General features: G+C 63.5%; 111 protein-coding genes and 2 pseudogenes (2 of these 113 cut by a window edge). 54 read left to right on the top strand and 59 right to left on the bottom strand.

What is annotated here, in order from left to right; translation table 11 throughout:
• On the top strand, positions 1–469 hold the 3' portion of the coding sequence (locus EB815_RS19910) for a caspase family protein (protein ID WP_056572495.1). Its footprint begins 2,552 nt before the window's first position; the window shows 469 of its 3,021 coding nt (coding positions 2,553–3,021); its start codon lies off the left edge, out of view; it ends in the stop codon at positions 467–469.
• Between the two features lie 99 nt (positions 470–568).
• Complete coding sequence (locus tag EB815_RS19905; protein ID WP_056572497.1) at positions 569–1,117, top strand: histidine phosphatase family protein; 549 nt, start codon at positions 569–571, stop codon at positions 1,115–1,117.
• Here the strand turns inward: EB815_RS19905 and EB815_RS19900 are convergent.
• Together EB815_RS19900 and EB815_RS19895 are read right to left on the bottom strand one after the other, a co-directional pair.
• Positions 1,114–1,584, bottom strand: coding sequence for a hypothetical protein (locus EB815_RS19900; RefSeq protein ID WP_056572499.1), 471 nt, complete (start codon positions 1,582–1,584; stop codon positions 1,114–1,116). The two genes, EB815_RS19905 and EB815_RS19900, sit on opposite strands and share 4 nt — an antisense overlap.
• Positions 1,568–1,858: a hypothetical protein gene (locus EB815_RS19895; protein ID WP_056572501.1), complete on the bottom strand. Its 291-nt coding sequence runs from the start codon at positions 1,856–1,858 to the stop codon at positions 1,568–1,570. The genes EB815_RS19900 and EB815_RS19895 overlap by 17 nt, the downstream gene beginning before the upstream one ends.
• Positions 1,859–2,221: 363 nt before the next feature.
• Between EB815_RS19895 and EB815_RS19890 the strand changes: the two genes are divergently transcribed.
• From EB815_RS19890 to EB815_RS19870, 5 genes are read left to right on the top strand one after another with little or no spacing between them, the layout of a single operon-like run.
• Entirely contained in the window at positions 2,222–2,503 is a 282-nt protein-coding gene (locus EB815_RS19890) for an acyl carrier protein (protein ID WP_010909964.1), read from the top strand.
• Between the two features lie 56 nt (positions 2,504–2,559).
• The gene (locus EB815_RS19885; protein WP_056572504.1) at positions 2,560–3,750 is read left to right on the top strand and encodes a beta-ketoacyl-ACP synthase; all 1,191 of its coding nucleotides are present in this window, start codon (positions 2,560–2,562) and stop codon (positions 3,748–3,750) included.
• Between the two features lie 50 nt (positions 3,751–3,800).
• Positions 3,801–5,078 (top strand): beta-ketoacyl-ACP synthase, encoded by a 1,278-nt coding sequence (locus EB815_RS19880; protein ID WP_056572506.1) that lies wholly within the window; start codon positions 3,801–3,803, stop codon positions 5,076–5,078.
• 36 nt (positions 5,079–5,114) lie between these two features.
• Complete coding sequence (locus tag EB815_RS19875) at positions 5,115–6,143, top strand: zinc-binding dehydrogenase (protein ID WP_056572508.1); 1,029 nt, start codon at positions 5,115–5,117, stop codon at positions 6,141–6,143.
• Between the two features lie 13 nt (positions 6,144–6,156).
• Positions 6,157–7,140, top strand: a complete 984-nt coding sequence (locus tag EB815_RS19870) for a lipid A biosynthesis lauroyl acyltransferase (protein WP_056573437.1) — start codon at positions 6,157–6,159, stop codon at positions 7,138–7,140.
• Positions 7,141–7,206: 66 nt separating this feature from the next.
• On the opposite strand, the gene EB815_RS19865 is transcribed toward EB815_RS19870, so the two are convergent.
• On the bottom strand, positions 7,207–7,638 hold the full coding sequence (locus EB815_RS19865; protein WP_056572510.1) for a L,D-transpeptidase: 432 nt from the start codon (positions 7,636–7,638) through the stop codon (positions 7,207–7,209).
• 221 nt (positions 7,639–7,859) lie between these two features.
• On the opposite strand from EB815_RS19865, the gene EB815_RS19860 reads away from it, so the two are divergent.
• From EB815_RS19860 to EB815_RS19840, 5 genes are all read left to right on the top strand, one after another.
• On the top strand, positions 7,860–9,137 hold the full coding sequence (locus EB815_RS19860) for an acetylornithine deacetylase/succinyl-diaminopimelate desuccinylase family protein (protein WP_056572511.1): 1,278 nt from the start codon (positions 7,860–7,862) through the stop codon (positions 9,135–9,137).
• Positions 9,138–9,262: 125 nt separating this feature from the next.
• Positions 9,263–10,741 carry an ABC transporter substrate-binding protein gene (locus EB815_RS19855; protein WP_056572513.1) on the top strand — a complete coding sequence of 493 codons (1,479 nt, stop codon included), beginning with the start codon at positions 9,263–9,265 and terminating at the stop codon, positions 10,739–10,741.
• A gap of 255 nt (positions 10,742–10,996) precedes the next feature.
• On the top strand, positions 10,997–11,944 hold the full coding sequence (locus EB815_RS19850; RefSeq protein ID WP_056572515.1) for an ABC transporter permease: 948 nt from the start codon (positions 10,997–10,999) through the stop codon (positions 11,942–11,944).
• Positions 11,941–12,810 carry an ABC transporter permease gene (locus EB815_RS19845; protein ID WP_056572516.1) on the top strand — a complete coding sequence of 290 codons (870 nt, stop codon included), beginning with the start codon at positions 11,941–11,943 and terminating at the stop codon, positions 12,808–12,810. Before EB815_RS19850 ends, EB815_RS19845 begins: the two co-directional genes overlap by 4 nt.
• Positions 12,807–14,429, top strand: coding sequence for an ABC transporter ATP-binding protein (locus EB815_RS19840; protein ID WP_056572518.1), 1,623 nt, complete (start codon positions 12,807–12,809; stop codon positions 14,427–14,429). Before EB815_RS19845 ends, EB815_RS19840 begins: the two co-directional genes overlap by 4 nt.
• 15 nt (positions 14,430–14,444) lie before the next feature.
• Here EB815_RS19840 and EB815_RS19835 read toward each other — a convergent pair whose 3' ends face one another.
• Entirely contained in the window at positions 14,445–14,876 is a 432-nt protein-coding gene (locus EB815_RS19835; protein WP_056572520.1) for a TerB family tellurite resistance protein, read from the bottom strand.
• A 121-nt stretch (positions 14,877–14,997) separates the two neighbouring features.
• Between EB815_RS19835 and EB815_RS19830 the strand changes: the two genes are divergently transcribed.
• The 4 genes from EB815_RS19830 (at position 14,998) to EB815_RS19815 (ending at position 17,484) form a co-directional block, all read left to right on the top strand.
• On the top strand, positions 14,998–15,783 hold the full coding sequence (locus tag EB815_RS19830; protein WP_056572522.1) for a TSUP family transporter: 786 nt from the start codon (positions 14,998–15,000) through the stop codon (positions 15,781–15,783).
• Between the two features lie 52 nt (positions 15,784–15,835).
• Positions 15,836–16,006, top strand: a complete 171-nt coding sequence (locus EB815_RS19825; protein ID WP_081295103.1) for a hypothetical protein — start codon at positions 15,836–15,838, stop codon at positions 16,004–16,006.
• Between the two features lie 100 nt (positions 16,007–16,106).
• Positions 16,107–16,937 carry a helix-turn-helix domain-containing protein gene (locus tag EB815_RS19820; protein ID WP_056572524.1) on the top strand — a complete coding sequence of 277 codons (831 nt, stop codon included), beginning with the start codon at positions 16,107–16,109 and terminating at the stop codon, positions 16,935–16,937.
• A gap of 127 nt (positions 16,938–17,064) precedes the next feature.
• Positions 17,065–17,484, top strand: a complete 420-nt coding sequence (locus tag EB815_RS19815) for a VOC family protein (RefSeq protein WP_056573440.1) — start codon at positions 17,065–17,067, stop codon at positions 17,482–17,484.
• A gap of 152 nt (positions 17,485–17,636) precedes the next feature.
• On the opposite strand, the gene EB815_RS19810 is transcribed toward EB815_RS19815, so the two are convergent.
• Both EB815_RS19810 and EB815_RS19805 read right to left on the bottom strand, forming a co-directional pair.
• The gene (locus tag EB815_RS19810; protein WP_056572526.1) at positions 17,637–19,112 is read right to left on the bottom strand and encodes a cobyric acid synthase; all 1,476 of its coding nucleotides are present in this window, start codon (positions 19,110–19,112) and stop codon (positions 17,637–17,639) included.
• Positions 19,112–19,726 (bottom strand): dimethylsulfonioproprionate lyase family protein, encoded by a 615-nt coding sequence (locus EB815_RS19805; RefSeq protein ID WP_056572528.1) that lies wholly within the window; start codon positions 19,724–19,726, stop codon positions 19,112–19,114. The genes EB815_RS19810 and EB815_RS19805 overlap by 1 nt, the downstream gene beginning before the upstream one ends.
• A gap of 138 nt (positions 19,727–19,864) precedes the next feature.
• On the opposite strand from EB815_RS19805, the gene EB815_RS19800 reads away from it, so the two are divergent.
• Together EB815_RS19800 and mmsB are read left to right on the top strand one after the other, a co-directional pair.
• Positions 19,865–21,031 carry an isobutyryl-CoA dehydrogenase gene (locus EB815_RS19800; RefSeq protein ID WP_056572531.1) on the top strand — a complete coding sequence of 389 codons (1,167 nt, stop codon included), beginning with the start codon at positions 19,865–19,867 and terminating at the stop codon, positions 21,029–21,031.
• 26 nt (positions 21,032–21,057) lie between these two features.
• A complete protein-coding gene (mmsB, locus tag EB815_RS19795) occupies positions 21,058–21,942 on the top strand; it encodes a 3-hydroxyisobutyrate dehydrogenase (RefSeq protein WP_056572533.1) in 885 nt (294 codons plus the stop codon).
• Between the two features lie 280 nt (positions 21,943–22,222).
• On the opposite strand, the gene EB815_RS19790 is transcribed toward mmsB, so the two are convergent.
• From EB815_RS19790 to EB815_RS19765, 6 genes are all read right to left on the bottom strand, one after another.
• Positions 22,223–22,867: a cytochrome c oxidase assembly factor Coa1 family protein gene (locus EB815_RS19790; RefSeq protein WP_056573443.1), complete on the bottom strand. Its 645-nt coding sequence runs from the start codon at positions 22,865–22,867 to the stop codon at positions 22,223–22,225.
• An 84-nt stretch (positions 22,868–22,951) separates the two neighbouring features.
• On the bottom strand, positions 22,952–23,317 hold the full coding sequence (locus tag EB815_RS19785) for a hypothetical protein (RefSeq protein WP_056572534.1): 366 nt from the start codon (positions 23,315–23,317) through the stop codon (positions 22,952–22,954).
• 140 nt (positions 23,318–23,457) lie between these two features.
• On the bottom strand, positions 23,458–24,837 hold the full coding sequence (locus tag EB815_RS19780) for an aspartate aminotransferase family protein (protein ID WP_056572536.1): 1,380 nt from the start codon (positions 24,835–24,837) through the stop codon (positions 23,458–23,460).
• 258 nt (positions 24,838–25,095) lie between these two features.
• Positions 25,096–27,153: a prolyl oligopeptidase family serine peptidase gene (locus EB815_RS19775; protein WP_056573446.1), complete on the bottom strand. Its 2,058-nt coding sequence runs from the start codon at positions 27,151–27,153 to the stop codon at positions 25,096–25,098.
• A 73-nt stretch (positions 27,154–27,226) separates the two neighbouring features.
• Entirely contained in the window at positions 27,227–28,399 is a 1,173-nt protein-coding gene (locus tag EB815_RS19770; protein WP_056573449.1) for an MFS transporter, read from the bottom strand.
• Positions 28,399–29,580, bottom strand: a complete 1,182-nt coding sequence (locus tag EB815_RS19765) for an MFS transporter (protein WP_056572539.1) — start codon at positions 29,578–29,580, stop codon at positions 28,399–28,401. The genes EB815_RS19770 and EB815_RS19765 overlap by 1 nt, the downstream gene beginning before the upstream one ends.
• A 257-nt stretch (positions 29,581–29,837) precedes the next feature.
• Between EB815_RS19765 and EB815_RS19760 the strand changes: the two genes are divergently transcribed.
• The 3 genes from EB815_RS19760 to EB815_RS19750 all read left to right on the top strand — a co-directional run bounded on the left by EB815_RS19760 (position 29,838) and on the right by EB815_RS19750 (position 35,422).
• Positions 29,838–31,415, top strand: coding sequence for a trimethylamine methyltransferase family protein (locus EB815_RS19760; protein WP_056573452.1), 1,578 nt, complete (start codon positions 29,838–29,840; stop codon positions 31,413–31,415).
• Positions 31,416–31,486: 71 nt separating this feature from the next.
• Complete coding sequence (locus EB815_RS19755) at positions 31,487–34,057, top strand: GcvT family protein (protein WP_065005576.1); 2,571 nt, start codon at positions 31,487–31,489, stop codon at positions 34,055–34,057.
• A gap of 9 nt (positions 34,058–34,066) precedes the next feature.
• Positions 34,067–35,422, top strand: coding sequence for a M24 family metallopeptidase (locus tag EB815_RS19750; protein ID WP_056572543.1), 1,356 nt, complete (start codon positions 34,067–34,069; stop codon positions 35,420–35,422).
• Here the strand turns inward: EB815_RS19750 and EB815_RS19745 are convergent.
• Positions 35,414–36,214 carry a phosphate/phosphite/phosphonate ABC transporter substrate-binding protein gene (locus EB815_RS19745; protein WP_056572545.1) on the bottom strand — a complete coding sequence of 267 codons (801 nt, stop codon included), beginning with the start codon at positions 36,212–36,214 and terminating at the stop codon, positions 35,414–35,416. The two genes, EB815_RS19750 and EB815_RS19745, sit on opposite strands and share 9 nt — an antisense overlap.
• 89 nt (positions 36,215–36,303) lie before the next feature.
• Positions 36,304–37,314 carry a fatty acid desaturase gene (locus tag EB815_RS19740; protein WP_056572547.1) on the bottom strand — a complete coding sequence of 337 codons (1,011 nt, stop codon included), beginning with the start codon at positions 37,312–37,314 and terminating at the stop codon, positions 36,304–36,306.
• A gap of 230 nt (positions 37,315–37,544) precedes the next feature.
• On the opposite strand from EB815_RS19740, the gene EB815_RS19735 reads away from it, so the two are divergent.
• From EB815_RS19735 to bmt, 3 genes are all read left to right on the top strand, one after another.
• Entirely contained in the window at positions 37,545–38,402 is an 858-nt protein-coding gene (locus EB815_RS19735; protein WP_056572549.1) for a helix-turn-helix domain-containing protein, read from the top strand.
• Between the two features lie 53 nt (positions 38,403–38,455).
• Positions 38,456–39,058, top strand: a complete 603-nt coding sequence (locus EB815_RS19730) for a DUF1989 domain-containing protein (protein ID WP_056572551.1) — start codon at positions 38,456–38,458, stop codon at positions 39,056–39,058.
• 100 nt (positions 39,059–39,158) lie between these two features.
• Positions 39,159–40,181, top strand: coding sequence for a betaine--homocysteine S-methyltransferase (gene bmt, locus EB815_RS19725; protein ID WP_056573454.1), 1,023 nt, complete (start codon positions 39,159–39,161; stop codon positions 40,179–40,181).
• Positions 40,182–40,196: 15 nt separating this feature from the next.
• Here bmt and EB815_RS19720 read toward each other — a convergent pair whose 3' ends face one another.
• The 10 genes from EB815_RS19720 to EB815_RS19675 all read right to left on the bottom strand — a co-directional run bounded on the left by EB815_RS19720 (position 40,197) and on the right by EB815_RS19675 (position 49,766).
• Positions 40,197–40,466: a hypothetical protein gene (locus EB815_RS19720; protein WP_056573457.1), complete on the bottom strand. Its 270-nt coding sequence runs from the start codon at positions 40,464–40,466 to the stop codon at positions 40,197–40,199.
• A 133-nt stretch (positions 40,467–40,599) separates the two neighbouring features.
• Positions 40,600–41,295 (bottom strand): glutamine amidotransferase-related protein, encoded by a 696-nt coding sequence (locus EB815_RS19715; protein WP_056572553.1) that lies wholly within the window; start codon positions 41,293–41,295, stop codon positions 40,600–40,602.
• Between the two features lie 160 nt (positions 41,296–41,455).
• The gene (locus EB815_RS19710) at positions 41,456–43,570 is read right to left on the bottom strand and encodes a vWA domain-containing protein (RefSeq protein WP_056572556.1); all 2,115 of its coding nucleotides are present in this window, start codon (positions 43,568–43,570) and stop codon (positions 41,456–41,458) included.
• Between the two features lie 2 nt (positions 43,571–43,572).
• Entirely contained in the window at positions 43,573–44,133 is a 561-nt protein-coding gene (locus tag EB815_RS19705; protein WP_056573459.1) for an RNA polymerase sigma factor, read from the bottom strand.
• A 78-nt stretch (positions 44,134–44,211) separates the two neighbouring features.
• Positions 44,212–44,409: a hypothetical protein gene (locus EB815_RS19700; RefSeq protein ID WP_056572558.1), complete on the bottom strand. Its 198-nt coding sequence runs from the start codon at positions 44,407–44,409 to the stop codon at positions 44,212–44,214.
• Between the two features lie 35 nt (positions 44,410–44,444).
• The gene (locus tag EB815_RS19695) at positions 44,445–45,182 is read right to left on the bottom strand and encodes a dienelactone hydrolase family protein (protein WP_056572560.1); all 738 of its coding nucleotides are present in this window, start codon (positions 45,180–45,182) and stop codon (positions 44,445–44,447) included.
• A gap of 144 nt (positions 45,183–45,326) precedes the next feature.
• Complete coding sequence (locus EB815_RS19690; protein WP_081295099.1) at positions 45,327–46,634, bottom strand: CynX/NimT family MFS transporter; 1,308 nt, start codon at positions 46,632–46,634, stop codon at positions 45,327–45,329.
• Entirely contained in the window at positions 46,631–47,308 is a 678-nt protein-coding gene (locus EB815_RS19685; RefSeq protein ID WP_056572562.1) for a FadR/GntR family transcriptional regulator, read from the bottom strand. Before EB815_RS19685 ends, EB815_RS19690 begins: the two co-directional genes overlap by 4 nt.
• A gap of 102 nt (positions 47,309–47,410) precedes the next feature.
• Complete coding sequence (locus EB815_RS19680; RefSeq protein ID WP_056572563.1) at positions 47,411–48,094, bottom strand: hypothetical protein; 684 nt, start codon at positions 48,092–48,094, stop codon at positions 47,411–47,413.
• A gap of 97 nt (positions 48,095–48,191) precedes the next feature.
• Positions 48,192–49,766 (bottom strand): trimethylamine methyltransferase family protein, encoded by a 1,575-nt coding sequence (locus tag EB815_RS19675; protein WP_056572565.1) that lies wholly within the window; start codon positions 49,764–49,766, stop codon positions 48,192–48,194.
• Positions 49,767–50,056: 290 nt separating this feature from the next.
• Between EB815_RS19675 and EB815_RS19670 the strand changes: the two genes are divergently transcribed.
• Positions 50,057–50,755, top strand: coding sequence for a corrinoid protein (locus EB815_RS19670; protein WP_027046950.1), 699 nt, complete (start codon positions 50,057–50,059; stop codon positions 50,753–50,755).
• Positions 50,756–50,840: 85 nt separating this feature from the next.
• Here the strand turns inward: EB815_RS19670 and EB815_RS19665 are convergent, their stop codons facing one another.
• Entirely contained in the window at positions 50,841–50,978 is a 138-nt protein-coding gene (locus tag EB815_RS19665) for an entericidin A/B family lipoprotein (protein ID WP_019858698.1), read from the bottom strand.
• Between the two features lie 54 nt (positions 50,979–51,032).
• Here EB815_RS19665 and EB815_RS19660 point away from each other — a divergent pair, with 54 nt between their 5' ends.
• Entirely contained in the window at positions 51,033–51,662 is a 630-nt protein-coding gene (locus EB815_RS19660) for a DUF1638 domain-containing protein (RefSeq protein ID WP_056572569.1), read from the top strand.
• 7 nt (positions 51,663–51,669) lie between these two features.
• On the opposite strand, the gene EB815_RS19655 is transcribed toward EB815_RS19660, so the two are convergent.
• Positions 51,670–52,593 carry an NAD-dependent epimerase/dehydratase family protein gene (locus EB815_RS19655; RefSeq protein ID WP_056572571.1) on the bottom strand — a complete coding sequence of 308 codons (924 nt, stop codon included), beginning with the start codon at positions 52,591–52,593 and terminating at the stop codon, positions 51,670–51,672.
• 151 nt (positions 52,594–52,744) lie between these two features.
• Between EB815_RS19655 and EB815_RS19650 the strand changes: the two genes are divergently transcribed.
• The 6 genes from EB815_RS19650 (at position 52,745) to EB815_RS19625 (ending at position 57,431) form a co-directional block, all read left to right on the top strand.
• Positions 52,745–53,320, top strand: coding sequence for a DUF4893 domain-containing protein (locus EB815_RS19650; protein ID WP_056572572.1), 576 nt, complete (start codon positions 52,745–52,747; stop codon positions 53,318–53,320).
• Between the two features lie 87 nt (positions 53,321–53,407).
• The gene (locus EB815_RS19645) at positions 53,408–54,190 is read left to right on the top strand and encodes a formyl transferase (RefSeq protein ID WP_056572574.1); all 783 of its coding nucleotides are present in this window, start codon (positions 53,408–53,410) and stop codon (positions 54,188–54,190) included.
• 204 nt (positions 54,191–54,394) lie between these two features.
• Positions 54,395–54,697 carry a virulence factor gene (locus tag EB815_RS19640; RefSeq protein WP_056572575.1) on the top strand — a complete coding sequence of 101 codons (303 nt, stop codon included), beginning with the start codon at positions 54,395–54,397 and terminating at the stop codon, positions 54,695–54,697.
• Positions 54,690–55,286: a methylenetetrahydrofolate reductase C-terminal domain-containing protein gene (locus EB815_RS19635; protein ID WP_056572577.1), complete on the top strand. Its 597-nt coding sequence runs from the start codon at positions 54,690–54,692 to the stop codon at positions 55,284–55,286. The genes EB815_RS19640 and EB815_RS19635 overlap by 8 nt, the downstream gene beginning before the upstream one ends.
• A complete protein-coding gene (locus tag EB815_RS19630) occupies positions 55,283–56,374 on the top strand; it encodes a methylenetetrahydrofolate reductase (protein WP_056572579.1) in 1,092 nt (363 codons plus the stop codon). Before EB815_RS19635 ends, EB815_RS19630 begins: the two co-directional genes overlap by 4 nt.
• 82 nt (positions 56,375–56,456) lie before the next feature.
• Positions 56,457–57,431: a methyltetrahydrofolate cobalamin methyltransferase gene (locus tag EB815_RS19625; RefSeq protein WP_056572581.1), complete on the top strand. Its 975-nt coding sequence runs from the start codon at positions 56,457–56,459 to the stop codon at positions 57,429–57,431.
• A 79-nt stretch (positions 57,432–57,510) separates the two neighbouring features.
• Here the strand turns inward: EB815_RS19625 and EB815_RS19620 are convergent, their stop codons facing one another.
• Complete coding sequence (locus tag EB815_RS19620; protein WP_056572583.1) at positions 57,511–57,705, bottom strand: hypothetical protein; 195 nt, start codon at positions 57,703–57,705, stop codon at positions 57,511–57,513.
• 71 nt (positions 57,706–57,776) lie between these two features.
• Between EB815_RS19620 and EB815_RS19615 the strand changes: the two genes are divergently transcribed.
• From EB815_RS19615 to EB815_RS19605, 3 genes are all read left to right on the top strand, one after another.
• Entirely contained in the window at positions 57,777–59,846 is a 2,070-nt protein-coding gene (locus EB815_RS19615) for an ASKHA domain-containing protein (RefSeq protein ID WP_056572585.1), read from the top strand.
• Positions 59,847–60,035: 189 nt separating this feature from the next.
• Positions 60,036–60,221, top strand: coding sequence for a hypothetical protein (locus tag EB815_RS19610; protein WP_056573465.1), 186 nt, complete (start codon positions 60,036–60,038; stop codon positions 60,219–60,221).
• Between the two features lie 232 nt (positions 60,222–60,453).
• Positions 60,454–61,407 (top strand): alpha/beta hydrolase, encoded by a 954-nt coding sequence (locus EB815_RS19605; protein WP_056572587.1) that lies wholly within the window; start codon positions 60,454–60,456, stop codon positions 61,405–61,407.
• A 27-nt stretch (positions 61,408–61,434) separates the two neighbouring features.
• Here EB815_RS19605 and EB815_RS19600 read toward each other — a convergent pair whose 3' ends face one another.
• Positions 61,435–62,334, bottom strand: coding sequence for a LysR substrate-binding domain-containing protein (locus EB815_RS19600; RefSeq protein ID WP_027043894.1), 900 nt, complete (start codon positions 62,332–62,334; stop codon positions 61,435–61,437).
• 222 nt (positions 62,335–62,556) lie between these two features.
• Here EB815_RS19600 and EB815_RS19595 point away from each other — a divergent pair, with 222 nt between their 5' ends.
• The 3 genes from EB815_RS19595 (at position 62,557) to EB815_RS19590 (ending at position 64,500) form a co-directional block, all read left to right on the top strand.
• On the top strand, positions 62,557–62,742 hold the full coding sequence (locus tag EB815_RS19595; protein WP_027061621.1) for a hypothetical protein: 186 nt from the start codon (positions 62,557–62,559) through the stop codon (positions 62,740–62,742).
• Positions 62,743–63,083: 341 nt separating this feature from the next.
• Positions 63,084–63,218, top strand: coding sequence for a hypothetical protein (locus EB815_RS33990; RefSeq protein ID WP_081295128.1), 135 nt, complete (start codon positions 63,084–63,086; stop codon positions 63,216–63,218).
• Positions 63,219–63,561: 343 nt separating this feature from the next.
• The gene (locus EB815_RS19590; protein ID WP_413814136.1) at positions 63,562–64,500 is read left to right on the top strand and encodes a GlxA family transcriptional regulator; all 939 of its coding nucleotides are present in this window, start codon (positions 63,562–63,564) and stop codon (positions 64,498–64,500) included.
• A gap of 5 nt (positions 64,501–64,505) precedes the next feature.
• Here EB815_RS19590 and EB815_RS19585 read toward each other — a convergent pair whose 3' ends face one another.
• The 15 genes from EB815_RS19585 to EB815_RS19515 form a co-directional block, all read right to left on the bottom strand.
• Positions 64,506–65,303 (bottom strand): ABC transporter ATP-binding protein, encoded by a 798-nt coding sequence (locus EB815_RS19585; protein ID WP_056573468.1) that lies wholly within the window; start codon positions 65,301–65,303, stop codon positions 64,506–64,508.
• The gene (locus EB815_RS19580) at positions 65,300–66,073 is read right to left on the bottom strand and encodes an ABC transporter permease (RefSeq protein WP_056572591.1); all 774 of its coding nucleotides are present in this window, start codon (positions 66,071–66,073) and stop codon (positions 65,300–65,302) included. The genes EB815_RS19585 and EB815_RS19580 overlap by 4 nt, the downstream gene beginning before the upstream one ends.
• An 89-nt stretch (positions 66,074–66,162) precedes the next feature.
• Positions 66,163–67,113, bottom strand: a complete 951-nt coding sequence (locus EB815_RS19575) for an ABC transporter substrate-binding protein (protein WP_056572593.1) — start codon at positions 67,111–67,113, stop codon at positions 66,163–66,165.
• 138 nt (positions 67,114–67,251) lie between these two features.
• Positions 67,252–67,593: a peptidase inhibitor family I36 protein gene (locus EB815_RS19570; RefSeq protein ID WP_056573473.1), complete on the bottom strand. Its 342-nt coding sequence runs from the start codon at positions 67,591–67,593 to the stop codon at positions 67,252–67,254.
• 90 nt (positions 67,594–67,683) lie between these two features.
• Positions 67,684–68,532 carry a DUF1194 domain-containing protein gene (locus tag EB815_RS19565; RefSeq protein WP_056572595.1) on the bottom strand — a complete coding sequence of 283 codons (849 nt, stop codon included), beginning with the start codon at positions 68,530–68,532 and terminating at the stop codon, positions 67,684–67,686.
• Positions 68,533–68,625: 93 nt separating this feature from the next.
• Positions 68,626–71,187, bottom strand: coding sequence for a GcvT family protein (locus tag EB815_RS19560; protein ID WP_056572598.1), 2,562 nt, complete (start codon positions 71,185–71,187; stop codon positions 68,626–68,628).
• Positions 71,188–71,337: 150 nt separating this feature from the next.
• Positions 71,338–72,096: an FkbM family methyltransferase gene (locus tag EB815_RS19555; protein WP_056572600.1), complete on the bottom strand. Its 759-nt coding sequence runs from the start codon at positions 72,094–72,096 to the stop codon at positions 71,338–71,340.
• Entirely contained in the window at positions 72,093–73,325 is a 1,233-nt protein-coding gene (locus tag EB815_RS19550; protein WP_056572602.1) for a glycosyltransferase 87 family protein, read from the bottom strand. Before EB815_RS19550 ends, EB815_RS19555 begins: the two co-directional genes overlap by 4 nt.
• Positions 73,326–73,347: 22 nt before the next feature.
• Positions 73,348–74,778 carry an aspartate aminotransferase family protein gene (locus EB815_RS19545; protein ID WP_171883360.1) on the bottom strand — a complete coding sequence of 477 codons (1,431 nt, stop codon included), beginning with the start codon at positions 74,776–74,778 and terminating at the stop codon, positions 73,348–73,350.
• A 103-nt stretch (positions 74,779–74,881) separates the two neighbouring features.
• Entirely contained in the window at positions 74,882–75,889 is a 1,008-nt protein-coding gene (locus EB815_RS19540; RefSeq protein WP_056572606.1) for an NAD-dependent epimerase/dehydratase family protein, read from the bottom strand.
• Positions 75,886–76,320, bottom strand: a complete 435-nt coding sequence (locus tag EB815_RS19535) for an EamA family transporter (protein ID WP_056572609.1) — start codon at positions 76,318–76,320, stop codon at positions 75,886–75,888. Before EB815_RS19535 ends, EB815_RS19540 begins: the two co-directional genes overlap by 4 nt.
• A gap of 124 nt (positions 76,321–76,444) precedes the next feature.
• Positions 76,445–77,794, bottom strand: coding sequence for an FAD-binding oxidoreductase (locus tag EB815_RS19530; RefSeq protein WP_056572611.1), 1,350 nt, complete (start codon positions 77,792–77,794; stop codon positions 76,445–76,447).
• A 2-nt stretch (positions 77,795–77,796) separates the two neighbouring features.
• Positions 77,797–79,230, bottom strand: coding sequence for a UbiA family prenyltransferase (locus EB815_RS19525; RefSeq protein ID WP_056573477.1), 1,434 nt, complete (start codon positions 79,228–79,230; stop codon positions 77,797–77,799).
• A gap of 225 nt (positions 79,231–79,455) precedes the next feature.
• Complete coding sequence (locus tag EB815_RS19520) at positions 79,456–79,719, bottom strand: hypothetical protein (protein ID WP_032930670.1); 264 nt, start codon at positions 79,717–79,719, stop codon at positions 79,456–79,458.
• A gap of 258 nt (positions 79,720–79,977) precedes the next feature.
• On the bottom strand, positions 79,978–82,467 hold the full coding sequence (locus EB815_RS19515) for a mechanosensitive ion channel family protein (RefSeq protein ID WP_056572613.1): 2,490 nt from the start codon (positions 82,465–82,467) through the stop codon (positions 79,978–79,980).
• 206 nt (positions 82,468–82,673) lie between these two features.
• Here EB815_RS19515 and EB815_RS19510 point away from each other — a divergent pair, with 206 nt between their 5' ends.
• The 4 genes from EB815_RS19510 to EB815_RS19495 are packed head-to-tail and all read left to right on the top strand — an operon-like array spanning position 82,674 to position 87,810.
• Complete coding sequence (locus EB815_RS19510) at positions 82,674–83,933, top strand: sarcosine oxidase subunit beta (protein WP_056573479.1); 1,260 nt, start codon at positions 82,674–82,676, stop codon at positions 83,931–83,933.
• Positions 83,934–83,943: 10 nt separating this feature from the next.
• Positions 83,944–84,240: a sarcosine oxidase subunit delta gene (locus EB815_RS19505; RefSeq protein WP_056572614.1), complete on the top strand. Its 297-nt coding sequence runs from the start codon at positions 83,944–83,946 to the stop codon at positions 84,238–84,240.
• The gene (locus tag EB815_RS19500) at positions 84,237–87,230 is read left to right on the top strand and encodes a sarcosine oxidase subunit alpha (RefSeq protein WP_056572616.1); all 2,994 of its coding nucleotides are present in this window, start codon (positions 84,237–84,239) and stop codon (positions 87,228–87,230) included. Before EB815_RS19505 ends, EB815_RS19500 begins: the two co-directional genes overlap by 4 nt.
• Positions 87,223–87,810 (top strand): sarcosine oxidase subunit gamma, encoded by a 588-nt coding sequence (locus tag EB815_RS19495; protein ID WP_056572618.1) that lies wholly within the window; start codon positions 87,223–87,225, stop codon positions 87,808–87,810. The genes EB815_RS19500 and EB815_RS19495 overlap by 8 nt, the downstream gene beginning before the upstream one ends.
• Positions 87,811–87,831: 21 nt before the next feature.
• On the opposite strand, the gene EB815_RS19490 is transcribed toward EB815_RS19495, so the two are convergent.
• Positions 87,832–88,242, bottom strand: coding sequence for a VOC family protein (locus tag EB815_RS19490; protein WP_056572620.1), 411 nt, complete (start codon positions 88,240–88,242; stop codon positions 87,832–87,834).
• Positions 88,239–88,673 carry a DMT family transporter gene (locus tag EB815_RS19485; protein WP_244494097.1) on the bottom strand — a complete coding sequence of 145 codons (435 nt, stop codon included), beginning with the start codon at positions 88,671–88,673 and terminating at the stop codon, positions 88,239–88,241. The genes EB815_RS19490 and EB815_RS19485 overlap by 4 nt, the downstream gene beginning before the upstream one ends.
• Positions 88,674–88,837: 164 nt before the next feature.
• On the opposite strand from EB815_RS19485, the gene EB815_RS19480 reads away from it, so the two are divergent.
• Positions 88,838–89,734, top strand: coding sequence for a LysR family transcriptional regulator (locus tag EB815_RS19480; RefSeq protein WP_056572624.1), 897 nt, complete (start codon positions 88,838–88,840; stop codon positions 89,732–89,734).
• Positions 89,735–89,899: 165 nt separating this feature from the next.
• Complete coding sequence (locus tag EB815_RS19475; protein WP_056572627.1) at positions 89,900–91,342, top strand: MFS transporter; 1,443 nt, start codon at positions 89,900–89,902, stop codon at positions 91,340–91,342.
• A 28-nt stretch (positions 91,343–91,370) separates the two neighbouring features.
• On the opposite strand, the gene EB815_RS19470 is transcribed toward EB815_RS19475, so the two are convergent.
• Positions 91,371–92,075 (bottom strand): nitroreductase, encoded by a 705-nt coding sequence (locus tag EB815_RS19470; RefSeq protein WP_056573483.1) that lies wholly within the window; start codon positions 92,073–92,075, stop codon positions 91,371–91,373.
• Between the two features lie 180 nt (positions 92,076–92,255).
• Between EB815_RS19470 and EB815_RS19465 the strand changes: the two genes are divergently transcribed.
• From EB815_RS19465 to EB815_RS19445, 5 genes are read left to right on the top strand one after another with little or no spacing between them, the layout of a single operon-like run.
• The gene (locus EB815_RS19465; RefSeq protein ID WP_244494098.1) at positions 92,256–92,843 is read left to right on the top strand and encodes a helix-turn-helix domain-containing protein; all 588 of its coding nucleotides are present in this window, start codon (positions 92,256–92,258) and stop codon (positions 92,841–92,843) included.
• A 20-nt stretch (positions 92,844–92,863) separates the two neighbouring features.
• Complete coding sequence (locus tag EB815_RS19460; protein WP_056572630.1) at positions 92,864–95,317, top strand: GcvT family protein; 2,454 nt, start codon at positions 92,864–92,866, stop codon at positions 95,315–95,317.
• A complete protein-coding gene (locus tag EB815_RS19455; protein WP_056572632.1) occupies positions 95,314–96,219 on the top strand; it encodes a homocysteine S-methyltransferase family protein in 906 nt (301 codons plus the stop codon). Before EB815_RS19460 ends, EB815_RS19455 begins: the two co-directional genes overlap by 4 nt.
• Positions 96,212–97,393, top strand: a complete 1,182-nt coding sequence (locus EB815_RS19450; protein ID WP_056572634.1) for a pyridoxal phosphate-dependent aminotransferase — start codon at positions 96,212–96,214, stop codon at positions 97,391–97,393. The genes EB815_RS19455 and EB815_RS19450 overlap by 8 nt, the downstream gene beginning before the upstream one ends.
• The gene (locus EB815_RS19445) at positions 97,390–99,852 is read left to right on the top strand and encodes a GcvT family protein (protein WP_056572636.1); all 2,463 of its coding nucleotides are present in this window, start codon (positions 97,390–97,392) and stop codon (positions 99,850–99,852) included. The genes EB815_RS19450 and EB815_RS19445 overlap by 4 nt, the downstream gene beginning before the upstream one ends.
• A 112-nt stretch (positions 99,853–99,964) precedes the next feature.
• On the opposite strand, the gene EB815_RS19440 is transcribed toward EB815_RS19445, so the two are convergent.
• From EB815_RS19440 to EB815_RS19410, 7 genes and pseudogenes are all read right to left on the bottom strand, one after another.
• Positions 99,965–100,552: an NAD(P)H-dependent oxidoreductase gene (locus EB815_RS19440; protein WP_056572638.1), complete on the bottom strand. Its 588-nt coding sequence runs from the start codon at positions 100,550–100,552 to the stop codon at positions 99,965–99,967.
• On the bottom strand, positions 100,552–101,133 hold the full coding sequence (locus EB815_RS19435; RefSeq protein WP_056572640.1) for an NAD(P)H-dependent oxidoreductase: 582 nt from the start codon (positions 101,131–101,133) through the stop codon (positions 100,552–100,554). The genes EB815_RS19440 and EB815_RS19435 overlap by 1 nt, the downstream gene beginning before the upstream one ends.
• Positions 101,133–102,536, bottom strand: coding sequence for an FAD-binding oxidoreductase (locus EB815_RS19430; protein ID WP_056572642.1), 1,404 nt, complete (start codon positions 102,534–102,536; stop codon positions 101,133–101,135). The genes EB815_RS19435 and EB815_RS19430 overlap by 1 nt, the downstream gene beginning before the upstream one ends.
• Positions 102,536–103,837, bottom strand: coding sequence for a cytosine deaminase (locus tag EB815_RS19425; RefSeq protein ID WP_056572644.1), 1,302 nt, complete (start codon positions 103,835–103,837; stop codon positions 102,536–102,538). The genes EB815_RS19430 and EB815_RS19425 overlap by 1 nt, the downstream gene beginning before the upstream one ends.
• A 4-nt stretch (positions 103,838–103,841) precedes the next feature.
• Positions 103,842–104,690, bottom strand: coding sequence for an ABC transporter permease (locus tag EB815_RS19420; RefSeq protein ID WP_056572647.1), 849 nt, complete (start codon positions 104,688–104,690; stop codon positions 103,842–103,844).
• Positions 104,677–105,499 (bottom strand): annotated as a pseudogene (locus EB815_RS19415) (ABC transporter ATP-binding protein). The gene EB815_RS19420 and the pseudogene EB815_RS19415 overlap by 14 nt, the downstream one beginning before the upstream one ends.
• A gap of 11 nt (positions 105,500–105,510) precedes the next feature.
• The gene (locus EB815_RS19410; protein WP_056572651.1) at positions 105,511–106,515 is read right to left on the bottom strand and encodes an ABC transporter substrate-binding protein; all 1,005 of its coding nucleotides are present in this window, start codon (positions 106,513–106,515) and stop codon (positions 105,511–105,513) included.
• Positions 106,516–106,782: 267 nt separating this feature from the next.
• On the opposite strand from EB815_RS19410, the gene EB815_RS19405 reads away from it, so the two are divergent.
• The 4 genes and pseudogenes from EB815_RS19405 (at position 106,783) to EB815_RS19390 (ending at position 108,809) form a co-directional block, all read left to right on the top strand.
• The gene (locus EB815_RS19405; protein WP_056572653.1) at positions 106,783–107,166 is read left to right on the top strand and encodes a RidA family protein; all 384 of its coding nucleotides are present in this window, start codon (positions 106,783–106,785) and stop codon (positions 107,164–107,166) included.
• Positions 107,167–107,374: 208 nt separating this feature from the next.
• Positions 107,375–108,178 carry a creatininase family protein gene (locus tag EB815_RS19400; protein ID WP_056572655.1) on the top strand — a complete coding sequence of 268 codons (804 nt, stop codon included), beginning with the start codon at positions 107,375–107,377 and terminating at the stop codon, positions 108,176–108,178.
• A gap of 90 nt (positions 108,179–108,268) precedes the next feature.
• Complete coding sequence (locus EB815_RS19395) at positions 108,269–108,523, top strand: type II toxin-antitoxin system ParD family antitoxin (protein WP_056573487.1); 255 nt, start codon at positions 108,269–108,271, stop codon at positions 108,521–108,523.
• A pseudogene (locus tag EB815_RS19390) lies at positions 108,523–108,809 on the top strand (type II toxin-antitoxin system RelE/ParE family toxin). The gene EB815_RS19395 and the pseudogene EB815_RS19390 overlap by 1 nt, the downstream one beginning before the upstream one ends.
• A gap of 24 nt (positions 108,810–108,833) precedes the next feature.
• On the opposite strand, the gene EB815_RS19385 reads toward EB815_RS19390, so the two are convergent.
• Together EB815_RS19385 and cobD are read right to left on the bottom strand one after the other, a co-directional pair.
• Positions 108,834–109,343 (bottom strand): tyrosine phosphatase family protein, encoded by a 510-nt coding sequence (locus EB815_RS19385; protein WP_056572656.1) that lies wholly within the window; start codon positions 109,341–109,343, stop codon positions 108,834–108,836.
• Entirely contained in the window at positions 109,340–110,386 is a 1,047-nt protein-coding gene (gene cobD / locus EB815_RS19380; protein ID WP_081295094.1) for a threonine-phosphate decarboxylase CobD, read from the bottom strand. The genes EB815_RS19385 and cobD overlap by 4 nt, the downstream gene beginning before the upstream one ends.
• Between cobD and cbiB the strand changes: the two genes are divergently transcribed.
• Positions 110,385–111,359 (top strand): adenosylcobinamide-phosphate synthase CbiB, encoded by a 975-nt coding sequence (cbiB, locus tag EB815_RS19375; RefSeq protein ID WP_056572658.1) that lies wholly within the window; start codon positions 110,385–110,387, stop codon positions 111,357–111,359. The genes cobD and cbiB overlap by 2 nt on opposite strands.
• Here cbiB and cobO read toward each other — a convergent pair.
• The 4 genes in view from cobO to EB815_RS19355 are tightly spaced (at most 15 nt apart) and all read right to left on the bottom strand, a layout consistent with a single transcriptional unit that may run on beyond the window.
• Positions 111,356–111,985, bottom strand: a complete 630-nt coding sequence (cobO, locus tag EB815_RS19370) for a cob(I)yrinic acid a,c-diamide adenosyltransferase (protein ID WP_056572660.1) — start codon at positions 111,983–111,985, stop codon at positions 111,356–111,358. The genes cbiB and cobO overlap by 4 nt on opposite strands.
• Before the next feature lies 1 nt (position 111,986).
• Positions 111,987–112,502, bottom strand: a complete 516-nt coding sequence (gene cobU, locus EB815_RS19365) for a bifunctional adenosylcobinamide kinase/adenosylcobinamide-phosphate guanylyltransferase (RefSeq protein WP_056572663.1) — start codon at positions 112,500–112,502, stop codon at positions 111,987–111,989.
• Positions 112,495–113,313 (bottom strand): CbtA family protein, encoded by an 819-nt coding sequence (locus tag EB815_RS19360; RefSeq protein ID WP_056572665.1) that lies wholly within the window; start codon positions 113,311–113,313, stop codon positions 112,495–112,497. The genes cobU and EB815_RS19360 overlap by 8 nt, the downstream gene beginning before the upstream one ends.
• A 15-nt stretch (positions 113,314–113,328) precedes the next feature.
• Positions 113,329–113,496 carry the 3' portion of a CbtB domain-containing protein gene (locus EB815_RS19355; protein WP_027029535.1) on the bottom strand. The gene runs 12 nt beyond the window's last position, so 168 of the gene's 180 nt are visible here — the last part of the coding sequence; its start codon lies off the right edge, out of view; the stop codon is at positions 113,329–113,331.

Here is a 113,496-nt window from a genome sequence, read left to right as displayed (position 1 = left end):
CCAGGCCGGTCTGGGCTCGACGCTGCACTGGCTGAGCATGAGCAATGCCGATCCGAAAACCTTGCAAGATTCTATCGCGGCGCGGCGGGCGGCACTTGAAGTGCTGTCCATCGAGTCCGCGCCGGTCGACTGGGCCAACGCCCAGAACGGCATCGGCATGAGCCTGCTCAACCTCGGCAACATCGAACGGACCGGAAAATATCTCGACGAGGCCGAGGCGGCCTTCACCGCGACACTGAAGGTGTTCACGCGCGAAAGTCAGCCCATGCAATGGGCCTTTGAACAGAACAATCTTGGCGACATCCACTGGAACCGCGCCAGCTATGGCGGCGGCAAGCCGGAATATCTCAGGGCCATCGAGTTCTTCGAGAACGCCAAGCAGGGCTTCACCGAAGCCGGCTACACCATACCCATCCCGCTCACCGACCAGAAGATCGATCTGGTGAAGCAGCAGCTCGCCAAAAAGTGAGGCTGGGACGTCCGCGACGCCCGCTTGTCTTTGTGCCGGCCTTCCGATCCCTATATGCGAATGGTCGGAGTCTGATGCCAGGCTCATGGAAGGACCGCGATGATTCGATTTGCCCTGGCCTTGTTCCTGCTCGTCATTCCCTTCGCGGCGCATGCCACGGATGCCGGCTGGGCGTTGCTGCGCGATGGCGGCCATGTCGTGCTGCTGCGCCATGCCATGGTCACCGGCACCACCGATCCGGCCAATTTCGACATCGACAGCTGCGCCACCCAGATCAACCTCTCGGCGCGCGGTAAGCAGCAGGCGAGCAAGATCGGCGCGTTGTTTGCCGCCCGCGCCGCGCCGGTCGAACGCGTGCTGTCGAGCCGCTACTGCCGCTGCCTCGACACCGCCCGCATCGCCTTCGAGGCCGAGCCGGAGCTGTTTGCGCCGCTCGATCTGCTGAAAGGCGACGATGCGCAGAAGGCCGCCCAGATCGCCGCCATCATGAAGGAAATCCGCGCCTATTCCGGTTCCGACAACCTGATCATGGTCACCCATCTGGAAGACATCGTGGCGCTGACCGGGGTTTCGCCGCGAGAGGGCGAAGCCGTGGTCGTCGAGCCGCAGGGCGACGGCCTGCGTGTGCTCGGCCGTGTTACGTTCTAATCATGGCCGGAGCCGGCTGACGAACCGGTGAGCAACCACGTATCGATGCGGACTTTCCACGCCTCGATCATGTGTACGAACGCGTCCTCGGTCAATTCCGACAGATACGCGTCCCCTGCTGCCGTCAGAGCCGTGAACGTGTAGGCAATCGATGCCTGCGTGCCACCGTCGGCGGCCGGGCGGCAGGCCACCTCGACAAATCCGAAACGTGAATCCGGCGTAACCCTGACATAGCGGACGCGATGCGCGACAGGATCCCAGTCGGCGCAGGCCCAGAGCGTCGTCTCGTCGCCGTGGACAGTCCGGAAGACCATGCCTTGCCGCGTATCTCCATTTTGCGGGTGCAGAAATTCCGGATCCCAGCCCTCCACCCAAAGGGTCTCGCCGATCGGCGTGAACAGCGGGAAGACGCGGTCGACCGGACCGGAAAGGACGATGCTGTGGCTGCGCTCAAGATGGCTCGTCATCCGCCTTTCCTTCCCTTTCCACTCCGTCCGACGGCGGCGCTTCAGCCAGACCGTGGCTGTCCGCGGCGCCAAGCTCCAGCCCGTAGATGCGCTTCAATTGGCTGATCGTTTCCAGGGTCGCTGGCGAAAACGGCGCCTGCCCTTCGAAGGCATGCAGCACGATGCCTTCGATGAGATCGCCAAGGCTCATGTCGCGATGCTCGGCCAGCGCCTTGAGCACCTTCACCAGCCGCTTTTCCAGGCGCACGCCCGTCTGCACGCGTTCAATGTTCATGGTGAATTGGTATCATGGTACATTGGTACCATCAAGCCTCTCGCGACATCTGGCGGTGTTGCCGAAGGCCACCGCTGAAAAAAGCCGCGAACTCGCCCCGACAGCCGCCTGCGACAACCCGCGACAACTGATGCGTATCGTCCAAAATTGGTTCCGGTTTTGGGAAAACGACAGGCATCGAAACAGCGACTGACGTGACGTAATGGGAAGGGCCGCCGGGTTGACCGGCGGCCCTTCTTGCGTTTCTTGGGCAGCCTACCCATCTGCGCCCGGCTTATCAGGCCTTTTCCTGCCGGGAAAAACCGATTAGACAGCGCCCAAACAAGATGCGGACAGATTCCGCCCGCAAAGAAGGAAAAGCCCTTGTCCACCACGTTCGACAAAGTCGCCAAGATCATTGCCGACACCAGCGAGATCGATATCGACACCATCACACCCGAGAGCCACACGATCGACGATCTCGGCATCGACAGCCTCGATTTCCTCGACATCGTCTTCGCCATCGACAAGGAATTCGGCATCAAGGTGCCGCTGGAAAAGTGGACCCAGGAAGTCAATGACGGCAAGGCGTCGACCGACGACTACTTCGTCATGAAGAACCTGTGCGCCAAGATCGACGCACTGGTCGCCGCCAAGACCGCCTGATGTCAGTTGAGCGCGCGACCTTGACGCGCTCTGCCGCCTGACCCACAAAGCCGCTCATGAGCAGCCCCCGCGACGTCGTCATCACTGGTATCGGCCTTGTCTCCTCGCTAGGAGAAGGTCCGGACGCCCACTGGCAGAAGCTGGCGCAGCCGGGCCTGCAGCCGGTGCTCGAAGCCGCGCGCTTCGCGCCCTACACCGTCCACCCGCTGCCCGAAATCGACTGGAACCTGCAGATCGCCAAGCGTGGCGATCAGCGGCAGATGGAAACCTGGCAGCGGCTCGGCACCTATGCCGCCGGGCTTGCGCTCGACGATGCCGGCATCAAGGGCAATGACGAGCTCTGCGCGACCATGGACATGGTGGTGGCCGCCGGCGGCGGCGAGCGCGACGAGGCGGTTGACGCCGCCATTCTCGCCGCATCCGAGAGCCGCAATGACCGCGACGTGCTGCTCAACGAGAAGCTGACCACCGAGTTGCGGCCGACCCTGTTTTTGGCGCAGCTTTCCAACCTGCTCGCTGGCAACATCTCCATCGTCCACAAGGTGACAGGCTCGTCACGCACCTTCATGGGCGAGGAAGGTGCCGGCGTCGCCGCCGTCGAAACGGCCGCTGCCCGCATCCGCTCCGGCCAGTCGACGCACATTCTGGTCGGCGGCGCCTTCCAGACCGAACATTCCGACATGCTGCTCGGTTACGAGCTTGCCGGCTATTTGCATCGCGGCCCGTGGAAACCTGTGTGGCAAAGACAGGGTGCCGAGGGTGGCGGCGTCGTCACGGGATCCGGCGGTGCCTTCCTGGTGCTGGAGCAGCGCGAACACGCCGTGAGCCGTGGGCGCAAGATCTACGCCGAACTCGGCCCGGTCGTTTCAGGCCGCGCCAGGCGGCCACGCGGAGAGCTCGATGCCGAGATCGCCGCGCTGCTCGGCCAGGCGGCGCTGCCGAACGGCAAGCTGCTTGCCCTGTCGGGTGCCTCGGGCGCGCATGCCGCAACCACCGCCGAGAAGACGGTGCTCGATGCCAATCCCGGGATCGCCGCGCGCGGCTTCTCGACACTGACCGGGCACATGAAGGAAGCGCAGTTTCCTTTCGCGGTGGCGCTGGCGGCACTCGCCGTCGACCGCAAGGCCGCTTACCCTGTTTTCGATGCCGCCGCCGAGAAGCCGTTCAAAGGCATTCCCGCAAGCGTCCTTGCAACGGCGATCGGCTATCACCAATTCGAGGGCATGGCGCTGGTCAACGCCGCATAACGCGGCGCTCGCGATCCATGCTGCAACGATAAACGCTCGAGGGCTCCCGGATGGCCAATCTGAACGATCACATGGGCAGGCCAATTGTCGCCGTCACCGGCATCGGCGTTGTCACCTCGCTCGGCGTCGGCAAGACCGACAATTGGGCGGCGTTGACCTCCGGCAAGTCGGGCATCCACCCGATCACCCGCTTTCCCATCGATCAACTGAACACCCGCATCTCCGGCATGGTCGATTTCCTGCCGTCGAGTTCGAAAGGTGCCAGCCCGCTCACCTATGAGCTGGCCGAGCTTGCCGGCCTCGAAGCGGTGACCGAATCCGGTCTTGATTCCAGCGACTTCGGCGGACCGCTTTTCCTCGCATCGCCGCCGGTTGAACTCGACTGGGCCGAGCGCTTCTCGCTCTACAATTCCGACAAGGACAAGGACGACACCGCCGCCGAAAGACTGCTTCGGGTGGCGCGTAGCTTGAAAGAGCTGGATATTTTCGAAACCACCCAGTTCGGTTCTATCGCCGACCGCCTTGCCGACCGCCTTGGCACACGCGGTCTGCCGATCACCCTGTCGACGGCCTGCGCTTCGGGTGCCACCGCGATCCAGCTCGGTGTCGAGGCGATCCGACGCGGCGAATGCGACCGTGCGCTATCGATCGGCGCGGACGGTTCTGCCACCGCCGAGGCATTGATTCGCTTCTCATTGCTTTCGGCGCTCTCCACGCACAACGACATTCCCGAAAAGGCATCGAAGCCTTTCTCCAGGGATCGCGACGGCTTCGTATTGGCCGAGGGGTCCGGGGCGCTGGTGTTGGAATCGCTTGAGGCGGCATTGGCTCGCGGCGCGACCATTCTTGGCGTCCTCAGCGGTTGCGGCGAGAAGGCCGACGACTTCCACCGCACCCGCTCGAAGCCGGACGCTTCGCCCGCCATCGCCGCGGTTCGCGCCGCCCTCGCCGATGCCGGCCTGGGTGAAGACGAGATCGACTATGTCAACGCCCACGGCACGTCGACCCCCGAGAACGACAAGATGGAACATCTGGCACTGTCGACCGTATTCGGCGAGCGCATAAGCTCCATGCCGGTGTCGTCGAACAAGTCGATGATCGGCCACACCCTGTCGGCGGCCGGCGCCGTCGAGGCGGCGTTTTCGCTGATGACGATGCGCGAAAGCGTCATTCCGCCGACCATCAACTACGACAATCCCGATCCGGCGATCGTGCTCGACGTGGTGCCCAACAAGAAGCGCAATGCCGAGGTTCGGAGCGTTTTGTCGAACTCCTTCGGCTTCGGCGGCCAGAACACTTGCCTTGTCATGACACGGGAACCGGTCTAAGCGACCTTTTTCAGTCCCACTGAACCGACAGGCCCAATGCGCGCATTGCAACTTATCGAGGACCGCCGTCTTGAGACGGTGGACCTGCCGCCCCCGCCGCCCCCCGCACTCGGCGAAGTCACGCTGCGCATCAAGGCGGTGGCACTGAACCATATCGACGTCTGGGGCTGGCGCGGCATGGCCTTCGCCAAGCGCAAGCTGCCGCTGGTCGTCGGCGCCGAGGCCTCCGGCGAGGTCGAGGCGGTCGGCCCTGGCGTTTCCAGCCTGCTGCCCGGACAATTGGTGTCGATCTATGGCGCGCGCACCTGCGGCCTTTGTCGCGCCTGCCGCGAAGGCCGCGACAATCTGTGCGAACATGTTTCCGGCGTTCACGGTTTCCATCTCGACGGCTTCGCGCAGGAAAAGATCAACCTGCCCGCACGCCTGCTGGTCCCCGCTCCACCCGGCGTGACCGACATTGGCGCCGCGGTGGCGCCCGTTACCTTCGGCACGGTCGAGCACATGCTGTTCGACAACGCCAGGCTTCAGCCGGGTGAAACCATCCTTGTCCATGCCGGCGGCTCCGGCATCGGCTCGGCCGCCATTCAGCTGGCCAAGCGGATGGGTTGCACCATCATCACCACGGTCGGCTCGAACGACAAGATCGACAAGGCCAAGGCGCTCGGCGCCGACCATGTCATCAACTATCGCGACGACCGCTTCGAAGGCGTCGTGCGCAAGCTGACAAAGAAGAAGGGCGTCGACGTCGTGTTCGAGCACGTCGGCGCCGACACCTTTGCCGGCTCGATGCTGTGCCTGAAACGCGGCGGCCGCCTGGTGACCTGCGGCTCGACCTCCGGCGTGTCGACGCAGATCAACCTGATGCAGCTGTTCCAGCAGCAACTGAAGCTGCTCGGATCCTTCGGTTGCCGCATGGAAAACATGGCCAACGCCATGCAGAAAATGGCGGCGGGACAGGTCGCACCGGTCATCGACACCGAGGTCGGATTCGATGATATCGACGCCGCGCTGAAGCGCATGGAAGGCCGCGACGTCTTCGGCAAGATCATCCTGCGCGTCGCCTAGGGCCTTGACCTCGGTGCTCAAGAAGCTTCGCCGCGACGTCAAATTTCGCTATGGTCGGCAGTTGCGCCAAGCGAACTACTGGCTGGTTGCGCGTGCGGCGATGATCATCCTTTCGGTGCTGCGCCTGTTGCCGGTCGACAGCGCATTGAATTTCGCCGACCGGGTCGCGCGCCTCATTGGCCCCCGGGTCGGACGCCATCAGGTCGCCATCGACAATCTGCGCAAGGCCTATCCGGAAAAGAGCGAGGACGAAATCGAGGCCATCGCCTCCGACATGTGGGGCAACATGGCCCGGCTCGCCGCCGAATACATCTTCCTCGACGCCCTGTTCGACTATGATCCGGCCGCCAGCAAGCCCGGCCGCGTCGAGGTCAAGGGAGTAGAACATTTCGTCGAGATCGCCGCCGAAAAGCAGCCGCATATCGTCTTCACCGGCCATCTCGGCAATTTCGAACTGCTGCCGGTGGCGGCGGCCACTTTCGGCATGAACATCACGGCGCTGTTCCGCCCGCCCAACAACCCATACCTTGCCGACTACATTCTTTCGACGCGGCGCTCGACCATGGGCGCGCTGCTGCCGTCGATGGCGGGGGCCTCGTTTGCCCTGGCCTCCGTGCTGGAAAACGGCGGCAATATCGGCGTCCTTGTCGACCAGAAATTCTCCAACGGCCTGGAGACGACCTTCTTCGGTCGCCCCTGCCAAAGCAACCGGGTGCTCGGCACCCTTGCCCGCCACTATGACTGCGACGTCTATCCGGCGCGTTGCATCAGATTGCCAGGCAACCGCTTCCGGCTCGAGATCGAGGACAGACTGGTCTTGCCGCGTACCGCTGACGGCAGCGTCGACGTCCACGCCACCACCCAGATGCTGAACGATGTGGTCGAACGCTGGGTGCGCGAGGATCCCGGCCAGTGGATGTGGTTTCACAAAAGGTGGGAAATCAGCAACTGGCGGCGCAAGAAGCGGCCGAAGCCGGCTCCTGCCGCAAGCGCCTAGCCCAAGCTGCTGGCGAGAAAGTGACTCTGCGCCAGCGATTGATGCCACCGGCGAATCCGGGACGTTTCAGTTCGCCACGACAATGCGCGTGTTGCCGAAGCCCACTTCCCGCACCATCGAATAAAAGGCAGCCGCATTGGCCGTGTGCAGCCGCACGCAGCCATGCGAGGCCGGACGGCCGAGTTGCCTGACAGCGCCCGTCCCATGGATGGCATATCCACCATGGAAGAACACCGAATAAGGCATCGGCGACATGTCGTATTTGCGCGAATACCACATCTTGGCGGTTCGCTGCGGCCGATATGTGCCACGCGGGGTGAAATAACCCGAGCGGGCGGTCGACACGGCCCAGCGATAGACCTCCGACCCGTACCGCACCGTCATCGTCTGCGACGACACGTCGATCTTCGCTTCCAACATCGCCGCGTAACTTGCGGACGGCGTACCCAACAGCGCGGTTGCCAACATCGCCGCTGCCACGAGAAAGAACTTCTTCATGCGATCAAACCCCTTTGATTGCCCCTTGCCGGCTCGCCATCACGTTGTTTTTCACCATTTTTAATGGCAGTGAACGGATAACACACACTCCTTGATCAATTCCCCAATCCAAAGCAGCGAATTTGAACGATTTCCCGCGATAGTTGCCGCAACGACACGTCGCACGGACTTGATGGTCGGTGGGCTTGCAAAACCGCCGGGATCGCTGCTCAACTCAGCGGATGAACGAACGACTCCTCAAGGCAATCGATGACAGGCGCGACGATGTCGTCGCGCTGACCGCCGACCTCATCCGTTTTCCGACCATCAACCCACCGGGCGAAGCCTACCGGCCATGCGCCGAATATCTTGGCGCGCGGCTGAGAAAGCGCGGTTTTGAAACCGAATTCATCCGCGCCGAAGGCACGCCCGGCGACACCGACCGCTATCCGCGCGTCAATGTCGTGGCCCGTTTCGACGGCCGCTCGCCCGGTGCCTGCGTCCACTTCAACTCGCATATCGACGTCGTCGAGGCCGGCGACGGCTGGACCGTCGATCCGTTCGCCGGCATCGTCAAGGACGGCAAGGTCTATGGACGTGGCGCCTGCGACATGAAGGGCGGCCTGGCCGCGTCGATCATCGCGGCCGAAGCCTTCATGGACGTTTATCCCGATTTCCCCGGCGCCATCGAAATATCGGGCACGGTCGACGAGGAATCCGGCGGCTTCGGCGGCGTCGCCCATCTGGCCGGCCTCGGCTATTTCTCCAAGCCCAAGGTCGACCACGTCATCATCCCCGAGCCGTTGAACAAGGACCGCATCTGCCTTGGCCACCGCGGTGTCTGGTGGGCGGAGATCGAGACCAAGGGCGAGATCGCGCATGGCTCGATGCCGTTTCTGGGCGACAATGCGGTGCGCCATATGGGCGCCGTGCTGAAGGCTTTCGAGGACGAGTTGTTCCCGGCGCTCGACCGCAAGGTGACGCGCATGCCGGTCGTGCCCGAAGGCGCCAGGCGCTCGACCATGAACATCAATTCCATCCATGGCGGCCAGACCGAGGATTTCCGGCCTGGCCTGCCCTCGCCCAACGTGCCCGATTCCTGTCGGCTGACCATCGACCGCCGCTTCCTGCTCGAGGAAGATCTCGCCACGGTCAAGGGCGAAGTGACCGACATTCTCGAGCGGCTGAAGCGCGAGCGCAAGAAATTCGACTACGAGATCCGCGACCTGATGGAAGTACTGCCGTTGATGACCGAGCGCGACGCGCCGGTGGTCAAGGCCGTGGCGCAAGGCATTCACGCGATCTTCGACCGCGAGCCCGACTACGTCATCTCGCCCGGCACGTACGACCAGAAGCACATTGCCCGCATCGGCCATATTTACGACTGTATCGCCTATGGACCGGGCATTCTCGACCTCGCCCACCGGCCGGACGAGTGGGTCGGCATAGAGGACATGGTGGAAGCGGCCAAGGTGATGGCGATCGGGCTCAACGTGCTGCTGCGCGGCACAACCGGATGATCGGCCTGCGGCGCAAAAAACATTTCTCCTGGCGCGACGCGACAGCACGAAACGCAATTTACTCCCGCGCCAAATCACGCTTCTATCCGCTGGCTTGAGCATTTGAGCACATGGGGAGTTCAGCGATGAAACTGTGGAAGACCCTTCTGGCCGCTGCCGTGCTGGCGGTCGCAACCGCCACTTCGGCGTTTGCCGCTCGGGCCGATCTTGTCATCGGCATTCCGCTTGAACCACCGCATCTCGACCCGACGGCGGGAGCGGCCGCGGCAATCCGGGAGGTCACCTACGCCAACGTGTTCGAGGGCCTGACCCGGATCGGCCCCAATGGCGAGGTTCTGCCGGATCTCGCCGAAAGCTGGACCATTTCCGATGACGGCAAGGTCTACACCTTCAAGCTGCACGCCGGCGTGAAATTCCACGACGGCGCCGATTTCAGCGCCGACGACGTGAAGTTCTCGCTCGACCGTGCCCGCGCGGAAAATTCCGTCAACGCGCAAAAGCAGCTCTTTGCCGCCATCGACAAGGTCGACGTGGTCGACCCCGCCACCGTGAAGGTGACGCTCACCCACCCGCAGGGCTCGTTCCTCTACAATATGGGCTGGGGCGATGCGGTGATCGTTTCGTCGAAATCCGCCGACACCAACAAGGAAAAGCCCGTTGGCACCGGCCCCTTCAAATTCCAAAACTGGGCCAAGGGCTCGTCGATCACCCTGGTGAAATCAGATCATTACTGGGGCACGCCTGCTTTCCTCGAAAAGGTCGAATTCCGCATCGTTCCCGATGCCGCGGCCGCGGTGCCGGCTCTGCTTTCCGGAGACATCCAGGCTTTCCCCTTCTTCGATCCCGACAGCGTTTCCCAGGTCAAGGATGATCCGCGCTTCAAGGTGGTGGTTGGCGCGACCGAAGGCGAGACCATCCTGTCCATCAACAACAAGAAGCCACCCTTCGACAAGCTGCAGGTCAGGCAGGCGATCTCCTACGCGCTCGATCGCAAGGCGATCGTCGATGGCGCCTCGGCCGGGCTCGGCCTGCCGATCGGCTCGCATATGTCGCCGGCCAACAAATATTATGTCGACCTGACCGGCCGCTATCCGCACGACGTGGCCAAGGCCAAGGAACTCCTCAAGGAGGCGGGACTGGAGAACGGCTTCAAGGCCACGTTGAAGCTGCCGCCGACGACCTATGCGCGGCTCGGCGGCGAGATCATCGCCTCGCAGCTCCGCGATGTCGGCATCAACCTGGAAATCATCCCCGTCGAGTGGGCGCAGTGGCTGGAACAGGTGTTCACCAAGAAGGACTACGACCTGACCATCGTGTCCCATACCGAGCCGAACGACATCGATATCTACGCGCGCAAGGACTACTACTTCAACTACGACAACCCCGCCTTCAACAAGGTCATTGCCGATCTGGAACTGACGTCCGACGAAGCCAAGCGCAAGGAATTGTATGCCGAGGCACAAAAGATCCTGGCCGACGATGCCGTGGTCGGCTTCCTCTACGAACTGCCCAAGGTCGGGGTCTGGGACGCCAAGCTGCAAGGCTTGTGGGAAAACGCCCCGATCCCCGCCAACGACCTGACCAAGGTGAAGTGGAGCGAGTGAGGCTCTCTCGGTTTCGTCATCCTGGGGCAAAGCAGGCGCGCAGCGGCTGCGTGGACCCCAGGATCCATTCCGTGACTTACGAGCGCCCCCGCGGCGCAGAATCTGGGAGATAGCTTTGAAGGTAGAGAGAGGCGACGCTGGCTTTGCACCGTCGCGCCCTTCGATCTCTTTCACAGCATGGATCCTGGGGCCTCCGCGACATCGCTTCGCTCCTGCTCCACCCCAGGATGACGACGCTAGTAGCGTCGACCTCCCATGACAGCCTACCTGCTCAAGCGCCTCGCCATCTCCCTCGCCACGCTGGCGCTGGCTTCCATCGTGGTGTTCGCGGTGCTGGAGATCCTTCCCGGCGATCCGGCGCGGCTGATGCTGGGCATGAATGCGAGCGCCGACCAGGTGGAGCTTCTGCGTAACCAGATGGGTCTCAACGCGCCGCTGGCTTGGCGTTACCTTCACTGGGCCGGCGGCCTGCTCAGCCTCGATTTCGGCCGCTCCTACACCTACTCGGTGCCGGTCATCGACCTCGTTCGTGAACGCTTGGCCGTCTCCCTGCCGCTGGCGCTGATCGCGCTCGCGCTCTCCACCCTCATCGCCATTCCGGTCGGCCTGTTTTCCGCCAGCCGGCGCGGCCGCGCCGGTGACACGATTTCCATGGGCGCGGCACAGCTTGGCGTCGCAGTGCCCAATTTCTGGTTCGCGCTGATGCTGATTTATGTCTTCGCCGTCTGGCTGCGGCTGGTGCCGGCCGGCGGGTTTCCCGGCTGGGGTGCCGGTATCTGGCCTGCGCTGAAATCGCTACTGCTGCCGGCGATCGCCCTTGCGCTGCCGCAAGCAGCGATCCTGGCGCGCGTCACCCGTTCTGCCCTGATCGAAGTGCTGAACGAGGACTACATCCGCACCGCCCGCGCCAAGGGCCTGCCCTATCGCGCCGTACTGTGGCGGCATGCGCTGCGCAACGCCATGATCCCGGTTCTGACCATCCTTGGCTTGCAATTCGCCTTCCTGCTTGCCGGCACCATCATCATCGAGAACGTCTTCTATTTGCCCGGCCTCGGCCGGCTGGTGTTCCAGGCGATCACGCAGCGCGATTTGATCGTCGTCGAAAGCGTCGTCATGCTGCTGGTCGCCGCCGTCATTGCCGTCAACCTCGTTGTCGACCTTTCCTACGCGGTCGTCGATCCGCGCTTGAGAGGCCTGCAATGACCTTGCACCTCGATATCCCCGAGGAGACATTCAGCTCCATTCTGGCCAAGGCGTTCCGAAACACGGCTTTCGTCACCGGCTTCGTCGTCACCGTATTGATCCTGGCGATGGCTTTAGTCTCCTATGTCTGGACGCCATACGACGTGACGAAGCTGATCATTGCGGACAAGACGCAAGGCCCCTCGCTGGGCCACTGGTTCGGCACCGACCATTTCGGCCGCGATATCCTGTCGATGGTCATGGTTGGCGCCCGCAATTCGATCGCCGTGGCGCTGGTCGCGGTCGGCATCGGCATGGGTATCGGCGTGCCGCTCGGCGCCTTTGCCGCGGCACGCGGCGGCTTGGTCGACGAGGTGCTGATGCGCGTCAACGATCTGGTCTTCGCCTTCCCGGCGCTGCTGTCGGCGATCATGATCACCGCCATCTTCGGGCCGGGCGCGGTCAACGCCATCATCGCCATCGGCATCTTCAACATCCCGGTCTTTGCCCGTGTCGCTCGCGCCGGCGCGCTGGCGATCTGGCCGCGCGAATTCATCCTCGCCGCGCGCGCCGCGGGCAAGAGCAGCACGCAGATCAGCGTCGAACATGTGCTGCCCAACATCGCCACGCTGCTGCTGGTCCAGGGCACCATCCAATTCGCGCTGGGTATCCTGGCCGAGGCCGGGCTTTCCTATCTCGGCCTTGGCGCGCAGCCGCCAATGCCGAGTTGGGGCCGCATGCTGTTCGACGCCCAGACCCGCATGGTGGTGGCGCCCTGGATGGCGATCTTCCCCGGCATGGCGATCGTCATCACCGTGCTTGGGCTCAATCTTCTGGGCGACGGCATCGCCGATATTCTCGACCCGAAATCACGGCGGCAGCGATGAGCCTGCTGGAGATCGAGAACCTGTCGTTGTCCATCGGCGACACCCAGATCCTGAAGGACATCGAGCTTTCCGTCGCGCCCGGCGAGGTCATGGGGCTGGTTGGCGAATCCGGCTCCGGCAAATCGATGACCGCGCTGACGATGATGCGTCTTCTTCCCCATGCAGCGCGCGCCACCGGGCGCGTATCGTTCGACGGCATCGATATCCTCGCGGCAAGCGAGGACCAGATGTGCGCGCTGCGCGGCGACGACATCGGCATGGTTTTCCAGGAGCCGATGACGGCGCTGAACCCGGTCAAGACCATCGGCGAACAGGTAGCCGAGGGCATACGCTGGCACACCAGGGCGACGCGCGCGCAAGCCGAAGAGCGGGCGCGCAAAATGCTCGACCGGGTCGGTCTGCCCTCGGCAGAATTCCCGATGTCGCGCTATCCGCACGAACTGTCCGGCGGCCAGCGCCAGCGTGTCGTCATCGCCATCGCCTGCGCCTTGAAACCGAAGCTGCTGATCGCCGACGAGCCGACGACGGCGCTCGACGTCGTGCTGCAGGCGCAAATCCTGGACCTTCTGCGTGACCTCGTCGCGGAGAGCCGTATGGGCCTGCTGCTGATCTCGCACGACCTCGCCGTGGTGACCGAGATGGCCGACCGCATCACCATCCTGCGCCGCGGCGAGGTGATGGAGGCCGGAGACACCGCGCGCACGCTGTCCGAACAACTCCACCCCTACACGCGCCAGCTGGCGCAAGCCTCGATGCATGTGCCGGCACGCGCCAGACGACATGACGCCAGCCAGGGCAAGCCCTTGCTTCAGGTGGAAGGTGTAACCCGCGACTATCGCGGCCGCCGCGCCTCGCTGTTCCGCCGCGCGCCTGACATCCGCGCCGTGGACGATGTCTCGCTGTCGATGACGCCAGGCCAGTCGGTGGCGCTGGTAGGCCGCTCCGGTTGCGGCAAGTCGACGCTCGCGCGCATGATCCTGGCACTGGACCGGCCGAGTTCAGGCACGATCCGGTTTCGCGGCGAAACGATCACCGGCAAGAGCGAGGCCGATTTGAAGCCGGCCCGGCGTGACATGCAGGTTGTCTTCCAGGATCCTTACGGCTCCTTCGACCCGCGCCAGAAGGTCGAGAAACTGGTCTCGGAACCCTTGCATGTGCTGGAGAAAAAACCGACACGCGCCGAGCGCCGCGAGATGGTGGCGCATGCACTGCACGAGGTCGGCCTCGACCAACGCGACATGGAGAAGTACCCGCACGAGTTCTCCGGCGGCCAGCGCCAGCGCCTGTCGATTGCCCGCGCCATCATCACCCGCCCCAAGCTGGTCGTCGCCGACGAGCCGGTCTCGGCGCTCGACGTCTCGATCCGCGCCCAGATCCTCGATCTCTTCGCCGAGCTCAACCAGAAGCTCGGCATCGCCTATCTCTTCATCACCCATGACCTGACCGTCGCCCGTGCCATCACCGACGAGGTGCTGGTGATGCATGAAGGCAAGATCGTCGAGCGCGGCAAGACGCACGAGGTGCTGGACCATCCGCAGTCCGAGGCCGCCAGGGCATTGGTTACCGCGGCCCCCGATTTACACCGAGCGATCGCTCGGAAGATGCAGGAGCAAGGGTGAGCGGGATGACAGCCCCTATTCTTCCGGCTTCACCACATCGACCGGGCTGATGTCGAGCAGGTCGAGCGTGCGGCGCAAGAGGCGCACCTCGCTCTCGGCCAGTTGCGAATCCGCCTTGGCGATTTCCGCCATGTGCCGGGCCAATTGCTTGCGCCGTTCGACGTCGAGATCGCGAAACAGCGCCATCGCTTGCGAGCCGTTGGTCTCGTAGCCGAACTCGTTGAGATATTCGATGACGGCGTCGATGCTGGTTTCCTGGATGCCGAAGGCATCCTTGCAGATGCGGCGGAAGGCAACCATCTCGCTCTCGCTGACCGTTCCGTCGGCCAGGATCATGCGGAAAAGCATCAGAAGTTCGGCCGACAGCACCGGATCGTCCGCGACCTTGCGCACACCGGGGTCGCCGTCGAAGATTGAGCGTATCTGGTCCAGCAACGCGAATGCCATGGGGCGGTCCTTTTCCGATTCCTCTTCAATAGAGTTAGCGCGGAATCGGCCTTGCGCAAACGGGGCCGTCGTGGTCGAACGCCCCGCTATCTCCAGTCTACCAGACATCTCCACACATCAGATGATCGACCTCACCACCCAGACTGTCGCCATGCTCGCCTTGGCCGCCTTTGCGGCGGGCTTTGTGGACTCGATTGCCGGTGGCGGCGGACTGATCACCATCCCCGCACTGCTGCTTGCCGGGCTCTCGCCGGTCGAAGCGCTTGGGACCAATAAGTTGCAAGGCATGTTCGGCTCCGGATCGGCGACGATCCACTATGCCTCAAAGGGTCATGTCGACCTGCGCCGACAATTGCCGTCGGCCCTGCTGGCGGTCGCTGGGGGTGTCGTTGGCGCCTTGCTGGCCACCATTGTTCCGGGCGACCTGTTGCGCGCCCTGTTGCCGCTGGTGCTGATCGCCATCGCACTCTATTTCGCGCTCAAGCCCAATATGAACGATGTCGACCGGGCCGAGCGCCTGTCGCCGTTCCTGTTCGGACTGACCCTGGTGCCGGCAATCGGCTTCTATGACGGCCTGTTCGGCCCCGGCGCCGGTTCCTTCTACATGCTGGCCTTCGTCGCTCTTGCCGGCTACGGCGTGCTCAAGGCGACGGCGCATACCAAGCTGCTCAACTTCGCCTCCAATATCGGCGGCTTCATCGTCTTCGCTGCTGTCGGCGTCATCTCCTGGAAGATCGGGCTGATGATGGGCGTTGCCCAGTTCCTCGGCGCCCGCGTCGGTGCGAGCCTCGCCATGCGCATCGGCGCCAGATTGATCAAGCCGCTGCTGGTGGTCGTCTGCCTGGCGCTGGCGGTGAAACTGCTGGCCGACCCGGCCAACCCGCTGCGCGTCATGATTGGTGTGTGATCACGCGCCTGTTACCATGCCGTTGTTCGAATCATGTTGGAGGAGCCCGGACATGAATCTCAGCGCGCCTACCCAGATTGTTTTCATCATTTCTCTCGTCATTGCCATCATCGGCATTCTCGCCGCCCTTGGCGTTCTCGCCTTTATCCCGCTCGCATCGGTGTGGATCATTCTGATTGCCTACATCGTGCTCGCCGCCGGCTGCCTGATGCGCGGCGCCTGACAAGTCCCCTTGAAGTGGGGACGGAGAGCGCCCGGCCAAAAGCCGGGCGCTTTTGATTCTGACCTTCGGTCTGCTAGATTCCCGAGCAGAAGGATGGCCGATGCCGATCGAGATGCAGCTCCGCAAGGAACAGGACCGCTCCATCGCAGGGCGCTTCGAGATGCGCCGGCGCCTTCCCGATCCAGTGCTTGATGGGATCGTCACCGAAATCTGCGGCTACCGCGAAACGGCACCCGGCCATTTCCGTAATGTCGAATACGCTTCGCTCACCGTGCCGCTGGTGATCAGCTTCGCCGAACCCTTCGCCATCGGCCTCGGCAAGGCGCCCGGCGACAATGACCGCATCGCCAGTTTCGCCGCCGGCCTCTTCGCCGGACCGGTGATGATCGAATCCTTCGGTGCCGCCTGCTGCGTGCAAGTCAACTTCACGCCGCTTGGCGCGCGGCGTTTCTTCGGCCTGCCGATGAGCGAACTGACCGACAGCATGGTCGTCCTCGACGACGTGCTGGGCGCCGAGGGCCGGGCGCTGCGCGAACGGCTCGGCAACGCGCCAGACTGGGCGTCACGTTTCGACCTCGCCGAAGCCTTCGTCACCGCCCGTCTTGCCGGCGCCGCCGAAACGCCGCTCGAAATCGCCTGGGCCTATGACCGCATCATCGCATCAGGCGGTCGGGCCCGCATTTCCTCCATTGCCGAAAAACTGGGCTGGAGCCGAAAGCATCTCGCCGGCGGCTTTTCCAATGCGATCGGCGTCGGCCCAAAGACATTGTCGCGTATCGTTCGTTTCAACCGGGCGCTCGGCCTGTCGCGGCGGCAGGCCGCCGATTGGGCCGACATCGCCGCCGATTGCGGCTATGCCGACCAGGCGCATCTGGTGCGCGAATTCCGCGACCTTGCCGGCGACACGCCGACGGCACTTCCGGTCAGGTAACATTTCTTCAAGACGCGGGAACGGCCTTCACCCAGATTGATGCATGTCGCCCAAAAGTGCGCAGCGGTCTTGGGCGACGACATGCACGAACAAGATTCATCGACCAACCCCGTTGAAGGAGATCGATATGGCCACCAGCAACGAAGCCCCGCGCCTGTACCCTGCCCTGCGCTACAAGAACGCGGCGAAAATGATCGACTGGCTCTGCGAAGCCTTCGGCTTCAGCGTCCGCGCCCGCTATGGCGAAGGCGATGTCGTACACCATGCCGAACTGGTCTTCGGCGCCTCGATGATCATGCTGGGCAGCGCGCGCGACGACGACTACGGCAAGATGGTCGGCGAACCCGGCACCGGCGGCGGCAAATCGATCTATATCGCCGTCGACGATGCCGACGCCGCGTATGCCAAGGCGAAGAAGGCCGGCGCAACGATCATCCAGGAGTTGACGGACCGCGACTATGGCAGCCGCGAATTCATCTGCCGCGATCCGGAAGGCAGCGTCTGGTCGTTCGGCACCTACTGGCCGAAGGCGGGGGATAAGGGCTGAGCTGATCGCGCTGCGAGTTCGAGATTGGCCGGGAGCGCCCCCACCTTCGTCATCCTCGGGTCTGCACTGCGTCGCTACGCTCCTCGCTCCGCCCGAGGATGACGACGCGGGGGCGTTTACGCTAATTGGCAAGGTGGTTCGCCAACAGGCCCCTACCGAGCCAGCCCGAAAATCGCGTCACAGTCGAGATGGGTTTCCAATTCGGCAGCGACCTCGTCCAGCGCCCGCTCGACTTCGGCTCGGTAGTCGATGCCACCGCCCCTGATGCCGAGGCTTTCCAGGAATTTCCCGCGAAAGGCATCGGCGCCGAACAGGCCATGCATATAGGTGCCGATCACCTTGCCATCGGCCGAGATCGCGCCATCCTCGACGCCATTGATGACCGCCGACGGCCGCAGCGTATCCGGGCCGGTGGTACGGCCGAGATGGATTTCGTAGCCTTCGAGTGGCAGGTCGAACTGGACCGAGCGCGCACTGACATTGCGCACGGTTTTCTCCGGCTCCATCACCGTTTCGATATCGAGCAGGCCAAGCGCCTCGGCCTCGGTGACGCTGCCTTCGATCCCGTCGGGATCGCGCACCACACGCCCAAGCATCTGGAAGCCGCCGCAGATGCCGACAATATGGCCGCCACGCTTGCGGTGCGCGGCAAGGTCTCTGTCCCAACCGTTCTCGCGGAATTTTAGGAGATCGCCGATCGTCGACTTGGAGCCGGGAATGACCACCAGTCCGGCGTCCCCCGGCAACGGCTTGCCCGGGGGTACGAACACCACTTCGACCTGCGGTTCGGCTTTGAGCGGATCGAGATCGTCGAAATTGGCGATGCGGCCAAGCATCGGCACAGCCACTTTCAACGCACGCGTCTCGCCGGATGCCAGCCGCTCCAGCACCACCGAATCCTCTGAAGGCAGCCGCGCCGCCGCCTTCAGCCACGGCACGACGCCAAAGCAGCGCCACCCCGTAAAACTGTCGATTGCGTTGATGCCGTCATCGAACAGCGAGACATCGCCACGGAACTTGTTGATGAGGTAACCGACGATCATGCGCCGGTCCTCTTCCGGCAGGATCAGATGCGTGCCGGCTACCGAGGCGATGACGCCGCCGCGATCGATGTCGCCGACCAGCACCACCGGCACATCGGCACGCGTGGCAAAACCCATATTGGCGATGTCGCGGCTTCTTAGATTGATTTCCGCCGGCGAGCCGGCGCCCTCGACGATGACGAGATCAGCGCCCTCGCCGACCTTGGCCCAGGAGTCCAGCACCGCATCCATCAGCCGGCCCTTCAGCGCCTGGTAGTCGCGGGCCCGCGCCTCGCCGAACACTTTTCCCTGCACGATGACTTGCGCGCCGATATCGGTCTGCGGCTTGAGCAGCACCGGGTTCATGTGGACCGACGGCGCGACGCCGCAAGCGATTGCCTGCAGCCATTGCGCGCGGCCGATCTCGCCGCCGCTTTTGCTGTTGTCGCCGGGAATGTCGGCGACGGCGGCGTTGTTCGACATGTTCTGCGGCTTGAACGGCCGCACCTTCAGCCCGCGCTTTTTCGCGGCGCGGCACAGGCCGGCGACCAGCACCGTCTTGCCGACATCCGAACCCGTCCCTTGCAGCATGATCGCCTTGGCCATCAGTTCCGACCCTGCGCCGCGGTTCCGGTGATCGTGGATTTCTGCGCCAGCGGTCCACCGCGCCAGATATAGAGCGCCAGAAGCGGCTCGCTGCCGGTTCGCATGGCGTGGTTGACATTCGAGGCGTGGTGGACGACCTCGCCCGCCTCGCGCTTGCGAAAACCGCCCTCGCCCATGCGCCATGCCGTGCCGCCGGTCAGCGGGATATAGATCTCCTCGGCGACGTGGTGGTGGTCTGGGTAGACGATTTCGGGTCCAAGGATCAGCAGGCCGGCCGCCACCTCATCATTGGCGAAATGGCCGCGCGTGCCGAACAATTCCAGCCAGCCGTAATTGTCGATGAAGGTCTTGCCGAAATCGGCCTCGGTATAGGTCTGCCCCCAATGCGATTCGTAGCGCCGCTGCGCCAGCCATTGGATCAGCGGTTGCGCAGCCATCGGCGCCAGGTCAGCCGCTCGATCGAGATGGCGCAGGCAACCGAGCGCATGCGGCGCCAGCGCGCGCGCCGGCATATCCCAGCCAATGCGCGCGACGGCGCCGCGCACCAGCGCGTCATCCACTGAGGCGAGATAGGCGTGGAACCGTCCCAGCAGCTCATCGAATTTTGTCGTCACATCTTGCTCCGGACATGCATTGGTGCACAGCCGCTCCGCAGCGGGTCGGGTTGCGCGGCGGCATCATTGGTCTAGATTAGTGCGCGCGCAAAGCCAAAAACGACAGGCCAGCAAGCCGAAACCATCAGGGAGCACGCCATGGACGCCGCGGTCGATGCGAGCACCAGCCAGTTCGAACTCAACGAGGAACAGCGTGCCATCCAGGAGATGGCGCAGGCCTTCGCCGCCGACCGCGTCGCGCCGAATGCGCTCGACTGGGACCGCAGGAAATACTTCCCCGCCGACGTGATCCGCGAGACCGGGCCGCTCGGCCTCGGTGGCATCTATGTCAGGGACGATGTCGGCGGTTCGGCTCTCGGCCGCCTCGACGCCGTGCTGATCTTCGAGGCTCTGTCGCACGCCGACCCAGGCTTTTCGTCCTTCATCTCGATCCACAACATGGTGGCCTCGATGATCGACAGGTTCGGTAATGACGAGCAGCGCCAGCGCTTCCTGCCGAAGCTGACCTCAATGGAATGGCTGGCAAGCTACTGCCTGACCGAGCCAGGCTCCGGCTCGGATGCAGCGGCGTTGAAGACGCGCGCGGTCAAGAGCGGCGGCGACTATATCCTCAACGGCGCCAAGCAGTTCATCTCCGGTGCGGGCGACAGCGATGTCTATGCAGTCATGGTGCGCACCGGCGCCGATGGGCCGAAAGGCATTTCCACGATCATCGTGCCGAAAGATGCGCCCGGGCTCTCCTTCGGCGCGAATGAGCACAAGATGGGCTGGCACATGCAGTCGACCCGCCAGGTCATCTTCGAGGACTGCAAGGTGCCGGCGGAAAACCTCTTGTCGGATGAGGGCGCCGGCTTCGGCATTGCCATGGCCGGCCTCGATGGCGGCCGGCTGAACATCGCCGCCTGTTCGCTGGGCGGCGCCCAGTCGGCGCTCGACAAGGCGCTGTCCTATACCGCCGAGCGCAAGGCCTTCGGCTCGAAGATCAATCAATTTCAGGCGCTGCAGTTCAGGCTGGCCGACATGGAGACCGAGTTGCAGGCGTCGCGCATCTTCCTCTATGCCGCCGCCTCCAAGCTCGACCGCAAGGCGCCCGATGCCGGCAAATGGTCCGCCATGGCCAAGCGCTTCGTCACCGACACCGGCTTCAATGTCGCCAACAATGCGCTGCAGCTGCTCGGCGGCTACGGCTATCTGCACGACTACGGCATCGAGAAACTGGTGCGCGACCTGCGCGTTCACCAGATCCTCGAGGGCACCAACGAGATCATGCGCGTCATCATCGCGCGGGCGCTGATCGGCCGCTGAAGCCAGCAAACTCCGGGAGTGAGACAATGACGACGATCGCCTTCATCGGCCTCGGTAACATGGGCAATCCAATGGCCGCGAATCTGGTCAAGGCGGGGCATCAAGTGCACGGCTTCGACCTCGTGCCCGAGAATCTGACGATCGCGCGCGAGCATGGCATCGTCGTCATGGCCAACGCGCCGGCGGCGGTGAAAGACGCCGATGTGGTGATCACCATGCTCCCGGCCGGCAAGCATGTGCTCTCGGTCTATGAGGACATCGCGCCCAAGGCGAAGAAGGGCGCACTGTTCATCGATTCCTCGACCATTGATGTCGAATCGGCGCGCAAGGCGCATGCGCTCGCTGCGAAACACGGCCTGCCCTCGATCGATGCGCCCGTCTCGGGCGGCACCGGAGGTGCCACGGCCGGCACGCTGACATTCATGGCGGGCGGCTCCAACGATGCCTTCGCCGCCGCCGAGCCGATCCTGAAGCCAATGGCCGGCCGCATTGTCCATTGCGGCGGCGACGGTGCCGGCCAGGCGGCGAAGATCTGCAACAACATGATCCTCGGCATTTCGATGATCGGCGTCGCCGAAGCCTTCGTGCTGGCGGAAAAACTCGGGCTGTCGCATCAGGCGCTGTTCGACGTCGCCTCGACATCCTCAGGCCAATGCTGGTCGCTGACCACCTATTGTCCGGTTCCCGGCCCTGTGCCGACCTCACCCGCCAACAGGGATTACAAACCGGGCTTTGCCGCGGCCCTTATGCTGAAAGACCTGAAATTGTCCCAGGAGGCCGCACTCGGCGCTGGGGCGGTGACCCCGCTTGGCGCCGAGGCGGCGCAACTCTACGCCCTGTTCAGCGCCCAGGGCCATGGCGGCGCCGATTTCTCCGGCATAATTAATTTTCTCAGGGGTAACCTAGCGTAACCAACGGATTTGACAGACTTTTCCGGACTCCTCCTGCAGAAAAACCGCAAATTTAGATTTGCTTAAGCTCTCGATAACTCCGCGGTAACGATGTCGGTATAAAACTGATCGTGAGGTGGACATATCGCATCCGCCCGGCGCTCCGGATCAGGTCTCGCGTACCGGAGCCCGTAAGTTTCGCCAAGTGTTCGAGTAGCGAAGCGCCATGCGTATCTGGCAAAGCCGCGTTCCGATGGAGCGCGGTTTTTGCATTTGTGCACCGCTCAATCCAGGCCGACATCTATATTCCGATCGCCGCGTTCGGGATTGGCACGTGGTCTTCGTTGATCAGCACGATCGGCGCATCCACTCCATCAACCCTGACCACGAGCAGGCGCATGCTCCAAGTGCCGGCATTGCGAACCAGATGGGAAAACACGGTGCCTTTGCCCTTGGCGCCGTGGACGGGAATACTGAACTGGGCGTCGCCCGTCCCATTCGCGTTGACGTTGAGATGGCCGCCGACCCAGAAATTGTCGATCACGTCGTCGCCAATGGCAGCCTTCACACGGGTGTCGGCGCGAATGGCATCCATGGTCATGTGGTAGGCGTCATTGCCCTTGAGCATGAAGGGGATGCTGCCGACCATCGTCGCACAGCCCCCGATACTGACCACCCAGACGGCAAGGCCGGCGATCGCCCAGTTGCGCTGCGTCTTGCGGAACTGTTCCGCGTCGCGCCAGGCCCGGTTCTGCCACGCCCAGCGGCTGCCTCGCGCGCCGAGCACGATGATCACGATGAGGTTGACGACCGGGATCAGCGCCAGCAGCGCGATGAAAGTGCTGTTGCCTATACCCCAGATCCAGTTGAGGAAGAAGGCGCCCCAATTCCAGCGATCGAGTTCGGGCGGAATTTCAGCGGGCTGGTTGAGCGGTTGTCCGGCCATGAAATCCCCCATCGGTGCGTATACCGATCGGTTCTAGCGCATGATCCCGACAATGCGCAAAATCAAAGTTCCGCAGGGCCTATTTCAAGCCTTTGACGAAAGCCGGCGAAAATTCGCCTTCACCGCACGGCTGGCCGGCTTCAGCCCGGCATTGATCGACCGTTCCGTCGCGACGCCGTTGAACAGCGACGGCGTGCGACCGGAAAGGAGTTCCGGCCAGAACCGCGATGCGGACTGCAGGACAGACATTTGCGCCGCGAACACGCCCTCGGCGATTGCGGCGGTCTTCTCGTTCACCGCACGGGCGGTTTCGGTGCCCCAAGGCTGGCTGCTGCCCGCGTCCATCGCCATCAACGGCATGCGCATCATCGCCACCAGCGGCGCCAGCATCAGGTCGGCGCCGATGTTGGCTGCTTCTTGCGCGCGTCGACTCTTGCCGGTTTTTCTCATGGAAATGAACCCCTTGTCGCAGCCAGGCTGGCCGCTGCCTCACACACTACGCGCGGGGGATGAAGTTTGTTCCCCATCACGGCAGCATGTTTCTCGAGGCCGGGCGTTCCTCCAGGAAACGCCCGGGTCGAGGTTCGCTCTCAACGCTTGCGCAGATCCGCTTGCGCCAGATCCAGCGCCTTGCCGATGCGCTCGCAGGCCATGTCGATCGTGTCGCGGGTCCAGATCAGCGGCGGCGACAGGATCATCGTGTCACCGGTGGCGCGCAGCATCATGCCGTTGGCGATCGCGTGGTCGCGCACCGTCACCGCGGCACTTCCCGACGGCAGGAACCGTTCCCTGGTCGCCTTGTCCTTGACGATCTCGATCGCGCCCATCAGGCCGATCGAACGCACCTCGCCGACGAGATCATGTCCGGCAATGCGCTCCTGCAGGGCCTTGGCGAAATAAGGCCCGGTGTCGTTCCTGACGCGGTCGACGAGGCCTTCCTGTTCGATGATTTCCAGGTTCTTCAGCGCCACGGCGCAAGCCACCGGATGGCCGGAATAGGTGTAGCCGTGATTGAACTCGCCGCCCTTCTCGACCAGCGTCGACGCAATGCGGTCGCCGACCAGCAAGGCCGACAACGGCTGGTAGCCTGACGTCAGCGCCTTGGCCGTGGTGATGGTGTCCGGTTCGATGCCAAGCGTCTGCGCGGCGAACCATTCACCAGTGCGGCCATAGCCCGTGATAACCTCGTCCAGCATCAGCAGAACATCATATTTGCGGCAGATGCGCTGCACTTCCGGCCAGTAGCTCGCAGGCGGAATCTTGACACCGCCCGCCCCCATCACCGGCTCGCCGATAAAGGCCGCGACCTTGTCGGCGCCGGCCTCGAGGATGGCGTCCTCGACCGACTTTGCCGCGCGCAGGCCGAAATCATGGTCGCTCTCGCCGGGCAGTGCCAGTTCATAGGCATAGGGCATCATCACATGGACGATGTTGGGCACGGCGCCGCCGAGCTGCTTGTGCATGGCATCCATGCCGCCGAGCGAGGTGCCGGCGATGGTCGAGCCATGATAGGCCATCTTGCGCGAGATGATGCGGTTCTTTTCCGGCTTGCCTTCCAGCACCCAGTAGTGGCGCACGAGGCGCAGCGCCGTGTCGTTGGCCTCCGAACCGGAGGAACCATAAAACACCTGGTTGACGTGTTTCGGCGCGATCTCGGCCAGCTTCTTGGACAACAGCACCGGCGTCGGCGTCGAGCATTTGAAAAAGGAATTGTAGTAGGGCAGTTCCTTCATCTGGGCGTAAGCGGCCTCGGCCAGTTCGTCACGGCCATAGCCGATGTTGACGCACCACAGCCCAGCCATGCCGTCGAGGATTTCGGCCCCTTCGGAATCGTAGATGAACGGGCCGTTGGCGTGGGTGATGATGCGCGAGCCGGCTTCGCGCAGTTCCTTGTGGTCGGTGAAGGGATGAAGATGATGCGCGGCGTCGATCTGCTGAAGCTGCTTCAGCGAATAATTCTGATAGGTCATGTCTGGATCTTTCCTCTGGATTCTGTCCGGCTGGCGCCGGGGCGAATGCATCAGAGGGCTACGGGCGGTGAATAACCGATGCGGGCGCACAGCCGCAAAAGCTCGGCGCGCAGCGTGCGCGGTGACGGTGTCACCGCGACCCGCGATGCGCGAGCCTCAAATGCGCCAACCAAGGTCCTGACGAGAGCCATTCCGGCACCTTAGAGCAAAGGCTGGTCGAGGTGAACCACCCTTTGCTTGGCCCATGAACGAATGATTCTAGGCCTTGGCGGTCAGCGCCCGCTGCAGGAAGACATATTTCATCGCCGTCTGGGCCGCCTGCGGCCGGCGGTCGCCACGCCCGCCATGTCCGCCTTCGGTTTCCTCGAAAAACAGCGTCCTGGCGTGGCCGGCCTCCTGCAGGCGAGCCGCCATCTTGCGCGCATGGCCGGGATGAACGCGGTCATCGGCGGTCGAGGTCGTCAACAGCACGGGCGGATAGGCGGGATTGGCCTTGACGTGCTGGTAGGGCGAATAGGCGGACAGCCACTTGACGTCTTCCGGCTTCGACGGATCGCCATATTCGGCCATCCATGAAGCGCCGGGCGGCAGCTCGGTGTAACGCAGCATGTCGAGGAGCGGCACCTCGATGATGGCGGCGCCGAAAAGCTCGGGATGCTGCGTCAGCGAAACACCGGTCAGCAGGCCGCCATTCGAGCCGCCCTGGATGCCGAGCGAGCTTGCTGTCGCGATGCCGCGCTTCACGACGTCCTCGGCGACCGCGGCGAAATCGTCAAAACCGTTCTGGCGATTGCCTTTCAGCGCCGCCTGGTGCCAGGCCGGCCCGAACTCGCCGCCGCCGCGGATGCAGGCCTGCACATAGGCGTTGCCCTTCTCCAGCCACAGCCTGCCGCGCACGCCGGCATAACCGGGCAAGAGCGGCACTTCGAAGCCGCCATAGCCATAGAGCAGCGTCGGCACCGGACCCTTCTGGTCGCGCCGCCTGACGACGAAATACGGGATCATCGTGCCGTCCTTCGAGCGCGCTTCGAACTGCTCCGAGATCAGCGGCGCGGCATCGAACCGCGCCGGCTGCGACTTCACCGTGGCGAGCGTCTCGCCATCGTCATCCGACCAGATGATCGAGCTCGGCGTCAGGAAATCCGTGAAGGAGAAGGACACGCTCGACCCGAAATGCTCGGCATGGCTGATGCCGACAGTGCCGTTTTCAGGCAAAGCCACCGGTTTCATGGACCAGGTGCCCTGCTTACGTTCGCAGACGAGGACCTTGCCACGCACATTGTCCATCAGGCTGATGAACAGCCGGTCCTGCGTGCGGGCAATACCGGCGATCGACACGCGATAGGCCGGCGCCAACAGGGTCTCGATGGCCCCCAAACCGCCGGTTTCGATCCAGTGGGCGAAGTCGAACGAATAGAGCCCGTCCGGCTGGCACACCGTGCCGTCAGGCGCCGTCCATGGCGTGCGCACGCCGAACACCAGTTGATCCTTGAAAAGCGATGTATCGGTGGCGTCGTCGGGCAGCGGAATGCGCCTGTTTTCACCAGACGGGAGATGCAGGAAGCTGTGCGACGCGAAGAAATTGATAGCCCGCGCCAGAAACACGTGACGCTTGTCGCCGTCGAACTCGACGCCGGCTCCGGCGGCGAGATCGTCTTTCTGCGCCTCGAATATCGGCGTCGCCTCTTCCAGCTTGGTGCCACGCTTCCAGAGCTTGATCACGCGCGGGTAGCCGGACTCGGTCTTGTCAGCGTCTTCGAGGGCCGCCGAGACGATGACCGTGTCCTTGTCCAGCCAGCCGAAACTCGACTTCGAGGCAGGAGCCCGGAACCCACCCTCGATAAACGATTTGGTTTCGATGTCGAATTCGCGCATTTCGCTGGCATCACCGCCATCCGGCGACATCGACAGCAGGCAGCGGCTGAAATCCGGATAGAGCCGGCTGGCGCCGCTGAACACCCATTTTATCCCCTCCTTCGCCGCAAGCTGGTCGAAGTCGATGATTGTTTCCCACACCGGCTTCTCGGTCTTGTAGGAAGCGACCGTCGTGCGGCGCCACAGGCCGAGCGCATTGGCCTTGTCCTGCCAGAAATTATAGACATGGCCGGCGATAGCCGCGCCGACCGCGATGTTGTCCTCGGCCGTCATCAGGTCGAGTGCGGTCTGGAATGACGCCTGGTAGGACGGATCGCCTTGCAATTCGCCAACCGTGATCTCGTTCTGGCGATGCACCCAGTCCAGCGACTGTTTGCTGGTCCTGTCTTCCAGCCAGAGGAATGGATCGGCGGCTTCTGGCTTGGCGATGGGCTTGGTCATGGAATCTCCGATAGGCAATGCTTCGGCATGCAACATCGACATGCCTTGTCCGATATTCAATAGCTGCGGCATCTCAGCAGAGGATTCGGGCCTTACCGCGACCGGCGACACTCGCAACCGCCAGCACCAGGCACATCAGGCCCAGCGTGATCGGCAGGCCACCGGCGCCCAGCAAATCCATCGCGCCTCCCGCCAGCGGCGGCACGGCGATGCCACCGACGCCCCACATCAGCGAGAAGGCGGCGTTGCCGGCGACCAGTGTCGAGCCGGTGAAGCGCTCGCCAAGCTCAATGATCGACATCGTGTAGATGCCATACGAAACCGCGCCCCAGACAAAGATCATCGGCCAGATCAGCGGCGTTTCGATGAGAAGCGGCAGCAGCACGCATCCGAGCACGGTCAAGCAAACGCAGGCAAGCCGCACCAGACGCGCGGAAATCCGCTCCGCCAACAGGCCAAGCGGCACCTGCATGGCGATGTTGCCGGCGATCATCATCGACAGCAGCGCCGACATGCGCACCTCCGCGATGCCGTAATGGGTGCCGTAGACCGGCAGCAGGGCCAGCGCCCCCTGTTCGAAACCCGCGGCGACGATGACCGCGAACAGAAGCAGCCACGCCATCGGTACGAAGCCCAGGACCGAGACCTGATGACCGGCCTCGTCCACCTTGGGCAGGCGCGGCAGCACCGAAGCCAGACAGATGCCGCATAGAACGAAGGCGGAAATACCGACGATGAAGGGTGGCCAGCCTTCGGTGCCGACGGCAAGCAGGCAAAGCGGGCCAGCCGCGAATCCGGCCGAGATGATCGTCGAATAGACGCCCATGATGCGCCCTCGCCGCGCCGGTGGCGCCAGTGCGATCACCCAGATTTCGCTCAGCACATAGAGCGGATTGGTCACCGCGCCGATCAGGAAGCGCAGCGGAAACCACAGATAGACATTCTGCGTCCAGCCAATCAGCGCCAGCACGACGGCCGAAAGCGCCGCACAGGTAAGCGCCGTCCGCCCTGCCCCGAACCGCCGCGCCAGTCCGGGGATGAGCGGCGACGAGACGATGAAGCCGATCGGCGTCATCGCCGCCGACAAGCCGATCATTGCCGGCGAGACGCCCTGTCGCTGCAGGATGAAGCTCAACAGCGGATAGGACAGCCCTTGCGCGATCGCGAACACCGAGACGGTCGCGATCACGCCGGTGATCGCCGCCCATTGCATCCCGACCTGGCTGTTGTCCGAACCGGCCGCCATCATGCCTGGCCGCTCCGGCGAACCGATGCGCGATAGAGCGCGAAGATCACCAGCAAGGCGTCGAGGCCGATGATCACCACGGGCAGGCCCAGCGGACCGATGCCCTGCATCAGCAGCCCGGCGCCGGGCGGGCCGACGATACCGCCAACGCCCCACAGCAAGGCGAAGGCGGCGTTGCCAGTGACAAGCAGCGTGCCCTTGAACCGGCTGCCGAGCTCGACCAATGCCATCGTATAGACGCCGTAGCCGACCGCGCCCATCACCAGCAGCACGCCCCAGATCAGGGGAGTCAAGATCAGCAGCGGCAGCAGAATCGCGCAGGCGGTCGTAGCCATCGCGCAAGCCAAGATCATCGGGCGGCCGCCGAACCGCTCAGCGAGCAGGCCAAGCGGGATCTGCAGCAGGATGTTGCCCAGGGAAAGCGCCATCACCAGCGCGGCGAGCACGGCTTCCGGCAAGCCATAGCCGGCGCCGAAGACCGGGACCAGCGCATAGGTGCTTTGCTGGACGGCGGCCGAGACCAGCACGGCCAGCAGCAGCGCCGGTGCCAGCCGTGCAAAACCGATAAAGCTGCCGGCGGGCTGGCCGTCATCCTCGAAACCGGTGAGCTTCGAGGAGACAAGGCGCAGGATGATCGCGCAAAGCACGAAACCGCCGACACCGACGCTGAAGGGCCCCCAGCCCGAAGTGCCGACCAGGGTCAAGGTGAACGGGCCGGCCGCATAGCCGGCGCCCATCAGCGTGTTGAATACACCCATTACACGACCGCGCCGTGAGGGCGGAGCCAGCGACAGTGCCCAGACCTCGCCGAGGATATAGAGCGGGTTGATGACGACGCCGATGATGAAGCGGATGACGTACCAGGCCACCCAGTTTTGCAGGTAGCCGATGCCCAGGAAGCACAGCGCTCCAACCAGTGAGCAGCCGACCGCCAGGTTTCGCGCACCGACCAGCCGTACCGCCGCCGGCACGAACGACGCCGACAGGATCAGGCCGAGCGGCATCATCGCCGCCGACAGGCCGATCAGCCCGGGCGACATGCCTTGCTTCTGCATCAGGAGCGTGAACAGGGGCGAACTCAGCCCTTGCGCGGCGCCGAACATGGCAAGCGCCGCGGTCACGCCGGCGAGCGCCGCCCACTGCGTCCCCGCTTCGCCTTCGCTCGAGCTGGTTGCGACCATTCCGTCATTCCATGTGAGGTGCCGGCAGACCTCCCGGCCGGCAAGCGTCACTAGCTACTGGTTCGATCAGGGGAAAGAAAGTGCCGGCAAGGGAAATCCGCTTGCGCCAACTCGACGGCGATCCGGCGAATCGCGCCGCCGCGCAACTGCCATTCCGGCATGTCGCTTCCCTCGCCCTAGTGGTCGCCGCCTCCGCAATGGCCGGCCGGCCGCCGGTCCATTATGCCGCCCGCTATTCGCATCCTACGAGGACCATCATGACCGCCGCCCTAAACCCTGCAGAACCGGCCTTGGCACCCGACCGTGCCCGCCGTGGCGGCCGCGCCGGAAAGCGCGCCGGAGGCTCGGCCGCGTTCGAGCAGCCGCCGTTTCGGCAGTTGAAGATCCCGCTGCGGCCCACGAAGCTGGTTTCGGATGACGAGCTGGAGTCGATCCACCTCGCCTCCTTGCGTGTGCTCAAGGAAATCGGCGTCGACGTCCTGCACGACGAGGCCCGGCGTATCATGAAGGCGCATGGCGCCGACGTGCGCGAAGGTTCGGAACGCGTCCGCTTCGACAGCGACATGATCCTCGAACTCGTCTCGCATTGTCCGTCCGAATTCACCATCCATGCCCGCAATCCCGCGCACAATGTCCGCTTCGGCGGCGATAATCTGATCATCTCGATGATGGCGTCGGCACCCAATTGTTCCGACATCGACCGTGGCCGCCGGCCGGGCAACCAGGCGGACTATCGCAATTTCCTGCGCCTTGCGCAGATGCACAACATCCTGAACTGCACCGGCGGCTATCCGGTCGAGCCGACCGATATCCATCCGTCCGTCCGCCACCTCGAATGCGTTCGCGACCTTGCAATGCTGACCGACAAGGTGTTCCACATCTATTCGCTCGGCAAGGAACGCAATGTCGACGGCATTGAAATCACCCGCATCGCGCGCGGCATCAGCCACGAGCAGCTGCTCGAGGAGCCGTCCGTCTTCACCATCATCAACACCAATTCGCCGCTCAAGCTCGACGTGCCGATGATGGAAGGCATCATCCAGATGTCGAGCAAGGGCCAGGTCGTCATCGTCACGCCCTTCACCCTGTCGGGTGCGATGGCGCCGGTGACCATCGCCGGTGCGCTGGTGCAGCAGAATGCCGAGGCGCTGTCGGGCATTGCCTTTGCCCAGATGGTGAAGAAGGGTGCGCCTGTCGGCTATGGCGGCTTCACTTCCAATGTCGACATGAAGTCCGGCTCGCCGGCCTTCGGCACGCCCGAATACATGAAGGCGCAGCTTGTCGGCGGCCAGCTTGCCCGCCGCTACAACATTCCCTATCGCACCTCCAACACCTGCGCCGCCAACACGGTCGACGCGCAGGCGGCCTATGAAAGCGTGTTCTCGCTGTGGGGCGCCATCCAGGGCGGCGGCAACCTGATGATGCACGCGGCCGGCTGGCTCGAGGGCGGCCTGCGCTGCTCCTACGAAAAGACCATTCTCGACATCGACCTCTTGCAGATGGTGGCGGAATTCCTGACCCCGCTCGATCTGTCCGAGGAAGCGCTAGGCTTCGACGCCATCCAGTCGGTTGGCCCGGGCGGCCATTTCTTCGGCACCCAGCACACGCAGGACCGCTACAAGACCGCCTTCTATTCGCCTATCCTTTCCGACTGGCGCAACTTCGAGACATGGGCGGAAGCCGGCTCGCCGACGGCGCTGGAAAAAGCCAACAAGGTCTGGAAAGAGCGGCTGGCGTCCTATGACGAGCCCTACATGGATCCGGCCATCCGCGAGGAACTCAACGACTTCGTCCAGAAGCGCACGGCCGAAGGCGGCGCGCCGACAGATTTTTGATCATGCTGGCGTGCGTCGTCACGCCAGCCCCAAACCTCTGATTCAATTTACACAAAAACGGACCTATCTTCATGAAATCCCATGTAAAAGCGGTTGTCATCGGCGGCGGCGTCGTCGGCTGCTCGGTGCTGTATCACCTGGCCAAGGCCGGGTGGACCGATATCATGCTGATCGAGCGCTCGGAGCTCACCTCCGGCTCGTCCTGGCACGCGGCGGGCGGCTTCCACACGCTGAACGGCGACCCCAACGTCGCCAAGCTGCAGGCCTACACCGTGCAGCTCTACAAGGAGATCGAGGAAATATCAGGCCAGTCCTGCTCGCTGCACCTGACCGGCGGCGTGATGATGGCCGATACGCCCGAGCGGATGGACTTCTTGCGGCTGGCCCACGCCAAGGGCCGCTATCTCGGCATGGACACCGAGCTGATCACGCCTTCGGAAGCCAAGGCGATGTTCCCGCTGATGGATGAGACGAACTTCGTCGGCGCCATGTGGGATCCGGTTGAAGGCCATCTCGACCCTTCGGGCACGACGATCGCCTACTCCAAGGCGGCCAAGAAGCTCGGCGCCGAGATCGTGCTGCGCAACCGCGTCGTCGACTTGACGCAGCAGCCGGACGGCACTTGGAACGTCGTCACCGAACAGGGCACTGTCCATGCAGAGCACGTCGTCAACTGCGGCGGCCTGTGGGCGCGCGAGATCGGCCGCATGGTCGGCGTCGAGCTGCCGGTTCTTGCGATGGAGCACATGTACCTGCTCACCGAGCCGATGCCGGAGGTCGAGGAATTCAACAAGTCGACCGGCCGCGAGATGATCGGCGTGCTCGATTTCAAGGGCGAGATCTACACCCGCCAGGAGCGCAACGGCATCCTGCTCGGCACCTATGAAAAGGCCTGCAAGCCGTGGTCGCCGGTCAACACGCCCTGGGATTTCGGCCATGAATTGCTGCCGCCGGACCTCGACCGCATCGCGCCGTCGCTGGAGATCGGCTTCAAGCACTTCCCCGGCATCGAGAAAGCCGGCATCAAGCAGATCATCAACGGCCCCTTCACCTTCGCGCTCGACGGCAACCCGCTGGTCGGCCCGGTGCAGGGCCTGACCAATTTCTGGTGTGCCTGCGCCGTCATGGCCGGCTTCAGCCAGGGCGGCGGCGTCGGCATCGCTCTGTCCAACTGGATGGTGCACGGCGATCCCGGCTTCGACGTCTGGGGCATGGATGTCGCCCGCTTCGGCGAATGGGCCGGCCTGCGCTACACCAACGCCAAGGTGCGCGAAAATTATTCGCGCCGATTCTCGATCCGTTTCCCCAACGAGGAATTGCCGGCAGCGCGTCCTGCGCAGACGACGCCGCTCTACGACATCATGCTCGCCAACAACGCCGTCATGGGCGATAGCTGGGGCCTGGAAACCCCGCTGTGGTTCGCGCCGAAGGGCAAGGAGCCGAAGGACATCGTTTCCTTCCATCGCTCCAATGATTTCGGCCCGATCGGCGAGGAAGTGCGCGCCACGCGCGAACGCGTCGGCGTGACCGAGATCGCCAACTTCGCCAAATACGAAGTGTCGGGACCGGGGGCGGAAGAGTTCCTCAACCGGCTGATGACCAACCGCATGCCGAAGACCGGCCGCATCGTGCTCACCCCGATGATCAACGAGTTCGGCAAGCTGATCGGCGACTTCACCATCGCCAAGGCGGGTGAAGACCGCTTCATGATCTGGGGTTCTTCGGCCGCGCAGAAATATCACATGCGCTGGTTCGAGAAGCACCTGCCGAAGGACGGTTCGGTGCGCATCCACCGCTTCGACCAGACGCTGGTCGGCCTGTCGATCGCCGGACCGAGCGCGCGGGATTTGCTGCAAAAGCTCGTGGATACGGACATCTCGACAAAAGCCTTCCGCTTCATGGATTTCCGCGAGATGGCCGTCGGCGGCGCGCCCTGCATGGTCAACCGCATCACCTACACCGGTGACCTCGGCTACGAGATCTGGATGGCGCCGGCCTATCAGCGCCTGGTCTACAAGGCGATCAAGGACGCCGGTGAAGAATTCGGCCTGGTCGATTTCGGCATGCGCGCCTTGCTGTCGATGCGTCTCGAGAAGAACTTCCCGACCTGGTTCCGCGAGCTGCGGCCGATCTACGGCCCGTTCGAAGGCTCGATGGACCGCTTCATCAAGCTCGAGAAGAACGATTTCATCGGCCGTGAGGCTGCTGCCAAGGAACAGGCGGACGGACCAAAACTGCGCCGTGTCTCCTTCATCGTCGATGCCGCCGATGCCGACGTGATGGGCGACGAACCGATCTGGGCCAAGGTCAGCAAGGATTTTGGCACGGTGGAAAAGCCGCATGGCTACGGCGCGCCCCGCTTCGACGACAAGGGCAAGGAAGTGCGTGGCTCCAAGGCCGCCGAGGGCGCTTCCGCCGTGCGCGGCATCGTTGATGGCGACTGGCGCGTCGTCGGCTGGGTGACGTCGGGCGGCTATGCCCATTATGTCCAGAAGTCGATGGCGCAGGGTTACGTTCCGGCGGCGCTGGCCGAGGATGAAAGCGCCGGCCTGTTCGAGATCGAGATCCTCGGACATCGGCGTCCGGCCCGCATCAATGTCGAGGCACCGTTCGATCCGAGCGGCGAGAAGATGCGGACCTGAGGGTCGACGATGGACAGCGCGGCGCCAAAGGGGAGCTTCGGCCGCCACCGCAAGATCATGCCGTTCGAGCCTGGCTCGATCGAGGAATTGCGTGAAGGCTCCCGCCAGAAGGCGGCTTCGCTCAACCAGCATGTGCTGGGCTATGGCGCGCAGGCTGAAGCGGAATGGGCGGCGGCGGGCATTGCCGCCCCCGATCTTCCGGCGATGCGCAAATACCGGCTGGAGCGCATCCGCGCCGAGCTGAAGCGGCGCGGCTATGCCGGTGCCCTGCTCTACGATCCGGTCAATATCCGCTATGCGACCGACAGCACCAACATGCAGCTGTGGGTGGCGCACAACCCGACGCGGCATTGTTTCGTCGCCACCGACGGACCGGTGGTTCTGTTCGACTATTTCTCCTGCGAGCATCTGTCCGATCATTCCGGCGTCGTCGACGAGGTGCGTCCGGCCGTATCGTGGATGTATCTCTATGGCGGCGAACTCACGGAGCAAAAAGTCCGCTGCTGGGCCGCAGGCATAGCCGATCTGGTAACGGAGCATGGCGGCGGCAACAACCGCGTCGCGGTCGACCACCTCAATCCGGAAGGCGTCGAGGAGTTGGCGCGGCTAGGTGTCTCCATCGGCAATGGCGAAGCGGTGATGGAAAACGCCAGGCTGATCAAATCGCCTGATGAAATCCTCGCCATGCGCCGTGCCATCGTCGCCTGCGAGGCGGCAATGGGCGAGATGGAACAGGCACTGAAGCCCGGCATCTCCGAGAACGAACTGTGGGCCGAACTGCATCGCGGCAATATTGCGCGCGGCGGGGAATGGATCGAGACGCGCCTGCTGGCGTCGGGCCCGCGCACCAATCCCTGGTTCCAGGAATGCTCGTCGCGCCTGATCGAAGCGGGCGACCTCGTCGCCTTCGACACCGACCTGATCGGCCCCTATGGCTTCTGCGCCGACCTGTCGCGCACCTGGCTTTGCGGCGATGCAAAACCATCCAACGAACAACGCGGCCTGTTCCGCATGGCCGCCGAGCAGATCGAACACAACACGCAATTGATGCAGCCCGGCATTTCGTTCCGCGACCTTGTCGAACGCTCGGCGGTGCCGCCGGGAGACTGTTTCCCGACCCGCTACGGCGTGCTCTATCACGGCGTCGGCCTGGCCGATGAGTACCCGACACTGCCGCATGCCAGCGACTGGACGCCGGACACGCCGGACGGCGTGCTCGAACCCGGCATGGTGCTGTGCGTGGAAAGCTATATCGGCAGGCTTGGCGCCCGTGAGGGCGTCAAGATCGAGGAGCAGATCCTGATCACCGAGACCGGCAACGAGCAGCTTTCAACCTACCCGTTGGATGCGAGGCTGCTAGGCTAACCCTGCAAGGGCGTCGCGCATTGCCTTGATTGTCTTTTCAGGCGTCGTCCGGGCGGTAATGAACGGCAGGCCCTTGCGCCGTGCCGTCCAGCCGACGATCACGACCTTGCGCGCCGCCGGCTCGAAACGTTGCGCCAGCGCCCAGCTCTCACAATCGATCGCCGCTATATCGGCCCTGCCCTCGGCCACAGTGACGATCGAGCCGCGATGGCCACCGCTTTCGCTACGCGAGGAAAAGATGTCGAGGCTTTCGCCCGCCGCCTGCAGGTCGCGCGTCAGGGCAATGATGCCCGACATGGAATCGAGGCTGTTGAAGGTGAAGCGCTTGCCACGGATGAGATCGAGAGGCAGCAAGGCCTTGCCATCCGCGGGCGATCGAGCCTCCGGCCCCTCGCCCGCCCGCATCACCAGCGCGCTCGAATAGAGTTCGCCCTGCCCGCCTTCATAGGTGTCATAGCTTGGCTGGCCGACCACCTGCACATGGCTCGACAGTCCGAGTTCCATCGGTCCCCAGCAGGTCTGCGCGAACAGCAGTGCCGGATGCAGCCAGAGCTTGTGATAATCGAGTTCATCCGGCGGCAATGTCGCCGGGTCCGGCGCGATCAAGGCCCCCTGGCCATCGCGGATGCCACCCGGCACGGGCGGCAGGTCACCGTTGCGGCGCACGATGGTCTGCGGCGCATCGATGCCCTTCTGCCGGAAGGCGTCCCGCAGCAGCACCCATTGCGCGTCGACCTCGCCGCGCGCCTCGGGCCAGTCATACATTGGCAGGGCAGCAATCGATTCACTCATGCCGATATCAAATCATCATCTCTGGAAAAGGATCGCAAAAACGCGGCGTCCAATCAGAATTGGCCGACACCTATCCCGGGATGCCCGGGCTATTCCTTGGGCGGCTCGGCGGGCACCGGCGCGGTGCCGAGCCCATTGATGTTGCGGGCCCGGATGCGTGGCTTGAACGCCCGGCCGTGCTCAGGCGCACGACGCAGCACCGGGTGCACGATCGGCTCCTTTGCCTTGAAGGCATAGGCTTTGATCAGCGCGAAATAGTTCGGATAGGCATAGCCATTGTTCATCCGCAGCCACTCGTCCCGGCGCTCGCGAAACAGCTTGGGCAGCTTGTACCAGGCCACGGTCGGCGTCTTGTGGTGGACGAAGTGCAGATTGTTGTTGAGGAACAGAAACGACAGCGGCGAGCGCTCGATGATCACCGTGCGGCCTTCCGGATGCTCGGACCACTGATGCTCGGCAAAGGTGCGGATCGCGATCAGCGACTGACCGAGCCACACCGGTGCCAGGATGTAGAGCCACAACGGAATGCCGAAGCCGAACTGCACGATCGGCGCCACAATGGCGAGGCCGATCGCATGCAACAGCCAGGCTTTGCGGATCGCCTTGTCGCCGGCCATGATCTGCTTGGCGTCGTCGATGAAGAAGCCGATGCAGGACAGCCAGGGGCCGAGGAAGAACCGGCCGGCCATGGTGTTGTTGACCTTGAGCAGGAATTTCATCGTCGGCGGCAATTCGTCGTGCTGCCACAGCGCCTGATAGTAGCTTTCCGGATCGTCCAGCGGATCGGTCAGCCGCTCGTCGGCATGGTGGCGCAAGTGCAGCGTCTTGAAGCGCCGGAACGGCCAGACCAGACCGATCGGCAGGAAGACGAAGGCTTCGTTGATCAACGCATTGCGCGTCGGATGACCATGCAGCACTTCGTGCATGATCGACGACTGCAGTGCCAGGACAAAGCCGAGGAGAAGGAGCGCCACAATGGGATAGGAAGGCCAGAGCAGGAAACCGGTGGCAAGCCACGTTCCGTAACAGAAGAAAGCGAGAACCGTGGTCGGCCACTCGATGGCCGGTGCGTTGCGTCGCTTGATGCTCTTGCCTGTCATGCTATCGACCACTGCCCCTCAGTCGCCGGAACCCCCAATGGTTCCTGACAACATAGTGTCAGGAGAAACGATTCCACTCAACGCGACAAAGTATACAAAATGTTGCGATTGCGCATTTTTGACCGCACATGTTACACATTGTAAACAGCCTTAGGGATTCATTTACGCCTGAGACGCCCCTTGGGTCGCTTCGGCGCAAATTTTTTCCTCAAGATTCGGAGGACCGGACGATGGACAAACGCGACCTGTCAGCAATCTTTCGGGAGCGCCTGAGGCTGCTCCTGACACGATCGGATCTCAACCAGTCCGCCTTCGCTTCAGCGGTCGGCATCGACCGGTCGGCACTGTCGCAGCTGATGTCGGGTGCCTCGACGCGCCTGCCGAGGGCCGAAACGCTGCTCAACATCGCCGCGGAATTCAAGATATCGCTCGACTGGCTGCTCGGCCTTAGCCAGGACGAAGGCGTCACCGGGGAAATCCGTGAAAGCCTCGAGATCGAGGAAGCGCCCGATGGTTTCGACCGCACGCTGCTCGCCAAATGGTTCGCCGAGGCCGCAGGCACCAAGATCCGCTACGTGCCGGCCGGCATCCCCGACCTGCTGCGGACCCGCGCCCTGGTCGACTACGAGGCCAACATCACCAACCGGAGCCGCCTGGCGCAGGCCAGCGAGACGCAGTACCGCATCGAATACAACCGGCGCCCGGAAACCGACATGGAAGTCTGCATGCCGCGCCACACGCTGGAGATTTTCGCCCGCGGCCTCGGCGTCTGGGACCGTTTTCCGGAGGCCGATCGCCAGCAGCAGCTCGCCCATATGGCGACGCTGCTTGACGATCTCTACCCGACCTTCCGGCTGTTTCTCTATGACGGCCGCATGCGCTATTCGATCCCGCTCACCATCTTCGGGCCCTATCGCGCCGCCATCTATGTGGGTGACATGTACGTCGTGCTGAACGCCACCCAGCCGGTTCAGGCACTGACCCAGCACTTCGACAACCTGATCCGGGCCGCCGACGTCAACCCGCACGAGGCAGCAAGCTTCGCGCGCAATCTGGCCAGCATGTCGTTCCCGTCAGGCTCTGTCTGATCCGGCGCAATCGTGGTCATTCGAGACTATCCGCATCTCAAAAAGGACAGCCCATGTCAGAGCCGCGCCGCATCGTCGTCCCTCCCCAGTCTGGCCGTTCCATCCGCGTCTGGCGCGGAGACCTCATCCGCATCATCGACCCTAGGGGACAACAGGTCGCCGATCTCTGGGCGTTCGCCACCGAGCCGGCGCTCGACTGGCTGAGCACGTCGCAGACCCGCGACATCACCGAGCGGCTTTTTCCCCGCATCGGCGACCATTTCTACAGCGCGGCCGCCAGGCCGATGCTGACACTGGTGGAGAACGCATCGCCCGGCCCGCATGACATGCTCTATCCGGCCTGCGACAGCGCGCTCTATGAGCGCGCCGGCTTTCCCAACCACCCGAACTGCCGGGACAATCTGATGCAGGCGCTGGCCGTCGAGGGCATATCGCTGCCCTTCGCACCCGACCCCGTCGACCTCTTCCAGAATTCCCTGCCGCAACCCGATGGCAGGCTGATCGTCGAGGCTTCGATCAATCCACCCGGCGGTAACGTGACGCTGCGCGCTGAACTGGACCTGCTGCTGGTGGTCACCGCCTGCTCGGTCGACTATTACCCGACCAATGGCGGGGTCTGCACCGAGATCGAGGTCGAGATCATAAGCGGATCGTAGACAGTCTTTCAATCTGGCCGGGTCATCGTGGCAAATCATTGACTAGACATAAAGACTTCTTTATATCCTTATTTGACTTCGAAATATGAAAGCCAATCCGATGACGACGACCAATCCGATCGATGCCTTGCTGGCTGAAAAGGGCGTGCTGCTGGCCGATGGCGCCACGGGCACCAATTTGTTCGCCATGGGTCTGGAGGCCGGCGAGGCGCCGGAACTGCTGAACGAGACCGCGCCCGACACCATCACCAGCCTGCACCAGAATTTCGTCGATGCCGGCGCCGACATCATCCTGACCAACTCCTTCGGCGGCACCCGTCATCGGTTGAAGCTCCACCATGCGCAGGACCGTGTCCATGCGCTGAACAAGCGCGCCGCCGAGATTGCGCGGGCGGTTGCCGACAAGGCCGGCCGCAAGGTCATCGTTGCCGGCTCCGTCGGCCCGACCGGTGAGTTGCTGGTGCCGCTCGGCGCCATGACCTATGACGAGGCGGTCGACGCCTTTGCCGAGCAGATCGAGGGTCTCAAGGAAGGCGGCGCCGAAGTGGCCTGGATCGAGACCATGTCGGCGCCCGACGAAATCCGCGCCGCCGCCGAGGCGGCAATTCGCGTCGGCCTGCCCTACACTTATACCGGCTCCTTCGACACGGCCGGCCGGACCATGATGGGCCTGTTGCCGAAAGACATCCACGGCGTCGCCGATGGCCTGTCGCAGGCCCCGCTCGGCGTTGGCGCCAATTGCGGTGTCGGCGCTTCCGATATCCTGGCCTCGCTGCTCGACATGACCGAGGCGAAGCCGCAGGCGACGGTGATCGTCAAGGGCAATTGCGGCATTCCCGAATTCCGCGGCACCGAGATCCATTATTCCGGCACGCCGGAATTGATGGCCGACTATGTGCGTCTCGCTGTCGATGCCGGCGCGAAAATCGTCGGCGGCTGCTGCGGCACCTCGTTCCAGCACCTTGCCGCCATGCGCAAGGCGCTCGACGCCCATACCAAGGCCAGCCGCCCGACGGTCGAGACGATCGTCGAGCGCATCGGTCCGATGCGCAACAAGGTGGCGACGGAAAACACCGCCGAGACAAGCGAAGCCCGCCGCGAACGCCGCCGCAGCCGGGCCTGAGGCAATATCCTTGGGTTAATCGCTATTGTCGGCGTAGCTCGACTGCGCCGACTTGAAATCGACCACATTGTCGCCGCGCATTGTCATCAGGGCACCGGATGAACCCGGGTCGGTGATCTGTTCCAGCATCAGGCGGAAGCGGTCGTTGGTCAGCGCCGACATTGCGGTGTCACGCGCCTGCGCGACATCGTCGCTGATGCGTCTGGTTTCGGCTGACGAGGCTGATGAAACCGGCGAAGCGTCTCGCGCCGGCGGGGGCGCGTTGGCGATAGTCCTGATCTGCAATTCCGGCTCCCTCAAGCCCTGTAAACAAGCCCGGTGTAACGAGAGGACATTGCGATCCGGTACCGGAAATACCGCGCAATTTAACGATCCGGCAGATAGCTATGAACCTGCGATGCCGCCGTCGTTGGGGCGGCTAAATCAACGGCGGAAAAAGCTTGCGCAAGAACCCATTGAACCAGGCGGCTTGCGCCGCATCGTGCAGGACCATGAGGCGATCCTGCTCCTCGCGCGTCTGTGCGCCCGGCTTGTCATAATTCGCTGTCGGGCGGTTCTGCACACGCTGAAATCCTATTGGCGTTACTTCCGCATGGAATTGCAGGCCGTACACCTTGTCGCCGATACGGAAAGCCTGATTGGGGAAAAGGTCGCTCGAGGCAAGATGCTGGGCCCCTTCCGGCAGTTCGAAGCCATGCCAGTGTGACTGCGTCACATGGATCGGCGCAGGCAGGAAATCCTCAGCTCCGGCCGAGGGATAAAGTGGGTAACACCCAAATTCGTGTACCCCGCTTGCCGGCGGACCGACCTGCGCGCCGTGAAGCCAGGCAATTTGCTGAGCGCCCTGGCAAATACCGAGCAACGGGATGCCGGCATTCATGCAGAAGTCGATAAACCGGTATTCGTCCAGCAAAAACGGATGCAGCGAGGTATCATATACATTGTACATTCCGCCATAAATCACGCCGCCTGCGACAGTATCATCCGCATCGAGCGCCTCTCCGGCAAAGGCGCGGCGCAAGACCGGTTCGTAGCCGTTCTTCTGGAGGTAGGCGAACATGCGGTCGTCTGCGGGCTCGTCGCTGTGCCGCACGAGAATAATACGCTTCTTCATGATCCTGCCTTTCCCCTCGCCAGCATGGGTGGCGCAAGGCAGCCACACAACAAAAAAAGGCCGGCAAGGGAAAAATCCCTCGCCGGCCTGCCTCACCCGCCCGTGGGCCGGTTTCCCGTATCAGAACGATCCCATCTGAAAGAAACCGGCCGTATCACCACTACCGGTTACCGCCCAGCGCCGAGGCAAGGCGCACGAGCGAGAGGAACTCAGACCTGTACCCAAACGGATCGGCTCCTCGGGCGGCAGTGGCAATCTCCATGATCCTGTCGTAACCGAACTTCGCGGTCGCATCCTCGTCGCGCAGCTTCTGGCCAAAGGCCGCGACCGCGACGGAAAAGCGCTGGTCGGTGCTCGCCTGGTCGAAGGACGCCACCTCGTTGGCCGATGTCACCGGCGTGGTGATCAGCTTCGAGACGTCCTCGGTGGGCAGCTTGTAGCGGATCTTGACGAAGGCATATTCATCCGCGTTGGCGACACCGCCATTGTTGACCGTGGCCTGGCCATAGCGCAGCGGGTCGATCTGCTCGCCGCCGCTGCCCTTTGGTGTGATCTCGTAGATCGCGGTGACCGAATGGCCGGAGCCGATGTCGCCGGCATCGACACGGTCATTGTTGAAATCCTCGCGGCTGAGCGCCCGGGTCTCGTAACCGATCAGCCGGTATTCGGAGACCTTGTTCGGATTGAACTCGACCTGGATCTTCACGTCCTTGGCGATCGGGAACAGCGTCGAGGAGGCATCCTCGACAAGCACCTTTTCGGCTTCGGCCAGCGTGTCGATATAGGCGGCGGTGCCGTTGCCGTTCTGGGCAATGGTCTGCATCATCTGGTCGTTCAGATTGTCATGCCCAAAGCCGAACACCGACAGGAAGACACCCGACTTGCGCTCCTGTTCGATCAGGCGCTTCAGATCATCATCGTCGCTCTGGCCGACATTGAAGTCGCCATCGGTGGCCAGCATCACCCGGTTGACGCCGTTCTTGATGAAGGATTGCTGGGCAAGCTTGTAGGCTTCCTTGATGCCGGCCTCACCGGCCGTCGAACCGCCGGGCGTCAGATTGTCGATGGCATTGAGAATCTTGTCCTTTTCGGCAGCCTTGGTCGGCATCAGCACCGTGCCGGCCTCTCCAGCATAGGTGACGATGGAGATGGTGTCGTCAGCCTTCAACTTGCTGACCAGCAGCCGGAATGCCGATTTGAGCAGCGGCAGCTTGTCCGGCTCGTCCATCGAACCCGAGACATCGATCAGGAACACCAGATTGGCCTTCGGCTGCTCGGTCGGCTTGATGTCGAAGCCCTTGATGGCGACATGCATCAGCTTGGTATGCTCGTTCCACGGCGTCGGCATCACGCTGACGGTCGAGTTGAAAGGCGTCGACGCCGAGTCCGGCCCCTTCCAGTCATAGGGGAAGTAGTTGATCATCTCCTCGACGCGCACTGTATCGGCCTGCGGCACGGACCCTTCCTTCAGCGAACGGCGCACGAAGGAATAGGAGGCGGTATCGACATCGATCGAGAAGGTCGAGACCGGGTCTGCGAGTGCCGCATGCACCGGATTGGTCTTGAAATCCTCGATGCGGTTGCGATTTTCCTCTTGTGGCGCAATCTGGTCCGTCGGTGCGGTGGGCAGCGGCGCCATCAGTTTGGATTCAGCAGCCGGCATGCGGGCGACCCGCGATGTGCTGGGCGCGCTTACAGTTCCGTCCAGTGCGAATTTACCCGTCGGCGCTGGCGGTGCCGGCTCGGCCACCGCCCCGCGCTCCGCGGCGGTCTGCTGGGCTGAGCCACCGGCCTGGGCGGATTCGGGTTTCGGCGGAGCGGTCGGCGCGACAAGCGCATCGGCGGCGTCGCGGCTCTCCACATCGGCATCGGCCTTCTTGTCCTTCGCCAGTTCGGTCGGAGCTTGCTTCGGCTCTGCCACGACTGGCTTCACGGTCGCCGGCTTGTCGGCCAGCGTCTCGGTGATCTTTTCGTCGCCGCCGAATTTGGGCGGCTGTTCCCTCAGCAGGTGGAAAGTGGCGTATCCGGCGATCGGCAGGGCGACGAGCCCGGCAAGGGCCGGCGTGGCGATGAGTTTCTTTTGCATGATCTCGCTCCAGAGCTTTTGTGCTCGCTCTGTGAGACGAAGACCGCCGACCGATCCTTGGGTGACGGCAGAAATATTTTCCTGATCATAGGCGTGCATGGCAGCCTCGAAGGCGCGCGCCTTCGCGCTCTCGCCCGGCACCGGTGCTGCGATATCGCGCAGTCTGTTAAGTTCGTTGTCGTCGACCATGGTCACACTTCCCCGGCCGAGCGCATCAGCGTCTTCAGCCGTTTCTTCGCTTCATGGATGTGCCAGGAAACCGTCGTCTCCGAGATCGCCATCGCCTCGGCGGCGGCCGCGTGGCTCAGGCCCTCGCCATAGACAAGCAGTACGGCATCGCGCTGCTTGTCCGGAAGCTGCCGCACCGCTGCCCACAGCGCCTCGGCCGGATCCTCGCTCTCGGCCAGGACCTCGCCCGAAATCAGCGCATGGACGCCATAGGCCTCGGTCTTGACCGTCTCGCGGGCGGTCTTGCGCATCATGTCGCGCGCCGCGTTCATCGTCATGGTGTAGAGCCATGTCGTGAAGGCGCCGCCACCGCGATAGTCGCGGATCGCCTTGCCAAGCCGGACACAGACTTCCTGGGCGATGTCTTCGGCATCCGCCTTCTTGCCGCACCAGCGATAGGCGGCGCGATAGACGAAGTCGTAGTGACGCTCCAGCAATTTGCCGAAGGCCCCTCTGTCCCCGCCCTTCGCCCGCCCGATCAGTTCGGCGTCGGAGGCTTCGCTCTCATCCAGCATCATCGCCATCATTTGCCTGTTGGACGAAGGCTAATGGCCGATCCTTGGGGTGATGCAAAGATTTTTTTCCGCCCGGCGCTTTGACACTCAAATCGCCTGCCGGGACGCCTTCACATCCGGCGCAAGAACAAGAAAGAGGGGCCCGCTGGCATCAAGCATGATGCTGGCAATTCCGTATCGACTTGGGTCTCTGCGCGCCATCGCATTGGCATCTACCGCCACGCTTCTTCTAACCAAGGTCAATCCCTGCTTTTGATCGGCGCAGGCGTGGCTATCGGACTTCATGCGATCGGCCTGGTTCAGGCGATCCGCTCGACGGCTCAGATCAGTGTTTCGGCAAACAGCGTGATCAGCCTTTGCCAATGCCGCTCGGCGCCGGCTTCGTTGTAGACGCTGTGATCCGGCACGCACCAGCCGTGCGCCATGCCGACATAGTTCTCGATCGTGTGGTCGACCTCCGCGTTCCGCAGTGCCTCCTCCAGCCGCGTCGACTGTTCGGGCGGAAAACTCCTGTCGACGCCGGCCATGCCGACATAGACACGCGCCTTGATGGACGCGGCCTTGCGGTGCGGGCTGTCGGCGGCGTCGCTGGCAAGATTGCCGCCATGGAAACTCGCGGCGGCCTTGATCCTTTCGGGATAGGACGCGGCGGCGTTCAGCGCCCGCGCACCACCCATGCAATAGCCGACTGTGCCGATCGGCCCGGTGACGTCTTCGCCGGCGAGCGCATCGAGAAAGGCCGCGCTGTCGCTGATCGTCATCTCCTGTGTCGTGCCGGTGACCAGCGCCATCAGCGCTGCCTTGGTTTTTTCCTCGACGAAGGCGGTCTTGGCATCGAACGGCCCGTAAGGCGCGTTGCGATGGAAGAGATCGGGCACCAGCACCGCATAGCCCTCGCCCGCCAGTCGCGCGGCCATGCCGTCGAGCGCGGCGCGCGGACCGAACGCATCCTGGTAGACAATGACGCCGGCCTTGGCTGGAGAGCTCTTGGCCGAGCGGAACAGGCCAGCCTTCGCCACACCGTCACGGGTCTTGATCTGAAGGTCCTGCTTCGTCATTGCCTGCTCCGTTGATCAGAGCAGCGATACATATCCGCGCAAACCGCCACGGCAAGGCGTTCCCTGATCTCCATGGTCAACATTTCGTGCAGGACCGCGTGACGCGTTGGCGGGTGCCCGAGGCCGCGACATGGAAGGCTTGGATCAGCCTTCCCCATCGATGCGCATGGTCCTGGCGCCGACATGCAGCGCCCGTCCGGCGCCGAACCCCATGATGGCGGCACCCAGCCCAAGCGCGACGAACAGGAAGGCGGATTCCGAGAAACTGCCGGTCCAGCCGCGGATCAGGCCGACCAACAGCGGGCCGGTTGCCGCAAGCACATAGCCGACGCCCTGCGCCATGCCCGAAAGATGCGCGGCGACATGCGAATCCGGCGAACGCAGAACGATCAGGGTCATGGCGGCAGCGATCAGGCCACCTTGCCCGATGCCTTGCAGGATCGCCCAGAAAAGCACGGTCGAAGTCGGCGCGAAGAGAATGCCGAGCAGCGCGACCACCGCCACGCCAACAAGCGCCACGTTGATGCCGCGCTGGTCCCTGAGCCGTACCGCGACGGAGGGCACGGCAAGGCAGGTGATGACCTGCGCCATGACGGACACCGAAGCGATGGCGCCGGCGGTGGCCGCGTCGAAGCCGCGCTCGCGCAGGATCGGCGCCAGCCAGCCGAAGATGCAGTAGGCAAGCGCCGACTGCAGCCCCATGAACAGCGTCACCTGCCAGGCCAGGCGATCGCGCCACAGGCCGACGACGCGAAAGCCGCGATGGCTGGCCTGCCGCCGGCTGCCCAGCGCCTGCGGGATCCAGATCAGCAGCACGACCAATGTCGGCGCTGCCCATGCGGCGAGCGCGCCCGACCATGAGCCCGTGACAAAATGCTCGATCGGCAAGGTGAGGCCGGCGGCAGCGGCTGAACCGGCGCACAGGGCCATCGTGTAGAGCCCGGTCATGACGGCGGCGCTGCCGGCAAAATCGCGCTTGACCAGACCCGGCAAAAGCACGTTGCCGATGGCGATGGCGCCGCCGGCAAGGAAGGTGGCGACAAACAGCAGCGGCACCGAACCGAACCAGCGCAGCCCGGTTCCCAGCGCCAGCAGCGCAAGCGCGCCAAGCAAGGTGCGTTCAGCCCCGTAGCGCTGGGCAAGCCGGGGAGCAAAGGGGGCGAAAAGGCCGAGACACAAGACCGGAAGCGTGGTCAGCAGGCTGGCGCCGGTCGTCGAAAGACTGGTCGCCTGCATCACCTCGGGCAGCAGCACCGACAGGCTGGAAAATAGCGGCCGCAGATTGAAGGCGATCAGCACAAGGCTTGCGCCAAGCACGATGCGCGCGGAGCGGCTACGCAGTTCGGGTGGCCGCGGCTTCGGCAAGCTATCGGCTTCGGCATCGATGAGGTCCAGCCCCTCGATGGCGTTGGATTGCGCCGTCGGAACGGGCTGACGAAACGTCTGGTTCATTGGGAAAGCAGTCTTTCAAGTTGGGCCAGAACCGGCGCCATGAAAGCGCGGACGGCGGAAACCGCACGGTCGGGGTCACCCGCGGCTATGGCGTCGACGATCGCCGCATGCGCCTGCTGGTCCGGCTCGGGCAGTTCGCCGTCGATGGTGGCGTGGATGGTTTCGGTGATGGCCGCGGTGAAGAAGTCGTAGAGCTCCATCATCGCCTTGTTGCCGGACGCCGCGACGACCGATTTGTGGAAGGCGAGATCGCGCCGGATGAAAGCGTTGCTCCCGCCATCGGCGACCGAGCCGCGCTCGGAAAGCAGCAGGCGCATCCGGTCGAGATCGGCGGGTGTGCGGCGCAAGGCGGCAAGCCGCGCCGCCTCCAGGTCCAGCGCTGCGCGCGCCTCCCATTGGTCGCGCAAGCCGGTTCGCTTGACGCGGTCGAGCGCGGCCGATGAATCGACGGTCGAGCGCACATAGGTGCCCGAGCCCTGGCGCGTATCCAGCAATCCTTGCGAGACCAGCACCCTCACCGCCTCACGCACAGTGCCGCGGCTGACCGACAGCAGATCACTGAGCGCCGCTTCATTGGGAATGCGTTCGCCCACGCCCCAGCGGCCGCCGACGATTTCGGCACGCAGGCTCCCGGCTGCGCTGTCGGCAAGATTCGTTCGGATGGCGGGTTGCATCGGCCTATTCATCAAGTCATCTGATGACTTGATGAATAGGCCTGCTTTTGTCCACCGTCAAGACACGCATCGGGAAATCCAAGCGCCACACGATGGCGTTGATCAGCTGGCGGCCCGTACGAAGCTCGCCATATGGAAGGCCTGAACCTCCGGCGGATAACGATAGGCGGTGCCATAGGGACAGGCATTGCGGTCGAGGCAGCCGCCGCTCCGGCACGGTTCGCCATTCCCGCCACGCACATGCGCAAGGCAGGTCTGGTAGGCAAACCCCTCCCTGGAATAGGCATCGACCGGACAGGATTTCAGGCAGGGTTTCTCGACACAGGCATCGCAAAGGTGGATTGCATCAGCCCGCTCCGAAAGCTCGATCTCGTCCTCGAACAGCAACGCGCCGCGATAGGCATGCCAGAGCCCGTATTGCGGATGCATGAGAATGCCGAGCGGCGACGGTTTTAATCCCTCCGCCCGCATCGCCCATTGCTGGAACGGCAGATAGGGCTTGTCCGAGGGCGAAACGGCACGGGCACCAAATTTTTCCGCGACCGTGCCGATCGTTTCGCGTGACCATGTGTCGAGCGGATTGGCGATTGCCTGGGGTTGTTGCTCTCGCCAGCGCAGGAAATGCCGCCAGGGTGCGGCACCCGCCTGCCCCACCAGCAGGATGGACCTTGCCGGTGCGCCCGATGCGCCATGAGGGGCATCGCTATCAGGAAAAGCAAAGCCGCCGCGCAGCATGAGGCCGTTGGCGTCAAGCGCGGACGTGATCCTTTCGATCATGCCGCGCATAGAATCATCCCTTCTTGTCCGGATCGGAGAAGGCGCTCCGCCAGACTTCCTTGTGGATGATGTTGGCGACTTTAGCCCCGCCTGACTCGGGCTCCTTTCAGGTGAAGGCGTCGGGCATCGACCCCTTCTTCCTGGCGATGAAGTCCTTCAGGGCTTCGTCGATGCTGGGATCGAGATGCGGCGCCTCGTAGCTCTCCAGCCAGCGGCGGGCGAGTTCGTTGGCGCGCTGCGGCGCGGTCTTTTCGCCTTCGGCCAGCCACTGCTCATAGGAATTGTTGTCGGCGATGTTGGAGCGGTAGAAGGCGGTCTGGAAATTGGCCTGGGTGTGGTCGCAGCCGAGATAATGGCTTCCCGGCCCGACCTGGCGGATGGCGTCCATCGCCTGGCCGTTCTCCGACAGGTCGACGCCTTCGGCGAATTTCTGCTGCATGCCGAGCTGGTCGACGTCCATCATGAATTTTTCGTAGCATGACGCCAGCCCGCCCTCGAGCCAGCCGGCCGAGTGAAGGACAAAGTTGGTGCCGGCAAGCATGGTCGAGTTCAGCGTGTTGGCGCTTTCATAGGCGGCCTGCGCATCCGGAACCTTGGACGCGCAGAGCGAACCGCCGGTACGGAACGGCAGGCCGAGCCGGCGTGCGAGCTGCGCCGCGCCGTAGGAGACCAGGGACGGTTCGGGCGTGCCGAAGGTCGGCGCACCCGACTGCATCGAGATCGACGAGGCGAAGGTGCCGAACAGCACCGGCGCGCCCGGCCGGATCAGCTGCGTGAACGATGCGCCGGCCAGCACCTCGGCCAGGACCTGCGTCAGCGTGCCGGCGACCGTCACCGGGCTCATCGCGCCGGCAAGGATGAACGGCGTGACGATGCAGGCCTGGTTGTGCCGCGAATAGACCTTCAGTGCGCCGAGCATCGTCTCGTCGAACACCATCGGCGAGTTGGCGTTGATCAGGCTGGTCAGCACCGTGTTGTTCTCGACGAAGTCGTCGCCGAAGACGAGCTTGGCCATCGCCACCGTGTCCTCGGCGCGCTCCGGCGCGGTCACCGACCCCATGAACGGCTTGTCCGAATATTTGATGTGCGCATAGACCATGTCGAGGTGGCGCTTGTTGACCGGCACGTCGACCGGTTCGCACACAGTGCCGCCGGAATGGTGGATAGACGGCGCCATATAGGCGAGTTTCACGAAATTCCGGAAATCCTCGATCGTCGCATAGCGCCTGACGCCATCGAGGTCGCGCACGAAGGGCGGGCCGTAGACCGGTGCGAACACCGTGGCGTTGCCGCCGATCTGCACCGAGCGTTCTGAATTGCGGGCATGCTGTGTATAGACGGAAGGCGCGGTCTTCAGCAGCGAACGGCAAAGCCCCTTGGGGAAATGCACGCGCTCGCCCTTGACGTCGGCGCCGGCCTCTTTCCAGAGCTGCAGCGCTTCGGCGTCGTCGCGGAAGATGATGCCGATTTCCTCGAGCACCGTGTCGGTGTTCTTCTCGATCAGCGCCAGCCCTTCCTCGTCGAGCACCTCATAGACGTTGATCTTGCGCTTGATGTAGGTGAGCTGGGTGCCCGGCCCGCCGCCGGAGCGCGCCGCGCGCCTGGCCGCCGCTCCGCCGCTGGCGCCGCGCCCACGCCGCGCGTTTGACGCTTCCTGGTCGACTGCCGCGTGTTCGCTCATGATCGCTCTTCCCTGAATATGGCCTGGCCTTACTATGGGCCGGTCCGTAACCGTTGCGGCCGCATGGCGCGGCTTTCGCCGGATCGTAGCCATGCACCCTATTCGAAACGGCCCGTCCGCGCCAACGCCTGTCGCAAAATCGACAAGAAAACCAATAGATTTTCCAGTCGCTTTCCTTTTGCGGGAAGTCGCAAATCAGCTATGGATACCCGCCCGTTGCGGGTTAGGTATGAACGCCAATATTTTGTGCCTTGCGACACAGTCGCGATGCCGTGAGGAGCTGGATTAAAATGTCCGACGACGAGATCATCCTTTCTGAACTTTCCGACGACGAGTTGGTGCAGCAGATGCACGACGACCTCTATGACGGGTTGAAGGAAGAGATCGAGGAAGGCACGCGCATTCTGCTGGAGCGCGGCTGGGTGCCTTACAAGGTGCTCACCGAGGCGCTTGTCGAAGGCATGCGCATCGTCGGCGAGGATTTCCGCGACGGCATCCTGTTCGTTCCCGAAGTGCTGCTCTCCGCCAACGCCATGAAGGCCGGCATGTTCATCCTGCGCCCGCTGCTGGCCGCCACCGGCGCGCCCAAGCAAGGCAAGATGGTGATCGGCACCGTCAAGGGCGACATCCACGACATCGGCAAGAACCTGGTGGGCATGATGATGGAGGGCGCCGGCTTCGACGTCATCGACCTCGGCATCAACAATGCGGTCGAGAAATATCTCGATGCGATCGAGCAGCATCAGCCCGACATCATCGGCATGTCGGCGCTTTTGACCACGACCATGCCCTACATGAAGGTCGTCATCGATACGATGAAGGAAAAGGGCATCCGCGACGACTATGTCGTGCTGGTTGGCGGCGCCCCGCTCAACGAGGAATTCGGCAAGGCCGTCGGCGCCGACGCCTATTGCCGCGATGCCGCGGTGGCGGTCGAGACCGCCAAGGACTTCATGAAGCGCAAGCATAACGTGCGCGCTTCCGCCTGATCCAAGGCATCAGGATGGACAGGCAGAAAAAGCCGCGCCTTGCAGCGCGGCTTTTTTGTTCCCAGATGATGGACGAGGCCGCCGATCAGTTGGCGACAGTGTCTTTGACAGCCCTAGCCGTCGATTTGACATCCTTGCCGACGCCCCGAATGGTGTTGGCGCAGGCCGTAAGGGCCAGGGCACAGGCAAGAATGGCAATCGGCGCGATACGCAGCAGTTTCATGGACGGTGTCTCCCTCGACAGATAAATTAGCCCCGCAGCGAAAGCCGGCTCGACTTGGTCAAGACGCAAAAAACGAAACCGAATCAGACAGACAGGCTGCTCATCATCGCCTGCGGAATGATTGCGCGCGAGGTATTGGCCGTCAAGGAACAGCTCGGGCTGGATCACCTTGACCTGACCTGCCTGCCGGCGGAGTTTCACTTCTATCCCGACCGTATCGCGCCCGCCATGGACAAGGCGATCGGGAAGGCCAGGGCGGAGGGTTACGAGCACATCTTCGTCGGCTATGCCGATTGCGGCACCGGTGGCCTGCTCGACCGCGTCATCGAGAAGCATGGCGTCGCGCGCATGGCCGGCCCGCATTGCTTCGCCTTCTATCAAGGCATGGAAGCCTATGCCAAGGTTGCCGACGACGACATGATGTCCTTCTACATGACGGATTTCCTCTGCCGCCAGTTCGATGCCTTCTTCATGAAGCCGCTGGGCCTCGACAAGCACCCTGAGCTGATCAAGGACTATTTCGGCAACTACGAGAAGCTGATCTATCTCGCCCAGACCGATGATCCCGAACTCGACAAGGTCGCGGAAAAGGCCGCCGCCCTGCTTGGCCTCGCCTATGAGCGGCGCGCGACCGGTTATGGCGACCTGACCGCGGGAATGGCGCAGGCGGCGAAGGTCACCTGAGCGCAATCTAACCTGGCCCGTTCTCAGCCCTTAACGCCGCCAGCACATCGGTAAAGCTCGTCCTGCAGACAAAACCCAGCCTGTCCCTCGCCCGCGACGCGTCATAGACCCTGTCGATGGAGGAAAACATCGTCCAGCCCTTGCGCGCGTAGAGCGCCGCGAAGTCCGGGAAATACCGCGCGACCACCGACGGCGCATCCCTGATCAATGCCGCGCAATCATCAGGTTGGAACGGTGTCGGCGCACAGACGATGAAAACATCGAAGCCAAGCTGTGGCGCCTTCTCCAGCGCGGCGACATGGGCCTCGGCCGCATCTTCCACCGTCAACCGCCGGAACAGCAATTCGTTCGCCTTGGTGTTGGCATCCGATTGTTCGATCGCATGCGCCATGTCATCGGCTTCGGGAAAGAAGCGGGCCGTTCGCAGGACGACCACCGGCAGGCCGTGCTCAAGATGATAGAGGCGGCAAAGATGTTCGGCCGAGAGCTTGGTGACGCCATAGATATTACGCGGCTCCGGCGACATCGCTTCGGTTAGCCACGCCGCCTTGCGCGCGCCACCCTTGAAGCCGTCGCGTATCGCCTGCGAGATCATCAGCGATGTTGTCGAGGTGAACACAAAGCGCTCGACGCCGGTCGCCACCGCCGCGTCGAGCAGGTTGAGCGTGCCCTGCACATTGGTGGCGACGAAATCGCTGTTGGCGCGGCTCTCTATGTTGGGCTTGTGCAGCGCGCCGCTGTGGATGATGGCTTCGATACCATTATCCCTGACCGCCCGCATGACCATGTCACGATCGGCGATCGAGCCGATCATCCGCGTTTCGACCGATGGAACAGGGTCGAGGCCAATCACCTCATGACCAAGCGCGCGCAAGCGCGGCGCCAGGGTGCCGCCCAGCCAACCCGACGATCCCGTGAGCAAGATTCGCATGCGCCCCACCATGATTTTTGACGGTGACGCTGTTAAGCACGGATGACAGGCGCGAGCGACCCGGTAAAGTCAGCCATCAGCCGGCAGAGGCGCCGCTCCGGACATTAACTGCCATTTTCAAACGCCATTTTAGAGACACGGGGAGTTCCAGATGATCCTTCGCCCACTGCTTGCGGCCATCGGCCTGCTCTGCTGCACCTTGCCAACCCTTGCCGACGGCGAGGTGCAGAAGCTGATCACGCCTGCCGACAAGACCCGTCTCGACAAGTATGGCGAGACGCGCAAGGCGGCGCTTGCCGAGGCGAAGGCGGGCAATCCGGCCGAGGTCAAACAGCTCGATGCCTTGCTGGCGAAGCCGCTGGTCTCGTTCTCCGACAAGGACCTGACCGGCAATTGGAAGTGCCGCACCATCAAGGCAGGCGGGTTGAGCCCGCTCGTCATCTATGGCTGGTTCAAGTGCAAGGTGACCGACGACGGCTCCGGCTGGCGGCTGGAAAAGATCAGCGGGTCCCAGCGAACCCAAGGCCGCTTCTTCGACGACAACGAGAAACGCGCCATCTATCTCGGCTCCGCCTCCGTCAACAACGATCGGGCCAAACCTTACGGCAGCGGCCCGCAGACCGACCAGGTCGGCTATGCCTACCGCACCGGCGCCGGCGAATGGCGCATCGAACTTCCCGCACCCTACTACGAATCGAAGCTCGACATCATCGAGGTCAAGCGCTGAGCGTGGTCATCAAGATTTAACCCCCTTCCGGCACAAAATCCGGCCAGCACGCGGCAGCCGGCCGCATGCAAGGCAGGAAAACGGGCAATGTCTTCATCGGGAGCAACGAGCGCGCCGATCGTCGTCGTGACCGGCGGCGGCCAGCATGTCTGGGCCATGATCAACGCAATCGCCGATCGCGTAGGTCCTGTCAGCGTCATCCTCGAAATCCCTGAATCCAAAAAGCAATTGCTGCGTGGCCGGGCTCGGCGCCAGGGCTGCATCTCGGCCATGGGCCAGCTTGGCACGATGGTGCTGAGCAGGTTGGGCAAGCGGATTCTCGCCAGCCATGGCGCGCGATTGATCGCGGAGGAGAAACTGGAGGTCGAGCCGCGACCGGGCCAGGAGATCATCCACGTGACTTCGGCCAATGGGCCCGAGTGCCTGCAGGCGATCCAGAAGATCCAGCCAGGCGTCGTGCTGCTCAACGGTTGCCGGCTGATTTCGGCCGGGATGCTGAGCAAGATGCCCTGCCCGGTGCTCAACTACCATGCGGGCATCACGCCAAAATATCGCGGCATGAATGGCGGCTATTGGGCTCTGGTATCAGGTGACGCGCAGAATTTCGGCACGACTGTCCATCTCGTCGATGCTGGCGTCGACACTGGCGGCGTGCTGAGGCAGGCGCGTGGCAAACCGAAAAAAGGCGACACCATCTCAACTCACGCACTGCGCCAGGCGGCGTTCTCGCGCGACATCTGCGTCGAGGCCGTGCGCGATGCACTGGCCGGAAAACTCACGACGATCGACCCGGGCCTGCCTTCGAAACAATGGTATCACCCGACGATCTGGTTCTACGTCTGGACCGGCCTCAGAACCGGAATCTGGTAGGGTCTTTTCAGCCCGGCACCGCATAAGGCAGGACGGCTTTTTCGGCATGCCGAACCTGCCGCCGGTGCGCGTCGCAAACGAATAAAGACACCTTTCATTTTACGACATTGAAATGCGTCGCTTTTGAATGCGCGCGCGTCGTCCCATAACAAGCGGGCCCATTGCGCATGCGGCAATGCTCGATAGTTCGAGGAGCGAGAATTCATGGCCGATCTTATCGTCGTCTACTGGCGCGACATCCCTGCCCAGGTCATCGTCAAGAAGGGCCGGCAGAACGCCAAGCGTGAGCTGCCGCTGCGCTTCACCGAGGCCATTGACATGTGCGCCATGCGCACCGGCGCCGGCGGCACCGACGACTATCTGGCCGAATGGCGCAAGGCCGATCCGGTCCCGGTTGGCGACGACCTCGAAGCCGAGGTCGAAAAGGCTTTTCAGGAGCTCGATGCGAAATACGACCGCGAGCGGCTCGTCGCTCTGGTCAAGGCGGGCGGGAAAGAAAATGTCTGAGACGAACCCGGCGGTTACCCAGGCCACCCTGGTCAAGAAGGCAGCGCCGAAATCCGACTACAAGCCGGCCGACGTGTCGCCGCAGCGGCGCGTGCAGCGTTCTTTCGCGGTGAGGCTGTGGTCGATCCGGCATTCGCGCCTGCTCGAATGGTTCTATTCCCGTTTCGCCGACATGTTTCTGCTCCTGCACCCCCTGTGGAAGGGCATAGGCTACGGTCGCGTCGAGGCCCCGATCAAATTCGTCGAGAAGCGCGTCAAAGGCTTTATGTTCGACTGCCGCATGTGCGGCCAGTGCATCCTGTCCTCGACCGGCATGTCATGCCCGATGAACTGCCCCAAGCAACTGCGCAACGGTCCCTGCGGCGGCGTGCGTGCCAACGGCAATTGCGAGGTCGAGCCCGATATGCCCTGCGTCTGGGTCAAGGCCTGGGAAGGTTCGCAGAACATGGTCAACTCGGACAAGATCCTGGCCGTGCAGAAGCCGGTCGACCAGTCGTTGCGCGAAACGTCGGCCTGGCTGCGGGTCACCGCGCAGGCGGCGGCAGCCCGTGAAGCCGCTGCCGCGCCAAAGACCGGAGCCGCCGCATGACCGCTCGCCAGCGCGACGAAAACCCGGCCGGCATTCACTTGCCGCTCGATCCCCTGCCCGGCCACTCGTCCCGTGGCCGGCTGGAGCGCGTGCTGCGGCGCGGTGAATTCGCGGTGACGACCGAGCTCAATCCCCCGGACAGCGCCGATCCCGAGGACGTCTACAACAGGGCGAAGATTTTCGATGGCTGGGTCGACGCCATCAATGCCGTCGATGCCTCGGGCGCCAACTGCCACATGTCCTCGGTCGGCATCTGCGCGCTTCTGACCCGCATGGGCTATGCCCCGATCATGCAGATCGCCTGCCGCGACAAGAACCGCATCGCCATCCAGGGCGACGTGCTGGGCGGCGCCGCCATGGGTGTCGCCAACATGCTGTGCCTGACCGGCGATGGCGTGCAGGCCGGCGACCAGCCCGGCGCCAAGCCGGTGTTCGACCTCGATTCCATGTCGCTGCTCGAAACCGTCCGCATCATGCGCGACAACGGCAAGTTCCTGTCCGGCCGCAAGCTGACGACGCCGCCGCAGGTCTTCCTGGGCGCTGCCGTCAACCCGTTCGCGCCGCCCTTCGATTTCCGCCCGATCCATCTTGGCAAGAAGATCGCCGCCGGGGCGCAGTTCGTGCAAACGCAGTATTGTTTCGACGTGCCGATGTTCAGGACATTCATGCAGAAGGCGCGCGACCTCGGCCATACCGAGAAGGTGTTCGTCCTGTGCGGCGTCGGCCCCCTGGCCTCGGCCAAGACCGCCAAGTGGATCCGCTCCAACGTGCCGGGTATCCATATCCCGGACGCCGTCATCAAGCGGCTGGAGGGTGCCCAGGACCAGAAGAAGGAAGGCAAGCAGCTCTGCATCGACATCATCAACGAGGTGAAGGAAATCCCCGGTATTTCGGGCATCCATGTGATGGCCTACCGCCAGGAGGAATATGTCGCCGAGATCGTCGATGAATCCGGCGTGCTCAAGGGCCGCCAGCCCTGGAAGCGCGAAATCCGTCGCGACGACCAGATGGTTGCCGATCGGCTGGACCACATCCTGCATGACGAGATTACCGAAACCCAGGTGGATATGGTGAAGACCGCGCACTGATCCTGCACGGAGCACGAGCATTCGCTTGATCGAAAAGAGATAACGATATAAAGAACTCTTTATATCACGACGGAGAGATTTCATGACCCGGACCATCGTTGCCTCGGCGACACGAGAAATCATCATCGGCTTCGACCAGCCCTTCTGCGTGATTGGCGAGCGCATCAATCCGACCGGCCGCAAGAAGCTCGCCGCCGAGATGGTGGCCGGCAATTTCGAGACCGTCATCAAGGACGCGCTGGAGCAGGCCGCCTGCGGCGCCACCATGCTCGACGTCAATGCCGGCGTCACCGCGGTCGACCCCAATGCGACCGAGCCGGCGCTGCTGGTGCAGACGCTGGAGATCGTGCAGGGTCTCGTCGACCTCCCGCTGTCGATCGACAGCTCGGTCACTGCCGCGATCGAGGCGGCACTCAAGGTCGCCAAGGGCCGCCCGCTGGTCAATTCCGTCACCGGCGAGGAGGAAAAGCTCGAGGCCATCCTGCCTTTGATCAAGAAATACAACGTCCCGGTCGTCGCCATCTCCAATGACGAGACCGGCATTTCGATGGATCCGGACGTGCGCTTCGCCGTCGCCAAGAAGATCGTGCAGCGCTGCGCCGATTTCGGCATCCCGGCGCACGACGTCGTCGTCGACCCGCTGGTCATGCCGATCGGTGCGCTAGGCGACGCTGGCCGCCAGGTCTTCGCGCTGCTGCGCCGCCTGCGCGAAGAGCTCAAGGTCAACACCACCTGCGGCCTGTCCAACATCTCCTTCGGCCTGCCGCATCGCCATGGCATCAACGCCGCCTTCATCCCGATGGTGATCGGCGCCGGCATGACCTCGGCGATCATGAACCCGGTGCGACCGCAGGAAATGGAAGCCGTGCGCGGCGCCAATGTGTTGAACGGCACCGACGAGAACTGCACCAACTGGATCAGGACCTACAAGGACTACAAGCCCGCCGAAGGCGGCCAGGCGGTTGCGGCGCCGACGCAGGTCAATGCTCCCGGCGAAGGCGGCGGCAATGGCGGACGCCGGCGCGGTGGCCGTGAAGCCCGGATGGCCAGGGGATAAGCGCGCAATCGTGAACCGAACTGCAAACCACGCTGAACCGATCGCATCATTGATGCGGTCGGACGCGTCTGCTTTGCGTTCAGGCGATGCCCGGTATGGCGTCGAACAACGTCATTCCCGTCCACGATCCGAATATACCGGTCACGCCGCCTGTGATTCCGGTGGCCAGGCATTGCGAAATGCGCGGCCATGGGCCCTTGAGCAGCCGCACCATGGTGAAGGCGGTGAATATGCCGGCAAGCAGGAGATCCGACATGATCGGTCTCTGGACCATCAGACATTCCGCCCAATCCTGAGACGATCCGTTAAACGGTATCGACAATTCTTACCGAGACACGTGCAAGCATGAATTCTCCCGCCAACATCACCGATCCGCTCGTGCTGTTCATGCCGTCGGGCAAGCGCGGCCGGTTTCCCGTCGGCACGCCGGTGCTGGATGCCGCGCGCCAGCTCGGCGTCTATGTCGAAAGCGTATGCGGCGGCCGCGCCACGTGCGGGCGCTGCCAGATCGAGGTGCAGGAAGGCAATTTCGCCAAGCACAAGATCGTCTCCTCCAACGATCACATTTCGGCCAAGGGACCCAAGGAAGAGCGCTATGAGCGCGTGCGCGGGCTGCCCGAGCGGCGCCGCCTGTCCTGCTCGGCGCAGATCCTCGGCGACCTCGTCATCGACGTACCGCAGGATACCGTCATCAATGCCCAGACCATCCGCAAGGATGCCGATACCAGGGTGATCGCCCGCGATACGGCGATCCGCATGTGCTATGTCGAGATCGAAGAGCCCGACATGCACAAGCCGCTCGGCGACCTCGACCGGCTGAAGATCGCGCTGATGAAGGATTGGGGCTTTAAAAACCTCGAATTCGATTTCTACCTGCTGCCGCAGGTGCAGGGCATATTGCGCAAGGGCAACTGGACCGCCACCGCCGCCATCCACAAGGATGCCGACAGCGACATCGCACGCGTCATCGCGCTGTGGCCGGGCCTCAAGAACGAGGCCTATGGTTTGGCCTGCGACATCGGCTCGACCACCATCGCCATGCATCTGGTGTCGCTGCTCTCGGGGCGTGTCGCCGCTTCGTCCGGCACGTCGAACCCGCAGATCCGCTTCGGCGAGGATCTGATGAGCCGGGTCTCCTATGTGATGATGAACCCGGATGGCCGCGAAGGCATGACGGTGGCCGTGCGCGAGGCGATCTCCAGCCTCGTCGACAAGGTCTGCGCGGAAGGCAATGTCCAGCGCAACGACATCCTGGATTCCGTCTTCGTCGGCAATCCGATCATGCACCATCTGTTCCTCGGCATCGATCCGACCGAACTCGGCGGCGCGCCTTTCGCGCTCGCCGTCTCGGGCGCGGTGCGCATCAAGGCCTCCGATATCGGCCTGAAGCTCAACCAGGGCGCGCGCCTCTACATGCTGCCTTGCATCGCCGGCCATGTCGGCGCTGACGCGGCGGCGGTCACGCTGTCGGAAGGTCCGCATCGCCAGGACGAGATGATGCTGATCGTTGACGTCGGCACCAATGCCGAGATCGTGCTTGGCAATCGCACGCGCGTAGTCGCGGCCTCCTCGCCAACGGGCCCGGCGTTTGAAGGCGCCGAAATCTCCGGCGGGCAGCGTGCCGCGCCCGGCGCCATCGAGCGCGTGCGCATCGACCCCGAAACGCTGGAGCCCAAATACCGCGTCATCGGCTCCGAACTGTGGTCCGACGAGCCAGGCTTCCTCGACAGCGTGCAGGCAACGGGCGTTACCGGCATTTGCGGTTCCGGCATCATCGAGATCGTGGCGGAGATGTATCTCGCCGGCATTATTTCCGAGGATGGCGTCGTTGACGGATCGCTCAGCCTTCGCTCGCCCCGGGTCGTCGCCAACGGCCGAACCTTCTCCTACGTGCTGAAGGAAGGCGAACCAAAGATCACCATCACCCAGACCGACGTGCGCGCCATCCAGCTCGCCAAGGCCGCCCTTTACGCCGGCACCAAGCTGCTGATGGAAAAGCAGAACACCGAGCATGTCGACCGCATCCACTTCGCCGGCGCCTTCGGCTCCTTCATCGATCCGAAATACGCCATGGTGCTGGGCCTGATCCCCGATTGCGACCTCGACAAGGTCTCGGCCGTCGGCAACGCCGCCGGCGCCGGTGCGCGCATGGCGCTCTTGAACCGCGGCTATCGCCGCGAGATCGAGGAGACGGTAAGCCAGATCGAGAAGATCGAGACTGCCCTGGAGCCGAAATTCCAGGAGCATTTCGTCTACGCCATGGCGCTGCCCAACAAGGTCGATCCGTTCCCGAAATTGTCGGCGGCGGTGAAACTGCCGCCACGCAAGACGGTCAGCGAGGATGGCGTCGCCGGCGACGCCACCCCGCGGCGGCGCTCGCGCGAAGGCCACGCGGCACGACGCGGCCGCGAATAGACGCGACTTCCGCAAGGCGTTTCAACCTTCAAAGTCATTTGCATGCAAATGTTTCCGGATCGAACCGATCCGGAAACCGAAACGCTGTTTTCGCGAAATCCATCCGATACATAACGAGCGCATTTAGCGGACATCGAACGACGGCCAGGGACGATCCTCGGCTGCCGTCGTCCTTCAAGGGAGATGAAAATGTCGATGTTCGAAAATCTTGGCCGCTTCGGTGTGACCATCAGGCAGACCCATGCCAGGAACAAGGCGATCCGTGCGCTGAACAGCCTGCCGGCGCATGTCCAGAAGGATATTGGCTGGCCGGCCTCGCCGCCGAGCGATCCACAGGCCGCGCTCACGTCGCTGCTTCTGGGCACGCCGCGCTGATGACCTTCGCCGACAAATGCAAACTGCTCGGCATGCGCCGGGGGTCTCGCACATCCCCGGCCCGAACCAGCAACCGGCTGCGCGTGGCGCTTTTGCCGCGCCGCTGACACGGAGCGCGCATCACACCGGCGTGTGGAGACGGCGTAAATCTTGACATTCTTGGCCAACGCACGATCTTCGCAAGAGAGGGGGAATTCTCTTAGTCGGCTGCAGCCGAAGTTCGTGTATCCGCATGCCAAGTTTGAAAAGCCACGTCGTTTCCTTCGTGCTCAGGCACAGCCGCAAGAAGGCGTTTTCCAGCCCTGAAAACCTGCAGCGCTGGATCGCCGCCGCGCGCAAGACCGAGGATCACCATCCACCGGCCTCGCTACACCAGCGCTTCGACATCGAGACACGTACCGTGGACGGCTTCCCGGTCTACGAAATTGCCCCCAGGGCCGGAGAGCATAGGCGGATCCTCTACCTGCATGGCGGTGCCTATGTCTTTGAAATCACACCCTACCACTGGCACCTGATCGCCGAGATGGCCGACCGGCTGGGCTACGGCATCACCGTGCCGATCTATCCCATCGCCCCGGAACACGATTTCCACGCCATGTTCGGCATGGTCGGCGATGTCTATCGTCAGATGCTCGACGAGACGGAACCGGAGGACATCATCTTCATGGGCGATTCCGCCGGCGGCAACATGGCCGTGGTGCTGACCATGATGGCTGCCGAAGAAGCCCTGCCCTTGCCGTCGCGCCATGTCCTGATTTCGCCCGGGCTCGACATGTCGCTTTCCAACCCCAAACTGTTCGAGGCAGAGCGCAACGACCCCTGGCTCGGCATCCCGGGCGGCCTCGAGGCGATCCGGATGTACAGTGCCGGCATGGACCGCAGCGACTGGCATATCAGCCCGGTCTACGGCGATCTCTCGGTGCTGCCGAAAACACTGATGCTGACGGGCTCGCGTGATCTTCTGACCCCAGACAATCTGATCTTCGCCGAAAAGGCGCGGGCAGCCGGCGTCGAGGTCGATGTCGTCCATGAGGAAGGCATGTTCCACGTCTGGCCGCTGATCGACATGCCCGAGGCGCGCCGCGCCCGCCAGCACATCGTTGCGTTCCTCAGCGAGAGCCGCTCACCGGTCAGGCAAGACATGAAAACAGGGCTGGAGGCGCCCTCCGCCGAGGCGGCGGAGTAACGCTTGTCCTTTCGATCCGGCGGCGGATCAGAACTTGCCGGTTTCCCGGAACACTTCGAACGTCGCACGGATGTGGTCGGCGACGGCCTTGACCGGCGCGCTGGCGTCCGGGGCCACCACCATGGCAAGATTGTAGGTGCCGATATCGGGCATGCCGTCCTTCGGGCAGAGCTCGACCATGTCGTTGCCGAGGAATGATCGCGGCAACGGCGCGACCGCGAGGTCGGCCATGATCGCCGCACGCTGGCCAGCCGTGTGCGCGCTCATGTAGGCGACGCGATAATTGCGGCCCTCGCGCCCCAGCGCATCGAGCGCGCCGGCCCGCCAGGCGCAGCCCTCCTCCCACAGCGACACCGGCAACGGTTCGCGCAGATGCGCGCAGCCGCCCTTGGCGCCGGCCCACACGATCGGTTCGGTCAAAAGCACCTCGGCGCCGAGCGCGCTGGTCTTGTAGGAGTTGGTCAGAAGCGTGATGTCGAGCGCGCGGTCGTCCATGCGCCGGCGCAGATTGCTGCTCTGGTCTATGGTGACATCGACGGCGATCGAGGGGTGCGACTGCGCGAAGCGCTTCAGCACATGCGGCAGCACGCGCTCGCCATAATCATCCGGCGAGCCGAGCCGCACCACACCGACAATCTCGGGAATGATGAATTTCGACACCACCTCGCGGTTGATCGACAGCAGCCGGCGGGCATAGCCGAGCAGCATCTCGCCGTCCGTGGTCAGCGACACCGAGCGGGCGTCGCGCGCGAACACCGAGCGGCCAAGAATGTCCTCCAGCTTCTTTATCTGCATCGACACCGCTGAGGGTGTACGAAAGACGGCATTGGCGGCGGTGGTGAAGCTGCCGGTCTCGGCAATGGCCACGAAAGTGCGCAAAACGTCGAGATCGAGCAGTGGCAGCGGATGATTAAGCGGGGCGTTCATGGCGATCAGCCTTCAATTTTTCTGATACAAAGCATCATTCCATTTCGTTTGATTGAACATCAGATCGGGGGCATAGTCAACTGCATCGATTGAGGATGCTGCCACAAGCAGCCATGAAACGACCACGACACAGACCTGCAATCGACACGAAATGAAGCTGAAACAAACCTGACTTAGCAGTCGCCCCTGGCATCCCTGCCAGGCGCGCAAGGAGAAATGAAAATGTCTATCCTGTCGTCCCTCGGCCGCATCGCGACCGAATTCAGCGCGGCCCGCGCCCGCTACCAGACCGAACGCGCCATCCGTTCCCTGCCGATCGAACTGCAGAAGGATATCGGCTGGCCTGAGGCATCCGACACCAAGACCGGTATTCGCAACGGCATCGGATCCTGGGCTGGAGCAAAGTAGATCGTGTGTATCAAGCGCTGAAGGCCTGCCGCGCGGACCCAGCCCGGCAGGCCTTCTCTATCTTATTTGCATTCAAATGAGTTTCGAAGCCATGCGAGCGCTGCATGGCGCATATGAGCAAGCCGCATAGCGGCGCGGACTTCAAACTAACACTCTGTAAATAATCGCAAATTTCAGGCAGCTTGCCCAAATTTGTCGCATTCGGTGTCGCATTTCATATCAAGCGCTTCGCTTTTGCGATTTAGTTTTTGCTCACACAAGCCTATATCAGCGCCAGCAAACGAGCTGCCCCACTCCATCAAGCGAAGGCGACCCGTCTGAGCAACCGATTGGAGATGATCATGAAGCTTTTTTCCCGCCTCTTTGCCCGCCGCGAAATGAACCTGACCACCGCTCTCGAGCGTCAGCGCCTTGCCAACACCATGCCTGGCCAGACTGGCGCGATGGCTGCGGCGCGCCTCGGCTTCGTCGCCTGACATTTTTCCAGGCAGCGCTTCCCTGCTGCTGCTTCAAGACTGTAACGCCGCCTGGCTCCGGCCACGGCGGCGTTTTTGTTCGTCTTTGCGCGTTTTGCCTGTCGTTTGGACAGTTGCTGCCGCGCCCGGGGGCATCGCCGCAAAGCAATTGCCCATTTGCGACCCATGTCGCAAATTTAATCTTGCCCAGGCGGCGTAGCCGATTGACAAGCATGATTTTTCCTGATGTCGCTATGCTATTCGCGACATCCTGTTCGCGTCATGGCCAGATGAGGTTCCCGTGAACGCCGTCAAGCATCCGATCAAGCGATCGTTTGTGTTCTTCCTTATCCCCGATTTCACCATGATCGCTTTTGCGACCGCGCTCGACCCGCTACGCTCCGCCAACCGCATGCTCGGCTACGAAGCCTATCGCTGGCGCCTCGCCAGCATCGATGGCAAGCCGGTGCGTGCCTCGAACGGCGTCGAATGCGCGGTCAACACCTCGCTGGAGGACGAGCGCAAGAAGATGGCCGGCCCCGATCGGCCCAACATGGCCATCGTCTGCAGCGGCATCAATGTCGAGCGTTACCAGAACAAGTCGGCCTTCGCCTGGCTGCGCGAAGAGTACAATCGCGGCGTCGCCGTCGGCGGCCTGTGCACCGGGGCACATATCCTCGCCGCCGCCGGCCTGCTGTCCAACAAGCGCTGCGCCATCCATTGGGAGAACCTGCCGGGCTTCTCCGAGGCGTTTCCGAAGGCCAATGTCTTTGCCGACCTCTTCGAGATCGATCAGAACATCTACACTTGCGCCGGCGGCACAGCCGCGCTTGACATGATGCTGAAGCTGATCGGCGACGACTTCGACGAGAGCCTCGTCAATCGCGTCTGCGAGCAGGTGCTGACCGACCGTGTGCGCAGCCCGACCGACCGCCAGCGCCTGCCGCTGCGGGCTCGCCTTGGCGTGCAGAACTCGAAAGTGCTGACCATCATCGAATTGATGGAGGCGAACCTCTCCGAGCCGTTGTCGCTGATCGAGATCGCCGACCATGTCGATCTGTCGCGCCGCCAGATCGAACGCCTGTTTCGCACCGAGATGGGCCGCTCCCCTGCCCGCTACTACCTGGAAATCCGGCTCGACCGCGCCAGGCACCTGTTGATCCAGTCCTCGTTGCCGGTGGTCGAGGTGGCGGTCGCCTGTGGCTTCGTCTCGGCCTCGCACTTCTCTAAATGCTACCGCGAGCTCTACGCCCGCTCGCCGCAGCAGGAGCGCGTCGACCGCAAGCAGCTGCTGGCGGCCTGACCGGGTCAAGCCTTCGCCGGCTGGCCCTGCGCCGTCCGCATCGCCTCGACGCGGATGTCCTCGGTCAGCCGCGCCTTCAGCGCCGAGAACTCCGGACTGGTCTTGAGCGTGTAATGGCGTGGATGCGGCAGGTCGATGGCGACATCCGACTTGATGCTGCCTGGCCGCGCCGTCATCACGATGACGCGCGAGGCCATGAAGATCGCCTCCTCGATATCATGGGTGACGAACAGCACCGTCTTCTTGCGCCGCTCCCATATGCCGAGCAGGAGCTCCTGCATCAGCCCACGTGTCTGGTTGTCCAGCGCCCCGAACGGCTCGTCCAGCAGCAGGATCTCCGGATCGTTGGCGAGCGCGCGGGCGATCGCCGTGCGCTGCTGCATGCCGCCGGACAGCTGCTTCGGCCAATGGTTCTCGAACCCCTTCAGGCCGACGAGATCGACATAGGACGCAACCACTCCGTCCCGCTCCTTTTCAGCCATGCCGCGTTCGCGCAGGCCAAAGGCGATGTTTTCGGCGACCGTCAGCCACGGAAACAATGTGTAGGACTGGAAGACCATGCCGCGATCCGGCCCCGGCCGGGCCACCGCCTTGCCGTGGAGCAGCACGCGGCCCTCGCTAGGCGCCTCGAGGCCGGCGACGATCCTGAGCAGTGTCGACTTTCCGCAGCCGGACGGACCAAGGATGGTGATGAAGTCATTGGCGGCGACCGCCAGGTCGATCGGCATCAGAGCCTTGACCGGCTGTCCGCCGCGCACGCCGGCAAAGGTGCGCGAAACGCCCTCTATGAGAAGCTTGCTCACGCCAGGCTCCATGGAAAGAGCCAGCGGTTGAACGCCTTGAAGGCGAAATCGGACAACAGCCCAATCAGTCCGATGACGATGATGCCGAAAATGATCTGCCCGGTCGCCAGGCGCGACTGGCTATTGATGATCATGTAGCCGATACCGGAGGACGAACCGATCAGTTCGGCGACAATGACATAGGTCCACGCCCAGCCGAGCACCAGCCGCAGCGTCTCGGCGATTTCAGGCGCATTGGCCGGCATGATCACCCGCCTGACGATGCTGTTGTTCGTCGAGCCAAGCGTATAGGCGGCCTCGACAAGGTCGCGCCGCGTCGAACCCACCTTGACGGCGATGATCAGGATGATCTGGAACACTGAGCCGACGAAGATGACCAGCAGCTTTTCCAGCTCACCAATGCCGGCCCACAGGATGAGCAGCGGAATGAAGGCCGAGGCCGGCAGATAGCGGGCAAAGGAGACAAAGGGCTCCAGGAAGGCTTCCACGGGCTTCCATGCCCCCATGGCGATGCCGAGCGGTACGGCCACGACCGACGCCAGTACAAAACCGCCAAAGACCCGCCAGATGGTGATCAGTATGTCGAGCCAGAAACGGTCCTCGACAAGCAGCCGCCAGCCGTCCCGGAGCATCGACAGCGGATCGGCGAGAAAAATCCGGTTGACGTGACCGCCAAGCGTGATCCAGCCCCAGAACGCGATGAACAGCACGAAGAAGGAAACGCCGAGCACGGTTCGCAGGCCCGGCGAAACTGGATGCAACGGCCGCATCTTCACATCGTCCCCATCTTCAAATTGTCACGTGCCGAGGAGAGAACGGCGCGCCAGGCGCCGCCGTGACGGGGCAAAGGCCGAAAATATCAGTTCGCCACCGCGCTGGTATCGGCCAGCGTAGCGACATCAGGGGCCTCCTTGATCAGCCCCATCTGCAGCAGCAGCTCGCCGGCGGTCTTGGAAAAATCCTGGAATTCCTTGGTGAAGAACTGCTTGTTTTCGGCCTTGTCGGCCCATTTCAGGTATTTCGCCGAATCCTCGAATTCCTTGGCTGACTGCTTCACGTCGGCGCCCATGATCTCGTAGGATTTCTGCGGGTCGCTCTTGATCAGGTCGAGCGCCTCGAAATAGCTGTCGGCGAGCGCCTTGGCGGCGTCGGGATTGGCCTTGAGGAATTCGGGCGTGCAGCCGACCGTGTCGAGCACCATCGGGTAGTCGAGCGTGGTCGCCAGTATGTGGCCCTGGTCGGCCTTGTCGCGCACGGCCGAGATGAACGGCTCATAGGTGACCGCCGCATCGTTCTGGCCAGCAAGGAAGGCCTGCGCCGCCGCGTCCGGCTCCAGATTGACGACCGTGACGTCCTTGGTCGACATGCCGTTCTTGTTCAGCACCCAGGCGAGCAGGAAATAGGGCGACGTGCCCGGCGCCGAGGAGGCGACGTTCTTGCCCTTGAGATCGGCGACGGTCTTGATGTCGTTGCGCACGACAATGCCGTCGGCGCCATAGGATTTGTCGAGCTGGAAGATCTGCTTGGTGGTCACCCCACTGGCGTTCCACACCAGCCAGGTTTCGACCGTGGTGGCGGCGCATTGCAGGTCGCCGCTGGCGATGGCAAGCGGCCGGCTGGCCTGAGGCACCTTCTTCAAGGTCACGTCGAGGCCGTGCTTCTCAAAGAGGCCCGCCTGCTTGGCAAGCGTCAGCGGTGCGAAGCCGGTCCAGCCGCTGATGCCGATGGTGACCGATGTGGCGGCCATCACCGGGGCGGAGAGACCGGCGGCAAGCGTCAAAGTGGCGGCAAAAATGGTGGTCCTGTTCATATGAGTTCCCCTTTTGTTTCTCTGGGGGAATTGTTCACTGACGCCAATCGGCTTGTCAATCAACAGTAACGTGTTTGGCGGCCTGCCGGCAGGCACGCCCCGTCGCCGACGCTCGACAGGGCTGAAGCCCTGCCGCCCTCAATAGCCGTCGCAATAGCACTCGGCCGACGAGATGCGATCGTTCCAGTCGCCGCCCAACTCGCGGGCCCTGCGCCTGATCTCGATCGATTGACCTCCCATATTCGTATCCTCATAGGCCACAAGTGTGCAGCCCCGGCGAACGAACACCGACGACACGCGGTCGTTCCAGAACTGGCCACGACGAAAATTCACCGAATCGTCGGGGCCCATTTCGATCGACCGCCCGCGAAAATTCACATGCTCGAACATGACGCAGGCGGGCTGGTCATTGTACTGGGCGCTGGCGCTGCCGGCAAAAAGCACGGACGCGACAGCTGTCAGGATGGCTAGACGTTTCATCTGATCTTCCTCGGTTTCGACCGCGGCCCCCACTTGCTGGATAGCGCGGCGCGGCCGTTTTGCCAATGCTTGCCGCGCCGTTGCCCAGGCCTAGCGGCTGTCCAGCATCCAGCTGCGGTTGCGCCACATTTTCTCGCCGATCTGGCAGTCGGCGGCCGGCTTGTCCTGCGCCAGCACCACTGGCGGATGGTCCGCCTCCTCCGCCGCCCATTGCGGTGACGCCGGACCGGCGAGTTCCAGCACCAGCTTGCGACGGATGGCTTCGGGAAATTGCGTCCAGTCGTTGACCGGGATCATGAAGGCACCGGGGCCGCCTATGACGCAGTCGCTGTAGTAACGGTCGAGATCACTGACGTCATAGGCGCCCGAAAATCCGCCTCGGGTCATCAGCGGCAGGCCGTTGATGACGATGCCTTGCCTGACCACCCCGTCGCGGGTGAGATTGACCGGCGCACCCTGATTGTTGGGTCCGTCGCCCGAAATATCGATGACCCGCTTTGTTCCCTGGTAGCCGCTTTCGGCGAAAAGATCGCTGCCGAACTCCAGCGCGCCGGATATCGAGGTGCGGCGCGCGCTGTTGGGCGGCTGGGCGGACAATTGCGCCACCACTCGCTCGGCATCGGCGCGGTTGGCGATGACAGTCCACGGCACGATGACGCGTTGCCATGTGGTGCCGGCCCATTCCACATAGGTGACGGCGATCTTGCCATAGGCGCCATCGGCGATTGCCTGCAGCACATTGTCATGCGTCAGGGCCGCCGCGTAGCCGTGACGCTGGATCTCGAGCTCATCGGCCGACATGGACAGCGAGACATCCACCGCCAGCACCAGCTCCACATCGACCGGCTCGTCCGCGCGGGATCCCCGGGCCGGCCAGAGCATCAGCGCCAGCGCGGCGCAGCCGGAAATGAGATGTCTTGCGTACGGGAAAGCAGACATGCCGGAAGGGTAAGCCAAAACGGCGCTGTTAAAAAGACAAAAGCCCGGCCAAAGGCCAGGCTTTTGCGATCGGTCTTTCTCTCGATCAGCCGATCAACTGCGCGGCTTGAGGTTCTCCGGATCGTAGAGCGGCTTGTAGCCAACGCCGGCGACTTCGACCGGGTAGGTCTCGCCAAAATATTCCACCTTGAGCTTGCGGCCTTCCTGCGCATACGAATGCGGCAGGTAGGCGAGCGCGATGTTCTTGCCGATGGTCGGGCCATAGGCGACCGATGTGGTAAAGGAGCGGCGGCCGAGTTCGTCGACCAGCGTCTCGCCGGTAGCGGGATCGAGCACCGGCATGATGCCCACGGGATAGCGCGCCACACCTTTCGAATCGGTGTTTTCGGTCATCACCAACGTGCACAAAGTCGCCGGCTGGTGTTCGCGGGCACGATACTCCAGGTGCTTGGCCTTGCCGCAGAAATCATTCTCCTTGACCTTCGGGCGCGCGAGATCGGCTTCGAGCAGATTGTACTCGGTCAGAAGGTCGGCGTTCTGCAGCCGCAGGCTCTTTTCCATGCGGCGCGTATTGGCATAGGTCTCGACGCCGAACGGCATGACGCCGGTCGTGCGCAGCGCGTCCCAGACGGCCAGCCCGTCCTCATAGCGCATGTGCAGTTCCCAACCCTGCTCGCCGACATAGGAGATGCGGAAAGCGGTGACATCCTTGCCGCCGATCCGGATCGGCTTGATCGCGGCGAAGGGGAAATTTTCAACGGAGAGCCCGTCCGGAGTCTCGACCACCTTCTGCAGGGTCGCGCGGGCATTCGGCCCCCAGATGCCGATGGTGACGTACTTTTCCGTCACATCGGTGATGGTGACGTCAAAACCCTTGTCCTGCGCGGTCCGCTGCATGTAGCGGAAGTCGCGCGGGCCGGCGTCGGCGCCGTCGATCAAACGGCAGCGATCGGCCATGCGGATGACGGTGAAGTCGGCGCGCACCATGCCTTCCTCGTCGAGGAAGTGGGTATAGATGCCCTTGCCGATGTTGTTGTCGCCGCCGATCTTGGCCGCGCACAGCCATTCCAGCAGCGCGACATGGTCGGGCCCTTCGACGTCATACATGGAGAAATGCGAGAGATTGACGATGCCGCAATCCTCGCTCATCGCTAGATGCTCGGCGTTCGAGACGCGCCAGAAATGGCGGTTGTCCCACTCGTTCTCGCGCACCGGCACCCGGTTGCCGTACTTCTCGAGAAGATGCTCGTTGGCGGCATAGCCATGGGCGCGCTCCCAGCCGCCCAGTTCCATGAAGTAGCCGCCGAGTTCCTTCTCGCGCTCCCAGAACGGCGAGCGCCTGATGTTGCGGCCCTTGGAGAACGGTTCGCGCGGATGCACCGCGGGATTGTAGACCTTCATCGCCGTCTCGGTGCAGCGGTCCCAGATGAACTGCTCCTTGGTCTGGTGCGGATAGAAGCGCGCATAGTCGATGGCGTGATGATCGATCGCGGTGCGGCCGTCGGTCATCCAGTCGGCTATCAGCTTGCCCATGCCGGGCCCGTCCTTGACCCAGATGGCGACGGCATACCACAGGCCCCTCACCTTCTGGCTCTCGCCCATCGACGGGCCGCCATCGGCCGTCACCTGCAGCAGGCCGTTGAAGGAATGGCTTTCATTGTAGCCGAGTTCGCCCAGGATCGGCGTCAACTCCATGGCGCGCTCGAGCGGCGCCAGGATCTGCTCCATGTCGAGATCGCGCTGCGACGGCGAAAGGCGGGCCTGGTCCTTCTCCAGCAGGTCGCGCGGATGACAAAGGCGCGGGTTGGTCTCTTCGTAGTAGCCCCATTCGATCTGCCCGCCTTCGGCGGTCTTGGGATCGCCGGTGTCACGCATATAGGCCGAGTTGCCCTGGTCGCGCAGCAGCGGCCAGCCGATCTCCTTGCCGGTGCCGGCGAACTCATTGTACGGCCCGAAGAAGGTCAGCGGATGGTCGATCGGCATGACCGGCAGGTCCTCGCCGACCATTTCCGCGATCAGCCTGCCCCAGATGCCGGCACAGACGATGACATAGTCGGCCTCGATGGTGCCGCGGTCTGTCACCACGGCGCTGATGCGGCCGTCCTTGACCACGAGCGACTTGGCCGGCGTGTTGGCGAAGGATTTCAGCTTGCCCGACGCCTCCGCCTGGTCGACCAGCTTGCCGGCAACGGTCTGCGAGCGCGGAATGACGAGGCCGGCGTCCGGATCCCACAGGCCGCCCTGGACCATCTCCTGTTCGATCAGCGGGAACTTTTCCTTGATCTCGGCCGGTTCGATCAGACGGGCGCGTGTGCCGAACGCTTTCGCCGACGCGATCTTGCGCTTGATCTCGTCCATGCGGCCGTCGTCGCCGACACGGGCCACTTCAAGGCCGCCGATGCGGGCGTAGTGGCCCATCTTCTCGTAGAAATCGATGGAGTAAAGCGTGGTCCAGCAGGACAGGAAATCATGGCTGGTGGTGTAGCAGAAATCGGAAGCGTGCGCGGTCGAACCGATGTCGGTCGGGATGCCCGATTTGTCGATGCCGACAATATCTGTCCAGCCACGCTCGATCAGGTGATGGGCGATCGACGCGCCGACAATACCGCCGAGGCCAATGATGACGACCTTCGCCTTTTTCGGAAACTCTGCCATTGCCCGCGACTCCAGATGCTAATGCGGGCAGCTTCGGCGCCCGTTTGATCGGCGCACAATATGCAGACGACAGGCACGGCGCTACCGCCTGTTTGCGACACGCCGCAGGTGCGGCGCGACCCGATATGGATCAGGAGAAATCGCGACCTGTCAGGCGAAGGCCCAGATGTCTTCGGCCTGGAAGCCGACCTGATAGCCGGCGGTCTTCAGCTTGACCACGACCTGGCCGATTTCGGCCGCCGGCAATGCACCGACCTCCACCTTGATCATGCCCGGGCGATAACGCTTGAGGTCGAGCTGTTCGAAGACCATCCAGTCGGCGCCCTCGCAATCGACGAGGAAGGCGTCGATATGGCTGATGCCGTTGCGGTCGAGCAGCGTCTGCAAGGTTTCCGACGGCACCTCGATGTCCCTGAGGTGCGGCGCGAATTTGTTGAAGTTGGCGTCCGCCTCGCCCCAGGCATTCTTGCCCGACATCAGATTGGTGTCGGTGACCGACGAGCAGCCGATGAACTCGATCGGCAGCGTGCCGGCCTCGAGGGCGGCCGAGTCGAAAGTGTGGACGGTGATCGTGCCCCTGGTTTTTGTGACGGCCACCGGCTCGATGATGAAGCGGTCCGTGTCGGGATAGTTGGCGCGCAGCCGCTTCTGATTGTACGGGATCGGCTCGACCAGCATGGCGCGGGCACCGGCAATCCTGTGCAACCACGGCGTGACATCGTCGAACAGCGCGCCGTCGCAGGCACCGACATTGACCATCTGGAACGGCCGCCCTGCCCCACCGAAGCGCGCCTTCAGCGCCGCCCTGGCGAGGAATTTCGTGCCGCGCAGCGACGGCCCGCGATCGAGCAGGCCGGAGGGAAGACCGAGCGACAAGGCGATGCGCGCCAGGCTGGATAGCGAACTCATGGCTTGTCTCCGGGAATGACGTCCAAGGCCGCGCGGTGTTGGCCTCGAACCGATGCCGCCCACAGCGCCATGAAGGGCGCCGACAGCAGCAGGAAGGGCGGGATCAGATGCGGGAAATAGATGCGCGTGTCGTGGATCGGGAAGACCGTGAACTTCGCCAGCGCACCGAGCGCCAGCGCCGCGAACAGGATGCCGGCACGGCGCTCGAGGCGAAAGCCGGCACGGCCGGCGGCAAACCAGCCGGCCAGCGCCAGTACGGAGACACCGACCCAGCTGTTCAGGTTGACGGCGCGCAGCAATGACGTCGCAAACGCCCTGAGATAGGCGGTGACCGAGAACGCCGGCTCGAACCCGTCCATATTGTAGTGCTGTTCGATGCTGGAGAACCATAGATGCGGCCACCAGCCGGGATGATGGGCCCAGTGCGAAATGGCGAAATAGGCAACGAAGGACGCGGCGAACCCGGCCAACGCACCCCATGCCCGCTGCCGGAAGGCGACCAGCAGCACCGCGAAAATGGCAAGGAACACAATATTGTCCGGTCGTACCATGAAGGCGAGGAAGAGCATGATCGCAGTCGCCGCCTCGCGGCCCCTGACATAGGCGTAGAGCCCGCCGAGCAGCAGCGCCGACGTGAGCAGGTCCGGCGTCGAGGCACGCGCCGCATCGCCGAAGTCAGCCATGATCAGCACCGCGCCGATCAGCGGTGCCAAGGCCAGGGCCTTTTCCCAGCGCAGCCAGTGCAGCACGATCGCGCCGAACAGCAGCACCGAAAACACCTGCACGAGGTGCATCGCCTCGACCGGCGACATCACCGCGCTCAGCGTCGACAGCATCTCGGCGTAGAGGAACTTGATCCGATACATGCCGAGCAGCGAATGGAAGTCGGCGGCATTCTCCGTCATGTGGCTGCGGAAGCCGCCGCCATCATCGGTGAGCGTTTTGTAATCGGCGGCCGAAACACCCGCTTTGACCGTGCTGTAGGCATAATCATGCAGCGCCTGCGGATCGGGATAGGTGCCTTCCTCGGATATTGCGAGGTAAGGCAGCATGTCCCAATTGGCGTCGGGCATCACCCAGGCCGTGAACGCGGTCAGAACGATATAGAGCGCGAAAGCCGCCGCGCCGATCGGTGCGGCCAGCCGCGCATAGGTCCCCTCGCCCCAGGCCAGACCGGTCTCGGTGAGCCGGTCGAGCGGGGTTTTCGCAGCGGGAGACTTGGTCAGCATCGTTCTGCCCAATGAGCTTTTCTTAGCGAACTTGGCTTTTGACGAAGTCCTTCACGATCGACACGATGCCGCGTGACAGCAGGCTGTCGAAGGCATCGACGAAGCGGTCGACATGTTCGCGCTGGCAGATCAGCGGCGGTTCGAGCCTGATGACGTTGCGGTTGTATTCGGTGAAGGCAACGAGCACGTCGTAGTCGCGCAGCAAAAGCGCGCCGACAAAACCCGACAGTGAACCCTTCAGCTTGTCGTCGAGCACGCTGACGATGGGCCTGAGCACCATCGGCAAGGTCTGCGAGAAGTCGTGGAACTCTAGGCCGACCATAAGGCCCTTGCCGCGCACATCCTTGATGATCTTCGGGTATTTGTCCTTGAGCGCCTGCAGCCGCTGCAGCAGATAATCGCCGGTGACAGCAGCGTTGTCGATCAGCCCCTCGTCATAGAGCACGTTGAGCGCCTCGATCGAGGTGACGCAGGCCTCGCCCATGCCGCCGAAAGTCGCCATGGCATGGATCATCGCGGTCTTCGGCGTGCCATAGGCCTTCATGTAGATTTCGCGCCTGGCGATCATCGCGCCGACCGCCGCCTTGCCGCCACCGAGCGACTTGGCGAGCGCCGTCACATCCGGCACGACGCCGTAATGCTCGAAGGCATAGAAGCGGCCCGAACGGCCATAGCCGCACTGCACTTCGTCGGCCACCCACAGCACGCCATGCTGGTCGCACAGGGCGCGCAGCTTCTGCCAGTATTCCGCCTCGGCCTGGATGATGCCGCCACCGCCCTGGATGGTTTCAAGCACGATGACGCCGACCTCGGGATCGGAGCGGAACAGCCGCTCGACCGCCTCGATGTCGCCGAAGGGGATGCGCACCGTATTGTCCGCCATCCTGAAGTCGGCGCGGTAGAGCTGGCCGTCGGTGATGCCAAGCACGCCCTTGGTCTTGCCGTGGAAGGAATTCTCGGCATAGACGATTTTCGGCCGCTTCGGGCCGGCGGCGCGCTCGGCGAGCTTCACCGCCGCTTCCATCGCTTCCGAGCCGGACGAACCCAGAAACACCATGTCGAGATCGCCGGGCGAACACTTGGCGATGTTGTGCGCCAGCGCCGCCGCATATTGCGACATGAAGGCGATCGCGATCTCCTGGCGCTTTTCCTCCTGGAACTTTTTGCGCGCCTCAAGCAGGCGCGGATGGTTGTGGCCGAAGGCCAGCGAGCCGAAGCCGCCAAAGAAATCGAGGATCTTGCGGCCGTTCTGGTCGATATAGAACATGCCTTCGGCGCGCTCGATCTTGATCTTGTGGAAGCCGAGCAGCTTCATGAAATGCAGCTGGCCGGGATTGAGATGCGCCTTGAACAGGTCGGTCATGCGGGCGACATCCATCGCCTTGGCCTGCTCGACACTGATCAGATCGGGCTTGGCGATGGTGGCGGGCGACAGCGCCGGCGCATTGACCATGGTACGCGCATTCGTGTGTTCAGGCTTGGCCATGACGGTCATTTCAATCTCCTGTCCGCGCTACGACCAGCGTCGTGCGCCATAGAACTGTTTGGCGAGCCGCCTATTCGGCCGGCACATGTTTGGTGGCGACGGCGTGCCCGGCCTTCTTGGCGCGGTATTCGCTGTAGGCGGCGATCAGCATGTCCTCGTCGCGATATTGCGGCACCCAGCCGAGCTGGCGCTCGGCCTTGGACACGTCAAGCACGCATTCCTCGTCGGCGATCAGATATTGCTCCGGGTCCATGATCGGCATGTTCACGAGGTCGAGCAGATCGAGCGTGCGCTTGACCGCCCAGCCCGGTGTCGGGATCAGGATCGACTTCGAACCGGCATGCCGGATCAGGTCGCCGAGCAATTTCTTCACCGGTGGCGGATTGAGTGAGCCCAGATTGTAGGCCTCGTTGGGCACGCCGGCCTTCCAGGCGGCCCGCGCAGCTTCCGCGCAATCGAACACAGAGATGAACTGATAGGGGTTTTTGCCCGAGCCGATCATCGGCACCGGAAGGCTCCAGTCGATCAGCTTGAACAGTTTCTCCAATATGCCGAGCCGCCCGGGGCCGATGATCAGGCGCGGCCGGAACAACGAGATCGACATGCCGCGCTTGCGCCATTCGGCGGCGAGCTCCTCGGTCTTCTGCTTCGACCAGCCATATTCGCCGAGCGGCGCGACGGGATGCTCCTCGGTCATGGGCTGTGTGACCGTGTGTCCGTAGATCATATCGGTCGTGTAGTGAACGAGTTTTGGCGTACCAGCCCTGTCCATGGCCTGCATGATGTGCTCGGTGCCGTGGAAATTGACCGGGAAGAAGAAGTCGTGCCGCTTGGCCCGCACCTGGATCGGCGACAGCATCTTGGCCGACAGATTGTAGACCATGTCGTCGGCCTTGAGCCCGACAGCGGCGACCGACGCCGGATCGGTGACGTCGCACTTGACAAAGCCGACATTGCGGTAATGCGCCAGATCGCTTTTGACGATGTCGGCGACGACGACCTCTTCGCCGTCGGCAGCAAGCTTCGGGGCAAGGTGACGGCCGACGAAGCCGTCACCGCCGAAAATCACATGTCTCATCGAACGGTCTCGTTTGCAGGGATCTTGTCGGGCGCGATGGAAGCGGTCTGGCCTTCATGTCCTCGCCCGCTTTGCGCGATCAGCACGGTGCCGACGCAGATGAAGGCGATGCCGGCGATGCGCCAGCCATTGAGGTCTTCGCGAAAGACGAAGTAGGCGAAGACGGCGACAGCGACATAGGCGAGGCTGAGGAACGGATAGGCAAAGGAAAGCTCGACCTTGGACAGCACGTAAAGATGCGAAGCCATGGAAATCACAAAGGTGCAAAGGCCCAGGAACACCCAGGGGCTGAAGACGATCTGCAGCAACTTGAGGAGCGGATTGACGCCTTCGAACGAGATCGGCCCAAGCGACATCATGCCTTGCTTCAGCATGAGCTGCGCGGCGGCATTGGTCATGACCGTAAAGAGAATGAAGACGATATATTTCATGCCAGCTCACCCACCCCGTGTCATCGACTAATACAAACCTGAAAAGATATCGTGAACTCACAAGAATGTTTTGAGTAAATTCAGGGATTAATCATTCGATAACCACGATTCATTCCAAATTTATCTATTCAGCGGCCTCGATTCCACGCCGCCGCGGATCGATGCTGCCGGCCGTGCGGGCCCAGAAATCGGACATGAAGGCAGGGTCGCGCAGCGCTTCCAGCCTCGGCCAGTCGGCGAAGGAGGCAGCGAAGGTCGCGGCACTCATGCGCGCATCCTTGTAAGGGTTGACCGCCCCGCCGGCCGCGATGGTGATGCGGTCGAGCTCGCCAAGCAGGGCAAGCGTCGCCGCCCCCCTGTTGGGGAAATCCAGCGTCAGCGTGTAGCCCGGTCGCGGGAACGACAGCAGCGCGGGCGAGCGGACCCCGCCGAAACGCTTCAGCACGGTGAGGAAGGAGCCCTGCCCGGCCCGTCGGGCCGCTGTCAGCAGCTCCGGCACAACGATGCGCGCAGCCTCTTCCGGCACCACGCCCTGATGTTGAAACAGCCCTCTGGGGCCATAAAGCCGGTTCCATTCACGCACACCGTCGAGCGGGAAGAAAAAGCCGTGGTAGCCGGTCTGGCGCGGCACGGTGGCGCGGCCCTTCTTCCATCGGTAGGCGGCGTTGAAAGCGGTCAGGAACGGCCGGCTGAGCACATTGAAGGGCGGCTGGAACGGTATCGCCAGCTTGCCGCCGGCGCGCGAGGCCGCGTGCGAGCCGCGTTCGGCGTGGTTGCCGGTAAACAGCAGGCCACGCCCGCTGTTGCGGCCGCCGGCGAGTTGATCGATCCAGGCGACGGCATATTCATTGGCCTGGTCCGCCGCTTCGGCGAGGTCAAAGAACTCGGCGAGGTCGCGAAACGGTGTCGTCTTTTCGACGATGTCGAGCGAAGGCACCCGCATCAACCGGATCGACGCGGACAGGATGAGGCCGGTCAGCCCCATGCCGCCGATCGTCGCCCGGAACAGGCGCGGATTGTCTGATGTCGAGCAGCGATGGGTCTTTCCATCGGACCGCAGCAGCGTGAGACTTTCGACATGGCAGCCGAGCGTGCCGCGCCGGTGATGGTTCTTGCCGTGCACATCATTGGCGATGGCGCCGCCGAGCGTCACGAATTGCGTGCCCGGAACGACAGCCGGGAAGAAGCCGTAGGGTGCTGCGTGCGCGATGATATCCGCCAGCAGCACGCCGGCATCCGCTTCGAGCACACCGGTCTCGGCATTGAACGCCCGGATGCGGTTCAGCGTCCGCATGTCGACGACCGCACCGGCGTGGTTCTGGCAGGAATCGCCGTAGGAACGCCCATTGCCATAGGCCAGCAGCGATGCTTCCTTCGCCTGGCCGCCCTTCAGCAGCGCGATGGCGTCATCGGCGTGGATGGCATGCGGCGCGGGCGGCGTGGCAAGGCCAAAGCTCCGGAAGCGTTCGACCATGCCTACCAGCCCCCGATGACCAGCAGCATCGCGCCGATCAGCACCACGATCTGGCTACGCCAGTCACGGATGATGAAGACGACCGGGTCGTCATGCATCTCGTCGCGGCGCGCCAAGATCCAGACGCGCATGGTGAGGTAAAGCACGATCGGCGGCAGCGGCCAGATCAGCCATGGATGCGGGTAGAGTTCGCGCACCGCGACACTGTCCATGTAGAGCGCCAGCACCAGCGCCGAGGAAAAGGCCGACGCCATGCCGGCCTGGGCGACGATCTCCTGGTCTTCGGTGCGATAGCCACGGCCGGCGATGCGCTCACCAGGCGGAATGGCGGTGGTGCGCAGTTCGACAAAACGCTTCACCAGCGCCAGCGACAGGAAGAAGAAGATCGAGAAGGCGAGCAGCCAGAACGAGACATCGACGCCGGTCGCGGCGGCACCGGCGAGCACGCGGATGGTGTAGAGGCCGGCAAGCGTCAGCACGTCGACCAGCAGCATGCGCTTGAATGACAACGAATAGGCCGTGGTGACGGCCATGTAGCCGCCGAGGACGGCCAGGAATTCAGGCGCCAGGAACAGCCCGGCGCCGACGCCGACCGCCAGCAGCACCGCGATCGCGCCAAGGCCGAACGGGATCGACAGCGCGCCGCTGGCGAACGGCCTGTTGCGCTTGGTGGCGTGTTTGCGGTCGAGCGCGAGGTCGAAGAAATCGTTCAGGATATAGATAGCCGAGGCCACCGCGCTGAACGAGATGAACGCCAGTACGCACTGCCAGATCATGTTGGTGTTGAAGTATTCGTGCGACAGCACCATCGGCACGGCGATCAGCGAGTTCTTCAGCCACTGGTGCACGCGCAGCATCTTGATGATGGTCCGCGAGGTCGGCTTGGGCGCCGGCATGGTTTCGGCGCCATTCGCCGCCTGCCAGCGTGCGGCGTGACGATCGGGCGCGACGACGATTGCATTGCGCGCGGCGTCGAAGACCTGGAGATCGTGCCGGCTGTTGCCGGCATAGTCGAAGCCGCCATCGCCGTAGGCCGCGACCAGCGAGGCGCGCTTCTTGCCCGAGGTGAGATTGTCGAGACCATCGGTCGCCAGCACACGGTCGAAAATGCCGAGATGGCGGGCAATGGCGTCTGCGAATTTGCGCGGCGTGCCGGTCGCCAGCACGATCTTGCGGCCTTCGCTATGTTCGGTCCGGAGCCGGTCGAGCAGCGGCGCGCGATAGGGCAGCGACGCGGGATCGATGTCGATGCGCTGCGCGATTGCCTGCTTCAGCCGCGCCGGCCCGCCGGCCACCCAGAAAGGCACCAGGAAAATATAGAGCGGGTTCTTCTTGAGGAGGAGGAACAAGCCTTCCCAAAGCAGGTCGGTCGCGATCAGCGTGCCGTCGAGATCGACCGCAAGCGGTATTGCGTTCCTGTCCGACCGCGCATCCATGCCGTCCTGCCCTGCCAGCGTATGATCCGGAAAACCGGAATCCCGTTGCGCGCCGCGTTTCGGCGTCTTGATGCCGGTATAGCGGGGGATGACGTAACGAACGTTAAAACGTCTGGTTGCAGGCGGCTGCCGCGCCGGTATTTCCGGCGTCATTGTTAAACAAAGGCTACTGGAAACGATAAAAGGCCGGGCAAATACCCGGCCTTTCCAATGATACCGCCAGAATTACTTGATGCGGGCGACGCCGCCGGAAATTTCGACGGTCTCCGAACCGGTCAGGGCTTCGAGGTCACCGTTCGGCAAGGTGACGAAGCAGCCGTTCTGGCAGAATTCAACGGTTTCACCGCCGGCCAGGGCAAGGTCGGTCTTGCTGCCGCCCTCCGTCACGACCAGCGTACGGGTCTCGGCGTCCTTGTTGACCGCGCTGGCGGCATGAGCCGAACCGCTCACGGCGAGCAAGGCGACGGCAGCGACGAGAGACTTCCACATGGTGCAATATCGGTGTTCCCACCGCCTCTGTTGCATTTCGCAAGGCATTTTCGCCCTTTGCTTGGGAGCTTATATGAGATGGAAGCTGAACCGCAACTGAATGCCGTATTCATGCCGCAATTGGCTTTGGCACTCTCCAACGCCGGTTGCCGGTTCACGCCTGGCTCCTGTTAGTTTGCCCGACCGGCACAATATGATGCCCAAGGCGGCACACGCGAAGAAAAGCGGTTCGCCGTTTCCGGGAAACGGTGAAATGCGCTAGTCGGGATCGGGCTTGCGCGGCTTGCGTCCTGATTTCGCCTGCTTTTTCGCTTCAGCCGCCGCTTCTGCCTTGGCCAGTTCCTGTTCGGCAAAGTCGGCCTCGATCTTGTCGTCGTCGGTAGGCCAGGCCTTCGTATGCTTGGTCTCGACGACAGCGCGGGGCGTCGACGGTATCTCGATATGCTGGTCGTCGAATTTTTCGAGAACGGAGAAGCGGATGTCGTTTTGCACGGCGCTGCCGTTCATAATATCGGCCAGGAACACGCGGATCTCGAATTCCAGCGCGGCGGCGCCGAAATTGGAAAACAGCACGAAGGGCTCGGGGTTCTTGAGCACCAGCGGATGGCTGCGCGCGATTTCCAGCAGGATGGCATGCACCTGCTTGACGTCGCTTCCATAGGCGACGCCGACCTTGATCTCGACACGGCCGAGCTTGTTGCGGTGCGTCCAGTTGCCGACGGCGTTGTTGATCAGGTTCGAATTGGGCAGGATCACCGACTGCCGCTGGAAAGTCTCGATCTCGGTGGCACGTACGCTGATCTTCCTGACCGTGCCGCTGACGTCGCCGGCGACGATCCAGTCGCCGACCTTGAACGGCCGTTCGGCCAGAAGGATCAGGCCGGAGACGAAATTCGACACCACGTTCTGCAAGCCAAAACCGATACCGAGGGAGAGCGCGCCCGCGACCAGTGCCAGGCTGGAGAGATCGATGCCGGCGGCCGAGATGCCAACGAGCGCCGCCAACGCGACACCGGCATAGCCGACCGCCAGCCGGATCGAGTTTCGCACCCCGGTATCGACCTTGCCGCGCGCCATGACGGAACCATCGAGCCAGCCCTGGAACCAGCGCGTCAGGAAATAGCCGATGACGAAGACGACGATGCCCGAAAGGATGCCGGTGACCGAAATCGTCACCGACCCGATATTGATCCCAGTCGCCAGCTTGTAAGCCCAGGCCTGGATGTCGCCGGGCTGGAAGCCCCACATCAGCAGGATCAGCGGCAGGAAAACCAGAATGATCAGCAGATTGATGGCTACACTGACGACAAGGCCGAGTTGGTCGAGTGCCGTATCCTCATAGCTGGAATTGGTCGACAGCCAGCGCCCGACAGTGGTGTTGGCGAACGCCCCCTCCTCGCCGATCGCCTGCGCCGAGAGGAAGCCGATATAGGCGGTGATCAGCGCCGTGCCCGTGACCACGACCTGCAGCGAGACGAACAGCGCAAGGCCGATGAAGCCGAGCAAGGCCGCGGTGATGGTGAACAGGCCAAGCGCCAGTGCCAGGTAGCGCAGCCATGCCGGCCAAGGCCGCCAGCTTCCGTCACGTGCCTTGAACGGCCGCAGCATCGCCATGAGGATCAGGATGATGCCGACGACGATGGTGGCGACGAAACTGCGCGCGATGGTCAGCGACAGCGGCGATCCCATCTTGTCGTTGATGATGGACAGGAATGTGTTGGCGCTGATGACCACGGCCATGGCGGTCGCCAGGCGCACCAGCCAGCGCGCCGGCCCGGTTTCGACCGGGATGAGACGCCAGTTCGGCAGTCGCGGAGACAGTGCCGCATTGGTCAGCCGGTTGACGCAGAACACCACCCCGATGGCGGTCGCCAACGCATTGAGAAACAGGCCAATGTCGCCGCGCAACACATTGTAATAATTGAAAAAGAAGATGGTCGAGCCGAGAAACGCGCCGACCGCCAGCGTCGGCAGCAAGGTAGACCAGAAGGCCACCGACAAGCGGCTGAGATAGGACGGGTCTTCGTTGGAAGGGTCTGCCTCGAACACGCGTCCGAACAGGCGCCTGCCGCCGACCAGCAGAACCAGCGCCAGCCCGAGCGCCACGAAGGTTGCCGCCAAAATGGCCTGGAACTTGAACTTGAAAGCGAAGCTCAGCCATGACGACACCGCCTTGTAGAAATTGGCGTATTCGTCCTGGGCGTCGGAAAACACCTGCGGGCTCAGTGCGTCCGACAGGACGTAGCGCTTGGTCAAAAGGTTGCGGAACAGCTCGCTGCGCATATTGCCGATCTTGTCGATCAGTCCGCTGATACGGATCGACAGGTTCTGCGCGCTGGCGACGACCGCGTTGATCTCGGCCTTTTCCGACGCCAGTGCCTGGCGCTCGCCGGTCACGATGTCGGGCTCCTGCGGCTGGCCCGCGGCCGGCGGCGGGCCTAGCACTTCGATGCGATTGTTGATTTCGGTCAGTCGCGGACGGAACGCCAGCGCACTGGTCAATGCCGCCCGCGACAAATCCTCCAGTTGCAGGCGGATATCCACGAGCGAGGAATCGTCGTCACCGTCCTGCTGTATTTTCTTCTCGAGATCGTCGGTCTTGGCCGTCAGGCCCTGGATGACCTTCTGTTGATCGGTGATCAATCCGGCGGAGCCTTGACCAAGCGCCTGCGCCATCGCCTCGAACGACGGCGGCGCCGAAATAACCAGCGCGAGGATCAGAACGAGGCGGAGCAATCTCAAAGGCATGACGTATTGGCGACTCACGGGCGGCAAAGGCATTCAAAAAGCCTGTCCTTGATAAAGACGGCCATATCTTGGGGCAAGCCGTCGCATCCGATCGCGTTCGGATCGCGATCCGAGCGTCGGCCAGTCGAAAGGCAATGGCGCAATATTGGCTTTGCGGATACAGCCTGCTCTATAGTCTGCCGCATCGCCCGAACCGGATGACAATGATGGCAGAGTACTCGGCCTTTTCGCTGCTTGCGAACGCGCTCAAGGGAAACAAGGACTGGAAGCCGGCCTGGCGCAAGCCCGACCCGAAGGCTTCCTACGATGTCATCATCATCGGCGGCGGCGGCCATGGGCTCGCCACCGCTTACTATCTGGCCAAGGAACACGGCATCACCAATGTCGCCGTGCTCGAAAAGGGCTGGCTCGGCTCCGGCAATGTCGGCCGCAACACCACGGCCGTGCGCTCGAACTACCTGCTGCCCGCCAACACCCGCTTCTACGAACATTCGATGAAGCTGTGGGAGGGCTTGTCGCACGAGCTCAACTACAACGTCATGTTCTCGCAACGCGGCTGCCTGAACCTGGCGCACACCCCTGCCCAGTTCGACGATTATGCTAGGCGCGGCAACGCCATGCGCCATCTCGGCGTCGACGCCGAACTGATGACGCCCGCCGAAATCAAGCGCCTGATACCGGCGCTCGACATTTCCGGCGATGCACGATTTCCGGTGGTCGGCGGCCTGATGCAGCGGCGTGCCGGCACCGCCCGTCACGACGCGGTGGCCTGGGGCTATGCGCGCGGCGCCGACCGGCGTGGCGTCGACATCATCGAGAATTGCGAGGTCACGGGCTTCCTGCGCGATGGCGACCGCGTCACCGGCGTCACCACGTCACGCGGCGATATCCGCGCCAGGAAAGTGGCGGTCGCGGTGGCCGGCAGCACCGGGCGCGTCATGCAGTTGGCCGGCATCGAGACGATGCCGATCGAAAGCCATGTGCTGCAGGCCTTCGTGACGGAATCGCTGAAACCCTTCATAGACACCGTGGTGACCTTCGGCATGGGCCATTTCTACATGTCACAGTCCGACAAGGGCGGCCTTGTCTATGGCGGTGACATCGACGGCTACAACAGCTATGCCCAGCGCGGCAACCTGCCCATCGTCGATGAGGTGATGAGCGAGATGCTGGCGCTGTTCCCGGGCCTTGCCCGTGTACGCATGCTGCGCTCCTGGGGCGGCGTATGCGACATGTCGATGGACGGCTCGCCGATCATCACCACGGGGCCCCTGCCCGGCATGTACCTCAACTGCGGCTGGTGCTATGGCGGCTTCAAGGCGACGCCGGCTTCCGGCTGGATCTTCGCCTGGACCATCGCCAAGGATGAGCCGCACGATTTCAACGCGCCGTTCACCCTCGACCGCTTCCACCGCGGCCTCGTCATCGACGACAAGGGCCAGGGCGCGAACCCGCGGCTCCATTAGGAAACATCCCGTGCTCATCACTTGCCCCTATTGCGGCCCGCGCGACGTCATCGAGTTCACCTATCAAGGTGACGGCAACCGCGAACGTCCAGATCCCGCCTCGCAGAATTTCGAGGCCTGGAATGCCTATGTCTATGACCGGCTGAACCCGGCCGGCGACCACAATGAAATCTGGCAGCATTCCGGCGGCTGCCGCGCGCATCTCAGGGTCGTGCGCAACACGCTGACGCATGAGATTTCGAGCGTCGCCTTCGTGCGCGGCGACCATGTCTCGACCGCGCGCCGCAAGGCGGAGGACAAGGCATGAGCCCGCGCCGCACCGACACTGGCGGCCGCGTCGACCGGCTGAAGACAATCCGTTTCACCTTCGATGGCGTCGCCTATACCGGCCATGCCGGCGACACGCTGGCGTCCGCGCTGCTGGCCAAGGGCGTCACGCTTTTCGGGCGCTCGTTCAAGTACCACCGCCCGCGCGGCCTGCTGACTGCCGGTGTGGAGGAACCCAACGCGCTGGTGACGGTGCTGAAGGGCGAGGTGCGCGAACCCAACATCCCGGCGACCATGGTCGAGATCCACGATGGGCTTGTGGCGATCAGCCAGAACCGCTTCCCGTCGCTGGCCTGGGACATCAATGCCGTCAACCAGCTCGGCGGCAAGATCCTGTCCGCCGGCTTCTACTACAAGACCTTCATGGGTCCGGTGATCGGTCCGCTCAAGGGCACGCGTTTCTGGATGTTCTGCGAGCACTTCATCCGCCGCGCCGCCGGTCTCGGCAGCGCCGGATCGGCGAAGGATCCGGCCCGCTATGAGCGCATGAACGCCTTTTGCGACGTGCTGGTGGTCGGCTCCGGCCCCGCCGGCCTGATGGCCGCCAAGGCCGCCGCCGATCAGGGAGCGCGCGTCATGCTGGCCGATCTCGAGCCGCGTTTCGGCGGCTCGACCAACTGGTCCGAGGAAACCATCGATGGCGCGCCGGCCGCCGATTGGGCGCGCCGCACCGTCACTCAGCTCGAAGGCCGCGACAATGTCCGGCTTTTGCCGCGCACCACGGTCTGGGGCTACTACGACAACAATACACTTGCCGCGCTCGAGCGGGTCAGCGACCACAAGGAACAGCCCGCCAAGGGCGAGCCGCGCCATCGTTATTGGGCAATCCGTGCCAAATCCGTGGTGCTGGCAACCGGCGCTTTCGAACGGCCGCTGGTCTTCCCGGGCAACGACAGGCCAGGCGTGATGCTGGCCCATGCCGCCGAGCGCTACGCCAACGAGTTCGGCGTGCTGCCGGGTGAAAGGATCGCCCTGTTCACCAACAATGACAGCGCCTATCGCGCGGCCGTTGCCCTGAAAAATGCGGGGGCGGCAATCGTCGCCGTCGTCGACGTCCGGTCCGAGCTTTCGGCCGAGATGCGCAAGCTGGCCACCGAGGCCGAAGCCGAGATCCTTGCCGGCCACGCCGTCGTCGCCACCGAGGGCGGCAAGGCGCTTTCCGGCTTCAAGGTTCAGCGTTTCGACATGGTCACCGGGGCCCTCACCGGCGATGAGCGAAGCATCCATGCCGACTGCCTGCTGATGTCGGGCGGCTGGTCGCCGACCATCCATCTGGCCAGCCAGGCCGGTGCCAAAGCGGAATGGAATGCCGCACGGCAAGCCTTCCTGCCGCCAAAACCGACACAGAAATGGATCGGGGCCGGCGCCTTCACCGGCAGTTTTTCGACGGTCGAGGCGATCGCCGAAGGCCGCGCCGCCGGTCTTGCCGCCGCGGGTGGAACAGGCACGCCCGCGGCGTTGCCCACTGTGGAAGCAGTGGCCGGCGACCCCGATCCGGCGCCCGTCTTCGAAATCAGGGCCAAGGGCAAGAGCTTCGTCGACTTCCAGCATGACGTGACGGCCGAGGACGTAAGGCTGGCGCACCGCGAAGGCTTCGTCTCGGTCGAGCACCTGAAGCGCTACACAACGCTTGGCATGGCGACCGACCAGGGCAAGAGCTCCAACATTCCCGGCCTTGCCATCATGGCCGAGGCGCTGGGCAAGCCGATCCCGGAAGTCGGCACGACACGCTTCCGGCCGCCCTTCGCGCCGGTGTCGATCGGCTCGCTTGCGGCCGAGCGCTTCGGCGACCTGAAGCCTGAGCGGCTGACGCCGATGCATGACTGGCACCTCGACAATGGCGCGACCATGTACTCCGCCGGCCTCTGGTACCGGCCGATGATCTACGGGCTTTCAGGCGAAACGGTCGAGCAGGCCTATGTGCGCGAGGCCAGGGCGACGCGTGAAAGCGCCGGCATCGTCGATGTCTCGACGCTGGGCAAGATCGCCGTGCAGGGCCCCGACGCCGCCGCCTTCCTCGACCGCGTCTACACCAACATGTTTTCGACGCTCGCCGTCGGCAAGGCGCGCTACGGGCTGATGCTGCGCGAGGACGGGTTTGCCTTTGACGACGGCACCACCTGGCGGCTCGGCGAACAGGATTTCCTGATGACCACCACGACGGCCAACGCCGGCAAGGTGATGCAGCATCTGGAATATTTCCTCGACGTGATCTGGCCGGAGCTGAAAGTCCATGTCACTTCGGTGACCGACGAATGGGCGGGCGCCGCGATCGGCGGACCGAAGGCCAGGCAGATCCTGGCCTCCTGTGTCACCGGCACCGCCGTCGACAATGCGACCCTGCCCTTCATGGGCATCGTCCGCGGCGAGATAGCAGGCGTTCCGGTGATGATTTGCCGCCTGTCTTTCTCCGGTGAGATGGCCTTCGAGGTCTATTGCGGTGCCGGCCATGGCACCCATGTCTGGGAGGCGCTGATCGACGCCGGCAAGCCGTTCGGGCTGGTCACCTACGGGCTCGAGGCGCTGGGCACGATGCGCATCGAGAAAGGCCATGTCACCGGCGCCGAGATCGACGGCCGCACCACGGCGCGCGACCTGCATCTCGACTGGATGCTGTCGAAGAAGAAGCCCTTCATCGGCTCGGCCATGATGGACCGCGAAGGCCTGATCGCGTCCGATCGCCTGGAACTGGTCGGCCTGATCGCGCTGGACAACCGGCCGCTCAATGGCGGCGCGCACATTGTCGAGACGTTGGACGAGGCCAATCCACACGGCTCGATCGGCCACATCACCGCCTGCTGCTATTCACCGGCGCTCGGCAAGCATATCGCGCTGGCGCTGGTCGAGGGCGGCAAGGCGCGGCACGGCACGCGTGCCCATGTCTCCGATCCGTTGCGCAACCGCTTCGGGCCGGTCGAGATCGTCTCCAACCATTTCTACGATCCGGAAGGGACCCGCATGCATGGTTGAGCGCCAATCCCCCCTCGAGCCGGAGTTTCATGTCGGCTCGCACGGTAATTTCGAACATGGCGTCGAGATCCTCCTGACCGAAACGCGGCCGGGTTCGATCGTGCAGCTCGCCGCCTGGCCGGGAGAGGAGAAGAAGTTGATCGCGGCCATCCGCACCGTCACCGGGCTTGCATTGCCCGATGGCGCCGGCGGCGGCCTGAGCGACGGCGTGAAATCGGTGTTCGGCTTCGCACCGGGAAAATTCACCGTGGCCGACGAAGCCGAAGGCTTGGCCGCTTCCTTTGCCAAGGCGGTGACACCGGCCATCGGCACCGTGACGGACCTGTCGCATGGCCGCACCGCCATCCGCATCGCCGGACCGAAAGCGGAGTGGGTGCTGGCGAAATTCTTCGCCATCGACTTCGCGCTGCCGGCCTTCCCCATCGGCGCGGGCCGCTCGACCACCCATCACGACGTCTTCGCCCAGATCCAGCGCACCGGCACCGACCAGTTCGACATCTATGTCTTCCGATCCTTCGCGCGTTCGTTCTGGAAGGCGCTTTGTCATGCCAGCGAGGAAGTCGGCTACGAGGTGCAGTAAGTCCACCTCGCCCGGTGTCGACTACGATTGCTGCGCGACGGCGCGCCATTCGGTGTTCTGCAGCACAACCCGGTAGCCGTCGCAATCCTCGAAGGTGACGCCATGCCTGTCCCAATAGGGATTGAAAGACGGAACTGTGGCATAGCCGTGGTCCTTCATGCGCTGGATGGCGGCTTCCCAGGCGTCGCTATCCGGCATGTAGAAGACGACCAGGTTGTCTGCCGTGGGCGCCTTGCCGGCATCGTGGCCATGCGCGTGGGTGAATTCGAAATGATAGGCGTCGCCGGGCTGCCCGAGCATAACGCCATCGAAGCCATCGTGGTCGCTGAAGCGAAACAGCTCCTGGAGACCGAGACCATCCCGGTAGAAGCGGGCTACCTCGGCGAGATCGTTCGTTGGCCGCGCCACGCGCAGAACGGGATGAGCTTTCATTTGCTGTCTCCTTTTTGGACCGGATTGAAATCGGACTGGGCCGCCCGTGGCGCAATCGCGCTTGCCCATTGCGTCACGACGAGCCCGCCGATGATCAGTGCAAATCCGGCAAACCGAGCAATGTTTACCGGCCGATGGGCAAGGCTCATCAAGGCGAAATGATCGATGACCAGCGACGCGACCATTTGGCCCGCAATGACGGCGACGATGAAGCTCGCGGCACCGAGTTTCGGCGCCAGAAGCAATGCGGCGGTGATGTAGACCACGCCTGCCGCACCGCCGATCCAGATCCACCACGGACCTTTGAGCGCCATCCCGACGGTCGGAACCGGCACCCTGAAAGCGATCATGACCGGAACGATCAGCACAACGCTAACACCCAGCGAGACCAAGGTTGCCCAGAGCGGATGACCGAGCAGGCGGCCAAGCATCGCGTTCGCCCCTGCCTGGAACGGGACGACCGCCCCGGCCAGCAAGGCGGCGATCAGAAAGGAAAAACTGCTGGGCATGATCTTATCTCCATATCGATCATGCCGAATTAGGTCATCAACCTTGCGTATGGAAATTCCATTTTCATACGCATAGTATGCATCAAATGAATGATCTCGCTGGTATCGATCTGAACCTGCTCGTCGTGCTGGAGGCCTTGCTGGCCGAACGCCACGTCTCGCGGGTGGCAATCCGGTTGAACAAAAGCCAGCCCGCCGTCAGCCATGCGCTTGCCAGGCTGCGCCACCTTATCGACGACCCGCTCCTGGTCAGGCGGCAAGGTGGCCTCGAGCCGACGGCACGCGCCATGGAAATCGCGCCGGCTCTCACCGAGGCGCTCGATCGCATGCGGCACCTTCTGGCACCGGCCGGCTTCGACCCGGCAAGGGAGCGCCGGACGTTTCGGCTCGCCATGTCGGACTATGGCGCCGCGGTCATCCTGCCGGCCCTTCTGCCGCTCATGCGGGCGCGGGCACCGAATGTCGACCTCGTGGTCAGCCAGGCGAGCCGCGAAGTGATGGTTTCGCAAATCATCGACGGCGAGATCGATCTTGCCTTTGGTGTTTTTCCGGGCTTGGACCGATCCGTGCGCTCGCATCGGCTGTTCGACGAGCACTTTGCCTGTCTCGCCGATACCGCAAGCCTTGGCGGCAGGCAAACGATGGATCTTGCTACCTATCTGGAGCGGCCGCACGCCCTGGTCGATTTGCGGCCCGAGCGTCAGAGCGAGGTCGACAAGGCCCTGGCCGAATTGGGTCACAAGCGGCGGCTGTGTCTCGTCCTCCCGCATTGGGGCGTGGCGCCACGCCTGATCGCCGGCACCGACCTGGTGCTTACAGTCGCCAGCCGGATACTGCCGGCGCCCGGCGATGGGCTCTGCGTCTTCGCTCCACCTTTCGAAGTTCCGGCCTTTCAATTCACGCAAATCTGGCACAAGCGACGCGATGGCGATCCGGCGCACCAATGGTTGCGGTCGCGGCTTCAGCATCTGCTTGACGGTTGAACGGTAGAGCGGCGTAAGGAGCGCTCTGGCATCAACGCCAAGGCGTTCTGCCGCTAGAGAATCCTGCCGCAGGCGCCCATGATGAACCACGCGGCCGCCCAAACGGTCCAAGGGGTACAAATCCCGTCTTAAGAGTCGGCACAGTCGTTTGGTTCGAACATCCCCATGACCGCAGAAATATCCGCCGGCGCCACGGATCGCGCCGATGTGTCGGCCAGAGCCTTGCTTCTGCTGCCGCTGACGGTCGCTTGCGGCGTGTTCATGACCAGCCTCGACCAGAATGTCGTGGTGACGGCGCTGCCCGGCATCGGCGAAAGCCTCGCTCGCCCGCCCAGCCAGCTTGGCCTCTTGATCACCGTCTATGTCGCCAGCCTGATCATCTCGATGCCGCTCGGCGGCTGGGCGGCCGACCGCTTCGGCCTGCGCAACGTCTACTGCTTTGCCTTGCTGGTGTTCGCCACCTCATCGGCGCTCTGCGGCCTGTCGAACGACATCTGGACGCTGGTCGGCGCCCGCGCGCTGCAGGGATTTGGCGGCGCGCTGATGGGCACGCTCGGCCAGGTCGTCATCCTGTCGAGCTTTCCGCGCAACCGGACGCTGAAGATCAACATGTATATCTCGGTGGCCAGCCAGACCGGACCACTGGTCGGGCCGCTCGTCGGCGGCGCGCTGACCACCTACATTTCCTGGCGCTGGATCTTCTTCATCAATGTGCCGTTCGCGCTGGCGGCGGCGATCCTTGCCGCCTCACTGTTCCCGACAGTGACCAAGCCGGTGCGCACGCGCTTCGATTTTCCAGGCTTCCTGCTCGTCGGCAGCGGCATGGTCCTGCTTGTCTTCGGCATGGACTCGCTTGCCGCCAAGGATGCCGCCGGCGGCATGATCGCCGGTGAACTGGCGCTGGCTGTCGTCATCCTGTCGATTGCCTCGCTCTACTGCCTGCGCGTGGCCAATCCCCTGCTCGACCTCAAGCTGCTGCGCATCCGCACCTTCCGAATCTCGTTTCTCACCGGCGGCGGCCTGGACACGATCGGGCTCAGTTCCGTCGCCTTCCTGCTGCCGCTGATGTTCCAGCTCGGCTTCGGCATGAGCGCGGTGCAGGCGGGATCGCTGACCTTCGTTGCCGCGCTCGGCTCGGTCGTCATGCGTTTCTTCATGCCACGCGTTCTCAACCGGTTCGGGTTTCGCCGCGTATTGGTCTTCAACACGCCTGTTGTGGCGGCGATGGTCGCGGGCTTCGCCTTGATGCAGGCCACGACGCCGGTCTGGATCGTGCTTGGCTACATCTTTGTTTTCGGCGTCTTCCGCTCCATCCAGTGGGCCTCGACCGGAAACCTCGCCTATTCCGACATCGCCCCCGAACAGCTGGCCCGCTTCAGCGCCCTTTATTACATCCTCTGGCAGCTGGCGGTGGCCATCAGCGTCGGCCTTGCGGCGGCCATGCTGTCGTTCCTGGCCGGCGGCGGCCCTGCCGTGACCAATGATTTCCGGATCCTGTTCGCGATCGAAGGCGCCATCACGCTCTGCGCGCTGCTCGCCTACCTCAAGCTGACGCCGCAGGACGGCGCCCATGTCAGCGGGCACGGCATGCAGATGAACACGGAATAGCCGACGGCCAAGTCTTTTCGGCGGCGCTCTATTCGCTGAACGTCACCCACTCTTCGAGCGGCACGCGGTCGGTACGGAAGGCGTTTTCCGGCTTGGAGGTGTCTTCGTAACCAAGCGCCATGCCGCAGACGACAATCTCCTCGTCGGGAATGTTGAGTACTGGCCGGATCTGCCGGTGATAGGGCGCGAAGGCCGCCTGCGGGCACGTGTGCAGGCCCCGGCCCCGCGCCGCGACCATGATGTTCTGCAGGAACATGCCGTAGTCGATCCACGAGCCCTGGTTGAGCCGGCGATCGATGGTGAAGATCATGCCGACCGGCGCGTCGAAGAAGACGAAGTTACGGTCATGCTGGGCGCGCATCTTGTCCACCTCCCGGCGGCCTATCCCGAGCGCGCCGTAGAGGCCAAAACCGTTCGCACGGCGGCGGGTAAGATACGGCTCGAAGAACTGGGTGGGATAGTAGCGATACTCGTCCCAGTCGGCCTTTTCGGCGCGGATGCCGGAATTCAGGATGGCATCGGAGATCTGCTGCTTGGTCTCGCCCTTGGTGACGTAGACCCGCCACGGCTGCATGTTGGTGCCGGACGGCGCGCGCGCCGCAACCGCCAGAATGTCCCGGATTGTGTCGTCGTCGATCATGTCGGGCAGGAATGCGCGCACGGAACGGCGCGACATGATCGCCTCGTCGACGATCTCGGCATCCCCCGCGATTCGAGCCTTCTTTTCCAGCATGGGCCGTCCCTTAGCCTTTTTGTCGATCGGACGTCCCCACTCGCCGCTCGCGGCGGAGCCTTTGCATGAACCGCCAAAATCCTGCAAGCAAATCTTGAGCATCGGTGAAAATCCACTTGATTTTTTCATGAGCTTGATTTCTCATGAAATTCGGGATGAAATTTTCACAAAGAGAGCGTTTTGCCCTCCACTACCGCACGAACATTGCAGGGACCTGACGAACGCGTTCTGGCCGGCGACATCAGGGCGCTGCGTCGCGCGCGCGGGCTGACGCTGGCTGAGATCGCGCTGAAACTTGGCCGCTCGGTCGGCTGGGTCAGCCAGGTCGAGCGTGGCCTGTCGACGCCATCGCTGAGCGATCTCAGGGCCTTCGCCGAGCTGTTCGGCGTGCCGATCAGCCTGTTCTTCAGCCACGACGTGCCTGTCGAGAGCGAACGCGGCGTGGTCGTGCGCGCCGGCCGGCGCCGCACGCTTGGCACCAGCGAGACCGGCTTGGTGGAAGAACTCCTGTCGCCCGATCTCGGTGGTAGCTTCGAGATGGTGCGCTCGATCTTCGCGGCGGGCGCGGAGATGAAGACCGAGCAACTGCGACCGACCGAGGAAGCAGGCTATATCGCCTCGGGTATTTTCGAAATCGAGATAGCGGGCGTCTGGCACCGGCTCGGCGAAGGCGATTCCTTCCGCTTCGAAGGCAAGCCCTATCGCTGGCGCAATCCGGGCACCGAGCCCGCAGTGATCATCTGGGTGGTTTCACCACCCGTATACTAAGTTCAGTTTGGGAGAAGAACATGGCGGGTTTGCCGAGCACGGCACGCGTGGTGATCATCGGAGGTGGCGTCGTCGGCACCTCCTCGCTCTATCATCTGGCCAAGGCGGGTTGGACCGATTGCGTGCTTCTGGAGAAGAACGAGCTGACCTCCGGCTCGACCTGGCATGCCGCCGGCAATGTACCGACCTTCTCCTCGTCATGGTCGCTGATGAACATGCAGCGCTATTCGACCGAGCTTTACCGGGGCCTGGCCGACGCTGTCGACTATCCCATGAACTATCACGTCACCGGTTCCCTGCGTCTCGCCCACTCGAAGGAGCGCATGCAGGAGTTCCAGCGCGCCAAGGGCATGGGCCGCTACCAGGGCATGGACATCGACGTGGTCGGTGTCGATGAGATCAAGCGCCGCTATCCCTTCATCGAGACGCACGATCTGGAAGGCGCGCTCTACGACCCGAGCGACGGCGACATCGACCCGGCGCAGTTGACCCAGGCGTTGGCCAAGGGCGCGCGCGACATGGGCGCCAAGATCATCCGGTTCTGCCCTGTTACCGGCGTGCGCCGTGAGAAGGACGAATGGGTGGTTGCCACGCCGCAAGGCGAGATCCGCTGCGAAATCGTCGTCAACGCCGCCGGCTACCGCGCCGCCGAAGTGGGCAAAATGTTCGGCCGCGAAGTGCCGATGATGGTAATGAGCCATCAGTATATCCTCTTCGAGGAGATCCCCGAACTCGCCGCGTGGTCGAAGGAACAGGGCAGGAAGCTGCCCCTGCTGCGCGACGTCGATACCTCCTACTATCTGCGCCAGGAGAAGGCCGGCATGAATCTCGGTCCCTATGAGCGCAATTGCCGCGCGCATTGGGCCACCCCCAACGATCCGATGCCGGAGGACTTTTCCTTCCAACTCTTCCCCGACGATCTCGACCGGCTGGAACATTACCTGGCCGATGCCGTCGCCCGCGTGCCGATCCTTGGCACCGCCGGCCTGTCCAAGGTCATCAACGGCCCGATCCCCTATGCGCCGGACGGCAACCCGCTGATCGGCCCGATGCCCGGTGTGCCCAACGCCTTCGAGGCCTGCGTCTTCACCTTCGGCATCGCCCAGGGCGGCGGCGCCGGCAAGGTGCTGGCCGAATGGGTCACGCAAGGCCAGACCGAATGGGACATGTGGTCCTGCGACCCGCGCCGCTTCACGTCCTTTGCCTCGGCGCCGGACTATTGCGTCGCCAAGGGCCTGGAAATCTACGGCAATGAATACGCCATCCAGTTCCCGCGCCATGCCTGGCCGGAAGGCCGTGACAGGAAACTGTCGCCGATCCACAACCGCACCAAGGCGCTCGGCGGCCGCTTCGACGCCTACAATGGCTGGGAACGCGCCACATGGTACGCGCAGCCCGGCGACGACATTTCCGAGGAGGCGACGCTGACCTTCCGGCGCGACGGGCCTTGGCAACACCGCGTGCGCGAGGAGTGCCTGGCGGTGCGCGACGCCGCCGGCATACTCGACCTGCCGGGGTTCTCACGCTTCAACCTGGAAGGCCCCGGTGCCGCCGAATGGCTGAGCCTGCAGGTCACCGGACTGGTGCCCAGGCCCGGCCGCATCGGGCTGGTCTATTTCGCCGACGACAAGGGCCGCATCGTCACCGAAATGTCGGTGGTGCGCCATGGCGAGGACCAGATGACGCTGATCACCGCGGCCGTCGCGCAATGGCATGATTTCGAGTGGCTGAAATCGCGCATGCCTGGGGATGCGGCCTTCACGCTGACCGACCGCACCGAGGACTATTCCACCCAGATCCTGGCCGGCCCCAACTCGCGCAAGATTCTCGCCGATGTCTGCGACGCCGACCTCGCCTTGCCGTGGCTGACACACCAGGAAGCAGAAATAGCCGGTCGCTGGGTGAAGCTGGTGCGCGTCTCCTTCGCCGGCGAACTCGGCTGGGAAATCCACACCAAGGTCGGCGACACATCAGCCATCTTCGACGCCATCTGGGCGGCCGGCCAGAAGCATGGTCTGAAGCCGTTCGGCATGTACGCGCTGGATTCGCTCCGGCTCGAGAAGGGCTACCGAACCTGGAAGGGCGATCTGTCGACCGACTATTCGATCCTGCAAGGCGGCCTCGAGCGCTTCGTCAAATGGGAAAAGCCCGACTTCCGTGGCAAGGCCGCACTGCAGAACGAAAAGCAGCAAGGCGTGAAGAAGCGTTTCGTCACGCTGGTCGTCGAAGATCCCGGCGATTGCGACGCGCCCTACATGTCGACGCTCTGGCACGGCGGCCAGATCGTCGGCGAGACCACGTCGGGCGGCTGGGGCCATCGCATCGACAAGTCCATCGCGCTCGGCATGTTGCGCATGGATTTGACCGAGCCCGGCACATCGGTCGAGGTCGAAATCTTCGGCGACCGTTTCAAGGCGGTCGTGCAGAAGGATGAACCTTTGTGGGATCCGAAGAACGAAAGACTGAGAGCGTGAAGAAAGTCATCCTCACCGACGGTGGTATGGGCCAGGAACTGGTCCGGCGCAGCAAATCGGAGCCGACGCCATTGTGGTCGGCCAGGGTGCTGATCGACGAACCCGATCTGGTGCGCGACCTGCATGCCGAATTCATCCGTGCCGGCGCCCGGGTCATCACCATCAATACCTATTCGGCGACACCCGAACGCCTGGCGCGCGAGGGCGCTGATGACCTGTTCAAGCCCCTGCAGAAACGTGGCATCGAACTGGCCAGGCAGGCTCGCGACGCAGCCGGCGACGCAGCGATCGCCGGCTGCCTGTCGCCGCTTTTCGGCAGCTACGCCCCGGCGCTGACCATCTCTTACCAGGAGACGCTCGAGATCTACCGCCGCATCGTTGCCGAGCAGGCGGACGGCATCGATCTCTTCCTGTGCGAGACCATGGCTTCGGCCGATGAAGCGCGCGCGGCCGTCACCGCGGCTTCGGAGAGTGGCAAGCCCGTCTGGGTGTCGTGGACGCTCGCCGATCACGGCGCGCCACGGCTGCGCAGCGGCGAAACAATAGCCGCCGCGGCCGGCGCGCTCGATGGCCTGCCGATAGCGGCGCGGCTGCTCAACTGCTGCCGCCCGGAAGCGATCGCCGCCGCCTTGCCTGAACTGATCGATCTCGGCGGCCCGGTCGGCGCCTATGCCAACGGCTTCACCTCCACGGAGGCGCTCAAGCACGGCGGCACCGTCGATGTGCTGCACGCTCGCCACGACCTCGGCCCGGACGCCTATGCCGAGCAGGCGATCGGCTGGGTGGAGGCAGGTGCCGAAATCGTCGGCGGCTGCTGTGAAGTCGGGCCACCGCACATTGCCGCGCTGCGCGACCGTCTGCGGCAGGATGGTCACGAAATTTCGGGAGTTTTGCATGCCTAGACCATCGTCGCGCATTTCCGGCATTGTCCCGTCGGGCAAGGATGGCTGGGAAGTCCATTCCGCCGCCTGGGCCCGCAAGGAAGCCGGCGAGGACATCATCATGCTGTCGGTCGGCGACCATGATTTCGACACGCCCTCCCAAACGATCGAGGCTTGCGTCGCCGCGGTCCGCGGCAGCAACCACCACTACACGCCGCTGCCCGGCCTGCCGCGCCTGCGCCAGGCGATGGCGGCAGCCTCCAGCGCCTGCACCGGCGTCGAGACGACACCGGATCAGGTGATCGCCACGCCTGGCGGCCAGGCGGCCCTCTACGCGGCCGTGCAGGCCGTGCTCGACCAGGGCGACCATGCCATCGTCGTTGCTCCCTACTACGCCACCTACCCCAACACGTTCAGTGCCGCGGGTGCCGGTTTCACCGTCGTCGAGACGCCGGCCGAGGATGGTTTCCAGCCGCATGTCGACATGATCCGCGCCGCACTCAAGCCCAACACGCGCGCCATCCTGATCAACACGCCGAACAACCCCACCGGTGCGGTCTATTCGCGAGAGCGGCTCGAACAGCTGGCCGAAATCTGCAGGGAGCACGACCTCTGGCTGCTGTCGGACGAGGTCTACTGGACGCTGGGCGGTGGCGAGCACATCTCGCCGCGCTCATTGCCCGGCATGGCCGAACGCACGCTGGTCATCAATTCCATGTCCAAGAGCCATGGCATGACCGGCTGGCGCATGGGCTGGCTGACCGGTCCTGAAGCGATGATCACGCTGCTCATCAATCTCAATCTGGTGACGACCTACGGCCTCCCGGCCTTCATCTCGGTCGCCTGTGCCGAGGCGCTGGAGAACCACTACGGCGTGAAGGACATCGCCGAGCGCTACGCGGCGCGCCGCACCGTCTTCCTCGACGCCGTGCGTGGCATGAATGACGTCAGCGTGCGCGGTTCCGAAGGCGGCATGTATGTCATGCTCGACATATCCGCGGTCGAACCCGACGACGAGAAATTCGCCTTCGCCTTCCTCGACAAGGAGAAGGTCGGCGTGATGCCGGGCTCCAGCTTCGGCGAAGCCGCCGCCGGTCACATCCGCATCAGCCTCTGCCAGCCGGAGCCCGTGCTGCAAGAAGCGGCAGCCCGGCTGCGCCGCTTTGCTTCCACCTATCGCCGCGAGGCCGCATGACCAAGACCATTCCCACCAAAGCCATTCCTACCAAAGCAAGGGCGGTAATCATCGGCGGGGGCGTTTCCGGCTGTTCGGTCGCCTATCACCTGGCCAAGCTCGGCTGGACCGACATCGTGCTTCTGGAGCGCAAGCAGCTGACCTCGGGCACGACATGGCACGCCGCCGGCCTGATCGGCCAGTTGCGCGGCTCGCAGAACATGACGCGGCTGGCGAAATATTCAGCCGACCTCTACGTCAAGCTGGAAGCCGAGACCGAGGTCGGCACCGGCATGCGCCAGGTCGGCTCGATCACCGTGGCGCTGACCGAGGAGCGCAAGCACGAGATCTACCGGCAGGCGTCGCTCGCCCGTGCCTTCGATGTCGATGTGCGCGAGATTTCGCCCAACGAGGTCAAGGAGATGTACCCGCATCTCAACGTGTCCGACGTCGTCGGCGCCGTGCATCTGCCGCTCGACGGCCAGTGCGACCCCGCCAACATCGCCATGGCGCTGGCCAAGGGCGCGCGCCAGCGCGGCGCCACCATCGTCGAGAATGTGAAGGTGACCAAGGTCCACACCAAAGCCGGCCGTGTCACCGGCGTGTCCTGGGCGCAAGGTGAGGACCAGGGCACCATCGAGGCCGACATCGTCGTCAACTGCGCCGGCATGTGGGCCCGGGAACTCGGGCGTCAGAACGGTGTCACCATCCCTCTGCACGCCTGCGAGCATTTCTATCTCGTCACCGAGCCGATCCCCGGCCTCTCCCGCCTGCCGGTGCTGCGCGTTCCCGATGAGTGCGCCTACTACAAGGAAGATGCCGGCAAGATGATGCTCGGCGCTTTCGAGCCGGTGGCCAAGCCATGGGGCATGGACGGCATCCGCGAGGATTTCTGCTTCGACCAGTTGCCCGAGGACATGGACCATTTCGAGCCGATCCTCGAAATGGGCGTCAACCGCATGCCGATGCTGGCGACCGCCGGCATCCACACCTTCTTCAACGGCCCTGAAAGTTTCACGCCGGACGACCGCTATTATCTCGGCGAGGCGCCGGAACTTCGGGGCTACTGGATGGCGACCGGCTACAATTCGATCGGCATCGTCTCTTCGGGCGGCGCCGGCATGGCGCTGGCGCAGTGGATCAACGACGGCGAAGCACCCTTCGACCTCTGGGAAGTCGACATCCGCCGCGCCCAGCCCTTCCAGAAGAACCGCCGCTATCTCAAGGAGCGTGTCTCCGAAACGCTCGGCCTGCTCTATGCCGACCATTTCCCCTACCGGCAGATGGCGACATCGCGCAACGTCAGGCGCTCGCCCCTGCATGAGCATTTGAAAGCGCGCGGCGCGGTTTTCGGCGAGGTCGCCGGCTGGGAGCGCGCCAACTGGTTCGCCCGCGAAGGCCAGGAACGCGAATACCGCTATTCCTGGAAGCGGCAGAACTGGTTCGACAACCAGCGCGACGAGCACTTGGCCGTCCGCAACAAGGTCGGTCTGTTCGACATGACCTCGTTCGGCAAGATCCGTGTAGAGGGCCGCGATGCCTGTGCCTTCCTGCAAAAACTGTGCGCCAACGACATGGACGTGGCGCCGGGCAAGATCGTCTACACGCAAATGCTCAACCAGCGCGGCGGCATCGAGAGCGATCTCACCGTCTCGCGCCTGTCGGATACAGCCTATTTCCTCGTCGTCCCCGGTGCCACGCTGCAGCGCGATCTGGCCTGGTTGCGCCGGCATGTCGGCGAGGAATTCGTGGTCATCACGGATGTCACCGCGGCCGAAAGCGTGCTCTGCCTGATGGGCCCGGATGCGCGAAAGCTGATCCAGAAAGTCAGCCCCAACGATTTCTCCAACGAGAACAATCCGTTCGGCACGTTCCAGGAGATCGAGATCGGCATGGGCCTCGCCCGCGCCCACCGCGTCACCTATGTCGGCGAACTCGGCTGGGAGCTCTATGTCTCGACCGACCAGGCCGCCCATGTCTTCGAGGCGATCGACGAGGCCGGCGCCGATGTCGGCCTGAAGCTCTGCGGCCTGCACACGCTCGATTCCTGTCGTATCGAGAAAGCCTTCCGGCATTTCGGCCACGACATCACCGACGAGGACAATGTGCTGGAGGCAGGCCTCGGCTTCGCGGTGAAGGCGGCCAAGGGCGAGTTCATCGGCCGCGATGCCGTGCTGAAGAAGAAGGATGCCGGCCTGTCACGCCGGCTGGTCCAGTTTCGCCTGAAGGACCCACAGCCCCAGCTCTTCCACAACGAAGCGATCCTGCGCGACGGCAAGATCGTCGGCCCGATCACGTCAGGCAATTACGGCCACCATCTCGGCGGAGCCATCGGACTGGGTTATGTGCCGTGCCCGGGCGAGAGCGAGGCCGATATGCTGGCTTCATCCTATGAGATAGAAATCGCCGGCGAGCGTTTCGCGGCGGAGGCATCGCTGAAGCCGATGTATGATCCGAAGGCGGAACGGGTGAAGATGTAGCGCCTTCCTTCGCCCCGTTTACGGGGAGAAGGTGCCCGAAGGGCGGATGAGGGGCAGCGCCAGCATTCGAAAGCTCGCGCTGCCCCTCGTTTGGCTGCCGCCATCTAATTCCTCAAAACCGCTCCAGCTTTGCCCGCACCTTCGCCAGAAACGCCGCTCTCGTTGCCGGCGTCGAGGCATCCATCAGATAATGCGCCAGGAAAAACGTCTTGCAGCGTGTCGCGCACAGCGCCCGCATGCCGCGCAGCAAGGTCTTGCGTCCGGGCTGCCCGACGACGACGCTCCACCAGGTCGGCGCGCCGCAGGTGGTGATGACGCCGACCTTGGTGACATGCCTCATCAGCGATGTGATCCGCCCCTTGCCCGCCGGCAGCTTGAAGGCGACATCGGTCGCCCACACCCGGTCAAGCCAGCCCTTGAGCATCGCCGGCAGCCCGTACCACCAGGTCGGATAGACGAACAGGATCGCGTCGGCCCAGGCGAGCAGTTCGAAATGCGGCTTCAGCGCGGGATCGCGCGGCGCCTGGTCATTGTAGGTGCGCCGCTCGTCACAACCCATCACCGGATCGAATTTCTCGGCGTAGAGATCGAGCAGCCGCACCTCCCAGCCCCTTGCCTTCAGCACATCAAGAGCGGTGTCGCGGATCGCTGCGCAAAAACTCTCCGGCACAGGATGGCAGTAGACCACGAGGACCCGCATCAGAACGCATCCATGCTCGCCGCAACCTTCGTCATGAAGGATTTCCGTGTTTCGTCGGTCGACAGGTTCATCGCGTAATGCGCGAGATAAGTCACCGGCGCGCCGGGCTTTACCGTCGCGCGCAGCATACGCTTGATCAGCCTGCGCGGCGGATCGCCCATCAGCACTGCGCGGAACCGGGTGCCGCCATAGGTGGTGACGGCGGCGACCTTACGGACGTTGTGCAGCGACGGCTGCACTTTGCCGTCGACCAGCTTGAACGACACTCCAGGCAGGAACACACGATCGAAGAAGCCCTTCAGGATCGCCGGAAATCCGTAGTTCCACACCGGATAGGAAAGCACCAGCGCATCGGCCCGCAGCAGACGTTCGACATAGGGTGCCGCGGGGTCCGCGGAGCCGCGCTGGTCGTGGTAGTCCAGCCTCTCCTGGCGCGTCAGCCTTGGATCGAAATTCTCGGCGTAGAGGTCGCAATCATCGATCGTATGGCCCGCCGCCATCAGCCGCTCGACGACCAACCGGTGCAGGCCGGCATTGAAGCTGGTCTCGACCGGATGGGCATAGAGGACGAGGATGTTCATCAGCCTGCCTTTTGCAGCCCCTTGAACAGGAAGGTTCGCCCCGAACGATAGTCGTAGTCCGGATTTTCCCAGGCGATCATCTTGCCGGGATTGAGCAGGCCTTGCGGGTCGGTCTCGCGCTTGAAGGCGAGCTGCACGGCATCCGTCTGCTTCATGCCGCCCTCCTCCAGCGTATAGCGGTGCGGGTTGAAGATCGGGCAGCCATTCTCCTCATGCAGCCGCACGATCTCGTCGAGCCGCGCCTCCGTGGTGAACTTCACCAATGGCAGGCCGAAACAGGTGATGTTGCCGTCCAGCCGCACGAATTCGAGATGCGAGAACACTTCGCCCGGAAACATCGTATCCATCTTCTCGACCAGCGCCAACTGGTTGGGAAAGGGATAGAGCGATTGCAGATAGGTGATGTCGGGATCGACACGCAGTGCCCTGAGCGTGGTGTGGTTCCAGGCCAGCTCGTAGGCCGGCGGAAGGCCTTTTTTCTCATCCGGCGTCGCTGTGGCCGCGTTGAAGATCACCTCACCGCCGACGCGCCGGGTGAAGGCAAGGAAAGCATCCAGTCCATGCTGCGCCACCATGACGACGCAGATGCTTTGCCCTTCCCTGAAAAACTTCTGATGCCGCTTGAAATAGAGCTGCGGCACGGGTGCGGCGATCGGGGTGATCAGCTTGGTCAGGATGCCGTCCTGGCAGGCCAGCGCATTGCCGTAGCGCGCCGCGTCCATGAAGGCACCGAAGCCGACAATGACATCGACCCAGTCATAGGCCGCGGTCAGCGGCATCTCGACCTCCGTGATGATGCCATTGGTGCCGTAGGCGTGGGTCACCTTGTGCAAATCCTCGCCGGTGAGCTCGAGCACTTTCGGTTCGGCCTCCATCGTCACCACGCGCAGGCGCAGCACATTGCCGAAATCGCGCAACCCGCCGAAATTGATCGAGCCAACGCCGCCCGAACCGCCGGCGATGAAGCCGCCGATCGAAGCGGTATTGTAGGTGGAGGGCGAGAGCCTGAGTTCCTGGCCGGAATGCGCCCGTGTCGCCTTGTCAATGTCGGCCAGCACCGCGCCCGGCCCGGTCACCACGCGCCCCGGCGCGATCGACTTGATCTCGTTCATCTCAGCGAGGTTGAGCACGACACCGCCCGACAGCGGCATTGCCTGCCCATAATTGCCGGTGCCGCTGCCGCGCGGCGTCACCGGCACGCCATGCCGATGACAGGCGGCGAGTACGCGGATCAGTTCGGCCTCATTCTTCGGCGTCACGATCAGGTCGCCTGTGACATGGTCGAGCTGTTGCTTCAGCACCGGGCTGTACCAATAGAAGTCGCGGCTCTTCTGCTGGACGATGGCCGGATTGTCGTCGAGCTTTATCCCGTCAAGATCACGTTTGAGCGCCGAAACGTCCATCATTCCACCATCAGTTCGTCGAGCTCGGCATAGTCGGGCAATTGCCGGTCGATCGCGCGTCCGGCGCGCACGACGATGCGATCCGATTCGGGCCGCGACAGCAATTCCGTCCAGCTACGACCTTTGAACAGAATGAAATCGGCATCGCCGCCGGCGGCAAGCGTGCCTAGACCATCAAGCCGCATCACCTTGGCCGGCGTCGCGGCGACCGCTTTCGGCCAGTCGGCGACCGGATGATCGAAATGCAGGATGCGCGTCGCCATGCGATAGACCTCCAGCATGTCGAGGTCGCCATAGGCATGGAAGGGATCGCGTGTGTTGTCGGAAGCGACCGCTACCGGAATGCCCCTCGCCTTCATCTCATGCAGCAGCGTGACGCCGCGCCAGCGCGGCGTGGTGGCGTCGCCACGCCGGTCCTGCAGATAGAGATTGCACATCGGCAGAGAAACGATCGCCAACCCGGCCTTCGCCACCTTGTCCAGCGTGTCCAGAACCTCGAGATCGGGGTGCCGTGCCAGGGAGCAGCAATGGCCGACGAGGATATTGCCCTCGAAGCCGCTCCAAAGCGCTGCCTCGGCGATCTTCTTCAGCGAGATGGCGGCAATGTCGTCGGTCTCGTCGGCATGGAAATCGAGGTCGAGCCCGTGCTTGATCGCCTGCGCGAAGACATGGTCGAGCAGCTCTTCCAGGTCCGGCACCATATAGGTGACGACGCCGAGCACGCCCTTGGCGGCGGCAACCCGCTTCGCCAGCCTGTCGAACCATTTCTTGTCGCGCACGCCCTCGATGCCGAGCAGGCAGGCGCCCTGCAACTCGATGCGGCCGCGCCATGTTTCGCGCATCGTCTCGAACACAGGCCAGGAGATTTCCTCCTGCGGCGCGACGCTGTCGAGATGGGTGCGCAGCGCCCTGGTGCCATGCGCGTAGGCCGAGCGCAGCGAAAAATCCATGCGCCGCGCCACGTCCTGCGCGCTCCAGCGCGCGACGCGGTCGGCGCCGGTGGCGTTCAACGCTCCCATGAAGGTGCCGTCGGGATTGGGTTTTCGCGGCCAGATATGGCCCTTGTCGATATGCGTATGGCAGTCGACGAAACAGGGCAAGATGATGCGGCCGTGAAGGTCGATCGCATCGGCAGGCGCCTTTGATCGGCCATGCGCGGTGATACCGGAAATCTTGTCGTCAGCGACGGAAATATCGGCGAGCGCAAAGCCGTCGCTGTCGAAGGCAGCGGCAAGTCCGGGCGTCAGTGACGCATGAACGCGAGCGTTGGCGAGATGGTATGAACCTGTGTTCGGAATCAAGGGCCTACCGCTCCTGCTTCAGCGCGCTTTCGTGCCAGCGCCGCAGAATGAGATGTGAGATCAGCGACAGCACGAGGAAGATCAGGATCCCGGTCAGCGAGATCAGGAACAGCGCCGCGAACAGCCTTGGCGCGTTCAGCCGGTAGCCGGCCTCGATGATGCGCGAGGCAAGCCCCGACGACTGGCCGGTGGCGCCGGCGACGAACTCGGCCACCACGGCGCCGATCAGCGACAGGCCGCCGGCGATCTTCAAGCCACCGAGGAAATACGGCATTGCGGCCGGCAGCCTGAGATAGCGCAGCTGTTGCCAGCGCGTCGCGCCGTTGAGCTTGAACAGGTCGCGCAGATTGCGGTCGACGGAATTGAGGCCAAGCGTGGTGTTGGACAGGATCGGGAAGAAGGCGACGATCCAGGCACACAGCAGAAGCTTGGTCGTCTGGTTGTTCACATAGATATTGATCAGCGGAAAGATCGCCACGATCGGCGTCACCTGCAGCACGATGGCAAAGGGGAAGAACGACATCTCCACCCATTTCGACTGCGCGAACAGCACCGACAGGCCAACACCGCCGATGACGGCCAGGGCCAGGCTGAGAAAGGTGATACGCAAGGTGACCAGCAGCGAGGAGAACAGCAGGCCGGCATCGCTGTAGAGCGTCTGCAGCACCACGCCGGGGCGCGGCAGGATATATTGCGGGATCTCGTTCCAGACGCAGATGCGGTCCCACAACCAGATCGCCAGGATCATGATCGCCAGCGGCAGTACCCAACGGCCGACCCGCTCGAGCCGCTCCTGGCGCACACGGCGCGCTTCCTCCGGGTCGAGTTTCAACGTGCCGTCAATGGCCGTCATGATGCGCCCGCTGTTGAATTGATGGCATTGACCAGCACGTCCGAGGCTTGCCGGCAAAGCGCCGCATAGTCCGGCGAGGTGCGAAACACCTCGTCGCGCGGATAGGGAGCCTCGATGGCAAGTTCGTCGAACACCCGGCCCGGCCGCGCCGCCATCACGACGACGCGGTTGGAAAGGAACACGCTCTCAAAGACGCTGTGGGTGACGAAGACGACGGTGAAGCGTTCGTCCTGCCAAAGCTCCAGCAGATCGTTGTTGAGCTTGAAGCGGGTGATCTCGTCGAGCGCCGCGAACGGTTCGTCCATCAAAAGCACGCGTGGCTTGGTCACCATGGCCCGCGCGATGGACACACGCATCTTCATGCCACCGGACAGTTCGCGCGGCACGGCATCCTCGAAGCCGGTCAGGTGAACCCGCGCCAGCATCTCATTTATCGCAGGGGCAGCCTTGGCTCGGGAAATGCCTTTCAGCCTCAGCGGCAGCCAGACATTGTCGAAGACGCTGGCCCAGGGCAGCAATGTCGGCTCCTGGAAGACGAAGCCGATATTGGCGCGGTCGAGCGAACCGCCGCCGCGCCAGTCGAGCACGCCGGAGGTCGGCGTCGACAGGCCGGCGATCAGCCGCAGCGCCGTCGACTTGCCGCAGCCGGACGGCCCGAGCAGGCTGAGGAAATCGCCTTCCCGGATCGTCAGGCCGACATCGCTCAACGCCGTCACGCCATTGGAAAAGACCTTGCCGACGCCGCGCAGCGCCAGCAAGGTCGGAGCGATATCCAAGGCCGGCGCTTGCGCCACCTTTTCCCCTATCATGCCGGGCTGGCCTATTTCTTCAGCTCGAGCCCGACACCCTTGTTGACGAAGGCCAGCGTGTAGGCCTTCGTGATGTCGATGCCGTCAGGCGTGACCTTGGCCTTGACCATCTTGTCGTAGAAGCTCTTGATCCGCGCATCGGTCATGGCGCCGATGCCGAGCTTTTCGGTGTCGCCGGAATCGGCAAGCCCGAACTTCTTCATCTGCTCGATCGAGAAGGCGATCTGCTCATCCGTCATGTCAGGATTGTCTTTCTTGATCATGTCGTTGGCGGCCTTGTTGTCGCCGTAGAGGTACTTGTACCAGCCCTTGGCGGAGCCATCGACGAAACACTGGACCACTTCCGGTTTCTTGTCGATCGTGTCCTGCATCACCTCGATCGTCGTCGAGTAGGTGTCCCAGCCATAGTCGGCGAGCAGAAACTGGTTGGGCACGAAGCCGCCTTCCTTCTTGACCGCGAACGGCTCCGACGTGACGTAGCCCTGCTGGATCGACTTCTTGTTGGCGAGGAAGGGAGCGGTGTTGTAGGTGTAGGGTGCGCGCTTGGCGGCGTCGAAGCCAAGCGCCGTGACCATCCACTGGAAGAAGGTCTGCACGCCTTCGTCGCCCAGAATGTACTGGTCGGCGTTCTTCAGGTCTTCCCATTTGTCCAAGCCCTCGCCGGGATGGGACATGATAACCTGCGGGTCCTTCTGGAAATCGGCGGCCACGACGCGCATCGGAATGCCTTGCTGGACGGCATCGAAGGCCGACAGCAGGTTGCCCCCCATGTAGAAATCGATCTTGCCTGCCAGCAGCATCGGCCGGCCGCTGACCTGCGGGCCGCCCTGCATGATGGTGACGTCGAGGCCGCAAGCGGCATAGGTGCCGTCCGCCACTGCCTGGTAATATCCGCCATGCTCCGGCTCCGCCAGCCAATTGGTGCCGAAGGTCACTTTTTCGTTCGCCGCGGCCCCCAGTGTGCTGGCGGCAAGCAAGGCCACCACCGCCACCGAGGTCTTCTGTTTTGCGTACATCGACAACCATCCTTTGTTTGCTCCGGCGCGCCACGCGCCAGGCTCGACACCAGAGATTCAAGAAGCAAGACACATGCCACCGGCGTCTCGCGCCGGGACCCGCCCGCCTGCACCACAGCCATCTGCGAAAGCCGGAAAGGTCGTGCTGCACCGGAGGCATCGTGCCTATTTTTTGAACGCCTGTCCACAATCGCACCGGCGACATCCCAAGCCATCTTGAAGCTGTAGTGAATACGGCCTTAGGCTGACGGCATCCAGGAGATTGCCGTGTTCAGATTCCTCACCCCCAAGTCGATCAAGCCTCCCTTTGCCCGCTACAGCCACGGCGTCGAAGTGCCCGCCGGCAAGCGGCTGGTGCTGTGCTCGGGCCAGGTCGCCATCACGGCGGACGATCAGATTCCCGAGGATGCCAGCGCCCAGGCCGAGCTCTGCTTCCGCAACATCGAGGCGATCCTTGGAGAGGCCGGGCTGGGACTTGGGGATATCGTGCGCATCAACGCCTACGTCACCGACCGCGCGCATCTGCGGCCCTATATGGATGTCCGCGACCGGCTGTTTTCAAGCCCGGCGCCGGCTTCGACCCTGATGATCGTTTCCGGCTTTGCCCGGCCCGAATTCAAGGTCGAGGTCGAAGCCGTCGCCGCCGGGTAAGAAGCGCCAGTGAAACCCTACGAATCGACAGTCCAATAGTCTAAAGTCACGCGAAGTTGGCGCTGCCCCTCATCCGCCTGCCGGCACCTTCTCCCCGTATGGAGACGGGGAGAAGGGAACCGCTCCGACGATCTCCCCCGTTCTTCACGGGGAGAGAGTAAGGATGAGGGGCAGCGCCGGCGCCAGATCAATTCCGTCGAGGCACAAAATGAACGAGACAAAAAGACGTGTGTGGTGGGGTGACTACCGGACGACGGAATACGCCTCGATCGATCCGGAGGCGACGATCGCCGTTCTGCCGGTGGCGGCGATCGAGCAGCACGGCCCGCATCTGCCCGTCTCGACCGATACCTCGATCATGAACGGCATGCTCGACACGGTGATCGCCCGCCTGCCCGGCGATCTGGACATCCGCATCCTGCCGGTTCAGGCGGTCGGCAAGTCGAACGAGCATCTGCACGCGCCGGGCACGCTCACTTTGCCGGCAAGGACGCTGGTCGAGGCCTGGACCGAACTTGGCGTATCGATCGCGCGCGCCGGCGTGCGCAAGCTCATCGTCGTCAATTCGCATGGCGGCAATGAAGAGATCATGGGCATCATCACGCGCGAATTGCGGGTGCGCGAAAGGATGCTGGCGGTGAAGACGAGCTGGCAGCGTTTTGGGCGGCCTGCCGGCATGTATACCGAACTCGAGGATCGTCACGGAATCCATGGCGGCGATGTCGAGACCTCGCTGATGCTGCATTTCCGGCCAGATCTCGTCGACATGGCCAAGGCCGAGAATTTCGTTTCCAACGTCGCCAGGGCCGAGAAGGAATTCTCGCTGCTGCGCCATACGGGCACCCACGCCTTTGCGTGGATCGCCGGCGATCTCAACCCGAACGGCGTGGTCGGCGATGCCAGCATCGCGACATCGGAAAAAGGCCGGCTGACAGCGGAACATCAAGCCGACGGGTTCATCAGCCTGCTCAGGGATGTGCGCAAGGCAAAGCTCGCCGATTGGCTGAAGTAGCCGCCTAGCCACAATTGCGCCTCCGCAAAAACGCTCCCGCATATGAGATTTGCCAAAATAGATCATACTGGACGGGATATGGAGGCCGACATGGCAACAATGAACGTATCATTGCCCGATCCGATGAAGGATTGGGTTGAGGCGCAAACCGAAACGGGTCGCTACGCCAACGCGAGCGACTATGTGCGCGATCTGATCCGTCGGGATCAGGAGCGCAACGACAACATTGCCGCCATGCAGCGCTTTGTCGACGACGGCTTGAAGAGTGGCATCGGCAATCGATCCAGGGACGCGCTTTTTACGGAGGCGGTCAAACGCGCTGGAAAGCCACCCGGCAACGGGTAATGAAATTTCGCCTTTCTTTAGCTGCGGAAGAGGACATTGCCGAGCAAGGGGTGCGCCTGTTCGGCGCTGTGCAGGCCAGACAGTATCATGACGAGTTATTCGCGATCTTCGACCTGATCGCTGCCAGTCCCCGAATGGCGCGGGAGCGGCTTGAATTGTCGCCACCAATGCGTATCCATCCCTTCAAGGCCCATCTGTCGTCTACCAGATCGAAGCCGACGGCGACGTGTTCATTGTCCGGGTACGCCACGGGCAAGAAGATTGGGCGAGTGAAGGCACTCGATAATCCTACAGCGGTATATGGACACAGCTAGCTGTCGATCTTCAGCGCGAACGGCGTTCCTTCAAAGGCATCCGCGCCACGCCCGATTGACTGGACCGCCTCGATCATGCGGCCGTTGCGCTCAAGCAGCGCATCGGCCACGGCAATGAGTCTCGGGTTAGGTGTCGCCGAGGGCGACAGTGTCCGCAGCGTCCGGGCCAGTTCGACCTCGTCGCGCTTCGGCGCGAGCGCGGCTGCGATGATGTAGGCCGAAGCCGTCGAACGGCTGATGCCGGCGTAGCAATGCACGACCATCGGCTTCGCCCGGTCCCAACGGCGCGCGAAATCGAGCAGATTGCGGACATGCTCCTCGCCCGGCATGGTCATGCCGTCCTGAGCCACTTCGATATCGTGCATGACCAGATGCAGATGATTTTCCCTCGCTATCGACGCCGGACGCCTCACATCCGTTCCGACGGAGAGCAGCGACAGCATACGCTCGGCACCGGTCCTGGCCACCGTCTCCTCGACCTTCGACAGCGAACAGACATGGATCATGGTTTTGAACCCCTTGATCGATCCTCGCGCCGCGCCGCCCAATCGGCAAGGGCCGATTCGAGCCGCAGCCATTCCTCCTGACTCCCCGGCAGGCCGGCGCGCAGGACATGCGGCCGCCCGGAGAAATGCCGAAGCAGGACGCCACGCTCGCCAAGCGCTGAAAACAGGCCGGCGGCATCCGGCAGGCTGAGATAGCGGAACAGAGTGGTGCCACCCGCGACAGGCACGCCGAAACGGTCGAACAATGAGTCGAGCCGCGCCGCTGCATCCGTCAGGGAGGCCCGCATGGCGTCCTGCCAGCCGATATCGGCAAGCGCGCGGATGCCGTATTCGAGCGCCGGGCCGGCAACAGCCCATGGCCCGAATTGCGTTTCCAGCGCTTCCACCGTCGCTGCATCCGAAAGCGCGAAGCCAAGCCGCAGGCCGGCCAGGCCGAAGAACTTGCCGAACGAACGCAGCACGACGATGCCGCCTTGACCGACATCACCGGCGAGGCTGTGCTGGCGCGGGCCGACATCCATGAACGCTTCGTCGACGACCAGCAGCCCGCCTTTTGCACGCAGTCCGGCGGCCAGCGCCAGCAGCCGGTCGCGCTCGATGACGCGACCGTCGGGATTGTTGGGATTGACGATGACGGCAAGGTCGGCCTGCGCCAGCGCCGCGAAATCGCTGACTTCGCTCACCTCGTGACCGGCGATCGCCGCGGCACGCGCATGTTCGGCGTAGGTCGGCCCCAGCACCAACGCCTTGCCGGGCCTGACCCGCGAGGCCACACGCGGCAACAGGATCTGCGTGCCGGGCGCAGCGACGACGTTGGCTGGCGACGGCGCGCCGTACGTCCTGGCCGCTATCCCTGTCAGCTCACGCGCCCGCCCGGCTTCCGGCAATCGCCACAGCGAGGTGGCGGGCAGGTCGAAAAGCGGGTAGGAGAGCGGATTGATACCGGTAGAGAGGTCGACGAAAGGCAATACGGCGTTGGGGAAAAGCACCCTCGCCCGGCCGAGACTTCCACCATGGTCCACCGCTCCTTCAAGAAGCTTCATGTCAGTCCTGATCGCTTTCCTGTCATTGGCCGTCGAATTCGCCCTCGGTTACCCGGATTGGCTGTTTCGCGCCATCGGCCATCCGGTGACGTGGTTCGGCAGGCTGATATCCTTTCTCGATCGCAGGCTCAACCGCGCCACTGATCCCGACGCATTGCGTCGTCAACGCGGTGTCCAGGCACTTCTCGTCATCGTGCTGGTGCCGGCGGCGATCGGCCTTTGCGTACAGCTTGTCCTGCTCTGGTTCGTTCCCCTGGGACTGGTCGTTGCCGCCCTTCTGGCGACATCGCTTCTGTCGCAGAAGAGCCTTTTCGAACATGTCGAATCCGTCGCCGACGCGCTCGATACAGGCGGGCTGGCCATGGGCCGTGTCGCCGTCTCGCGAATCGTTGGCCGCGATCCCGAGGCGCTCGACCGCGCCGCCGTCTGCCGTGCGGCGATCGAAAGCCTGGCGGAGAATTTTTCCGACGGCATCGTCGCTCCCGCCTTCTGGACCGGTGTCGGCGGGCTGGCCGGCGGCGCCGCCTACAAGGCCGCCAACACCGCCGATTCGATGATCGGCCACCGCACCCCGCGCCACGAGGCTTTCGGCTGGGCGGCGGCGCGCTTCGACGACTGGATCAACCTGCCAGCCTCTCGGCTGACGGCGCTGCTGATCGTGCTGGCGGCTTTCCTGGTCGGGGACGCTGATCCCCGCAGCGCCTGGCATGCGGTGTGGCGAGACGCAAAAAAACACCGCTCGCCCAACGCGGGCTGGCCGGAAGCGGCCATGGCCGGCGCGCTCGGTCTGGCATTGGCCGGGCCGCGCAGCTATGGCGGCGTGCTGGTCGACGATGTTTTCATGGGTGAAGGCGGCCGCCGCGACGTCGACAGCGGCGACATCAGGCGGGCGCTGAAACTCTACCGCGTCGCCGACTATCTGCTGATCGCGCTGTTCGGCCTGGTCTCGGTGATCGCGGTTCTGGTGTTCTAGAACTCGATCCCCTGCTGGGCTTTCACGCCTGCCGAAAAATGGTGCTTGGTCACGCCCATCTCGGTGACCAGGTCGGCCGCTTCGACCAGCGCCGGTTTGGCGTTGCGGCCTGTGACGACGACATGCAGGTCCTCGCGACGAGCCTTCAACGCAGCAACCACCGTGTCGAGATCGAGATAGTCGTAGCGCAGCGCTATGTTGAGCTCGTCGAGCACCACAAGGCTGATGGAGGGATCGGCGATCAGCTCCAGCGCCTTGGCCCAGGCGGCTTCCGCCGCCGCGATATCGCGCTTCAGATCCTGCGTTTCCCAGGTGAAGCCCTCGCCCATCGCGTGCCAGACGACGCGGTCGCCGAAGGCAGCGAAAGCATCCTTCTCGCCCGTGTGCCACTTGCCCTTGATGAACTGGACGACGCCGACCCGCTTGCCATAGCCAAGCATCCGCAGCGCCAAGCCGAAGGCGGCTGTCGTCTTGCCCTTGCCAGGGCCGGTGTTGACGATCAGCAGTCCTTTCTCGACCGTCTTGCTCGCCACCTCGGCGTCCTGCACCGCCTTGCGTTTGGCCATCTTGGCGCGGTGGCGCTCTTCGTCCCGGTCTTCGTTGGTCTTGCCGTCGATATCGGTCATCTCATTTCACCTTGAGCGGCAGCCCCGCCACCATCAGCAGCACCGTATGGGCGATCGCCGCGATCTGCTGGTTGAGCCGGCCGGCCTCATCACGAAAACGGCGCGCCAGTGCGTTGTCCGGCACGATGCCCTGCCCGACTTCGTTGGATACCACGAACCACGGCCCGCGCGGCCGCGACAACACATCCGCCAGCCCCCGGCATTCAAGCCCCAGGTCGTGGTCTGCCAGCATGTGATTGGTCAGCCACAGCGTCAGGCAGTCGATCAGCACCGGGCGGCTATCGGGCAAAGCCTCGAGCGCGCCGGCAAGGTCGAACGGCGCATCGATGGTGGCCCAGCCCGCCCCGCGTCGCGACCGGTGCAGCGCTATGCGCTCGCGCATCTCGTCGTCATAGGCTTGCGCGGTGGCGATATAGGCCCACGGCGAGGGCAACGCCGTCGCCAGGGTTTCGGCGTGCGCGCTCTTTCCCGAGCGCGCACCACCGATGATGAAGGTCAGCTTGCCGCGATCAGGCAAAGCTGTCGCGCAGGCTGTTCGCGGTGCCGGTGAAGCGTCCGCGCACAACGCCGACGACAGCGCCAAGCACCAGCCAGAACACCAGATTGGTCAGCGTCACCGCCACCACGAACTGGTGGTGCAGGCCTTCCGGGATCGGTGTCTCGAAGCTGTCGGGCTGCGGCGCCCCGACGATATGCGGCGCCACGATCAGCAGCACCGCAAGGATGGCAAGCGGCAGCGACTTGCGGAACGCGATCAGGCCAAGCCCGATGGCGGTCGCGATCACCGTCGCCACCCACCAGATCTGGCGCTGCGTGAGGTCGGCCGCCGGCATGGCCGGCAGTTCCGGCGGCAGGCCGAGGCCGGGCGCCAGTGTGAACACGGCAAAGCCGGCCAGGCCCCAGAACACGCCCTGGCGCCAGTTGCCGATGCCGCCGGCGAATTCCGAAACAGCGACCAGGATCAGCGCGAAGCCGATGCCGGTGACGACGTTGGACACCACGTTGAAGGCAAAACGTTCGAAGCCGTCGGCCGGCGCCCAGCCCTCGTCCTCGGCCGGAGCTGCCGCTGCGGCCGGAGCCGGGGCGGCGGCGCTCATGGCATTCGATGCCGCTGGCGCGGCGGAACTCATTGCGTTGCCGCTGGCGGCATCAGCCGAGGCCGCGGGTGCCGCGGCATGGTCATGGCTGTGGCCGCCTTCGGCCTGTTCGTAGACTTCCGCCTTGAGGATCAGCGGCACGGTGGCATAGGCCTGCATGCAGGCGAGAACGACGCCGGCCACGAGCCCCGCGATCGCCGCGATGAACACGACGTTGCGAAACAGATTCATGATGTCAGGTCCTCGTCAGTGGCAGGGAAACGCCATCGAATGCCGGTTGTCATGACCGGCATTGTGGACCGCATCGATATGCGAGAAGCCGACGAAGCCGATGATGAAGGTGCCGAGCAGCGCGGCGAGCGCCAGCTGCATGAAGCGCGACTGCGAGGAGACGGAAGCGCCGAGGGAGACGGA

It is taken from the genome of Mesorhizobium loti, assembly GCF_013170705.1.
In the GTDB taxonomy this organism is placed as follows: domain Bacteria; phylum Pseudomonadota; class Alphaproteobacteria; order Rhizobiales; family Rhizobiaceae; genus Mesorhizobium; species Mesorhizobium loti_D.
Note: the sequence above shows the minus strand (reverse complement) of the source record. Positions and strands in the feature narration are given on the sequence as shown.

Bases quoted from the DNA above. Each gene is read 5' to 3' on its own strand.
- EB815_RS19905 (WP_056572497.1), top strand. From the start codon at position 569: ATGATTCGATTTGCCCTGGCCTTGTTCCTGCTCGTCATTCCCTTCGCG.
- EB815_RS19900 (WP_056572499.1), bottom strand. From the start codon at position 1,584: ATGACGAGCCATCTTGAGCGCAGCCACAGCATCGTCCTTTCCGGTCCG.
- EB815_RS19895 (WP_056572501.1), bottom strand. From the start codon at position 1,858: ATGAACATTGAACGCGTGCAGACGGGCGTGCGCCTGGAAAAGCGGCTG.
- EB815_RS19885 (WP_056572504.1), top strand. From the start codon at position 2,560: ATGAGCAGCCCCCGCGACGTCGTCATCACTGGTATCGGCCTTGTCTCC.
- EB815_RS19880 (WP_056572506.1), top strand. From the start codon at position 3,801: ATGGCCAATCTGAACGATCACATGGGCAGGCCAATTGTCGCCGTCACC.
- EB815_RS19875 (WP_056572508.1), top strand. From the start codon at position 5,115: ATGCGCGCATTGCAACTTATCGAGGACCGCCGTCTTGAGACGGTGGAC.
- EB815_RS19865 (WP_056572510.1), bottom strand. From the start codon at position 7,638: ATGAAGAAGTTCTTTCTCGTGGCAGCGGCGATGTTGGCAACCGCGCTG.
- EB815_RS19860 (WP_056572511.1), top strand. From the start codon at position 7,860: ATGAACGAACGACTCCTCAAGGCAATCGATGACAGGCGCGACGATGTC.
- EB815_RS19855 (WP_056572513.1), top strand. From the start codon at position 9,263: ATGAAACTGTGGAAGACCCTTCTGGCCGCTGCCGTGCTGGCGGTCGCA.
- EB815_RS19850 (WP_056572515.1), top strand. From the start codon at position 10,997: ATGACAGCCTACCTGCTCAAGCGCCTCGCCATCTCCCTCGCCACGCTG.
- EB815_RS19845 (WP_056572516.1), top strand. From the start codon at position 11,941: ATGACCTTGCACCTCGATATCCCCGAGGAGACATTCAGCTCCATTCTG.
- EB815_RS19840 (WP_056572518.1), top strand. From the start codon at position 12,807: ATGAGCCTGCTGGAGATCGAGAACCTGTCGTTGTCCATCGGCGACACC.
- EB815_RS19835 (WP_056572520.1), bottom strand. From the start codon at position 14,876: ATGGCATTCGCGTTGCTGGACCAGATACGCTCAATCTTCGACGGCGAC.
- EB815_RS19830 (WP_056572522.1), top strand. From the start codon at position 14,998: ATGATCGACCTCACCACCCAGACTGTCGCCATGCTCGCCTTGGCCGCC.
- EB815_RS19825 (WP_081295103.1), top strand. From the start codon at position 15,836: ATGAATCTCAGCGCGCCTACCCAGATTGTTTTCATCATTTCTCTCGTC.
- EB815_RS19820 (WP_056572524.1), top strand. From the start codon at position 16,107: ATGCCGATCGAGATGCAGCTCCGCAAGGAACAGGACCGCTCCATCGCA.
- EB815_RS19815 (WP_056573440.1), top strand. From the start codon at position 17,065: ATGGCCACCAGCAACGAAGCCCCGCGCCTGTACCCTGCCCTGCGCTAC.
- EB815_RS19810 (WP_056572526.1), bottom strand. From the start codon at position 19,112: ATGGCCAAGGCGATCATGCTGCAAGGGACGGGTTCGGATGTCGGCAAG.
- EB815_RS19800 (WP_056572531.1), top strand. From the start codon at position 19,865: ATGGACGCCGCGGTCGATGCGAGCACCAGCCAGTTCGAACTCAACGAG.
- mmsB (WP_056572533.1), top strand. From the start codon at position 21,058: ATGACGACGATCGCCTTCATCGGCCTCGGTAACATGGGCAATCCAATG.
- EB815_RS19790 (WP_056573443.1), bottom strand. From the start codon at position 22,867: ATGGCCGGACAACCGCTCAACCAGCCCGCTGAAATTCCGCCCGAACTC.
- EB815_RS19785 (WP_056572534.1), bottom strand. From the start codon at position 23,317: ATGAGAAAAACCGGCAAGAGTCGACGCGCGCAAGAAGCAGCCAACATC.
- EB815_RS19780 (WP_056572536.1), bottom strand. From the start codon at position 24,837: ATGACCTATCAGAATTATTCGCTGAAGCAGCTTCAGCAGATCGACGCC.
- EB815_RS19775 (WP_056573446.1), bottom strand. From the start codon at position 27,153: ATGACCAAGCCCATCGCCAAGCCAGAAGCCGCCGATCCATTCCTCTGG.
- EB815_RS19770 (WP_056573449.1), bottom strand. From the start codon at position 28,399: ATGGCGGCCGGTTCGGACAACAGCCAGGTCGGGATGCAATGGGCGGCG.
- EB815_RS19765 (WP_056572539.1), bottom strand. From the start codon at position 29,580: ATGGTCGCAACCAGCTCGAGCGAAGGCGAAGCGGGGACGCAGTGGGCG.
- EB815_RS19760 (WP_056573452.1), top strand. From the start codon at position 29,838: ATGACCGCCGCCCTAAACCCTGCAGAACCGGCCTTGGCACCCGACCGT.
- EB815_RS19755 (WP_065005576.1), top strand. From the start codon at position 31,487: ATGAAATCCCATGTAAAAGCGGTTGTCATCGGCGGCGGCGTCGTCGGC.
- EB815_RS19750 (WP_056572543.1), top strand. From the start codon at position 34,067: ATGGACAGCGCGGCGCCAAAGGGGAGCTTCGGCCGCCACCGCAAGATC.
- EB815_RS19745 (WP_056572545.1), bottom strand. From the start codon at position 36,214: ATGAGTGAATCGATTGCTGCCCTGCCAATGTATGACTGGCCCGAGGCG.
- EB815_RS19740 (WP_056572547.1), bottom strand. From the start codon at position 37,314: ATGACAGGCAAGAGCATCAAGCGACGCAACGCACCGGCCATCGAGTGG.
- EB815_RS19735 (WP_056572549.1), top strand. From the start codon at position 37,545: ATGGACAAACGCGACCTGTCAGCAATCTTTCGGGAGCGCCTGAGGCTG.
- EB815_RS19730 (WP_056572551.1), top strand. From the start codon at position 38,456: ATGTCAGAGCCGCGCCGCATCGTCGTCCCTCCCCAGTCTGGCCGTTCC.
- bmt (WP_056573454.1), top strand. From the start codon at position 39,159: ATGACGACGACCAATCCGATCGATGCCTTGCTGGCTGAAAAGGGCGTG.
- EB815_RS19715 (WP_056572553.1), bottom strand. From the start codon at position 41,295: ATGAAGAAGCGTATTATTCTCGTGCGGCACAGCGACGAGCCCGCAGAC.
- EB815_RS19710 (WP_056572556.1), bottom strand. From the start codon at position 43,570: ATGGTCGACGACAACGAACTTAACAGACTGCGCGATATCGCAGCACCG.
- EB815_RS19705 (WP_056573459.1), bottom strand. From the start codon at position 44,133: ATGGCGATGATGCTGGATGAGAGCGAAGCCTCCGACGCCGAACTGATC.
- EB815_RS19700 (WP_056572558.1), bottom strand. From the start codon at position 44,409: ATGAAGTCCGATAGCCACGCCTGCGCCGATCAAAAGCAGGGATTGACC.
- EB815_RS19695 (WP_056572560.1), bottom strand. From the start codon at position 45,182: ATGACGAAGCAGGACCTTCAGATCAAGACCCGTGACGGTGTGGCGAAG.
- EB815_RS19690 (WP_081295099.1), bottom strand. From the start codon at position 46,634: ATGAACCAGACGTTTCGTCAGCCCGTTCCGACGGCGCAATCCAACGCC.
- EB815_RS19685 (WP_056572562.1), bottom strand. From the start codon at position 47,308: ATGCAACCCGCCATCCGAACGAATCTTGCCGACAGCGCAGCCGGGAGC.
- EB815_RS19680 (WP_056572563.1), bottom strand. From the start codon at position 48,094: ATGCGCGGCATGATCGAAAGGATCACGTCCGCGCTTGACGCCAACGGC.
- EB815_RS19675 (WP_056572565.1), bottom strand. From the start codon at position 49,766: ATGAGCGAACACGCGGCAGTCGACCAGGAAGCGTCAAACGCGCGGCGT.
- EB815_RS19670 (WP_027046950.1), top strand. From the start codon at position 50,057: ATGTCCGACGACGAGATCATCCTTTCTGAACTTTCCGACGACGAGTTG.
- EB815_RS19665 (WP_019858698.1), bottom strand. From the start codon at position 50,978: ATGAAACTGCTGCGTATCGCGCCGATTGCCATTCTTGCCTGTGCCCTG.
- EB815_RS19655 (WP_056572571.1), bottom strand. From the start codon at position 52,593: ATGCGAATCTTGCTCACGGGATCGTCGGGTTGGCTGGGCGGCACCCTG.
- EB815_RS19650 (WP_056572572.1), top strand. From the start codon at position 52,745: ATGATCCTTCGCCCACTGCTTGCGGCCATCGGCCTGCTCTGCTGCACC.
- EB815_RS19645 (WP_056572574.1), top strand. From the start codon at position 53,408: ATGTCTTCATCGGGAGCAACGAGCGCGCCGATCGTCGTCGTGACCGGC.
- EB815_RS19640 (WP_056572575.1), top strand. From the start codon at position 54,395: ATGGCCGATCTTATCGTCGTCTACTGGCGCGACATCCCTGCCCAGGTC.
- EB815_RS19635 (WP_056572577.1), top strand. From the start codon at position 54,690: ATGTCTGAGACGAACCCGGCGGTTACCCAGGCCACCCTGGTCAAGAAG.
- EB815_RS19630 (WP_056572579.1), top strand. From the start codon at position 55,283: ATGACCGCTCGCCAGCGCGACGAAAACCCGGCCGGCATTCACTTGCCG.
- EB815_RS19625 (WP_056572581.1), top strand. From the start codon at position 56,457: ATGACCCGGACCATCGTTGCCTCGGCGACACGAGAAATCATCATCGGC.
- EB815_RS19620 (WP_056572583.1), bottom strand. From the start codon at position 57,705: ATGGTCCAGAGACCGATCATGTCGGATCTCCTGCTTGCCGGCATATTC.
- EB815_RS19615 (WP_056572585.1), top strand. From the start codon at position 57,777: ATGAATTCTCCCGCCAACATCACCGATCCGCTCGTGCTGTTCATGCCG.
- EB815_RS19610 (WP_056573465.1), top strand. From the start codon at position 60,036: ATGTCGATGTTCGAAAATCTTGGCCGCTTCGGTGTGACCATCAGGCAG.
- EB815_RS19605 (WP_056572587.1), top strand. From the start codon at position 60,454: ATGCCAAGTTTGAAAAGCCACGTCGTTTCCTTCGTGCTCAGGCACAGC.
- EB815_RS19600 (WP_027043894.1), bottom strand. From the start codon at position 62,334: ATGAACGCCCCGCTTAATCATCCGCTGCCACTGCTCGATCTCGACGTT.
- EB815_RS19595 (WP_027061621.1), top strand. From the start codon at position 62,557: ATGTCTATCCTGTCGTCCCTCGGCCGCATCGCGACCGAATTCAGCGCG.
- EB815_RS33990 (WP_081295128.1), top strand. From the start codon at position 63,084: ATGAAGCTTTTTTCCCGCCTCTTTGCCCGCCGCGAAATGAACCTGACC.
- EB815_RS19590 (WP_413814136.1), top strand. From the start codon at position 63,562: ATGATCGCTTTTGCGACCGCGCTCGACCCGCTACGCTCCGCCAACCGC.
- EB815_RS19580 (WP_056572591.1), bottom strand. From the start codon at position 66,073: ATGCGGCCGTTGCATCCAGTTTCGCCGGGCCTGCGAACCGTGCTCGGC.
- EB815_RS19575 (WP_056572593.1), bottom strand. From the start codon at position 67,113: ATGAACAGGACCACCATTTTTGCCGCCACTTTGACGCTTGCCGCCGGT.
- EB815_RS19570 (WP_056573473.1), bottom strand. From the start codon at position 67,593: ATGAAACGTCTAGCCATCCTGACAGCTGTCGCGTCCGTGCTTTTTGCC.
- EB815_RS19565 (WP_056572595.1), bottom strand. From the start codon at position 68,532: ATGTCTGCTTTCCCGTACGCAAGACATCTCATTTCCGGCTGCGCCGCG.
- EB815_RS19560 (WP_056572598.1), bottom strand. From the start codon at position 71,187: ATGGCAGAGTTTCCGAAAAAGGCGAAGGTCGTCATCATTGGCCTCGGC.
- EB815_RS19555 (WP_056572600.1), bottom strand. From the start codon at position 72,096: ATGAGTTCGCTATCCAGCCTGGCGCGCATCGCCTTGTCGCTCGGTCTT.
- EB815_RS19550 (WP_056572602.1), bottom strand. From the start codon at position 73,325: ATGCTGACCAAGTCTCCCGCTGCGAAAACCCCGCTCGACCGGCTCACC.
- EB815_RS19545 (WP_171883360.1), bottom strand. From the start codon at position 74,778: ATGGTCAATGCGCCGGCGCTGTCGCCCGCCACCATCGCCAAGCCCGAT.
- EB815_RS19540 (WP_056572606.1), bottom strand. From the start codon at position 75,889: ATGAGACATGTGATTTTCGGCGGTGACGGCTTCGTCGGCCGTCACCTT.
- EB815_RS19535 (WP_056572609.1), bottom strand. From the start codon at position 76,320: ATGAAATATATCGTCTTCATTCTCTTTACGGTCATGACCAATGCCGCC.
- EB815_RS19530 (WP_056572611.1), bottom strand. From the start codon at position 77,794: ATGGTCGAACGCTTCCGGAGCTTTGGCCTTGCCACGCCGCCCGCGCCG.
- EB815_RS19525 (WP_056573477.1), bottom strand. From the start codon at position 79,230: ATGGATGCGCGGTCGGACAGGAACGCAATACCGCTTGCGGTCGATCTC.
- EB815_RS19520 (WP_032930670.1), bottom strand. From the start codon at position 79,719: ATGTGGAAGTCTCTCGTCGCTGCCGTCGCCTTGCTCGCCGTGAGCGGT.
- EB815_RS19515 (WP_056572613.1), bottom strand. From the start codon at position 82,467: ATGCCTTTGAGATTGCTCCGCCTCGTTCTGATCCTCGCGCTGGTTATT.
- EB815_RS19510 (WP_056573479.1), top strand. From the start codon at position 82,674: ATGGCAGAGTACTCGGCCTTTTCGCTGCTTGCGAACGCGCTCAAGGGA.
- EB815_RS19500 (WP_056572616.1), top strand. From the start codon at position 84,237: ATGAGCCCGCGCCGCACCGACACTGGCGGCCGCGTCGACCGGCTGAAG.
- EB815_RS19495 (WP_056572618.1), top strand. From the start codon at position 87,223: ATGGTTGAGCGCCAATCCCCCCTCGAGCCGGAGTTTCATGTCGGCTCG.
- EB815_RS19490 (WP_056572620.1), bottom strand. From the start codon at position 88,242: ATGAAAGCTCATCCCGTTCTGCGCGTGGCGCGGCCAACGAACGATCTC.
- EB815_RS19485 (WP_244494097.1), bottom strand. From the start codon at position 88,673: ATGCTTGGCCGCCTGCTCGGTCATCCGCTCTGGGCAACCTTGGTCTCG.
- EB815_RS19480 (WP_056572624.1), top strand. From the start codon at position 88,838: ATGAATGATCTCGCTGGTATCGATCTGAACCTGCTCGTCGTGCTGGAG.
- EB815_RS19475 (WP_056572627.1), top strand. From the start codon at position 89,900: ATGACCGCAGAAATATCCGCCGGCGCCACGGATCGCGCCGATGTGTCG.
- EB815_RS19470 (WP_056573483.1), bottom strand. From the start codon at position 92,075: ATGCTGGAAAAGAAGGCTCGAATCGCGGGGGATGCCGAGATCGTCGAC.
- EB815_RS19460 (WP_056572630.1), top strand. From the start codon at position 92,864: ATGGCGGGTTTGCCGAGCACGGCACGCGTGGTGATCATCGGAGGTGGC.
- EB815_RS19450 (WP_056572634.1), top strand. From the start codon at position 96,212: ATGCCTAGACCATCGTCGCGCATTTCCGGCATTGTCCCGTCGGGCAAG.
- EB815_RS19445 (WP_056572636.1), top strand. From the start codon at position 97,390: ATGACCAAGACCATTCCCACCAAAGCCATTCCTACCAAAGCAAGGGCG.
- EB815_RS19440 (WP_056572638.1), bottom strand. From the start codon at position 100,552: ATGCGGGTCCTCGTGGTCTACTGCCATCCTGTGCCGGAGAGTTTTTGC.
- EB815_RS19435 (WP_056572640.1), bottom strand. From the start codon at position 101,133: ATGAACATCCTCGTCCTCTATGCCCATCCGGTCGAGACCAGCTTCAAT.
- EB815_RS19430 (WP_056572642.1), bottom strand. From the start codon at position 102,536: ATGGACGTTTCGGCGCTCAAACGTGATCTTGACGGGATAAAGCTCGAC.
- EB815_RS19420 (WP_056572647.1), bottom strand. From the start codon at position 104,690: ATGACGGCCATTGACGGCACGTTGAAACTCGACCCGGAGGAAGCGCGC.
- EB815_RS19410 (WP_056572651.1), bottom strand. From the start codon at position 106,515: ATGTACGCAAAACAGAAGACCTCGGTGGCGGTGGTGGCCTTGCTTGCC.
- EB815_RS19400 (WP_056572655.1), top strand. From the start codon at position 107,375: ATGAACGAGACAAAAAGACGTGTGTGGTGGGGTGACTACCGGACGACG.
- EB815_RS19395 (WP_056573487.1), top strand. From the start codon at position 108,269: ATGGCAACAATGAACGTATCATTGCCCGATCCGATGAAGGATTGGGTT.
- EB815_RS19385 (WP_056572656.1), bottom strand. From the start codon at position 109,343: ATGATCCATGTCTGTTCGCTGTCGAAGGTCGAGGAGACGGTGGCCAGG.
- cbiB (WP_056572658.1), top strand. From the start codon at position 110,385: ATGTCAGTCCTGATCGCTTTCCTGTCATTGGCCGTCGAATTCGCCCTC.
- cobD (WP_081295094.1), bottom strand. From the start codon at position 110,386: ATGAAGCTTCTTGAAGGAGCGGTGGACCATGGTGGAAGTCTCGGCCGG.
- cobO (WP_056572660.1), bottom strand. From the start codon at position 111,985: ATGACCGATATCGACGGCAAGACCAACGAAGACCGGGACGAAGAGCGC.
- EB815_RS19360 (WP_056572665.1), bottom strand. From the start codon at position 113,313: ATGAATCTGTTTCGCAACGTCGTGTTCATCGCGGCGATCGCGGGGCTC.